This is a genomic window from Planococcus sp. VCh962 (genome assembly GCF_057748275.1).
In genome coordinates this window covers 271,058-386,400 of sequence record NZ_JBYLHS010000002.1, presented here as the reverse complement: position 1 = coordinate 386,400, position 115,343 = coordinate 271,058, and the positions used below count along the sequence as shown (strand labels likewise).

Here is a 115,343-nt window from a genome sequence, read left to right as displayed (position 1 = left end):
AGGCCAGTAATAAAAGGGATGTAATTTTCTTCATGTTGTTATTCCTCCAATAGTTGTTTGTTTTAATATTGTTTGGCAATCAATTAAAATTTCACACATGCTGCCTGCAATTTTTAACTTCTTCTGACCCGTTTTGATAAGACGTTGCCAAACGATTGGACGCCTTGCACAAGGACAACAAGAATGGCAACGGTGATGAACATGACTAATGTGTCAAAGCGCTGGTATCCATAGGTAATCGCTAAATCTCCGAGACCGCCGCCACCGATTGCACCAGCCATAGCGGATGCCCCGATTAAACCGACAATTGCAATGGTCAGGGCCAGCACCAGTGAACTTAATGCTTCCGGGATTAAAAAGCGGAAGATGATCTGGGCTGGCGAAGCGCCCATTGCCTGAGCGGCTTCGATAACGCCTTTATCGACTTCTAAGAGCGAGTTCTCGATCAGCCGTGCAATATAAGGGCCAGCGTAAAAGACGAGAGGGACAATGGCAGCGGCTGTTCCGATGGATGTGCCAACGATCAGCCGGGTCAGTGGAATAATGGCAACCATCAAAATGATAAACGGCACGGACCGGAAAATATTGATGATGACATTCAGTACTTTTGAAACCGATTCGTTTTCCAATAAATGCCCTTTGCGGGTGACAACCAGCAAAATGCCAAGCGGGAATCCAATGATCAATGAAAAGAAAAAGGAAGCTCCCGTCATATAAACCGTTTCCCAAAGGGCCTCTAAAATTTGTTCGTTATCAATTAGCATAGTTTGCTACCTCCTCAACCTTGACTGTGTCGCTCCGGATAGCTTTTAAGGCCTGCTGGATTTCAACAGGAGGACCAGAAAACTCTACAATCAGATTGCCGTAAGGCGAGCCTTGCAGTTCTGTAATATTGCCGAACAGCACATTGAGATCCAAATTGAATTCGCGGGAAACTCTCGACATCAATGGCTGTCCGACCGCAGATCCGGTAAATTGGATGCGGTAAATCGCATGGCTGCGATTAGGATCCTGAATCTGGTTAAGCAATGATTCTGGGAGTTCATCGTTCATCACTGACCGGACAAACCTTTGGGTAGTGGGATGTTGCGGTTTAGTGAATACGTCGAATACGCTTCCTTGTTCAATCACTTTTCCTGCTTCGAGAACAGCCACTTTATCACAGATTTCACGAATAACACCCATTTCATGCGTAATCAATAATATAGTGATATTGTATTCACGATTGACGCGCCGGAGTAATTCCAGAATGGATTGCGTCGTCTGCGGATCAAGGGCTGACGTTGCTTCATCACATAAGAGAACAGAAGGATTAGTGGCAAGTGCGCGGGCAATGCCAATACGCTGTTTCTGTCCACCCGAGAGCTGGTCCGGATACTTTTCAGCCTGGTCAGCAAGGCCAACAAAGTCCAGCAGATCTTTGACTTGCTCTTTGATCTTGTTTTTTGGCGTTTTCGCTAAAATAAGCGGCATGGCTACATTGTGGAAAACGGTCTTCGAATTCAGCAAATTAAAGTGCTGGAAAATCATTCCGATGTCTTTCCGTGTTTCCCGTATTTCTTTGCTGGATAAAGTAGATATGTCTTTGCCGTGTATTAAAACCCGGCCGGTTGTTGGCCGTTCCAGCAAATTGACCGTTCGGATCAATGAACTTTTGCCGGCGCCGCTGAACCCGATGACGCCATATATTTCACCGGTTTCGACAGTTAAATCAATCCCGTTCAATGCATGGATTTCCTGTTTGCCGGACTGGTAGGTTTTTGCAACCCTTTCAAATTGAATCATCTGTCTGCCTCCTCTTGCTGTGGGAATTCTGCAAATCTTGTTGCGTACTTTTCTATCTTTCCTAATTATTGAACGAAAAAAAGCCTTCTTTTTTCTTATCGACAAGAAAAAAGAAGGCTTCGGCATGAAACCATCTCGCTCTCATCTTCCAAATGCAAAATCGCATTTGCAGGAGTTAGCACAGTTTTCGCATATAGCGAATCCGCTGCTGAAACGTCAAAGGGCCTGTCCCTCGGTTTCTCTGGATAAGAAAGTGATGTACGTTATTCGATTTGTAATGTTTACTTTATTGCGAAATAACGAATAAGTCAAGGGGATTTGCAATAAAAATTTAACTTAATACAGAAAAATATGAGTTGACCCAAGAGCGGCGGGCATCTTAGGCGGAGCCGGCCGGTTTTTTCCGGAAAACAGAAGAGACCTTATTTTCTGTTCCATTTTTAATGCGTGCGATGTTTTCGAGATGCTTCCAGAGCGCCATGGCAAACAAGGCGAAGGCTGTTACTAAAGGCCATAACCCTTCAGCCGGCCAGTAGGCGATGGCAAAAAACATGCCGTATAATACGAGAACTCCGACCACCAAATAGTCGGTAGCCAGCGCTGCCAGCACAAGCAGCAGCCCGCCGGCCAGGCCAAGCTTCCAATCAAGGGCTAACATGACGCCGATGACAGAAGCCGTTCCTTTTCCGCCATCAAAGTTCATATAGAACGGAAAGTTATGGCCGAAAATGACACCGGCTCCTGCGAAGAACAGCAGCATCCAAACCATTTCATCAGGGAAAGAAGAGCCGCTCAGCAACAAGCGGAAACCTGCCACAACAGCCGCTCCTTTAAGAATATCAAGAAAAGCTACCAGTGCTCCATATTTCCAGCCGAGAACAATGGCTGCATTTGATGCTCCTGAATTTTTGACGCCTTCTTTTTTGACATTTACGCCGGACAGCAGCTGGGCAGCAATAGAACCATGCAGACAGCCGATCAAATAACCTAAAATAAGTGCAAGTGCAATCCATACAATCATTATTGTTCACCTCTATTACTGTAAACGTATAAAAAAGTAATAGGTTTCAAAATCTTTTGAAAAAATGCACTTGACAAAATTATTTGTTTTATTTTATACTTCTCAACATGATGGAAAACTAAATCTGAATACTCTTATCAAGAGAGGCGGAGGGAATAGGCCCTATGATGCCCGGCAACCAACAAGCGACGCTTGGAAAGGTGCTAAATCCTACAGATCCGGGACGACGGGATCTGGCAGATGAGAGGAGGCAATCCGTATATGACGGCCCTCTTCTTAAGTGAAGGGGGCTTTTTTCTATTCCTCCTCAACCATGGTTTCCATCAAAAAAACCTTAGGAGGAAACAAAATGACAAACTTTAAACCTGAAACGCTTTTATTGCATGGGGCACAGCAACCGGATCCAGTAACTGGAGCCAGAGGGGTAGCCATCCATAAAACGACTTCTTATGTGTTTAAAAATACGGAGCATGCCCAGAATTTATTCGGGTTAAAAGAAACAGGAAATATTTACTCACGCATCATGAACCCGACGGTTGACGTTTTTGAACAGCGCGTGGCGCTTCTTGAAGGCGGAACAGCAGCGGTAGCTTTATCTTCAGGAATGGCAGCCATTGCTTTTTCTGTCCTGAACATAGCAGAAGCAGGCGATGAAATTGTGGCGGACGCCAATCTTTACGGCGGTACATACAGTCTTTTTGCCAACACATTGCCGCGTTATGGCATCACCGTTAAATTCGTGGATGGCACGAATCCGGAAAACTTCCGTGGAGCCATTACAGATAAGACAAAAGCGATTTTTGGGGAAATCATCGGAAATCCGAGCTTGAATGTCTTTGATGTTGAAGCAGTGGCAAATATTGCCCATGAGAATCAAATTCCTTTATTGATTGACAACACCTTCGCTTCACCATACGGAAGCAACCCGATTGAATTCGGCGCTGACGTTGTCATCCATTCTGCGACAAAGTGGATTGGCGGACATGGGACAACTATCGGCGGTGTCGTTGTAGATGGCGGGAAATTCAACTGGAACAATCCAAAGTTCCCGAACTATACGCAGCCGGATGAAAGCTATCATGGCATCCGCTTCGGCATCGATGTGGAAGGTGTATCTTTCGCGACTAAGCTGCGTGTCCAATTGCTGCGTGATTTCGGTCCGACATTAAGTGCCGAAAGTGCTCACGCGTTTTTACAGGGACTGGAAACTTTGCATTTGCGTATTCCACGCCACAACAGCAATGCCCGTATTGTAGCCGAATACTTGAAAAACCATCCTCAAGTGGAATGGGTTAATTACATCGGTTTTGAAGATCATCCGTCTCATCAATTGGCACAGAAATACTTAAAAGACGGATACGGTTCGATTGTCAATTTTGGCGTCAAAGGCGGACGCGAAGCTGGACGCAAAGTGATTGACAGCGTTGCGTTATGGTCCCATGTAGCAAATGTCGGAGATGCGAAATCGCTGATCATTCATCCGGCCTCAACAACGCATCAGCAGCTGAAAAAAGAAGAACTGGAATTATCAGGCGTTACAGAAGAATTGATCCGCTTATCGGTAGGATTGGAAAATCCGGAAGATTTGATTGCCGACCTTGAACAAGCCATTCAGGCAGCGGTACTCGAGAACGTATAGGAGGCGACGGAAATGACGACAGTATCCATAGGAACACTGACCCTGGAGTCGACGGAAATCTTGCATAACGTAGAGCTTGCCTACGAACGATGTGGCAAAAAAGATGCTCCTGTGATTCTCGTCTGCCATGCCTTAACCGGTGATCAATTTGCAGTCGGCAATGCTGAAAATCCGGGCTGGTGGTCAGGATTGATCGGACCAGGGAAAGCCGTGGATACAAACGTTTTTCAAGTCATTACGTTTAATGTGCTGGGTGGCTGCAACGGATCAACAGGGCCAATGTCCATCAACCCGGAAACCGGTAAGCCATACCGTGCTTCGTTTCCGGACCTTACCATCCGTGATATGGTGCGGGCAGAGTATAAGGCGCTAAAGGAATTAGGAATCACTCATCTGACAGCGGTCCTCGGGGGATCGCTGGGCGGCATGAAGGCGCTGGAATGGGGACATTTATACCCGGACTTTGTGGATGCTATTCTTCCGCTCGCTGTTACACCGGCATACAGTGATTATGGAGTAGCTTTTAATTGGCTTGGCATTCAAGCGATAGAGAATGATGCGTTTTTCAATAATGGAAATTATGCGGATTCCTCTGAACTGAAAGGCTTTGAATTGGCGCGCATGGCCGCAATGGTTACTTACCGAAGCGGCAACCTGTTTGATCAAAGGTTTCGGCGCTGTTCCAATGAGGGACGCTTTGAAGTGGAATCTTATCTCGATTATCAAGGGAAAAAATTGGCTAGGCGTTTTGATGCCAATAGTTACTTGACCTTGCTGAAAGCGATGAATACCCATGATGTATCAAAAGAAAGAATAGAAGTGGAAATCTTTTCTTTATCCTTTACAAAAGACTTGCTGTATCCGAGTGAGCAATTGATCCCTTGGCTTCAAGGGCTGCCGAATGCCTCTTGGGAAATCGTTGAAACGCAATTTGGACACGATGGTTTTCTCGTGGAATTTGAGAAATGGAGCAACCATATCAAAAAGAAATTGAATCATTTAGTAGTTCCCCAACTCATGCCTTAGCATGAGTTTTTTCTTTTTTGAGAGAATCGGTTTTATATGATTCTCTTTAATGCGACAATTTTAAAATGAAAATTTAACATTTTTAAATGGAATAGGCTACCAGAATGAAAAGAGATCAGCTGCAGGGCGATGAAAAATTTTGGAATATAATAACAATGAGCATTTAATGTGGTACCATTAAATCAGCAGTGAATAATATTGAACAAGGGAGAGAAGCCCTGTGCATGAAGAGTCGACGAAACAGCTCCTGAAAAAAGTTAAGAAGCATAAAAAATGGACAGAAGGCATATTTGTAAATCCGATTTATTGGATGGTGAATGGCAAGCCTTATTACATGGCTGGATTCACTAAAAACAATGCGTCTGTTGCAACTGCTTATGTGACCCCAGGTGAAGAAGACCGCGACGAAGCGCTGGAAGCTCAACGCCATTTAGCTCTTTTCGGTGATTTGAGCAATAATATTTTCAATATTGGCATGGATTATTTGAAAATAAACGCAGCATATTTTACAAAACCGTTAAGCATCCCTGTTGCTACACAGGATTCAGCTGTTTTAGAAGGAAGAGAAGCTTTTGCAGAGCTATGGAAGATACAGCAGAACCTGACTTCATTAATAAAAGACTACAAGAACTATTACGAAAATGACGTATTAGTCCGCAAGGGAATTGTTGAAGCAGACGTCATGAAGACACAGGAAACGGCAAACCTGCTGACTCTGTATCAATACATGAATTTACAGTTGCTGCTGGAAAAAAACGCTGAAATCAAATCTTTTGCTTCTTTTCTTAAAAAATCTGAAGGCTGGAATGGGCTTGGGCAAGAACTGCAGAAGTTTGTTCTAGGCATCACCGACAATACGGAAAAAATGCGCAAGAACCTGAATGGCTTGAATGTGATTGCAGATGAAGATTTTGAAAACATGAAAAAGCTGAATTACGATAAAATGATCGAAGATAATAAAAAAATCATCGAAGGCCAGCGCCAGTATATCCGCTACCCTAAATAAAAAATATAAAAGCATCTTAGCCGAAATCTCGGCTAAGATGCTTTTGCTTAATCTTCGTCTTGAATATCCACATCGTCCGGAATAGGCATGGCACGCCATTCTTCAAGGGCTTGTTTTGCTAACTCAAGCTGCTGGAAATGCGTTTCGAACTGTGAGGTGTTGATCAAGTACTGTTCTCCGTCATTGACTGCGCGAATACGGCCTTCGAGCACATAACTCATCACTTGTTCTTCAGGCATTGATAGAAAAACGGCAGTTTCCGGGATTGTCATATACATGTGATCATCTCCTCTCTTTTCTTTTATTATAATTGATGGCACAGGGTATCTCAAACCATAAAATTCATGATAAGGTTTACTACATTGATAGAATACAAGGGGTGTTTAATGTGAACTATTGGCCGTATATATGGGTTTTGCTAGGAGCAATGCTATGGGGAACAACTGGGACTGCCCAGAGTTTCATTGAAGGAACCGCACATCCTTTAACGATTGGTGCCCTTCGTTTGAGCATTGGAGGATTTACGCTATTGGCTTTCGTTTTATGGACGAAAAAATTGGCGTTCCGGTCGATTCCTTGGAAAGCTGCCTTTTTATCAGCAGCCACGATGGCCTTGTTCCAGCCATTGTTTTTCTCTTCGGTCCAATTGACGGGCATCGCCATCGGCACAGTCGTAGCTATCGGCAGTGCGCCGGTTTTTTCGGGCATCCTTGAATGGACTGTATTGAAAAAGAAGCCGGACCGGGTTTGGGCCATGGCGACCGGCTTGGCTATTATCGGCTGTTTGCTGTTGTTTGCCGATAAGGACGCACCGGCGATCAATCCGATTGGCATTTTGCTGGCCCTTGGTGCTGGATTGTCTTTTGCCGCCTATGCGCTCATCAGCAAGAAAGTATTGGAAAGAATGGACGCTGTTCCATCAGTGGCCGTGATTTTCTCATTAAGTGCTTTGTATTTGCTGCCGTTCTTATTCTTTTTTGATTTGTCATACATAGCAGCACCTGAGAACATAGGAGTTATTTTCTATCTCGGCTTAGGCGCTACAAGCCTTTCGTATATTTTGTTCTCAAGCGGATTAAAGCTCATTCCTTCTTCTTCAGCAGTAACACTGTCGCTTGCTGAACCGATGACAGCGGCGCTTTTAGGGGTCTTTATTGTCGGTGAAGTGCTGACAGGGATTGCTTGGCTCGGAGTTTTGCTGCTTTTGGGTGGAATTCTGGTTTTGACATTCGGCCGAAAAAAGAGTGGCGCGAAAAGCAAAGCTGCCTCTTTGGAAAAAACGCCGCTTTCTTAAGAATTTCTTCATATTTCTGCTAGGCTCTGCTTAAGATTTTCCATTTACAATTAGGTTTATAGAGGGAAGAGGTGCAAGGAATGGTGCATACAGTGCTGGTGACAGATGACGACCAGGATATTCGGGATGGCATTGAAATCTATTTGAAGAACGAAGGCTATAAAGTGCTGAAAGCGGCAAATGGCTATGAAGCAATTGAACTGCTTGAAGAAAATGAAGTGCATGTCATGATTCTCGATATCATGATGCCGAAAATGGATGGAATTTCGGCAACTTTTAAAATCAGGGAAAAGCGCAATATCCCGATCATCATGCTAAGTGCCAAAGTGGAGGATTCCGATAAAATCCATGGATTGTCAGTAGGAGCGGACGATTATGTGACGAAGCCGTTCCATCCGATGGAACTGGTTGCCCGGGTGAAATCACAACTAAGACGTTACGTCACGCTTGGGAATTATCAAGATAAAACCTCGCGCATTGAAATAGAGGGACTGGTGCTTGATGCGGAAGCGAAAGATGTATCACTTCACGGAGAAACGGTCAAATTGACGCCGATTGAATTTAAAGTGACGGAGTTATTGATGACCAATGCCGGCCGGGTGTTTTCAATTAGTGAGATTTATGAACGTGTTTGGAATGAACCAGCTTATAATGCTGAAAATATTGTAGCTGTGCATATACGTAAAATTCGTGAAAAAATTGAGGCAGATCCAAAAAATCCGAGATATTTAAAGGTGGTATGGGGAATTGGCTACAAAATGGAAAAATGATATTTGGTCAGTCGTAGCCATTGTTTGCGCTTTGTTCAGTCTGCTCTACTGTTTTACATTTATCTTTGAATTTTTTGTAACTCCTCCGATTGCTGAATTGCTGGCTTCCCTCAGAAGTTTATCGATAGGGGATGTTTGATGATGAAGAAATGGCTGTGGTTATTGATTGCCTCATTTATTATAATTGGCTGTTTTAGCATTATGGAATTGGGGCCGAAGTATTTTGGGAAAACCTTTTTAGACACAACTGATTTCGAGGCAGAATTCGCTTACTTTACTGATAGGCTTATCGAACTGGAATTGGATTCACTTACGGATAAAACGGCTGTACCGGTAACTTCAGCAGAAATAGAAGAATACCGAAACGGTACACTAACGGATCAACTCTACAGCATTCGCGACCAGTATGAGATAGATATTCAAGCGGCCATTTCTGCAGGCAACCAGGAGTTGGCAGAGGCACTTACTCAAGAACGTGAAAAGAAAGTGGGAGAAATTCGGAATAACTTTTCTGATGATGAAATGGTTGTCCGAAAGATACTAGCTGAACGAAAAGAGTCAAACGAGCAATTAATCCGAGATTCCCAAAATGAAAAAAAAGTTTTTCTGAAAGACAGCGCGTATTACGTATATGAACTTACAAATCTTGAAACGGAAGAAACGTTTACAAAAGGTGAGCTGAAGGATCAGCCATATTTCGAAAAAACATATTCGCAAGATAATCCGCTAAGTTCTTCTGGAGAATATTCGGTAAATACGAATTCTGCATTTTTTAATATGGAGTCTTCTGCCTTCACAAATTCGAATGCTAGTTTTGCAGGGACCATACAGATTGATCAGTCATTGCTGGCGTCTTCTAATCAAGGGATGAGTTTTAAGCAATTTACAGTGGTGAAAAGTATATTATATGCATTTGGCGCCTTGGTAATTGCCGGATTGGTCGTTCTATGGACGCACCTGCGCTTTGATCTGAAATGGTTTCTACAGACGCCGCATTTCGGAAAATGGTCGCGTCTGACATTGGATATCCGATTTCTGCTGGCAGTTATCTCTATAATTTTCGCGCTTTTTGCTTCTTCGGAGCTGTTTCGGACAATGGCCAATACATGGACCGATAACTATATTGGTTACACATTCGATTTGGCATGGAAGTTGATCGCAGCACTTGGTTTAACTGCTTTAAGCCTGCTGCAGATTATTTGGCTATTTGCCTATTATAGGAATGGGCATGTGTTCAAACATGAATTCCAGCAGAGCTTTATACTGCAAAGCATCCGAAATGCACATAAGGCTTTCTTGAATAAATCAATCGGCATTCAATCCCTTGTTTTATTGATTATCGTCTTTTTCTGGGGAGCCGGGACCGTTCTGCTGTTCATAGCCCCACAGATGATTGTCTTGTGGCTTCCCGCTTCTGCATTGCTCGGGCTTCCGGCAGTTCTGCTGATGCTGAACCGCTTCGGCTATCTGAATGTGCTAATGCTTCAAACAGAAGCGTTGGCAAGCGGGCAATTAAACCATGAGCTTCCGGTTCGCGGCAAGTCCCCGCTCGCACAGCATGCCAGACAGTTAAACCGCCTGAAAGAAGGTGTCAGAATGTCGATGTCCGAGCAAGCCAAAAGCGAACGGCTGAAAACGGAATTGATCACCAATGTCAGCCATGATTTGCGCACACCGCTGACATCGATCATCACGTACACGGATTTGATGAAAACACCTGATTTGTCGGATGAAGAACGGCTGGCCTATGCGGAAATCCTAGACCGTAAATCACAGCGCCTGAAAACGCTGATTGAAGATTTGTTTGAAGTTTCAAAGATGGCCAGCGGCAATATGGAGCTGCAACGTACACAGATCGATTTGAACCAATTGCTGCAACAAGCGCTCGCTGAGCATGCGGAAGACATTGAACTTTCAGGGTTGGACTTCCGGGTAGCAACTCCAGAAAAACCGGTTTACATCCATGCGGATGGCCAGAAATGGTGGCGGGTGCTGGATAATCTGGTCTTGAATGCCATCAAATACGCATTGCCGGGAACACGGGTTTATCTATCGCTTGGTGAAGCTGATGGACGTGCGGAATTTATCATCAAAAATATAACCCGCTATGAGCTGGGCAGCAATACAGATGAATTGTTTGAACGCTTCAAGCGGGGAGATGAGTCGCGGCAAACTGAAGGCTCAGGCCTTGGCCTTGCGATTGCCCAATCCATTGTCGATCTGCACGGCGGCATAATGAAAATTGAAGTGGACGGCGACTTGTTTAAAGTCATGGTTTCGATTCATACTATATAAATAAAACGAGGCTGTCCCGAAAGTCGATTTCACTGACTTTTAGGACAGCCTCTTTCAATTTTACTTAGTACATCAGGGGACAATTGGAAAAGCCGCTCGGGCGCTTTGGGTATGGCTCATGCAGGAAGCTAAGCAAAACCCGCTCATCGCGGAAGTCCTGCCCTAAGCGACCGAAGCGGCGTGTAAAAGAGTCAATTTAATATAACAAAAAATCCCCCCTCATTGCGGAGGAGAGACGAGTTTATGCTGGAAAGCGTAGATGACGGCTTGTGTGCGGTCATGGACTTCCAATTTTGCGAGCAGATTGCTGACATGGGTTTTGACGGTTTTTAGGGCGATAAACAATTCATCGGCTATTTCCTGATTTGTGTAGCCGTTTGCCAGAAGCAGCAGGATTTCCATTTCACGTTCTGTCAAATCTTCATGCAAGACACGGTCATGGCGCATTTGCTTCATCATTTTGCTCATGACTTCCGGTTCCAAAACAGAAGTGCCGTTCATCGTTTCCCGGATGGACTCTGCGATGCGCGAAGCTTTGGAAGTTTTCAATATGTAGCTGACGGCCCCCGCTTTTAATGCAGGATATACTTTGTCGTCATCCAAAAAGCTTGTGACAATCATGATTTTTGCTTCCGGCCATTGCCGGACAATGGCATCTGTCGCTTCGGCTCCGTTCATGATCGGCATGACCATGTCCATGAGAATGACATCCGGGCGAAGATCGAGGGCCATTTTGACAGCTTCTTCTCCATTTACCGCTTCGCCAACCACTTCCATATCGTTTTGCGACTGCAAATAAGCAGAAACGCCGATGCGCACCATTTCATGATCATCAACCAATAAGATTCGAATCATTGGAAACCTTCCTTTCGATAGGGACTTTTACTTCGATAATAGTGCCTTCGGAAGGCACGGAAACGATTTTGCTGGTTGCGCCGATTTCAATGGCTCGTTCTTCAATGTGCTTTAAGCCGTATGAAGTCGATTTGGACTGCTCACTTTCAAAACCGATTCCGTTGTCCTGGATGCGTAAAATGGCAAATTGATCGCGTTCAACAAATAAAATATGGACTTCGGTCGCTTTGGAGTGGCGCAGCGTATTCGATAAAGTTTCTTGGGCGATGCGGAATAAATGATCTTCAGCACCTTTTGGCAACGGTACTTCTTCAAGTTTATGTTCGATGGTGAAATATACTTTTTCCTTTAATTCGGATACCAGTTCAAATAATCCTTGGCGCAAGCTCTTATCATGAAGAGCTGCCGGACGCAAATGCAAAAGTAAAGCACGCATCTCAAGCTGAGCCTGCTGCACCATTTTTTCGGTCTGCAATAAGCCTGGTGATGCCTCTCCATGTTCAGTCATGGAAGACAATAGCATGGAAGCTGCAAACAATTGCTGGGAAACTGAATCATGGAGTTCGCGCGCCAGCCGTTGGCGTTCCATGATCAATCGTTCCTGGATAATCTGGTCTTGGGTTTCGGCTCGTTCATTTGAAATGCGGGCCAAACTTTTGCGCTGGGATTCCAGCAATTTTTGCAACTTCAAAATTGAAGCAGATAAATTATTCGGCAAAGTCTTCATTTGGGTGGCTTCGATGACGGTCTGGTCTTCATTTCTAAGAAGTGCCTGGAAAATTTCATCGAGGTCCTGAACTTTTGACCGCGATAAAGATTCAGACCACAAGGCAATTCCAGCAGACAGTACCAGCATCAATACCAAAAGCCAAATGCCAAAAGGAAGGCCGGCAACAAAATCTTCCCATAATATGGACCAGCTGCGGTTGTTTGGTAGTCCGAGCAATACAACTAAAATGCTGAATACGATAACAGCGAATAAGCCTATAAAAAACAAGCCGCGTGGCAGGACTTGTCTCATCGCCGGATCACCTCGACATCACCCATCCATGTTGAAAGTGACACAACCAGTTCGGTTTTGCTGTAATCGTCGGACGTATAGCCATCTTCCGAATGGATGGTTCCATTCCAAATGCGTTTCTTTTCCCCGCCGAAAAACTGTGCATCACCAAGAAGAGTCGTGTAATAAATGCGGACAGGCACTTCGTATGGCAAAATGATTTTAACTTTGCCAAATCCTTGCCGAATAGAAATCAACGAAGTTTTTTTCGGCAATACTGTTTGGGTGACGTCAACGAGCAAGTCTCCAACAAAGCCTTGGACATGGATATCTTTCCATTCGTAGGCTTCAATTGGGGTGCTTTGGGCTGCCATGAATTTATTTTGAATCAGGCCTTTATCCAGCGTTCCATGAATGGGAACGTTTTGCTGCCATTCTTCACCTTTCCATAAACGTACGAGCAAGTAAATGGCTATTGCAAATATCAGCAACCGCAAGCTCCACATCGATAAGACCGAGATGCCGATCAAAATAAAACCGGTCCACACATAGGATTTACGTGTTTTTTCAGATTTATTCATCGCGTAATAAATCAGTCCGATACCAAGAAGAACCAAAAATACGCTGCCGTTGCCGAAAAAAGCAGCTTCCACGAATATGAGAAGTAAAGCGCTCAGAATGATAAACGCCTGTTTGTTAGTAGTAAACAGTTGCATCGTAGTTTTGCCTCCTTCTTTGTAGCGGAAAAGCGAGAAGAAGGAATCCTTCTTCTCACTCTAGTTTACCCAATTTCCTTATGTTGTGCGCTGTTTTTTTCTAAAGCTTCTAGCCGGCGTTCCATGGCGGAGCGTTCATGTTCTTGTTCGACTTTTGAGCCAAGTGTTTTGATGTATGACGCCATGTCATCATAAGATCCGAGGCGTTCCGCCACAAGTTCCGGATTCAACACTTTGTCCATTTGGTAATGGGCCCGGGTTGCGTTTTCCTTGCCCATCAATTGAAGCTGCCGCACTTTCATATCTTTTACTTTATGTTTCATTTCCTCATAGCGCTGTTCCAAACCGGTCAATTCAGCCAGGTTTTCCTTGATTGTCCGATTCAGCTCAGCAACGCGATTGGAATAAGCGGCCACTTCCATTTCAGCAAATGCAGACAAGTCGCTTTCACCTGAAGTTTGTGCAAGTTCAAGCTGGGACTGCCGCTTTTCAAGCATCGATGAAGCTTCAGCCAATTCTTTTTCCAGTTTGCTGTTCAGCTTGGCTTGGCGCTCGACCCATTTGCCTGTTTCTTCCGTCTGCTTTTCAGCTTCCACGATATAGCGGTTCAAGACAGCCAGTGGATTTTTTTCTTCTTTCTTTGATACCAGTGTATCTACGTCTGTTGCTACTGCGAATTTAAAGCGTTCCCATAAAGATGCCATTTGTATTCCTCCTTATTTTGTAAGTTTGTCCCATTGTCTTTCGAAATTTGTAAACGGATCATTTGTTTTTGCTACTGTGACAGGGCGTTCATTCCAATTGCGGTAAATCCACCATAGTCCGGCAGCTGCTGCCACACCAATCAAAGCCGGTACGTTGGAAATGGCTGACAGGGCTCCGACAGCACCAACAAATCCCCACCAGATTTTTGCTGCAGTGGATATGCTTTTCAGATAAAAATGCACACCCATGTAGAGAATCAAACCAGAGACTGCCAATCCCATGATGGCGCCGAGATTGGATAATACGATGATGCCGGCGACAATGCCCAGTGTAATCATCCAAAACTTATTCAATTTAATTCCTCCTCTCAATTTGTATCTTCATCTTATCAAGGGGTGAATCTTTTCAACACGGTCCCTGACTGCATCTTTTACTAAGACTTGAGACGTAGTTTGGTTTAGGTGAGGTGGATTGAAATGGAAGATGCTATAATATCTTCTATATAGCACGAAGAGGGGAGCTGCTCTATGAGAATAATCACTTACAGCATTACAGCGTTAAGTATTTATCTGGTTCTTGTCACTTACCTTGGCTGGAACGTATACTTATGGTTTGACTCATGGGCAGAATGGATTTATCCTGTGTTATTCGGCTTCCTCTGGTTTATCATCGCCTTCAGCTTTTTCATTGGCCGAATGGGGCATCGCTGGCTGATATTTTCAGTAATTGGCGCTTATTGGTTCGCTTTTCTGGAATACGGAATCATTTTCTTTCCACTGGCGAATATCATCAGCTTATTTGTTGATTGGAATCAAGAAGCTTTAATTCTCGGAAATGCGGTGGCTGCCATTTTCGCTTTGATTTTTATTGCCGGAACCTATCTGGCTTACAGTCCGGTTGTCCGTGAGCTGGAAATCACCATTGGCGGGCCTGCTTCAGACCCTCTTCATCTAGTGGTAGGTTCAGATTTTCATCTGGGTATTCTTTCAGGCAGACGGCATCTTAAACGTTTTGTCACCCTTGCCAATAAACTAAAGCCGGACGTCGTCCTGCTTGCCGGAGACTTGGTGGATGATGATCCGGTATGGTATGCACATTATGGAATGAAAGAAGAAATGGAGAAATTAAAAGCCGAACTGGGCGTGTATGGTGTTTTGGGCAATCACGAATACTATGGCAAGAAAATTCCTTTACTGGTACGGCTAATGGAAAGTTCCGGAGTGAAAATCCTGCGGGATGAAACTATTTTAGTCGGAAATCGTTTCTATTTAACAGGAAGGGAAGACCGGACAAATGGCAAGCGCCATGCATTGGAACTATTAAAACCGAAAAGTGAATTGCCATGGATCATTTTGGATCATACGCCATCTGATTTAAAGACGCCTGTACAACTAGGGGCAGATTTACATATATCCGGCCATACCCATAAAGGGCAGATGTGGCCGAATCGCTTTATTACAAAAAAAGTATTTGAACTGGATTATGGCCATCGCCTTTCCGGAAAAACCCATCTCCTTGTGTCGTCGGGATTCGGGTTTTGGGGACCAGCCATACGTATTGGCAGCCGCTCAGAATTATGGTCGATCAAGATGAAATTTGAGCCAACAAACTAAGAGGAGCATTTAAATGGAACAGTGGATTACATCAGTTATGTCTGAATACGGTTATATCGGAATCTTTTTACTTATTATGCTGGAGAACGTGTTCCCGCCAATTCCGTCCGAAGTGATCTTGACTTTAGGCGGATTTATGACAACGACAACAGATATGACCATTACGGGAGTGATTTTGGCTTCAACAGCTGGATCGGTATCGGGTGCATTAATATTATATGGAATCGGGTTGTTATTGGACGTTGAACGTTTGGAGAAAATTGTGGAAAAATATGGCCATATATTGCGTGTGAAAAAAGCCGACATCCACCGTGCGGATGCCTGGTTTGATCGCTATGGTATCTGGACCATCTTTTTTGGGCGGCTGATTCCATTGGTCCGCAGTTTAATTTCGATTCCTGCAGGGATGGCCAACACGAAATTTTGGCTGTTCCTGACATTTACTACATTGGGTACCCTTCTATGGAATACGGTCCTTGTCTTTGTAGGGGAAGCAGTAGGGGAAAACCGCGATCAGATTATGGAACAGCTCGATATTTATTCAAATGTGGTTTATGCTTTGATTGCACTGGGCGGAATTGCGGCCATCTGGTATTACTTTAAAAAAATCAGAACACGCGAAATAGATTGAATCCGATTAGGAAAAACTGTCAGCTGTTTGCCGGCAGTTTTTTTTATTGTTATAATTATTCGAAAATGGGAAAATGCTAGCAGTCGTTTAGGCATTGAAGTACATATAATGGAATTGGAGAGGATCGGCATGAAACCAATCGTTTACATTACACAGAAGCTGCCTGATGAAGCTGTAGCAAGTTTACAGCAATCTTATGAAGTGCGGATGTGGGAAGATACGGAAACTTCAGCTCCGCGTGAAGAGTTATTAAAACAAGTAAAAGATGCGCAAGCGCTTTGGACGATGCTTTCTGACAATATCGATGGAGAAGTCTTTGAAGCAGCGCCGAATTTGAAAATCATCACAAATCTGGCGGTAGGGTACAACAACATTGATTTGGATGCCGCCCACAAGCATAAAGTTTTTGTCACGAATACACCGGATGTATTGACTGAAACGACGGCAGATTTAACGTTTGCGCTGCTATTGGCAACGGCTCGGCGCATAGTGGAAGCGGACAGAACCGTGCGTTCGGGTGATTGGAAATCTTGGAGCCCGATGGGGATGACCGGACAGAATGTCGGCGGAGCAACACTTGGCATCATCGGCATGGGAAGAATCGGGGAAGCGGTGGCAAGGCGCGCGCAAGGGTTCGGCATGAATGTGCTTTACCATAACCGGACACGCCGAAGCTTGGAAGATGTAAAATATGCGACATTGGAAAATCTTCTGAAAGAATCGGATTTTGTCGTGATTTTAACGCCGCTTACCAATGAAACAAGAGGCATGATCGGTGAACAGGAACTGTCGCTGATGAAACCGACTGCTTGTTTGATCAATGTAGCGCGTGGTGGAATTGTAGATGAGAACGCCTTATACGAAGCGCTAAAAGCGAACAAGCTATGGGGAGCAGGATTGGATGTTTTCGAACAGGAACCGGTTCCGACAGACCATCCATTGCTTAGTTTGCCAAATGTCACGGTATTGCCTCATATCGGCAGTGCGACTGTCCAGACAAGATTCGCGATGATGGCCATGAATGCAGAAGCCATTGCGGCGTGCCTTGAAGGGCGCTCAGTAAAAAATCGAGTATGTTAGGGAGTGTTTAGATGAAAGGTTCAATTACACCATATCTTACTTTCTATGGCCAAGCAGGTGAAGCTTCATCTTTTTATGAGGAGGTCTTTGGCTTAGAAAGAATAGGAAGCCAAACTTATGGAGATTCCGGCTTCCCAAGTCCGGATCATGCCAAAGAATTTCTTCTGCACTGCCTGTTGCAAAAAGGCGATTTTCGGTTAATGATGGCCGATTCTGTAGAGGAGCAGCCGGAACAGCCACGCTCCGGCCTGGCACTTGTCGTAGAATGTGAAAGCGACGAAGAAGCCACAAGGATTTTCGGCAAACTGTCTGAAGGCGGACAAGTGATCATGGAACTTCAAGACACTTTTTGGGGAGCTAAATACGGAAAAGTAAAAGATAAATACGGATTCATCTGGGACCTGAACGTAGAAAAAGAAAAGTGAAGGCGCCTGTTTAGCCCCGACAAGCTTAAGACAAACCGCCGAAGCGGCGCTCTTTGCCGCCTAGGCGGATTGGCTTAAGACCTCGAGGGGCTAGGCGCCGCAACTGGACAATAGAAAAGTGAAGGCGATTGAAAAAGATCTTATATAAATCTGATCATAAGTGGCAGCTGCTTCAGGCAGCTGTTTTTTCAATTTCACAAAAGTTGAATTTTAGCGGTTTTTATTGTAAAATGATTTAGGTTTTTGAAGTCTTTGGGACTTACGGAACAAATTGAAGAATAGGGGGTATGATTCATGCAAAATCATACACACAACGTTTTACTTTATTATTTATATACACCAATCGAAGATCCTGAGACTTTCGCAGCTGAACATTTGGCAGCTTGCAAGGAAATTGGGCTGAAAGGCCGTATCCTTGTTTCTCATGAAGGAATCAATGGTACATGCTCTGGAACAATCGAGCAGACAGAAGCCTATATGGAGATGGTGAAAAGCGATCCGCGTTTTTCAGAAATCGTCTTCAAAATTGACGCGGCAGACGGCCATGCATTCAAAAAAATGCACGTGCGCGCGAAAAAAGAAATTGTTCACTTGGGCCTCGAAGAGGATATCGATCCGAATGAATTGACTGGAACTTACTTAGAGCCTGCAGAATTCTACAAACGCATGCAGGATCAAGATACAATCGTGCTTGATGCACGCAACGACTATGAATATGACTTGGGCCATTTCCGCGGCGCTGTGCGTCCGGATGTCGAAAACTTCCGTGATCTTCCGGAATGGGTCCGTGAAAACAAAGAAATGTTCGAAGGTAAGAAAATTTTAACTTATTGCACAGGCGGAATCCGCTGTGAAAAATTCTCTGGCTGGCTGAAAAAAGAAGGCTTTGAAGATGTAGCGCAATTACATGGCGGCATCGTAACTTACGGAAAAGATCCGAAAGTGCGTGGCGAGCTTTGGGACGGACAGTTGTATGTATTCGATGAGCGTATTGCTGTTCCTGTAAACCAAGTAGAGCACGTTGTTGTCGGCAAAGACCATTTCACTGGCGAGCCTTGTGAGCGCTATGTGAACTGCGCAAACCCGGAATGCAACAAGAAAATTCTTGCTTCTGAAGAAAACGAACATAAATACATGCGTTCATGCTCTGACGAGTGCCGTGAACATCCACGCAACCGCTATGCCTTTGAACACGGGTTAACGGGAGCAGAAGTTCAGGAACGCCTGGATGCATTAAAGGTAACAACAGAAGTATAAGCAATCAAAAAAACCGTCCTTAAAGGGACGGTTTTTTGTATGGCTCAAGATCATATCAATTATCCTTCTTCATTCAGTACTACAGAACGGCCTTTCAATTTTAAAAGCAGCGGAATCAGCAGCCAAGCAGCAGCCACTAATAACAGCACCAATGAAATCGGGTTGGTGACGAAAGTTGAAAAGTCGCCGTTTGAAATGGTTAATGCGCGGCGCATATTGTTTTCAATCATTGGCCCAAGAACCAGCGCCAAAACCAGCGGTGCAACCGGAAAATCGTTTTTAGTCAACAAATATCCAAGCACCCCGCAGGCAAGCAACAGGTAAAGGTCGAATGTCGTGTACTGTACGGCATAAACGCCGAAGAACGAAATGGCGATGATGATCGGCAATAAATACTTTTTAGGTGTTTGAATAATCTTAGCAAACACTTTTACAAGAGGCATGTTCAGTATGAGAAGCATCAGGTTCCCGACGAACATACTGGCGATCAGTCCCCAGGCCACTTCTGGATGGTCATCAAATAACAATGGGCCGGGCTGGATATTGTACATAATTAAAGCCCCCATAAGAATGGCAGTTGTCCCGGATCCTGGAATCCCTAACGTCAACAAAGGGATCATAGCGCCTCCAGAAGCAGCGTTATTGGCTGATTCCGGTCCGGCAACACCGGCGATGGCACCTTTGCCGAATTGTTCAGGGGTTTTGCTGAATTTCTTCTCGCCGATATAGGAGAAAAACGAAGCAAGAGTAGCTCCTGCGCCTGGCAGCACACCGATAAAGAAGCCCAATAGCGATCCGCGCATTATAGGAGCCGCGCTATCTTTTAAGTCTTGTCTGGTTGGCAGGATCCGGCCGATTTTCGCCATTGTGCCATCTTCATGGTCCCGTTCCAGAACGGTTTTGAAAACTTCACCTAAAGCGAAAAGGCCAACAGCAATAGTCAGAAATTCAAGTCCGGAATACAAGACCGGAATATCATACGTAAAGCGGGCGATACCTGAAACAGCATCGATTCCGATGGTTCCGAGCATCAAACCGAACACCGTCATCATCAAAGCTTTGGTCATCGATTTTCCGGCTAGGCCACTAACGGCTGCAAGCCCCAGAAGCATTAAAGAAAAATATTCGGCAGGCCCGAATTCCAAAGCTATATTTGATAAAGGCTCAGCCAGCAAGACAAGGCCGATCAGAGAAATGATGCCTGCTGCAAACGAACCAATGGCGGCGATTGATAATGCAGCTCCGGCACGTCCTTGCTTCGCCATCTGATAACCATCGAGAGTCGTGACGACTGACGAAGATTCACCAGGTGTGTTCAGCAGGATGGAGGTGGTTGAGCCGCCATACATGGCGCCGTAATAGACACCCGCCAAAAGAATAATGGAACTGGCTGCTGCTGCCTCTGTCGGCAGGCCAGCCGTCAAAGTAGCGGTCACCGGGATGAGGAGTGCAACGCCGCTCATCGGCCCGATACCTGGCAAAACGCCGACTGCGGTTCCGATTAAGACCCCGGCAAATGCAAAGAGGATGTTTTGCCATTGAAACGCGATGCTGAATCCATCCATCAGAAATTGTAAGGTATTCATAGTACTCCACCTTTCAAATTAAAATACCGGGAATCCCGGCAGCGAGCCGCCGAGGAATTCGGCAAAAAAGTAATAGACGCCAAATGAGAACCCTGTGGCGATCAAAATGGATTTGATCCATTTGCCGCGCTCCATTGTCTGGAAGGCGATTAAAAGAAACACAAACGTTGTAATGACATAGCCGAGAGGTTCCAGTAAAGCTGCATATAAGAGTGCACTGACTAAAATGATGATGAACTTTTTATACTGGACAGCTTCGCCATTTTTAGCTCCTGCCTGATAACGGAAAGTTTCAAAAAGCAAGCGCAGGCTCAACAAAATTAATATGGCTCCTAGACCAATAGGAAAGATGTCCGGACCGACTGCTGAACCGTATGAGCTTTTGGAAATCCGCTGGCTCTCAATGACAAACAGAAGGCCAATCAGTAAAAAAGCGATTCCTGCAAAGCGATCGAAGGTTTTACTCATTGTCTTTCACCCCTTTTAAAGTAAGAAAGCGGCCGAGGCCGCTTTCGCATTATTTTTTCATTTCTAGTGCAGTCAATAATTCAACAATGACTTCTTCTTGAGTTTTTAGGTAATCTACAAAGTCTTCGCTATTTTTATATTCACTTTGCCAGCCGTTTTTCTCCAGCTCTTGTTTCCATTCTTCAGAATTAGACATTTCTTCTAATTTTGTAGACCAGTATTCTTTTGCGCCATCAGACATGTTTTTTGGACCGAAAATTCCGCGCCAGATCGTAAATTCTGCATCAATTCCTTCTTCCATGAATGTCGGCACTTCGCTCAGCTCACCTTCAAGGCGTTCTGGTGAACTAACAGCCAGTACCCGGACATCTCCGGATTTCACATATTCAGCAATTGTGGATGCGTCTGTAGCAATCACATCTGCATTTCCTCCAAGAAGGGCAGCTACGGCTTCACCGCCGCCATCATAAGAAACGTATTTAACCGATTTTGGATCGATGCCATATTCGAATGCCGGCAAAATGCCTACCAAGTGGTCCATAGATCCGGGAGCCGAACCTCCAGCAAGCGTTACTTTCTTAGAATCGGCTTTGATGGCCTCTAGGACATCTCCCAATGATTGGAATTTAGAATCTGCTTTTACGACAATGGCACCGTAATCGCGTGTCAATTGCGCCAGCGGTGTTGTATCTTTATAGCCGTAAGGGCTATTGCCTTCCGCTTTGTTATTATTGATCAAAATCGGCGGTGATTTTACTAGCATCATGTAATCGTTATCCACTTCTTTTGTCGCATATTCGGCCATATAAACAGCTCCGCCGCCGCCGGGTTTATTCTCCACGGTAATGGGCTCTTCGATCAACTTAGTGCCGTTCATTGTCTTAGCGATAGAACGAGCCGTTAAATCCCATCCGCCTCCAGCGCCTGATGGAGCTACGATGGTGATGCCGCGTTCAGGATACTTCTCAGAACTTGCATTTGAACTTGAACTTTCCTCTGAAGAACAGGCAGCGAGACCAACCGCTAATACCCCGGCCAGTGAAACTGAAATTAACTTTTTCAACATATAATTCATCCCCCTTAAAAATGATAAAAAGACAGCGCTTTCATCTGCTGTCTTTAATTTATCAGAACTTTTATGAAATTCAATGTTTGTGGTCATAAGAGGGATATTGTCCAAATTGTGGATATTGTTCATAAAGTTCACGGCTGGGGGAAATACCGCCGTTCCGGTCTTCCGATTGTTCCGTATAGAAGCTCAGCACGAGCCGTCTGCTCGGAGACCAAGTGTTCCAAATATCGCCGGGCTGTAGAACGGCTCATTCCACAAGATGCTCCCATCTCCTCGGCAGTGATTCCATTTGCGGATTCGGACAGTTTAGTTTGGATGCGTGACATCGTACTAGGGTCGATTCCTTTTGGTGTCGCCACTGGATCTGCAGAAGCAGTACGGCTCTTATTCCAAAGCAATTGAATCGACTCTTCATTCAGTGGGCCTTCCGTTTCCAGCGAACGCCGTTTTGCCTGATACATCAGCAGGCTTTCTTTAAAACGGTCAAATGTTAACGGTTTTAATATATAATCGGATACGCCGCTTCTGAATGCTTTTTTAACGATATCTGTTTCCGAAGCAGCGGTAATAAAGATGACATCAGAATCAGGGCTCTCCAACTGGATAAAAGGCATTAAATCCGTGCCTTTTATATCCGGCAAATAGGCATCAAGCAAAATAAGCTGTGGTTTTAATACTTGGATCCAATCTTTTGCTTCTGATCCGGTATATGCAGAACCCACCACTTGAAACCCTTCGATTTTTTCAATAAACCGTTTATGGATATCGGCGATTCGCTTGTCGTCTTCGATAATCAGAACTTCAATCATGGCCATTTCCTCCAATTTTTATGGAAATAATGAATAGGGCTCCTCCAAGGTCGCCAGTTTCCATAGCAATTTCACCTTGCAGATCCTGTACATTTTCATAGACTTTGAGCATTCCGAACCCACGGTCATCGCCGGCTTTAGTCGAAATGCGTTTTTTGAATAAAGTGGAAAGAATATCAGGATCCACACCTTCTCCGGAATCTTCTACTTCAATCAGGATTTCACTCCCGTTATCTGACAAAAGAAGCCGGACTATGCGTTCAGGCTCGGGAAGACTTTCAACTGCCTCAAAAGCGTTGGTGACAAGGTTGCCAAGAACTGATACAAACAAACTTTTTTCAAGATGGGAAGGAAGCTTTTTTAATAAGCTTTCTTCATCCAAGATAAGTTTCACTTTTAATTCGCGGGCCCGGTTGAAAAGGCCGATTACAATGCCCCCAAGAAATGGATCTTGAAGCCGTTGTGTGACAAATTGCACCAGCGATTGCTGTTCTTCCGTTTCATTATGAATCAATTGCATCGCTTCTTCGAGAGAATTCAACTGGATCAACCCTGAAATGGTATAAAGGAAATTTTGATGTTCATGGGTCTGGGCGCGTAAAGCATCTGCATATTGCCTAACTTGTGAAAGCTCATTGCGAAGTCCTTCTATGTCTGATTGCAAACGGAAACTGGAAACAGCGCCGATGATTTCATTTCCTAAATGGATTGGGATTCTATTGACAATCAACTTTTTTCCGCGAATGGTCATTGGCCTGTCAAGCTGTGCTTCGCCTGTTTGCAGAACTTGGGGAAGCAGGGTGTTGGGCAAGACTTTCTCTACAGGCCAGCCGATAAGCTCGGTTTCTTTTGGCAAAGACAGGAAGTCATATGCGGAGACGTTGGCCATCGTAATGGCACCAGCTTTGTCTACCATAAGAATGCCTTCCCTGACGGATTCGATTAAAGCATTGCGTTCAGTATACAGATTGGCAATTTCTTCCGGTTCCAGTCCGAAAAGTATCTTTTTAATATTGCCTGCCAGAAACATGGAGCCAATTGCGCCAAAAAGAATGGCGATAAGGACAATGCCGATGATAGAGTCGGCGTATTCCAGAAAAATAGAAGTGATATTTGTTTTTAGAAAACCTACGGAAATGACGCCAATAATCGCTCCATTTTCATCAAATATAGGGGCTTTTCCCCGAAGTGCTGGCCCAAGTGATCCGGTTGCTTCTGAAATATAGGAGTCACCATTTGAAAGCGCACGTGCATTATCATCCCCGACCATCATTTTTCCAATTCGCTCTTCAATAGGGTGGGTATAACGGATGCCATTTTTATTGCCAATGACGACATACTCCGCACCGGTTTGTTCTCGGATATGTTCAGCGATTGGCTGAAGGGCAGACGAAGGGTCAGTTTCTTTAAAACCATTTTTGATATCTTGGCGGTCCGCTGAAGTAACGGCGATGGCCAAAGCCCGCTTGCCGACTTGCTCTTCAATGGCTTCAGAAATGGTAAAGTAAAACGAGATTCCGGCCAGCACCATGACGGTCGAGATGAACAGAGCTCCATAGATAAAAATTCTTCGCTGCAATGGCATTCCGAAATCACTCATTTCCTTTTTGATACTCTATTCTATCCAATTTTAAACAGTTAAGAAAGAGGCTAGAAAAGAGAAAATGGGATTAAGCAAATATCAAGCATAAAAAAACGCAAAAGTTTTCACTTTTGCGTTTTTTAGGCTATTGAGAAACTTGTATGTTCTTCTATCATTTCGCTCCAGGACGGACGCTTTTCGCGGGGTGCGGCCTGAGCCTCCTCGCTTGCTATGCTCCCTGCGAGGTCTCAGGACTCGCCTCGCTACGCTGCTCCCGCAGGACTCGCCTCGCTACGCTGCTCCCGCAGAAGTCGCTGCATTCAGCATTCTTTTGTCACCTTTAGAGCATCTTTAAAATCATAATTGTCTGAGTAAATTCTCTTTTATTGTTTCCTGCTCTCCAGATATGAAGCCAACCAGCGGAGACGCCTGCGGGATAGCGAGACAGCCGAGACCCTGCAGGAGCGTAAGCGACGAAGCGGCTTGGCGCTCGCCCGCGGCAAGCGCAGCTGGTTGGCGGAATATCGGTTAAGGAATGAAGGCTAATACAAGTTTTTACTTTTTCTACAAGCTGAAAAACGCAAAAGTTTTCACTTTTGCGTTTTTTCTTCCTGCTCTTCCTGCTTTTCAGCGCAATCAAAACAGAAGAGCTGTCCTTCTATATAAACTCCATCCAAAAAACCGTCACGGCAATAAATGTCTTTTTCACAATTGCTGCAAGGCCCGATGAGTTCACGCATCTTGATGGGCCGCCGCGTATATGTACATGGCTTCCTTCAAATAAGATGACAATCCTTTTCCATGCTGGTCGATGTTATTCGCAAATCGACGATCCGATGCATATAAATCTGCAAGGCTTCGGAACATTTTCGGAGTGCAATCATAAAAGCGGTTCAACAAATTGTAATAAGCTTTCATTTCAATTTGAACCTTATGGGAAGCGGGGGAAAGAGCCATCAGAGATGCTACCGCTTTGTAGATGCGATTGCCTTCACGGTTGATTTCTTCCAAATCTTCTTTTTCTTTTTCCGGTTTCGGTTCTACGGTTGCAGCCGTTTCTTCAACAGCGTTAAGCTGTGGAGCAGGTTCCAATTCTTCAACAGGATTTGTTTCTTCGACAGATTCCAGTACTTCGGTAAATTCTTTTTCTTCAGCAGGTATCATCTCTTCAACGGATGTTTCTTCTTGAGTTGATGTTGATTCAGGAGATGGCGAAGGTTCTGATATATTCGCTTGTTCACCAGCAGCTTTTGGTTGTTCAATATCAGCTGTCTTATATTTTTTGATATCATCATCTGATTTTTTTATAGAAAAAGCAGCAAAGCGGTCTTCATTAGACAAATCTTCGTCGCCTTCCAGTTCAAGGCGGGTCCGTTCAGCGTTTTCTATCAGCTTTTCCAGCCGTGCTTTTTTCTTTTCTAATAATTCAACATGCTGCGTCAAAGCAAATTTCGAATCAAAGCCATCTGCGACAATCTCTTGAATTTTCTTTAGCGAAAATCCAAGTTCTTTAAAAAATAAAATATGCTGAAGCAATTTCAAATCTTCATTATTGTAATAACGATATCGATTGGAACCAATATTTGACGGTTTCAATAATCCGACACTGTCGTAATGGTGAAGTGTTCGGACACTGACTCCTGCAATTTTTGCTACTTCTTGTACTTTGTACACTTAATCACCTCTCCATTATGATTAGACTATTACGCACCGTCAGTGTCAATAGCTTTTCAGGATTTCTTTGTAAATGGCTCCTTTATCATAGTATAAAAACTTAAGGTGTATTAATTAACGGGTCCATTCGATTAGACAACTAGTAAAAAAAGAAAGACTGATATTTCTAACAACTCCTAGAAGTTTCTTGAGTAATATGGAATAATAGAAATGAAAGCGTTTTCAATATTTTGAACTGAAGGAGGAAGTGTCCGTGAAGTTAACCAATTTTATTAATGGCACCTGGCAAGATGGTTCAAATGCAAAATACACTCCTGTTTTAAATCCCGCAACGGGAGAAGAATTAGCTCAAGTGCAGATGTCTACAAGAGAAGACGTGGACACAGCCGTAAAGGCAGCAAAAGCAGCACAAAAGAAATGGGCAAAAGTTCCGGCTCCAAAAAGGGCCGATTATTTGTATGAAATAGGGCGTCTGATGAAACAAAAGAAAGAACAACTCGCACAGGTGCTGACAAAAGAAATGGGCAAAGTGATTGAAGAAGGCAGAGGAGAAGTACAAGAGGGAATTGACATGGCTTATTATATGGCGGGTGAAGGCAGACGGCTGTTTGGTGAAACCACACCTTCAGAGCTTGCCGATAAATTTGCGATGAGCGTCCGTTCACCGATTGGCGTTGTCGGATTAATAACACCTTGGAACTTCCCGGTAGCGATTGCCACTTGGAAATCCTTCCCGGCAATTGTCGCCGGCAATGCGTTTCTTTGGAAACCGGCAACGGAAACACCGATGATGGCTTATGAAATGGCAAAAATTTTCGAAGAGGCGGGCCTGCCGGAAGGCGTTGCAAATATAGTCTTTGGTTCCGGGTCTGAAGTCGGGACTGCCATGATTGAACATAAAGACATCAAAGTCATTTCATTTACCGGTTCAACTGAAACCGGCCGTAAAGTTGCTGAAGCGGGCGGACGCAATTTGAAAAAAGTTTCTCTGGAAATGGGCGGGAAAAATGCAGTGATCGTCATGGAAGACGCCGATTTGGATTTGGCGGTTGAAGGGATTTTATGGAGTGCTTTCGGTACGGCTGGCCAGCGATGTACAGCTTGCAGCCGTGTGATTGCCCATAAGGACATTAAAGAAGCCCTGCAAAACCGTTTGCTGGATAAAATTCAAATCTTGACGATTGGCGACGGAATGGACGAATCAGTGAAGGTTGGACCGGTAATCAACAAAAATGCGTTGGAGAAAATCCATTCGTATGTCGGAATCGGGCAGCAAGAAGGAGCCACATTGCTTGTTGGGGGAGAAATTCTGAAGGAGGCTCCATATGATCAAGGGAACTATTACGCACCGACAATGTTCACTGATGTTACCCCGGACATGCGGATTGCTCAAGAAGAAATCTTCGGACCAGTCATTTCAATTATCGAAGTCGGCAGTTTTGATGAAGCCATCGAGGTCAATAACGGTGTAATTTACGGGCTATCAAGTTCGATTTATACAGCGGATGTAAACCGTGTGTTTAAAGCCCAAAGAGATTTGGATACTGGCATTGTCTATATCAATGCCGGAACCACGGGCGCTGAAATCCATTTGCCGTTCGGGGGGACAAAAGGGACAGGCAACGGACATAGAGATTCCGGAGTGGCGGCACTTGATGTTTTTACCGAATGGAAGAGCATCTATGTGGATTACAGCGGAAAATTGCAGCGTGCACAAATTGACAATGAAATCTGAGGCGGAGAGGGGCAATGGAGATGAAAGTTGCGGTTTTGGGTGCAGGATTAATGGGCAAACAGGCAGCAGGCGATTTAATCGCAAGTGCTGAAGTGGAAAAAGTTTATTTAGCGGATGTAAATATCGCACAGGTAAGCTTGTTTAAAGAATATATTGGCAGCGATAAGCTGGAGGCCGTGTATTTGGATGTCAACGATGAAAAAGAACTGGCGGCTGTAATTTCAAAAGCCGATGTAGTCATTAACGCTTTGTTCTATACCTTCAACGAAAAAGTGGCAAAAGCCGCACTCTCCTGCGGTGTTCACTCTATTGACCTCGGCGGCCATATTGGCGGAGCGACAAATGCCGTTCTTGCCCTGCATGAAAAAGCGCAAGAAAAAGGAGTTACGTTAATACCGGATTTGGGCGTGGCACCCGGAATGATCAATATTCTGGCGGGATTCGGCGCAGGGAAACTTGATGAAGTAAATGAAATCAAGCTTTTTGTCGGCGGCATCCCGGTAGAGCCGGAACCGCCATTACAGTATAACCATGTCTTTTCACTCGAAGGGGTTTTTGATCATTATACAGATCCATCCCATGTCATCCGAAACGGAGAGCTGCTGGAAGTAGCTTCTTTATCGGAGATTGAGCATGTGGAATTTGAAGGCTTTGGCGAATTGGAAGCCTTCCACACTTCTGGTGGAACATCGACTTTAACTGATACATTCAGTGGAATCAAAACGCTTGAATATAAAACTTTGCGCTATAAAGGACATGCTGAGAAATTCAAGCTGCTTGTGGATCTTGGATTTACAGACCGGGAAAAAACAGTCACAGTGAATGGCCATGTCATCAAGCTGCGCGACGTGCTTCGGGAAGTGCTGACTCCAATTACCGAACTTGGCGATAAGCAGGATGCGGTATTGCTGCGCGTAATGGTATCAGGGGCAAAAGGCGAAGAAGATTTAACGTATGAATACAATATGATCACCGTCAAAGATCCTGAAACCGGAGTAACTGCTATGGCACGGGCAACCGCCTATACCATTTCAGTAGTCGCCCAGATGATTGGAAACGGGACGATCAACAAGCGTGGATCTTATCCGCCTGAACTAATTGTTCCCGTAGAAGAGTATATTAACGAAATGGCCAAACGGGGAGTCCTGATCAAAGAAACTGTGCATCGTTCGGCATATCAGAGTTAAAAGAGACCGGGGGGAAGGTAAATGAACTTTGAATTCTCAGAGGAACAGGAACTTCTTCGGAAAACAGTCAGGCAATTTGTAGATGCCGAAATTCTTCCATACATTGCTGAATGGGATGCAAAAGGGGGCTTTGACCCAAATATCTGGAAGAGACTCGCTGAGCTGGGGCTGATGGGGGTCTGCATTCCAGAAAAATATGGCGGCAGTGGAATGGACTATAATTCGCTGGCTGTCGTTTGTGAAGAGCTGGAGAGGGGAGATACTGCTTTTCGTACAGCCGTATCTGTCCATACCGGTTTAAACTCGATGACTCTTTTGCAATGGGGAACGGAGCATCAAAAGCAGCAGTTCCTGGTGCCGCAAGCCAAAGGGGAAAAAATTGGCGCTTTTGGTTTAACAGAGCCGGGAGCAGGATCGGATGTTGCGGCGCTGTCGACGACAGCGGTCCGTGATGGCGATGATTATATTTTAAACGGCCAAAAAACCTGGATTTCCTTATGCGACATCGCCGATCATTTTATCGTTTTTGCTTATACCGATAAAGCCAAAAAACACAATGGCATCAGTGCCTTTGTTGTGGAACGGACTCGGGAAGGTTTCTCTTCTAAAGCGATCAAAGGAAAATACGGGATCCGGTCAGGCAATACTGGTGAACTGTTTTTTGATGATGTCCGGATTCCTGCCGATAACCGGCTGGGTGAAGAAGGGGAAGGGTTTAAAATCGCGATGGCTTCGCTGGATAATGGGAGATTTACAGTAGCGGCAGGCGCTTGCGGCTTGATCATGGCCTGTTTGGAGGAAAGCGTGAAATATTGCCAGTCACGTTCAACTTTCGGAAAGCCGATAGGCGAGCATCAGCTGGTCCAACAAATGATTGCCCATATGGAAGCCGGGTTTCAAATGAGCCGCCTGCTCGTGTACCGGGCCGGTGAAATGAAAAACAAAGGAATTCGCAATACGAGAGAAACCTCGCTCGCGAAATGGCAAGCATGTGATTTCGCCAATAAAGCGGCGGATGACGCGGTCCAGATTCACGGAGCTTATGGCTATTCGGATGAATATCCGGTAGCCCGCTTTTTGCGGAATTCGAAAGCGCCCGTTATTTATGAAGGCACCAGGGAAATCCACACCATTATGCAGGCGGAATACGTACTCGGAAAACGGGAAGACAGAAAACTGAACCGGATGCTGCCGAAATGGCCATTTGAAGAATAAGAAAAAGGATGACCGCTTAGGCGGCCATCCTTTTTTGCGTTAAATAGCTGTTTCTTCTACTGTTTTTGGAACAAGCATTTGCAGTCTTTTTGGCTGGATTTGAATCGTTACGGGGGTTTTCAAATAAATCTCCCCATCTGTATCCACTTCCATTTCATCTTCTGTCCGGATGGTAATATGTTTTCCTTGATGGTGGGTGATATGGTCCAGCTCTTCTGGTGAGATATCCGGCTGGGAAAGGGAGAACCATTCCCGGATCGCTGCAATAGAGGATGTCTGGATGATGAAAATATCAAGAAGGCCGTCTGCAGGGTCTATCGTAGCCAGTGGAAATGTATGGGTACCGATTGATTTTCCATTCATTACCAGGACAGCTACTCCTTCTTCGATATAATGGACGCCATCAATTTCCATAAAGATTGAAAAAGGTTCGGATTGGCGCATGGTTTGGAGAGCGCTCATAAAATAACTCAATTTTCCGTAGCGCTCTTTCAAGACAGGATCAATGTTCATAGATGCGTCAGCAATTAGGCCGATGCCTGCAAAATTCAAAAATGAATGTTCATTAATTTGGGCGGCATCGATTTCTTTTACTTCTCCGCCGACCAACTCTTCGGCAGCTGCGTCCAGTGCCATTGAAATAGTGAGAGTACGAGCAAAATCATTGCAGGTGCCGCTTGGGAGAATACCGAGAATAGGGGGATTCTCCACACTGGAAAGTACTTGGACTGCTGTATGGACTGTTCCGTCTCCTCCAGCCACAAAAAGGACATCTGCTGCACCGGATGAATTTTTACAGGCTTCTTCAAATTCTTCTCTAGAGTGTGTTTGGATAAGTTCCAGCTTTTTTGAAGCTCTCGCGAGAGTGGGTACAGCTAAAGGGAGTACCGTCTCGGACGTTGCTGCTCCTGCCGCCCCGTTATACAATAAGACCGAACGTCCAAATCTCGGCATGTAATTAAACCTCCTTAAATCTCTTATTTGTTTTCATTTTCCACTTATCGTTCAATCATAAACTAAGCAGCACAATCATCCAACAAAAAGAAAGAAGGTATATTTTTATGACTTCAAGACTATATTACCAGGATTCTGAGCTGGCCAAAGCGGCCGTCACGGTTACACAAAGCGGCGAAGATGAAAAAGGGGTATTTGCTATTTTGGATCAAACTTGTTTTTACCCGGAAGGCGGTGGCCAACCGGCGGATACCGGAATGATTGGAGAAGTCCGCGTTCTGGATGTCCAAACGGTCCAAGGGGAAATTCGCCATTACACAGATTCTCCGCTTTCTAAAGGAACTTTTCAGGCTGAACTGGATTGGAAACGCAGATGGGACCATATGCAGCAGCATGCTGGCCAACACATCTTAAGTGCAGTGTTTGATGACGGCTATGGAATGAAGACCGCCAGTTTCCATTTAGGAGAAGAAAGAGTCTCGATCGACTTGGATATGCCGAAAATTTCTAAAGAACAATTGAAAGAAGCGGAAACTGCGGCAAATGACGTTATCCGGAAGCACCTTCCAATCAGCACAGAATGGATTACCGATGAACAAGCCAAAAACATGAAGCTGAGAAAAACGCCTGCTGTAACAGGCGAAATCCGGTTAGTAAAAATTGAAGGGGTAGATCTTAATGCTTGCGGTGGCACTCACCCTAAAAATACAGCAGATATCGGGATGATCAAAATCATTGGCACTGAAAAAGCGAAAGGCGGTACACGCGTATATTTCTTATGCGGAAACCGTGCATTGGATTACTTCCGCCAGCTGATTGAAACGACGGATGAAGTCGTTCAGCAATTGAATGCACCTATGCAGGAGCTTCCGGCGGCTGCAGCTTTGCTGCTAAAGGAAAAAGTGGAAAATGAGAAAGCGCTGAAAGAACTTCGGACAAAATTGCTGGAAGCTGAAGCAGCGGCAATCCAATCAGAAGGCGGGAGTGGATTGATTCAGCAAGTATTCTCCAATCGGCCGGTAAAAGAAGTTCAGCAATTGGCGCATTTGGTTATCGCCAAAAATCCTTCAGCAGTTTTACTGTTCTTGATTGCAGAAGAAGAAACGATTCGTTTTGTTTGCGCCAAGGGTGAAGATGCGGAAGGAGATATGAGAAATGTATTGAAAGAGCTTCTCTTGCTGACAGATGGCAAAGGCGGCGGTAATGCACAATTTGTTCAAGGCGGTGGAAAAACAGAACAAACTCCTGAAACGTTCTTTCGTGCTTTCCAATTGAGTTTGAAAAATATCCAAGGAATTCTGTAACTTTTTCAGATTTTTCCTGTCTAATGGAAAAAGAGCGGTTTGAAAGGATGTAGGCGGATATGAAGAATAGGAGTATTTGGCTATTAGTTGCAGCGGCCGTTGCAGCAATTGCTTTGTCCTTTGTTTTTATCGTCGATAAAGTATCGGTAAGTGCATCTTCCATTGCTTTAGCGGAACAAGGCTGGCAGGCGAACTTTTCTTCTGCACTTCATCCCGATGCCGTCAAAGACGGAGATCTGTATATCACAAATGAAAACGGTGAACCGGTTGAAGTGGAAATGGCATTGAATAACAATGGCAAGACCGTTGAGATTCCGCAAATTCCAGTGGGGGAATACAGGCTCCATATCAAAAAATCTGCGCTAAAAGGGAATTTATTGAAATCGCTGGATGTAAAAGAAATCGCTTTTAGCGTTCAGGAAGAAATCACCGCCTTGACCAGTGAAGAAGAATTGAGAGCTTACTTCGCTCAATTGCTGGAGCTGCAAAAGAGCAGCCAGCAGCCAGGTTTATTCAATAACGAAGGCGGAGCTGTAGAAGAGTCTGCTGAAAACAGCGAAACTAGCGGAGATTCCGGAAGCGGCGGCGAGCATTCGACGACAAATAACCAAGTCGAAGGCGTAGATGAAGCCGACATGGTGAAGACGGATGGCTCTTTTATCTACTCGATCAGTGAATCACGGGTCATCATTTCGGATGTCCGCACACCGGAAGCGATGACAGTCGCAAGTGACATTAAATTTCAAGAAGAAATGTATCCGCAGCAGCTGTTTTTAGCGAAAAATATATTAGTGGTAATAGGGAGCCAGTATTCTACTATACCGTTTGAAGACACAGTACGAGAATTCCAGCCCCATATCGGTTTGACTTCGGTTTACCTGTACGACATCAGCAATCCGGCTGCGCCACAGCTAATCCGGGAATTCGGGACAGAGGGAAGTTTGAACAGTGCACGCCTGACCAATAATATTTTGTATTATGTCACTAATGTCTATCCTGATTTTTGGACATTGGAAGAACAAGGTGGCGGTGAATTGCGTCCGCATACTTACGACTCTAATGACAATAATGATCTTAAACCGATGCCTTACGAGAACATCTCCATTCTTCCAGGCACCATGGAAGGCAGCTATAGCATCATATCGGCGATTGACTTGGCTGAACCTGCCCAAAACACTGTCTCTACGAAAGGGTTTTTAGGAGGCAGTGAGCAAATGTACATGACAGAAGAAACCATGTATTTAACTGCAGCGAAGTACATGCCGGTGGATGAAGAGAATGTAGAGGACGATGTGCGCATGTCGACTTGGCTTCCACAGTTGGCTAACACGGAAATCTTCAAATTCACACTAAACGGAACAGATGTACAGTTTTTATCTTCAAGTGAAGTCACAGGAACTTTACTCAACCAATTCTCGATGGACGAACACAATGGATATTTCCGAATCGTCACTACGGAAGGAATTGCCTGGGACGAAGCGGCACCTTCCAAAAATCATTTGTTCATCTTGGACGGCGGCATGAAACAAGTGGGATCTGTGGAAGATTTGGCTAAAGGTGAGCGGATTTACTCAGCGCGTTTCATTGGAGACAAAGCTTATATGGTGACCTTTAAAGAAACAGATCCATTGTTTGTTATTGATGTATCTGCTCCAACAGCCCCGAAAGTATTGGGGGAACTAAAAATTCCAGGATTCTCGAATTATCTGCATCCATTGGATGAAAACCATTTAATCGGGTTTGGTTATGACACTAGACTGGAACCGGTAAAAGATGGAGAGCCGAGAATCGTAACAGGAGGAATGAAGATTTCCTTATTTGATGTCAGTGATTTTTCAAATCCGCTGGAAAAAGATACGGAAATCCTTGGCGGACCGGGTACTTATTCACCGCTGCAATATGACCATAAAGCCTTGTACATCCATCCTGAAAATGATTTATTTGGCTTCCCGGTCACTTTATATGGACAATTGGATGGCGAAGAAGTTAACTTTGAAGCGGCCGGGGCCATGATTTATACGATTACTCCGGAAGGCATCACCGAAACAGCCAATCTGATGACAAAATCCGAGATGCCGTATGAAGATTGGGAAACGAGCGTGCAGCGCATTGTCTCTACCGGAGGCACTTTGTTTACAGTAGCAAATAGTGAGGTGAAAAGTTATAGTGCCGATACCTTTGACTTACTTCAGACTTTAAGTTTTTAACAAACTGGCCAAGACCGTGGACTCACTCGAGAAATTCGAGCCGTCTACGGTCTTTTTTACGTTGTTTGGAGTTTTAATATCGAAAGCGTCCGCCTGTCTATGCATTTCCGTTAGCTTCGAGATATGAAAGGGCGTTGGAGTGAAACAAAAGCTGGCAATAATTTCTCGGCAACTTGAAGCCAAGAAATTAATTACCTGTTTTTTCTGACGTTTTTCATTAGCAAAAACAGGGAAGAAGAAGAGTATTCTGAAATTAAACGGAGGGATATGGATGAGAGCGGTAACTTTTCAAGGCACGAAAGATATGAAAGTGAAAGACGTCAAAGATCCAGAAATCCAGAAAAAAGAAGACATTATTGTCAGAATCACTTCAACGGCTATCTGTGGAACGGATTTGCATATTTATAAAGGGGCAATGCCCACGACGAAAGATACAGTCATTGGCCATGAACCGATGGGTATTGTGGAAGAGGTTGGACCTGACGTAACAAAAGTGAAAAAAGGAGATCGTATTGTTTTGCCGTTTAATGTGAGTTGCGGCCATTGTTTCTATTGCAGCCATGACATGGAGAGCCAATGTGATAATTCGAATGGCAATCCCCATTTTGATACCGGCGGCTATTTGGGCTTGACTGAACGTTATGGTGATTATCAAGGTGGGCAAGCTGAATATTTGCGCGTCCCCTATGGAAATTTCATGCCTTTAGTGATTCCGGAATCCTCAGAGCTTGAAGACGAATCATTGCTGTTCTTATCGGATGTTTTGCCGACTGCCTGGTGGAGTGTAGAAAATGCAGGGGTGCGGCAAGGAGATACGGTGGTCGTTTTAGGTTGCGGTCCGGTCGGACTGATGGTGCAAAAATTTGCCTGGATGCAAGGTGCCAAGCGGGTTATTGCGGTTGATGAAATTCCATACCGGATGAATCTGGCGAAAAAAATCAATAATGTAGAAGTATTCGATTTTTCTCAGCATGATAATATGGGCGCGTTTATCCATGAAATCACCAGTGGAGGAGCACGCGTGGTCATTGACTGTGTAGGAATGGACGGCAAGAAATCCCCGGCTGAAGCAGTGCAGCAAAAACTGTTTCTTCAAGGGGGGACACTCAGTGCGATTAAAATTGCCAAGGATGCGGTCAGTAAGTTCGGTGTTATCCAGTTGACAGGTGTTTATGGCCTAAACTATAATCAATTTCCGTTAGGTCATCTCTTTGAACGCAATATTACGCTGAAAACAGGCCAGGCACCGGTGATCCATCTGATGCCGATGCTTTACGAAAAGATTGAAAACGGGGAATTTGATCCGCGGGAAATCATTTCCCATATCATGCCGCTTGAAGAAGCAAGTGATGCCTATCGAATTTTCAATGACCATACAGATGATTGTACGAAAGTGGTCTTGAAACCGTAACTTCGGAAACATGCCATCATTTCGTAAGATTAAGCGCCCCATAAGGCTTGGGGCGTTTAAATTTTTGCCTAAATACGTTATGATGAGAGTTAAAGTGAAACTTCAATCAGCGGGAGTTCTTCATCCCGGTGATTGATAGTTGAACCAATCGGACTTTTACGGACAGTGGGTCCCGCTTGAAAAAGCGGGGGCCGTACTGCCCGTTAAAGCGGGATAAAAATTAAGGGAGGAAGCCTGTGACTCAAATTGGGGAAACTAGACGCGAGCTCGCCTTGGATTGTTTTCTATTGGCCGGAAAAATACTAATGGAAAACGGAGCAGAAACTTATCGCGTGGAAGATACAATGATCCGGATGGCAGTTTCTCAAAAGATGACGAATTCCCATTGTTTTGTGACGCCAGGTGGAATTATGTTTTCTCCAAGTGATGAGTTGCCTACACGATTTGTCCGAATCAACAACCGCCAAACGGATTTAGAGCGGGTAGCTCTTGTTAATTCGGTCTCGAGAAGATTGGCGGCAGGTGAATTTACCCTTTCACAAGCTTATGACGAATTACAGAAAATCGACCAAACAAATTTAAAATTCAATATATGGCTGCAAATTTTAGCGGCTGCTACTGCAAGCGGTTGTTTTCTCATTTTACTCGGCGGCAGCTGGACTGATTTGCCTTTTGCTTTTGTGTTCGGAGGCACCGGATTTATCGTTGTGGAAACCGTTTTGGAAAAAACCCGTGTGAAATTTTTTGCTGAATTTATCGGCTCGCTCGTTATTGGCATACTCGCTTTGCTGGCCGTCTATTCCGGTTATGGAAAAGATCTGGACACAATTATTATCGGCTCCATCATGCCGCTCGTTCCGGGACTGCTGATAACCAATGCTGTCCGTGACTTGATGGCTGGACATTTCGTTTCTGGCTTATCAAAAGGAGCGGAAGCGTTTTTGACGGCATTTGCCATCGGAGGCGGCATCGCTTTAATTTTATCATTTTAGGAGGAAAATAAATGAATTGGCCATTAGAGGCGTTTCTTAGTTTTCTGGCGGCCGGGGCATTTGGCGTTATTTTTAATACACCTCGCCAGACTTTGGTCAGTTGTGGCTTGGTAGGGATGACCGGCTGGCTCATTTATAGGAGTTATGAGCTTGTACTGGATGATTCGGTTCAAGCAACTTTTGCCGGCGCTTTCGGAGTCGCAATTGTAGCCCATCTTTTGGCGAAAAAGTTCAAGATGCCCATGATCATTTTTAGTGTGGCAGGGATTATTCCACTGGTGCCGGGAAGCAAAGCCTATAATGCTATGCGCAATATTGTCGAAAATGATTATCTGGAAGCCATTTCATTCGCTTCGGAAGCATTGATGATTTCTGGTGCAGTTGCGATGGGGCTCGTGTTTGCGGAAGTGCTGATGCAGGCATTTTTCAAGCATCAGGCAAAACGGATTCAAAGAAAAATCGGTATGACCCCGGATTAAGATGGGAGTCATACCGATTTTTTATTTTAACCATTTTTCTAATTCCTGAGCTTCCATAGGCCGCCCTGAAATATATCCTTGGATAACGTCGCAATCCATGGCACGGAGCAATTCCAATTGGTCATTAGTTTCGACCCCTTCAGCAGTTACCAGGAAATCCAAGCTCTTGCCGAATTGAATCATCCCTTTGATCAGTTTCTGCATTTTTTCTTGCTTGGTAATGGATTGAATGATAGAACGGTCAATCTTTAAACTGGAAATTGGCAGCATGAGCATATAACGGAAAGATGCATAGCCTGTGCCGAAATCATCAAGTGAAAATGAAATGCCAGCTTGATGCAACTGTTTCATTTGTTTAATGATAGAGTGTTCGGCTTCTGCCTCAAACGCAAATTTCTCTGTTATTTCAATTGTCAGTGAGCTGGCATCGCATTCGTTCAGCTGCAGTTGTTCAAGAAAAACTTTTGCCATGTCCTTATCGCGGAATTCACGTATAGACGAATTGATGCTGACATTAATGTCGATGCCTTTTGCTTTCCAGTCTTTCAGCTGAGCGCAAACTGTCTCAAGTACGTACATCCCAATTTCATGAATACTTCCGCTTTCTTCAGCAATCGGAATCAGTTCCTCGGGTGTGACAATCCCGATTTCTGCATCTTCCCATCGCACCAGCGCTTCCACACCTTCTACTTTACCGGTTTTCAGGTTAACTTGCGGCTGATAGAGCAAGTGCAAGTTCCGGCGATCAAGGGCATGGATCAAGCGCTTCTCAATGAGAGACTTGCGGCTTAGCCGTTCGTGGTCATCCGATGTAAGAATAGAGATAGCACTGCCGCCGCGTTCTTTCACTTTTTTGATGGTGGCATAAGACGCTTTGATCAAATGCACGAACGATAGCTGATCTTCAGGATAACGGGTAATCGCCCCACTGATTGTCAATGGAATGGCGGTTCCTTGTATGTAGATGGGATGCTGCTGCAAATAAGAAAGGAATCCTTCGATGAACCAGCTGCTAAGAGGTGTCACCAAGGCAAACTCATGCAAGCCTGCGCGAGTAATAATCGAGTCAGAGAAATACATGCGAAGGCGCTTTGTGAACTCGATTAAAAGCTCGTTTTCCGTATCGGTGTTAGAAACATCCCGTAAAGTGTAAAAGCGGTCGATATCCAAGAAAACAAAAGAAAAGTGTTTGCCTTCTTCAATAAATTCATTGACCACCTGTTCGAGGCGATGGCGGTTTTCAAGTCCCGTAATTGGATCTATGAATGCGATTTGTTCCAAATGCTGTTGGGCATTCTTCGCGGTTGTTATATCTTTTTCCAAGAAGATATAATAAGTGTCGTCCCCTTTAATCTGCATAGGGATAGCTGTAAGATCGACCCAGTAAATTTCGCCGTCTTTTTTCAATTTCTTAGCTTGGCCGTTCCATACTTTGCCTTCTTTTAAGGTTGTTGTGAGCGATTCTACAAACCGGATATCCTCACTTTGTTCACCAAACATCTGCCAGATCGGCTTGCCGAGAATCCGCTTTGGCGTCCATTTACTCAATTTCAAGAAAAGGGGGTTGGCGTACGTGATTAAAAATTCTTCGTCAAAATACAGAAGCATGAACGAATCATCCAATCCGTTGCGCAAACTATTAAGTTCCCTGCTGGCTGACCCTTCTTCATCAGCTTCATCCACTTCAAAAATGGACATAACAAATTGATCGTTATCCGCCGAAAAAGCTTTCGTGACGATTGTTGTATAAGTGCGAGAGCCGTTTCCTAAACCCACTTCCATTTCTTCAAACCGTATCGGTTCTTTGCTGTTTAAAATGGTTTCCCATGAATGCTTGTAAAGTGCAGCTTTTTCAGGGTTCATATAAGGGTAAATTTGCCCTTTGAGCGAGTTCGTTTCAAGTTGGAAAACACGTTCAGCATGGCGGTTGCACCACACAACAAGTCCGTCTTTGTCCATAATGATAATGGGAAAAGGGATATGGTTAAAAACGAGATTATCCGATAGTAGTTCTTGCAATTCACTCATTCCATGACGCTCCTTCTCCGTAGTCTAGTTCCATTATAAAGAAGAAAAGGACTATCGTCATCCTTTTCAAAATATTCGCGTACAAAAGTTCACGATACATTCACTATGTTTATTCTATCAGCCATGAGAGAATGGTGGAAGAAAAAATGAAAATTATGAGAGAAATGAAAGAAGAGGGAAGAAAAGATGAAAAAAATTCCAATTATTCTGATGTTTATTGTTTCCATGCTGCCACTGTCAGTGCAAGCACATACCACGCTGATTTCATCCAATCCGGCTGAAGGGGAAGTTCTTCAAATGCAGCCTGAGGAAATAGAATTGGTTTTTGGCACAGTGATTGAAGAAGGAAGTACAATGACGCTGGAAGGACCAGATCAAGCTTATCCAGTAGGAGAGATTGTGATTTCTGAAAATATCATGTCTGGAGCGATAAACGAAGAATTGCCCAATGGCCAATATATTATTGCTTGGAACATCATCGGAGAAGACGGGCATCCGATTGAAGGAGAAGTGCCGTTTAACTTAAATGCTGAAACAGCAGCACAAGAAACACCTGCTGAAAATGAAGCCACTGAAGAAGAGCCGGTAATTGAAGAGCAACCAGAAAGCCAGGAAGCAACCGAAACCGCCGAAAGCAGCCAAGAGGAAGGCAATCCAGTTTCCACTATCTTGCTTGTTGCTGCCGCTATTTTAGTGGGCTTCGGTATTTACAAGCTTCTTAAGAAAAAAGCATGATTTTTTTTACGGCGTTTTCCGATGTCTTGCTGTACATTGCGTTTTCGTATATCATAGGTTCAATTGTTTTAGGCTTTGTACCGGATACACATAAGCCGCCTATTCAGGATTCGAGGATTCTGCGGTTATGGAGTGTCATCGGAATCGCCTTATTTTCACTTGCACCAGTAATTGAACTAACCGTTTTTTTGAATAATGGAGAGGGTTGGTTCAGCACGTTCTTGCGTGTACTGATCGATTACCGGGTCGGAAACGGCTGGGTGTTGACTTTGTTGTTTTGTGTTCTTCTCGGACTTACTGTCTATTACGGCGGCTCAGTGCATATGCGCGCTTATTATACAGCAATCCTCGTCTTGATCGTCGGGTTTTTCAGCCATGTTTCCACTTTGAATTTATGGGGCGGCTTTGTCAGCCATTCCCTGCATTTTTTAGCGATGTCGCTATGGGTCGGTATTTTGCTCCATGTGGCTTGGTTTGCAAGGGACGGTTCTAACTGGCGGCGTTTCACCTCATGGTTCACGCCTTTTGCAATCGCTTGTGTTGCTATGCTGATTATCAGCGGAACTATCATTATGCTGTTTTTTGTAGAACCAGTGGATTATGCAAGGTCGTGGGTACTGCCGTATGGCCAACTGCTTTTGCTGAAGCATCTGACCATTATTCCCGTTTTGGCTGCTGCAATGATCAATGGGTTTTTAAATAAAAAAGATGGCCACGAACGTGCTTGGCTGAAAGCGGAATTTTTATTGATACTGCTGGTTTTTGTTCTTACTGCTTTTATGAGCAAGCAAGCACCACCGCATGATATCAATAATACATTCCGGTCGGAAGGGCCAGCTCCGTTGATCGAGCTGTTGAAAGGGCCACAGTTTATCCCGATTGATGGGGAATTGTCGGTTTCGCTGAATGGCATTCTGTTGATTGCTATTGGCCTTATGTGTTTAGCCCTGATGGTATTGGGCTATAAAAGGAAATTGCCGTCTTGGCTATCGTTCCTGTTCGGCTTGTTTTTTGTAAGTGCGGTATATGCCGGGCTAATGTTGAATATTGCATTTTAAAAAAAGCACAGAGAAGATTGCGATTCGGAGAAAGGAGAGGTTAGATGGGACGTATTAAAGGGATTGCCATGATTATAAGCGGTGCCATGCTTTGGGGTGCCACAGGACCGCTGATGGAATGGGCGCTGGCGTTCTTCGGCTTTTCTGCCTCTTTTCTTTCGACGGTCCGGCTAATGCTTGCCGGAATGCTGCTGCTTGGTTTTTTAAAATTAAAAAAAGTGGAGATTACATCCATTTTCAGAGACAAGATCTGGATTCGTCCCTTGCTGATTTTCTCTGTCTTTGGCATGCTTGCCGTCCAGTACACATTTGTATTAGCGATTGAAGCAAGCGACGCGGTTGTTGCGACTCTGCTCCAATTTCTGGCACCGATTTACATCATTTTATTCGTTTCATTTCGGCAGAAAAAGCTGCCTCCCTTTTATCAAGTTACAGGAATGGCCGGAACGTTGATCGGCTTGTTTCTGCTGTTGACAAATGGGCAGCCGGATAAATTGATCATCAGTGGGGAAGCATTGTTCTGGGGGCTTCTTGTCGGCTTGGCATTTGCATTTTATACCTTATACCCGGCACGGCTGATGCAGGAATGGGGCGTGCTGCTTGTTGTGGGCTGGTCGATGCTGTTTGGCGGTGCTTTCCTAGGGCTGATCAATCCTGTTTTTCTTTCCGTTGAATGGGAAAAGTTCCTGGATGTCCGGGCAGTTCTGGCAATGGCAGCCATTATTGTGATCGGCACAGTGGCCTTTGTTTTGTTCTTGAGCAGCATGCGCTTCATCTCTGCTATCGAAACGAGCATCCTGTCATCTCTTGAGCCTTTGACCGCCATGGTGATTTCGGTTTTCTGGTTCCAGCAGATGCTGGCGCCTGTCCAGTTGTTCGGAGCTTTGATCATGCTTGTTTTTGTCACTTGGCTGTCATTGTCGGGAAATTTAAAACCGAAAAAAAAGAAAGCAGGATACTCAGCGAGCAGCACCTCGTAAAGGTGCTGCTTTTTTTATTTTTCCAGAGATTATTGCTGTCTGTTGTCAGAGAATTGTGGCATAATAGTCAACATAAAAGATTCGTGTTTCGAAATGTTTAGGGGGTTAACCGGGTGAAAACTGTTTTTTCTTACGCCAAGCCGTATAAGTTGCCGATTGTGATCGCTCTGGCTTTTATGCTATTGGAATTGACGGTTGAGCTGATGCAGCCATTGGTCATTGCAAAGATTATCGACGATGGCATCATTGCTGGAAATCAGGATCAAATTATCCAATATGGAATGGTATTGATGGTATTGTCTGCAATCGCTTTTGGTGCTGGAATTATTAATTCTTATTATGCCGCGCATGTATCGCAGAGTTTTTCTTTTGATTTGCGCCAAGCTGTTTATGGCCGCATCCAATCGTTTTCAATTGCCACCTTTAATAAGTTTCCAGCATCCGGTCTGATTACGCGCTTAACAAGCGATGTGACGATGGTGCAGCAGGTGCTGTTCATGGGGCTCCGCATCATGCTCCGGGCGCCGCTTCTTGTAATTGGCAGCATGATTATGGCCCTTGTGGTAAATGCCGAATTGGCGTTTTACTTAGTCATTGTGTTTCCTTTTCTGCTGATCTTTTTATATGTCATGGTCAGAAAAGGCGTGACTTATTTCAGTTTTGTCCAACAGCGTCTGGACCGACTAAATCGGATGACTCAGGAAAACCTGCAGGCGGTGCGGCTGATCAAAGCCTATTTGCGGGGCAAATACGAATCCAGCCGTTTTTCAGAAGTGGCAGGATCTCTGAAAGTGGATACCGTAAAAGCATATCGTATTATGGAAGTCATTTTGCCGATTTTATTGTTCGGAATGAACCTCGCGTTGCTAGGGGTCATCTGGTTCGGAGCTACCGAAATCAGGCAAGGGGGCGCGCAAATCGGAGAACTTGTAGCTATAGTCAACTACGCGATGCGCATGACAGGAGCTTTTTCGATGTTTTCGTTTATCATTATGGCTTATGCCCGCGCTAAAGCTTCATCCGGACGGATTGAAGAAGTGCTGCTGGCACAAGATGCACGTGAAAAAGAAGAAGCAGGAGAAGAGAAAGAGGTTCGCCGTGGAGAAGTGGTATTCGAAAATGTCTCGTTCACTTATCCAGGAACAAGCCGCAAAGTTTTGAAAGACATTTCATTTAAAATGAATCCCAATGAAAAATTGGCTATCATGGGGGCTACAGGTTCAGGGAAAACTTCACTGCTCCAGCTCATTCCACGGTTTTACGACGCGACGGAAGGAACGGTCTATCTCCACGGCCGTGATGTGAAAAAATGGTCACTGCGGTCGCTCCGAAAAACAATTGGTGTCGTCCCGCAACAATCCCTGCTGTTTACAGGAACGATTTCCGATAATCTGTCATGGGGCAAAGAGCAGGCATTACAGGAAGAGCTGGCCGGCGCAGCTGTAAAAGCACAAATCCATGACACCGTTGCGAGATTTCCGAAAGGCTATGGTACCCGTGTTGGCCAAAAAGGCGTCAATTTATCCGGAGGCCAAAAACAGCGGCTGTCCATTGCGCGAGCACTCGTCCGAAAGCCTTCAATCCTGATTCTGGACGACAGCACGAGTGCACTCGATGTTAAAACAGAAGCGGCATTGTGGGAAGAACTGGAGCGCGAAAAAGCGACGATGCTTGTCGTAACCCAGAAAATACGCACCGCTTTAAAAGCGGATCGCATTCTGCTGCTGGAAGAAGGCGAAATATCAGCGTATGGCACCCATGAACAACTTCTGGAAAGCTCGGAGCTGTATAAACAAATCGCGATGTCACAGCAAGAGGAGGAGGTGGATGAGTATGTTTGATGCAATCCGGCGTCCTTTCGGTTATGAACCGGTCATCAAAAAAGAGGATTTAACAAAAGGAACCTCCAAGAAAACGGAGCGTGCAGAAAACTGGAAGTCCACGCTGCTGCGAATCTGGAAACTGGTGGATGAGCACCGGCTGCTATTGATTACGGTGCTGTCGCTTGTATTTGTCAGTTCAGCGCTCGCTCTTCTTGGCCCTTATTTGATTGGCCATATTATTGATGCCTATATCGTGCCACAAACTTTCGAAGGGATGGGCCCCATCGTGTTATGGCTGATTGTGGTCTATGTCGGCCATTCCGTATCGCTTTACTTGCAAAACTATTGGATGGTCGGCATTGCCCAGCAAGTGATTTACCGTATGCGCACAGGCTTATTTCAGCATTTGCAGCGATTGCCGGTATCTTTCTTTGATAAACGGCAACATGGAGAGCTGATGAGCCGGATGACCAATGATATTGAAAACGTCTCCTCTACATTGAACAGTTCTTTTATCCAAGTTTTCTCAAGCGTCTTGACGCTCACGGGAACGGTTATTGTCATGCTGATGCTCAGTCCGCTGCTGACCGTACTGACATTGATCATCATCCCGCTTATGTACATCGCCATGCAATGGATTACAAAAAGAACGGGAAGGCTGTATAAAGAACAGCAGCAGGCAATCGGTGAGCTTAACGGTTTGATTGAAGAAACCATTTCCGGCCAGAAAATTATCAAAGCATTTTCCCAGGAACCACGGGTCATGGAAGAGTTTCTCGTTAAAAGTGAACGCCTTCGCCGGACTGGATTCTGGGCGTGGACTTATTCCGGATTTATTCCAAAAGTCATGAACTTCCTGAATAATGCAAGTTTTGCAATCGTCGCGGGCGCAGGGGGGATTTTGGCATTGAAAGGTGAAATCTCCATCGGGGTCATCGTCATCTTCACCGAATATGCGCGCCAGTTTACGCGTCCTCTCAATGATTTGGCGAACCAGTTCAATACAGTGCTATCCGCGATTGCAGGAGCGGAGCGCGTTTTCTCCATCATGGGGGAAACGGAGGAAAAAGACGATGAAGTGCAAAATGCAGATAAAGAGCTGCAGGGATATGTCGAGTTCGACGATGTGTCCTTCAAATACGAAGGTGCGGAAGAAGACTGGACAATCCGCAATGTCAGTTTTACTGTTGGAATCGGGCAGACAGCCGCGCTTGTCGGCGCTACCGGGGCCGGAAAAACGACGGTTATGCAGCTGCTTGCACGTTTTTATGATGCCAATGAAGGCGAAATACGGATTGATGGCACACCGATCGCCGACATGCCGCGTGAAACCTTGCGCAAACAAATCGCATTTGTGCTGCAGGATCCATTTCTGTTTGAAGCAACCGTCCGGGAAAATATCCGTTACGGAAAACTGGATGCTTCGGACGAGGAAATCATCGAAGCCGCGAAAAAAGCGAATGCCCATGATTTCATTGTCAAACTGCCTGATGGCTACGATACGGTCCTGAAAGGGGACGGTTCCATGATCAGCCAGGGCCAAAAGCAATTATTGTCGATCGCCCGTGCTTTGGTTGCCGACCCGGTCATTTTGTTGCTGGATGAAGCAACGAGCAGCATTGATACGGTTACGGAACTTAAAATCCAGGAGGCATTGGAGCGCCTGATGGCGGGGCGGACAAGTTTTGTCATTGCCCATCGCTTGAATACCGTACGGCAAGCGGATCTGGTTCTTGTCATGGAGATGGGGGAGCTTGTGGAATACGGAACACAGCAGCAGTTAATAAGCACTGATGGCTTGTATGCCAATATGCTGGCAGACGCCAAGCTGTAAACAGATCAAGAAAAGGCTGACCCGTTTTATTTCGGGTCAGCCTTTCTCTATTAATGGGTTTGCATCGGAGTCCGCGGTTTAAAGCGTCCCAACAGAATTTCTCCGAGCGGAATCGTTTTAGGGATGAGAATCGATAAAGCAATCGGCACCATCAATCCGAGGACCGTATAAGTGAGCAAATTGTACGGCAGGAACTCTTTCACCAAAAAGCCGACTAATATATGCAAATACATAATGGAAATCGAATGTTTTTCAATTTTTATCAGCCAAGGGAAAGTTGCCATGGAAGCCACTTGCTGAAAAATGCCGACAATCAACATCGTAAAAGCAATCGGAATAACAAGATCTAATAAAAAATGGTCATAGCGCAAAAATTTCATGCTCAAATGGTAGTCAATCCAACCTGCTTTATCCGCGAACATGGCAATTGCTGCCACTCCAGCTGCTGCCAGAATAGCATTTCTAGGGATTTTCATCCAAAAAGACTTAAAGTAATAGCCAATAGCATAGTAAATGACGGCAATTAAAGCCACGTCCAAATTCCAAATCATCGGGATTTGCTGGGAAGCCACATCCGGTTCGCTTGCTAAGGTCATCGCAAATCTGCCTTCAATTTGGGCAAGAACATAACAACTTGCTAAAATGGCAAGTTGAATGGAGCGTTTGAACCGGGTAATCCATAAAAAGAGCAGATAGGTGGCGAACATGACGGTCACAAACCAAAAGACACCAAGTTCACCGCGGAGAAAACGTCCTCCAACCGCCATATTGATTAAATCCTGTCTTAGGAAAGAGGCTGTAAAACTGCCTTCTCCGATAGCGATGCCATATTTTATCGCTGCCAGCAGCAATAAGAAGAACAAATAAGGAACCAGTAATTGCATAAATCGCTTGTGAATGGCAGGTTTTAAGTCGTTTGAATCGGTGATGGGTTTAAAAAACAGTCCGCTCAATAGAAAAAATGCTGGCATATGGAACCAGTATATGTATTTTATAAGGGGGAAATCTGTTATCATGGGTCCGGAATAGTGTCCAATGACCACCAAAATCATCAGAAAACCTTTTACTGAGTCGACCCAGGTTAAGCGCGTTTTTGCCAAGACAATGACCTCCGAGAATAAACTTATCAACTCAGTATATCCTAGGAAATCAAGGATTAAACCGTTGACACAGAACGGTAAAAATTCGTTTAATTCAGTATTCTTATGTTAGGATAAAAATAATAACGGAAAGGATGGTGGAAAATGAATATCTCTCTATCAATTGAGTCATTTCCGCTGAATTCAGAAACCATAAAAGACATGAAAGACTTTTTAGCTTTATTTCAGGAAGATTACAGTATAGTGCTGCAGGAGCCGCTCTGGGGAAGTGCAGATGCCAGAGGTTTTGCCGTAGTTGCCTATACGGATGAAGGGCAGTTGATAGGGTTTGCAACTTCCGTTGATATTGTCGGCCTCCATCATTACGAATGGTCGGCGATTGTCCATCCGGATTACCGGAGGCAAACTATTGGATCTGCGCTTGCTGATGGCATTCATCACGGACATGTGCAGCGGGAAGCTGAAGAGGAATTGGCGGCTTTTATTGAAGAGCCGGGAGCTGCTGAATTTCTTAAAAGTTTAGGCTATGAAGCTGCTTTCAAAGAAATCCTGTTAGGGGTAAAGGCTTTGGAAGAGCTGGATTTGCCGGACGGCTTAACGGTCGCGCCTTTTGACGGAGAACGTGAAGAGCTGGAGTCGCTGCTGCGGGCAGCTTTTGATGAAGATGTGATTCCGGTGATTGCCCATAATCTGGAGGAAGCGGGAAGAGACGTCTGGGTCATGAAGAAAGATGGGCATCTGGTGGCAACTGCTACACTGATTGCGGAAGAAGATGCTCTATGGGTGACGGCTTTTGCGGTGCATCCTGAGCAGCAAGGGAAAGGCTATGGACAGGCTTTTCTATCCTGGAGCCGCAATTTGGCATTTGTAGAAGGCAAACAACAAGTGCTGCTCGATGTGGAAACGGATAACCACGCACTCCGGGTTTATGAAAAAGCTGGTTTTGAACCTGTCAGTACAGTGGCATACTGGAGAAAAACCACGGCTGCTGAATAGAAAAAACCATCCGCTTCTGCGGATGGCCGTGTATGAAGGAAATCAACTTCCTGTTCCTTTAAATTCTTTTTCAGTGCCGTCAGAAAAACGGACTTCGATTTCAATGTTATTGTAGCCCGCTTCAATGCCGAATGCCCCCACCACTTGTTTAATGGCTTCATCATCAGCTGTATCCGGGGATAAGTCCAGTTGCTGGAAAGCCGGTTCGATTTCATCCATTGCATCATTCCCGGATAAATCCTGGTTTTCTAATTTGTTCTCGTAGTTGGCTTCTATATTGTCACGGTCTTCTTCATAGCTGATATCGATGGCATCGTCCTGATCGGGATAATCGACATCGACACTGAATTCAGTAAAGCCGAATGTGTCGCCGCCGATGCTTTCTTCATCCGTACCGCCTCCAGGTGAAGCGTCACCGGAACCAGGTGCTGGATCAGTTTGGGATTCATTTCCAACCGGTTCGTTTACTTCGTCGCTTTCTCCGCAAGCCGATAAGGCCAAGGCAGAAGAAAGCAGCAATGCCGTCAGTACAGACGTTTTTTTCTGGGTCATGGAAGTCATCCTTTCACATTAGGTTAGTTAACGACAGTATTCCCGATTTCCTTAATTTTAATCGCTGAGAAAAGCAATTGAAGGTATTTCAGAATAGTGCGTTTTGAGATGAGCAGAGGAAAAGGCGAGCTGGGACGGAGCAACTTACATGTCAGATTATACAAATGGGCAAAATATTGCCGCGTCTTCCGAAAAAGGAATTCATACAGACTTTCAAAAAAGCATGACTTACGGAGAATATTTGCACCTTGATCAACTATTATCGGCCCAGAACGGTTTGAGCGAACAACACGATGAAACTTTGTTCATCATTATTCATCAAGTATCCGAACTGTGGATGAAACTCATTTTGCATGAACTGAACTCAGCAATCACGCATGTTAACCAAGACCATTTGCAGCCTGCCTTTAAACAATTGGCAAGGGTATCAAGAATTCAGTCTCAAATTATTCAGGCTTGGGATGTCCTGGCTACCATGACTCCTGCCGATTACCTGAAGTTCCGGGATGCTTTGGGGAATGCCAGCGGATTTCAATCTTATCAATACCGCATGATTGAGTTCGCTTTAGGGTATAAAACAAAACATGTACTGAAAATTTACGAAAAAGAGCCAGCGCTGCATAAAGAGCTTCTTTTAGCATTCAATAAACCCGGCCTTTACGATGCCGCTATTCAAAAGCTTGCAAGAAGCGGATTCTATATCGAGGCTGACATACTTAATCGGGACGTTACAACGGTTTACGAATCAAGTACTAGCGTAAAAGAGGCATGGAAAAAAGTTTACCAGAATACAGATGAATACTGGGAGTTGTATCAGCTGGCAGAAAAACTGGTGGACATTGAAGATTGGCTGCAGCAATGGCGGTTCCGCCATATGAAAACCGTGGAACGCATTATCGGCTTTCGGCAGGGAACAGGCGGCTCTTCGGGTGTCCATTATTTGAAAAAAGTGCTGGATCAGTATTTCTTCCCGGAACTTTGGGAACTGCGGACAGATATTTAGGAGGGCAAGTCATGAAGATTTATGCGCACAGAGGATGCTCAGGCACCTATCCGGAAAACACATTGGCTGCGTTTCAAGCAGCTGCAACATTGCCGATTGACGGCATCGAAATAGATGTTCAATTGACCAAGGATGGAAAAATGGTGGTCATCCATGATGAAAAAATCAATAGGACGACGAATGGCAAAGGATATGTAAAAGATATGACGCTTGAGGAATTGCAGACATATGACTGCGGATCCTGGTTTTCTGAGGAATGGAGCGGGGAACGCATTCCAACGCTGGACGAAGTGTTGGAAATTTTTCAGGAAACCGAACACATTTTGAATGTTGAAATCAAGTCAGACATATTCCCGTATGTGGGATTAGTGGACAAAGTAATCAACCTGGCTACTAGAAGAGGCCTTCTCGATCGCATGATCATTTCTTCTTTCAATCACGAAGACGTTCAGAAAGTCTGCCATGAAACCGATGCGAAATCGGCTATTATCACGTCTCAAATCTATGTGGACATCTACGATTACGCACGCGTTATCGGCACAAAGAGACTGCACATCTCATTGCCTTCCGCCTTCCGGAAAATGACTACAGAAGCACTTCGGAAAGGGTCTATTGTTTATGTATGGACGGTAAATAGCTTGGAGTACGCACAAGAACTGAAGAAGATCGGCATCCACGGGATTTTTACCGATTATCCCGAACGGATGCTGAAAGAGCTTAAGTAAAGTGAAGGCGCCATTTACAGAGACTGTCGAGAAGCTCTCGCCAGTCTTTGTCATTTGCCCCAGAAGGACGCTTGGCATTCGCCGTGGCTGAATGCATATGCTCCTGCGCAAGCTCATCTCAAAACCATCGTCCGAAGTAGCTTTGGCCAGTGGCTTCGTTGCCGTTTGGCGGAATATCGGTTAATTGATGACGATTAAAAGTTTATTACTTTCTGAACAACTAAAAAAGAGGCGCATTTTGCGCCTCTTTACCATTTTGCATAATGTTCTTCAACTGCTCCGAGCATTTGAAGGATTTTTAGTTTTTTGCCATCGGGATAACGGACATAGCCATTATAATAGCCAAAAAGTTGATGGACTTCAGATTTCATCAGTTTGATGTCCGTTTTAGAAATACGTTCAAAAAAAGGTGTGAAAGTCAGTTTCACATCATCGGAGAATTTGGTATGAATCAGCCATGGTTCCTTATAATTTTCCCGATTATAGTGAAACAGAACATCTTCATGGATTTTTGTCATTTTCCCGTTGACGAAAAACGCATTTTCCGTCATGCCAGTGCCGTCCGTCCACTTGCCCCCCAAATTCAATCCAATCAATTTCCCCAACGAACGCTGCGAAGCCACTGCCCAATTCCAGGAAGATTCGCGCGGCCAAACCCCTCTGCCATAATCCAACACTGCAAAACTGTCTTCCGGTTCAAAGTCGAAGCGTTGGCTGCCGATTTTCACAAATCCCGAAGTGGGGAGGGAAAGATGCTTGCCGGTAAACTGAAAGGTCTGCCGATTCCAGGGAATGACGACATTGAGTGAGTCATAGGCTTCAGGATGCTGGATTTCCAAAGATGCATGAAGAGGTTCCCCGTCAAAATCATCTATATTAACCACCAGCTGTGTCGTGTTCTCCTTATGGCTAAGTTGAATATTCATGTCGCCATGACGAAAATGGCAAGTGCCAAGCACTTCATCCGACAGTTTTAATTGGCGTGAAAAAGGCACTACTAACGTCTTTTCATGAAATCGCTGTGTTTCATAATTTAAAAAGTAGACAAAACAGACGGTCGCATAATCCAAATGGCTAATGGTGGCCGAAAACATGATTTCTTCACCAAAAACGCACCAATAATTCCACTTTTTCTTTCGCATAAAATTGCCCCGCAGGTTACTGATAACGATGGGCTGGCGTGCATATCCGATGGCTCCCGGATTTAATTGGCCTTTTGCATCACAAAGCATTACGTGTTCTGTAAGTTCCCGTTCTACATGTTGCATTAAATCCACCTCGCTCGTCATTCTACTTCCATTGTAGCAGAACAACCAGGTAATAACCGTGAAAAAGTAAAGGAGAAGGTACGAAAGGAGGTGTTAACCATGGCCGATCTGTGTGAAAATGCCTTGTGCTAAACTAAGCCTTATTGAACAGGTTTTCTCCACATTAATGCCAGTGTCCCTTCACCCGCATGGACAGCAAGCGAAGAACTGAGGTCGCCGATTACCACGCGGGCTTGCGGATTGATTTTCAAGACTTCTTGTTTCACATTCTCGGCTTCCGCATGAATATTGCCGTGCATAATCTGGAAAGTGTCTATTTTGAACTGTTCATGGTCCGCCTTGGCATGGTCAATCAAATACTGTACGGCTTTTTTATGGGACCGTACTTTGTCAATCGGCACCAATTCACCTTCTGCGCTCAGCTGGACAATCGGCTTCACTTTCAAGAGACTGCCTAAATAGTATTGGGCACCGCTCATCCGGCCGCCTTTGTACAATTGCGACAAGTTTCCGATCAGAATATAATTACGGAAGTTTTGCGTTTCCTGCTCCAGACGTCCAGCGATTTCTTCAGCACCCATTCCTTGTTCTGCCAATGCCAGTCCGCGTTCCAATAAGCCGCTCAATCCATAAGACAAGGCGAGTGAGTCGATGGCGTATACTTTAAAGCCAGCCATATCGGCTCCGGCAACAGAAGAGGCAATCGTGCCGCTAAGTTTGGCGGATGCATGAACGGCAATCGCACATTCGTATTCTTCTTGGAGTTTTTCATATAACTCTGCAAACTTGCCAGCAGATGGCTGAGAAGTTTTCGGAAACTCTGAAGCATTTTTTATGCGCTCGTACAGCTGCGTATTGGTCAAATCGACTCCATCTACGAACTCTTCCGAGCCGAAATGGATATTAAGCGGCACAATATAGACATCGGGGTGAGCTTTAAATTCTTCTGTTACAAATCCAGTGGTATCCATGACCCAAGCAATTGGTTTTTTCATTTATAAACATCCCATCATTAAATATTTTGAATAATTAAACTATAACATGAATATTTAGCAGCGAATAGCCAAAAAACAGCAGCTATAGACAATCTGCTCACTTGCTTAAAAAGATAAGTTTACCTTTAAATCACGGTTTAGCAAAACGTTTTTCAAAGGATTCGCGCAAATCGCCTTGATGTCTGATGAGAATCAGAATAATGGCAAGAACAATTGGCCATAGGGCAGGCAATTGACCGGTAAGCGAAATTGCAATAATAAATGCCGAAAAACTGGTGAGCATGGTCAGAGTCGCGCTTTTGATGAGCGGGAAGAAAATGGCGAAAACAAAAAACATCACCAGAAAAAATGCCGGGCTGATCAATAGACTTACCCCTATAAAAGTGGCGATGCCTTTGCCGCCGCGCCCTTTCAGCCAGAGCGGGAATAGATGTCCACAAATCACCAAAAGTCCGCCAATGGCAATGACCCAGTGATCAAAATCGCCATAGCGGCCAAGTGCCACAACCAATGCACCTTTTGCTGCATCTCCTAAAAAAGTCAGGACAAAGGCAGCCTTGCCGATTACGGCCCCGGCATTCCGGGCGCCCAGATTGCCGCTGCGCTCTTTTCGCAGGTCGATTCCTTTCCATTTGCCGACCCACCATGCTGTCAATAAATTCCCAATGAGATATGAAGCTATCCAATAAATGACCATGCAGGCCTCCTGAAAAGGTGTCGTTAGTCTTATTTAAACAGTTTAAAGGAGAGAAAGAAAGCCAGCACAACAGGAAACAAAGCGGTTCTTTTTTTTCTATCTATCAATTGAGAGTTGATTCAGCGCGCAGCGGGTATAGCAAGAGGAAAAAAGGAGTGGGTCTGATGGAAGATTTGACGCGCGAAAAATACTTGGCTCATGGCATTCCCCCTCAATCCCAATCACGCAAGCCGGGTTTGGAAAAGGGGATGGATCCGCCGCCTGTTTTTGATTTGGAGAGCCGCCGGGGAAGCGGCAAGCTGACTGATAAGGTGGCAGTTGTTACGGGAGGGGACAGCGGCATCGGCAAGGCAGCAGCGATCGGCTTTGCTAAAGAAGGGGCCCACCTTGCAATTGTCTATTTGGATGAGCATCTAGATGCGGAGACGACGAAGCATCTGATTGAAGAGCAAGGTGTGCGCTGTTCACTGCACGCAGGAGATATCGGGGATGAAGCCTTTTGCTGGAAAGTCATCGAGGACATAATCGAAATCCATGGAAAAATTGATGTCTTGGTCAATAATGCTGCTTGGGCAAACAGACAGGAAAGCATTCTGGACATTTCAGCTGAACAATTGCAGAAAACATTTGCGACGAATGTATTTTCGATGTTTTATTTGACCAAAGCGGTCTTGCCGCATTTACAGGCCGGCAGTACCATTATCAACACTTCTTCCATCGATGCGTATGCCGGTCAGACCGGGCAAGTGGATTATTCAACGACAAAAGGGGCAATTGTAGCATTCACTCGGGCGATGGCGCTGGAGCTCGCAAAGGATGGGGTTCGGGTCAACGGCATTGCTCCCGGCCCTATCTGGACTCCGCTCGTTGCTTCCAGCCATTCAGAGGAGGAAGTCGCCAAATTTGGAACTTCCACACCGCTTGGCCGCCCGGGCCAGCCGGTGGACTTAGCAGGCAGCTTTGTACTGCTGGCTTCTGCCGACTCAGCTTACATGACCGGGCAGTTTTTGCATATTAATGGCGGGTCCTATATATCTACTTAAATCTTCAACTGCAGTTCATAAATAAAGGCGGGTATAGAAAAAAAGGCCGTCCCTGATTCGGGACGGCCTTTTTTCTTGCTTAATAAAGTATAAGCTTCTTAGCTTGTGAATAGTCTATAGATTAGGTATTTCATTGGCCAGACTCCAACGCCCAGCCTCTCGAGCCGCTTCAGCCCGACCGCCAATGGCAGAAAACGCCATTACCGGCAGGGCTTCCAGCGCTTGTCGAGACTAGACGGGCGCTTGCGCTTTTCTTTGGTTATTTCAAATCTGCTGCTTCAAACAGGTAATCGCTGATAACGCGAAGGCCTTTGTCGAAGTTTTCGAGGTGGAAATGTTCGTTTGGTGCATGGAAGTTCTCGGAAGACAGACCAAAGCCCATCAAAACGACCGGCAAGCCAAGAACTTGATCAAAGACAGCGACAATTGGAACCGATCCGCCCATGCGGGTAAAAGCGGTTTTAACATTATAGACTTTTTCATAAGAGCGTCCTGCAGCCTGGATAGCCGGATGGTCATATGGTGTCAGGAACGGCTGGCCTTTATCAAAATCAGTGATTGTTACCGTAACGCCTTTTGGTTTGTGTGCTTCAACGTGAGCCCGCAGCTTCGCGACAATATCGTCAGGATCCTGATTGGGCACGAGGCGGCACGTGATTTTAGCGCTTGCTTCAGCAGGCAGGACCGTTTTGATGCCCTCACCGGAAAAGCCGCCGGTGATGCCATTGATTTCAAGAGTCGGGCGAATCCAGGTGCGTTCGATGAAGGAATAGCCTTTCTCGCCGAAATCTTCCGTGATTCCTAGATCTTGTTTTTCTTGTTCAAGATCGAATTCCAAAGCAGCAAATTCCGCACGCTCTTCGTCAGATACTTCCAAGACATCTTCATAGAAACCTTCCACTTGAATGACGCCTTCTTTGTCGCGGAAAGACTGCAGGATTTCAATAATGGCATGCAGCGGGTTTTGGACAGCGCCGCCGTAAAGCCCAGAATGCAAATCGCCTTTAGGTCCCTTGACATCAATTTGGATGCCTGCAAGGCCGCGAAGGCCGTAACATACCGCTGGACGGCCAGGGCCCTGCATGCCGGTATCGGAAATGACAATCAAGTCAGCTTTCAATTGTTCTTTATTTTGTTCTACGTATTTAGGGAGTGTCGGGCTGCCGATTTCTTCTTCGCCTTCAACGATAAATTTGATATTCACCGGAAGTTCACCGTTCAATTTCAGCAAAGCTTCGACCGCTTTAACGTGCATGAACGTTTGCCCTTTATCATCACTCGCACCGCGCGCATAAAGTTTATTGTCGCGGACATGCGGATCGAAAGGAGGCGTTTCCCACAAATTCAGCGGATCAACCGGCTGGACGTCGTAATGGCCATAAACCAGCACAGTCGGCTTGCCTTCAGCGTGAAGCCAGTCAGCATAGACCACTGGATGACCTTCAGTTTCCAGAACTTCCGCATTTTCCAGGCCAGCTTTTTGCATGGCATTTCTCAGCCACTCTGCGCCTTTTCGGACATCTTCTTTATGCTCCGATAACGAGCTGATGGAAGGGATTCGCAAAAATGCTTTTAGTTCTTCCAGGTGTTCTTCCCGATGATCTTTGAAATACTGGTCTATCACTTGTGCATTCATTTTATCCCTCAATTCCTTATTTTATAATTATGGAAAAATTATAACATAAGAGCTGGGGTTTTCGACATTTGGATTTTTGCTGTGGTATAATCTTTGATACGGAAAGAGCTCGTAAAATCTGTGTTTTATACACTGGAGGAACCGAATTTGTTTATCGCATTAGGAATCTGTTTATTCATGTCGTTCTTCTTCTCGGGAAGCGAAACGGCGTTAACTGCTGTGAATAGGATGAAGGTCCATCTTCGCGCGGAACAAGGCGATGCGAAATCGCTGCGGGTACGGAAGTTAATCGCGAAGCCGGACCGAATGATTACGACAATCCTAATTGGAAATAACATAGTGAATATCCTGATGCCGACATTAGTGACAACAATTGCACTTACAAGAGGCTGGGAAGTGGGATTGGCAACGGCCATTTTGACAGTAATCATCATCATCTTCGGTGAAGTCCTGCCAAAAACGATTGCTGCTACATTTGCTGACCGAATCGTTTACGTGGTGGCGCCTGCCATCAGTTTTTTTGTCATTATTTTTAAACCGCTTACATGGCTGCTGTCGAAATTTACGAATATCTTTATTCGCATCATTTCAAAAGGAACCGTGAAAGAAGCTACCTTGACCAAAGAAGAGCTGCGGTCGATGGTGGACATTGCATCCACTGAAGGGACATTTGCAGAGGAAGAATCGGAACGGATTAAAGGTGTTCTTGATTTTCCCAATAAGGATGTGTCTGACGTCATGTCAACGCACCGTACCGATACGGTAGGCATTGCAATCGATTCCACTTACGAGGAAGTCCGGGATTTGATCCTGGCCTCTTCTTATACACGTTATCCGGTTTACGAAGAAAGCTTGGATAATATTGTTGGCTTGTTTTATTCGAAAAAATTGATTGAGTGGTCGATGAACCCTAATTTGACGATTGCTGAACTGATGGACGACAATCCGCTTTTTGTTGTGCAGTCAGTAAGTGTCGAGAAAGTCTTCAAAATGATGATGTCCAAGAAAAAGCATATGGCTGTCATTCTGGATGAATACGGTGGCACGCTCGGTATTGTTACCCACGAAGATATTATTGAGGAAATGATCGGCCAGGAGATTGAAGATGAAACGGACGTTGAAGACGATGAGCTGGTCTTCGAAATTACCGAAACCCACTTGTCTTGCCATGGCCGCCTGGAAATTGAAGACGTCAATGATATATTTGATGTGGAAGTTCCGAATGACCATGACACGATTGCTGGATTTGTCATGCAGCAGCTTGGCCATGTACCGGATGAAGGCGAAGAGTTTACATATGAAAACCTTCATGTCAAAATCAACGAAATGGACCGCAACCGGATTATCCGATTGACCATCACCAAGCTTACTGATAAAGAATTAATGGCAAACCCTGTTTAAAGCAGGGTTTTTCTTTTTGTCTTCTTTTCTTATTATCCAGCTTCGGGGACTAGCTCCTTGCTTCGCTTCAGGCTAAGTCTTCCAGCTCTTGTGGAGATACATTAGCGCTTCCGGTACCCTAAATTACAACTTTGTAAGGTTTATGAAAGTGAATCCGATAGAGCGTAAGCTTCGGATGAGGCACAATAAGCTTAACAAGAAAAACGGACGGGGGCACTTTTCATGGAAAGTTTATATACAGAATACAACCGATACATTTATCATTTATGCTTAAAATTGACTCGCAATAAAGCTGAAGCGGAAGACTTGATGCAAGAAGTTTGGTTAAAAGTTGTGCGTTATGAGTCATCGATTCAAAAAGTGGATCATTTGAAGGCATGGTTGACAACCATCTGCATGAACACTTTCCGTGACCGGTACCGCAAAAATGTACGCCGCAGCAAGCACGTAATGCACCAGCCGGAAGGTTTGGATGTTTCGCTTCTTGATCTGATTCCTTCTGATGAAGCGGGAGCCGAAGAAATTTTGGAGCAGCAAGATGTTTCTATCATGATTCGCCACAAAATTTTAGAACTCGATTCCATTTACCGCACAACCATCATGTATTTCTATGTTCACCAATTGTCGTTGATTGAAATTGCGGAAGCGATGAAAGTATCAATTGGAACGGTGAAATCACGTTTGTTCCGAGGCAAACAACGATTAAAAGACATGTTGTTGGAAGATGCCCGCACGCGTGAGTATGTGCAGACAGCTTAATATCGAACTGCCAGCCAGCTGAATCTTTCAGCTGGTTTTTTATTCCATAAAAATAATAAATTTCTTTTCATTTCTTCTTGCTATAATGAGAGCGAGGGGGAAGGTTTTATGAAGAGAAAGAAGTTCCAAGGGTGGAGCAAACGAAAGAGGATTGTCAGAGGAATAGCAGGGATTCTGGCTTTATCATACATAGCAGTTATTGTCTGGCATACATACAAACCATTGCCTCCGGGCATTTCCTATGCTGGAGCTGAACATAGCGTGGAAAATATAGATATGCTTTATGACCTTTCCTATGCCCAAGATAAGAAAGGGACGGAAAAGGAATATGAACTGCAGATTTTTAAAAAAATATACGACATGATCGACCAGGCAGAAGAATTTATTGTGTTGGATTTATTTTTGTTTGACAATTACAACGACCAAAAAATAGCTTTTCCTGCTGTAGCGGAATTGCTGACGGATCATTTATTGAAGAAAAAGCAGGAAAATCCTGAAATGCCCATTTATTTCATAACCGACCCATTAAACACAGGCTACGGCTCTTATGGAAGCCAGCTGCTCAGCACTTTGGAAGATGCGGGAGTCGAAATCATCTTCACCGATCTGGATCAATTGCGGGACTCGACTCCTCTTTACTCGGGATTTTATCGTGTGTTATTCCAATGGTTTGATACCGATAGCCAAGGGTGGATAGCGAACGGCATGTCAAGCGACGCCCCTAAACTGTCAATCGCATCGTACCTTGAAATGATGAATATAAAAGCCAATCATCGTAAAACGGTCGTCACTGAAAAGGAAGCCATCGTCAGTTCCGCTAATCCGCATAATGCCAGTGGGCTTCATGGGAATATGGCCTTTACAGTAAGCGGACCGATTATAAACGACATACTTGAATCAGAAGAAGCGGTGTCCAAGTTCTCGGGTGGACCGAAGTTGCCAAGGATAAAGGCGGCCGAGCAAGAAGGCGAGTATGAAGCTCAATATTTGACGGAGCGGCAAATCTTCCATTCGCTATTGAAGGATATTGAGAAAGCGCAGAAAGGCGACAGCATCTGGCTGGCGATGTTTTATATTGCCGAGAGTGATATAGTGGATGCGCTGAAAAAAGCGGCAAACCGGGGAGTGGAAGTCCGGATGATTCTCGATCCGAACGAGAACGCTTTCGGCACGGAGAAAACGGGGCTGCCGAACCGTCCTGTTGTCAATGAAATGTATGAAGAGGCGAATGAAAACCTGAAAGTCCGCTGGTATAATACCGTGGTCGGACAATTCCATACAAAATCCATCATGATCAAGACAGCAGAAGAAACCATTGTACTGGGAGGTTCTGCGAATTACACGGAGCGTACGCTGGATAATTATAATCTGGAAGCGGATATCCGGATTGTGGCACCGAACGACAGCGAGCTGGTCGGGGAATTGGATGATTATTTCAATCGCCTGTGGACGAATGAAGACGCCCTTTATACCTTGGAAGTTGAAGAATTCCAGGATGGATTTTCATTCTGGCAGCGCGGAGTATATGGTTTCCAGAAGATCTTCAAATTGACAACTTACTAAAAAACGGCCTCTCCTTAAAAGGAGAGGCCGTTCTGTATTTTCTTATAAAGATTGTTTGCCGGCGTTGATCCATTCTTCAACATTCCACACTTTTGTCGCCAAACCTTCATAGAACTCAGGTTCGTGGCTGACAAGGACAATCGTGCCTTTATAGGCTTGCATCGCGCGCTTCAATTCCGCTTTTGCATCGATATCCAAGTGGTTTGTCGGTTCATCGAAAATCAGCCAATTGCTTTCTTCCATCATCAATTTACATAAGCGGACTTTGGCTTGTTCGCCACCACTCAATTGCGTCATGGAACGGGAGATGTGTTCATTCTTCAATCCAGTTCGTGCAAGGGCACCCCGTACCTGGCCTTGATCCAAGCTTGGATAAGCGGACCAGATTTCATCAAGCGGAGTATGGCTAGGCGCTTTGGTTTCCTGTTCAAAATAACTCGGTGTCAAATATTCTCCGAGCAGCACATCGCCGTCCAAAGGTTTGACTTTGCCAAGCATTGTTTTCAACAGAGTCGATTTCCCGACGCCATTCATACCGACAAGTGCGATTTTCTCGCCGCGTTCGATCATGAATGTGAGAGGTGGAAGAAGCGGCTTGTCGTAGCCGATAGTCAAAGCTTCGGCTTCTACTACATAGCGGCTAGGGCTGCGTGTTTCTTTAAAAGAGAATTGCGGTTTTGCCGCTACTTCCGGTCTTTCAATGCGATCCATGCGGTCCAATTGTTTCTGACGCGATTTCGCACGGCCAGTTGTGGACGCCCGCGCTTTGTTTTTCGCGATGAATGTCTCGGTTTTCTTAATCATCTCAGCTTGCCGTTCGTAAGCGTCCAAATGCTGCTGTTTCGCAAGCTCGGCAAGTTCGATGAACTTTTCATAAGTCGCTGTATAACGGGACAAACGAGAAAATTCCAAGTGGAAAATGACACCGGTCACACTGCTCATGAATTCCGTATCATGCGAAATCAACAGGAACGCATGCGGGTAGTTTTTCAAGTAGTTGACGAGCCATTGGATATGCTCTTCGTCCAGATAGTTGGTCGGCTCATCGAGCAAAAGGACTTTCGGTTTCTCCAAAAGCAATTTGGCAAGAAGCAGCTTGGTCCGCTGTCCGCCTGACAGCGCTTCTACAGGGCGTTCCAGGCCGATGGCATCAAGTCCGAGACCGCGTGCAATCTCTTCGATTTTCACATCAAGCGTGTAAAAGTCACCTGCATCCAGTGCATCCTGTACTTCAGCCATTTCTTCAAGCAGTTCTTCAAGGCGGTCAGGATCCGCTTCACCCATTTGCATCGCGATATCATTCAATTCTTCTTCTTTTTTGTATAGTGGAAGGAAGGCATCCTGAAGTGTTTCACGGATCGTCCGTCCAGGCGTCAATTGCGTATGCTGGTCCAAATAGCCGTAATGTGTTTTTGGCTGCCATTCTACCCGGCCGGAATCGTACATGATTTTTCCTGTCAAAATATTCATCAATGTGGATTTGCCGACGCCGTTAGCTCCAACAAGGCCCACATGTTCACCTTCAACTAATCGGAACGACACATCATTGAAAAGTGTGCGGTCTCCGAAAGTATGGCTTAAATTCTCTACTGTTAATAAACTCATTTATTGTATTCCTCCATATTTTTAAAAAGTGTAAGTGCTAAGAAAAGCGGAAGCGGCGGTTCAGGTTCGGCGGGCATAAGACGAACCGGCGAAGTGGCGTTCTTTGCCACACAGCTGGGTTGGCTTATGACCCGAGAACCTCGCCGCTGCAGCTGGACACAAGAAAAGCGGAAGCGGCGGTTCAGCTCCGGCAAGACAGAAGCGTCTTTAGGGCGAGGTGCCGAAAGTTAGACTATAAGAAAAGTGTAGGGTCCTTGAGGGGGATATGAGGCAAAGGCGAAACGCCAAAAAAAAATCGCGGTTTACAGTTCCGCGAGTTTTTTATTCAATTCCGCGAGGCGCTGTTCCATTTTTTCCAAGCGTTCTTCCGCTTGTTCCACCATACGGGCATGCCCAGTCGTTTCCAGCTTTTCAATATCACCTTGCTGTCGCGTATAATCACTTTTCAATTCAGTAATTTCATACTCAAGCTCTTGTCGATTCACTGCATTCACCCTTATATTTTTTTTCATTGTACCATATAATACACAATTTTAAATCCCTAACGGCTTAGTTGTTGCTTTTCACATCGGCGGTAAAACCTCTATAATGGTCAAGGATGTTTTAACTAGAGAAAAAAACTTGATTTAACTATCAAAAAAAGGAGGCAATATCTCATTGATTCTATCTTATTCGGTTTGATGCTGATTTTTTTCCTTGGAGTTTTATCGCAATGGATTGCTTGGCGGCTGCAGCTGCCTGCCATTGTCCTTATGTCGATTTCCGGGCTGCTTGTAGGTCCCATATTCGGCATCATTTCTCCATCGGAAAGGTTCGGTGAATTATTCAGCCCAATCATTTCATTGGCTGTGGCCATTATTTTATTTGAAGGAAGCTTAAATTTAAATTTTAAAGAAGTAAAAAACTTCAGCAAGCCGCTATGGCGCATTGCTACGTGGGGGGCGCTTATCGCCTGGATTGCGGGATCGCTCGCTGCTCACTATATGGCCGGTCTTTCACTCGCCGTTTCGTTTGTTATCGGCGGCTTATTCATTGTTACCGGACCGACAGTGATTCTGCCGATGCTGCGGCAGGCAAAATTAAAACCTCGCCCGGCAGCGATTTTGAAATGGGAAGGCATTGTCGTCGATCCTTTCGGTGCATTGCTGGCATTATTCGCTTTTCAATTTGTTTTATTCGCAATGGGGGAAGAATCCGCATCGGCGTTCGGCTTGTTCTTTTTAGCCTCATTGTTTTCAGTGCTCCTTGGTCTTGTTGCCGGCTGGGGGATGGGCAGGATGTTCGAAAAAGGGCAAGTGCCTGAATTCCTCAAGTCGCCGATGGTATTTGCAGTTGTGCTGCTGGTATTTGCTGTTTCAGATACCGTTATGCCCCAAACAGGATTGCTTGCCGTTACGTCAATGGGCATCATGATGGCGAATATGAACATCACCTCCATCAATGAAATGCGCCATTTCAAAGAAAATATTTCGGTGCTGTTAATCTCGAGCATTTTCGTTATGCTGACGGCATCGTTGAGCTTGGACATATTGATTGGAATCTTTAATCCTCGGATTATCGCCTTTGTCCTGGCGATGCTCTTTATCGTCCGCCCTTTGTCTATCTGGCTTTCAACAATCGGCACGGATTTATCGTTCCAGGAAAAGTTGTTGGTCGGCTGGATTGCACCGCGTGGAATTGTGGCGCTGACAGTCTCCGGCTACTTTGCCGCGACATTGTTGGACGCAGGATTCGAAGACGCGGAATTATTGACGGCGCTGACGTTTGCATTGGTCTTCTCAACCGTCGTGGCACATGGATTTTCCATCGGCTGGCTCGGGAGGAAGCTGGGGCTTGTTTCCTCCGTTGAACCCGGAATACTGATTGTTGGGAGCAGCCGGTTCACTGTAAAACTTGGTAAAATGCTGCACGATATGAATAAGAACGTTTTGATTGTGGACTCGGCGTGGGGCAGCCTGCGATTGGCCCGCGAGGAAGGAGTGCCAAATTTCAACGGAGAAATCCTATCGGAACATACCGAGTACGAAAAAGATTTAACGCCTTATGAAACGATGATTGTAGCGAGTGAGAACGATTCGTATAATTCACTGGTTACCAGTAATTTCGTGCCGAAACTGGGGCGTATGCATTTATTCCAAACTGCTATCCATATAGGAAATCCGAAAGATTTCCATGCTTCGCTTAGCGGCAAAACCTTATTCGGACCTGAATGGAACATCCATGCACTTGAAGAAAAGGCTGAGGAAGGATACGCCATGCGGAAAACACAGCTGACTGAGCAATTTACTTATGAAAAATTCCGTGAGAAGTCAGTGGAAGGCACCATTCCTTTATTCATTGAGCGGGCCCAAGGAAAGATTGAATTCTTTACCGCTGAAAACGGGGCGGAACCGAAAACAGGAGATACAATTGTCAGCTTTTCACCGCCGGCCCATCAGGAAATCCGCACGCAAGAGAAATTGGAAATCAGCCGGATTAAAAGCGGAATTCAGCCTTAAGAATGAAATCTGACTTGACTAAGCGTATCAATGCGTATTATGAATCAGACTTTGCTATGATAAAGTAAATCAGCTTTGAAAGGCTCTGTTGAGTTTTTTAAAGTGGAGCATTCAGGGGCAGCAGAACTGTCCGGCAGATACGCATTCAAGGAGGATTTGTCTTATGAAGATTTTATTAGTGGATGGGACCATCATTGGCTCGAAGACCGGTGTGATTCTGGAGCAAGTGCAAACATATATCAAAGATTTCAATCCGGAGATGGAGCTGGTCATTTTGAACTTGGCTGACTATGACCATCAGTTCGTTGACGGCCGGCCACTTGGCGAATACAACGACGATATGCGGGAAATCGTTCGCCGCTTTGAAAACGCAGACGGTTACATCATCGCCTCGCCGATTTTCCAAGGCTCGATTCCGGGAGTATTGAAAAATACATTCGATATGCTGCACCCTCGGACGATGCGTTATAAGCCGGTGTCAATCGTGGCAAACGGCGGCACGTATCAGCATCATCTGGTCATCGAAAATCAGCTGAAGCCGATACTTGATTACTTCCGCTGCCTCGTAACGCCGAACTATGTATACACGCACACGAGTCATTTTGATGACAACAATACCATCATTAATGAAGATGTTCACGATCGCTTGCGCGAATTGGCACGCGTTTTCGTCGAATATGCCGAAATGAGCAAGCATTTATCAAAGGAAACGATCGATAATCCTTGATTGGCAGAAGAAAAACCTCCCGCGGGAGGTTTTTTTGTATGGTTTGAACCGATTGGTGGTGAAAAATAAAAATACTGTCCGGGAATGAACAAATACTGTCCGCGTTTATTAGAATACTGTCCTAACTCGATATAATACTGTCCGCAATCAAAAAATCCTCCGGAATAAGGTATACTCGGTCTTTGAAACTTCCTTCAAAAGCCATCTTTGAAGCAACCAAAAGTTTAGAGGCAACGGATACAGAAGAAATTCCTGTAAATGTGCGAAATTCTCGATTTGAAATCGTTGAGCCGAATAAAAATCGATACTGTTTTAATGCTGTTAAATGTGCTTGTGGATCTGAAAAAAGGCAAGTGCCGCAAAACCATTTTTTTCGCTTATAAAACATCTTCTCTCTTTCGCATTTTGAGCATAGAACTCCAGTCAATAAATCGCTTGGCAATATTAATGGAGGCAGCGGTTTTATTGAGTGGAGTTTCGTGAGTTGACTTGAGAATTTCTTGGTTAATGCTTTTGAAAGAATTTCCCTTGGATATTCTTTCAGCAATCGATCCATCAAAAATGGCAACCCTGATGAATGAATCATGATGCGTTCTCCAGCCTTCGATTGAATGACCGCAGATGGATAGGTAAAAACGATGGCACCGATAACAGGCAGCTTTAATTTCCTCACGGCTAGAAATTGCTCCAGCCATTTTTCATGGCGCCGCACTTGGTCATCGGGATTCCGCATGCCGTCAATGCTGCCATCTTTATTTGTCCTGGAAAATTGCCGAGTCAGCGCATCAAAATGAAGCAGACCGGAAATGCTTTTGATTTCAAGGATTAAAATGAAATGGCTGGTTAAAAGTAGGGTATCGATCTGATGAGAGGAATGCTGTTTTTGAATAAATAAATCATGGATAAAATAATGGGGGATGGGGATATCGATTTCGTGCCAAAGGGAATCAATTCGTTGTTCGCCGTGATAGCCGGCGCTGATTCGGCGAAGTTTTTCTGTCCAATGGGGGAACTGGATATGGGTAGCAGGAAGCCTCTTGAGCAAACTTTCGAGCTGAAAGAGTTCGGGCGGGGCCTGACGGTGTTTAAGTATCAATCTATCATCTCCTTTCTTCATTTGAATATAGCTTACAGAAGTAAAGGCAGCAAGTAGAAATTGGAAACAGGCCGGTTACTGTCCAAGCGCCGAGGTTTACTGTCCACACAGCATAAAATACTGTCCAAACTCAGGAAATACTGTCCGCAAATCGCCAAACACTTCCCAAACCCCGTGAAAAGCCAGCAAAACCGGAAGATGCTATAATATACGCTATACGAAATGAGGGTGAATAAATTGAAATCAGTAGTACTAGCAGAAAAGCCATCCGTAGCACGCGATATTGCACGCGTACTGGGATGTTCACAAAAAGGCAATGGATTTTTGGAAGGCAAACAATATGTCGTGACATGGGCGCTCGGCCATTTGGTGACACAGGCGCAGCCGGAACAATACGACAACGACTTTAAAGAATGGAAAATGGAAAATCTGCCGATCATTCCGGATCCATTTAAACTCGTGCCAATCAAACAGTCGATGAAGCAATACAATGCAGTAAAAGCACAATTAAACCGCAGCGATGTCAAAGAAGTGATCATCGCGACCGATGCCGGGCGTGAAGGAGAGCTCGTAGCACGCTGGATCCTTGAAAAAACGAAAACGCGCAAGCCGATCAAGCGTTTGTGGATTTCGTCCGTCACCGATAAAGCGATCAAAGACGGTTTCAACAATCTGAAAGACGGAAAAGCCTACGAGAACTTATTCCAGGCAGCGGTTGCCCGTGCGGAAGCGGACTGGGTGGTCGGCATTAACGCGACCCGTGCGTTGACGGTGAAATACAATGCACAATTATCAACCGGGCGCGTCCAGACGCCGACGCTCGCCATGATTGCTGAACGCGAACAGCAGATCCGTAATTTCCAGCCGAAGCCGTATTACGGCATGGAGGCGATTACGGAACAAGCCGCTTTTACTTGGACTGACGGCAACTCGACGCAGTCGTTCGATAAAGAAAAAATCGACAAGCTGTTCAGCAAACTGGGCAATACCCATGAAGGAACGGTCACGGAAGTGAAAGTCACGCCGAAGAAACAGCCGGCTCCGCCTTTATTCGACTTGACGGAACTTCAAAAAGAAGCGTATAAGCGCTATAGCTGGTCGGCGAAAGAGACGCTCAACACGCTGCAGGGCTTATACGAGCGCTATAAGATCGTGACGTATCCACGGACCGATTCGAAGCATTTGACGTCCGACATGAAAGATACGTTGAAAGACCGCATCAAAGCGGTGCAAGTTGGGCCTTACCGGGCACTTGCAGCGACCATCCTGAAAACGCCGGTGGCTCCGCAAAAAGGCGTGGTCGATGACAATAAAGTCAGCGATCACCATGCCATCATCCCGACGGAAGAAACGCCGCAGCTTCATAACTTGTCGGATAAAGAGCATAAATTATACGACATGATCGTCAAGCGGTTCCTGGCTGTCTTTTATCCGATGTACGAATACGACCAGACAACGGTGAAAATCACGGCAGGCGGAGAAACCTTCCAGACAAAAGGCAATACGATTCGCAATGAAGGCTGGAAACGCGTCTACAATGACGACGAAGAAGACGGCGATACGACATTGCCGCCATTTGAAAAAGGGCAGAAGCTCCATATAAAAGGAATTGCCCTGACAGACGGCAAGACCAAGCCGCCAGCTTTCTTCAATGAAGGGACGCTTCTTGGGGCGATGGAAAATCCATCGCAATTCATGGCCGGCGAATCGAAAGAGTTGATCCAGACGCTTGGCGAAACAGGCGGGCTTGGAACGGTGGCAACGCGAGGCGATATCATCGATAAATTGTTCAATACCTTCCTCATCGAGAAGAAAGGCAAAGATTTGACGATTACGTCGAAAGGACGCCAATTGCTCGAACTTGTTCCGGAAGATTTGAAATCGCCGAAATTGACAGCGAGCTGGGAGCAGCAATTGACGAAAATCGCCAAAGGCCAGCTGAAAAAAGAGCAGTTCATGAAAGAGATGATCGCTTTCGCACAGAAGTCAGTATCGGACATCAAGAAAAGCGACAAGAAATTCAAGCACGACAACGTTACCGGCAAAACATGCCCGGATTGCGGCAAGCCGCTTCTTGAAGTAAACGGCAAACGCGGCAAGATGTACGTCTGCCAGGACCGCGAATGCGGCTATAAAAAGCAAGTGGCGGTGCAGACCAATGCCCGTTGCCCGGTATGCCATAAACGCATGGAAATGCGCGGCGAAGGAGAAGGCAAAATGTTTGCCTGCCAATGCGGCCACCGCGAAAAACTGTCGGCTTTCGAAAAACGACGCAATGCCAGCCAATCAAAAGCGACAAAGAAAGATGTCAATAAATACTTGAAACAGCAGGACGATGTACCTGTGAATACAGCCATGGCAGATGCGCTGAAGAAATTATTGGGGCAGAACGATTAAAATTTGAGCGCCGGCATGATATGCTTGTTGAAAATGGAGCGTATGGGGTGTAGCCTGTGGCAAAGAAAATCGCGAAAACCAATGCAGCGCGCATATTGGAAAAAGAGAAAATTGCGCACGATGTCATGCAATATGATTCCGAAGACGGAAAAATCGATGGTGTATCCGTTGCGGCCAAAATCGGTTTTCCGCCGGAGACGGTCTACAAGACTTTAGTAGCTGTCGGAAACTCAAAGCAAAATTATGTCTTTGTGATTCCAGTAGCGGAAGAGCTGGATTTGAAAGCTGCTGCCAAAGCGGCGGGTGAAAAGAAAATAGAAATGGTGCCCGTAAAGGATATTTTGGGCCTGACCGGTTATATTCGCGGTGGCTGCTCACCGCTTGGCATGAAAAAAGCATTTCCGACCTTTATCGCTGAACAAGCGAAATCGTTGGATGAAATCATCGTCTCTGCTGGAAAAATTGGCATGCAAATAAAACTGGCGCCTGATGACTTGATTCAAGCGACTGGCGGCCGCTATGCAGCTGTAGCGATTAAATGACAAAGAAAAACGAATAATCAGTAGGTGTTTTAACTCTCTGACCGTTCAAGTGAGATGAAAACCATCCGTTCCTTGGAATGGATGGCTTTTTATTAATACATAACAGAAAGAAGGATGGGAATGGGACGCGCTTTTTTTTATCGCTGGCTGTTTTTTATTAGTGGACTTATCGTATTGGCGTTGGGCTTTACCATGATCATTAAAGCCGACAAACTCGGCATCAGCCCTTGGGATGTGCTGAATGTCGGTCTGTTCAAAAATTTCGGCTTCAGCATCGGCACGTGGGCGATTGTTGTCGGCCTAGCGGTTATCGTTTCCACAATGCTGTTCACACGGAAGTTCCCGCAAATCGGCACATTCTTGAACATGCTGCTGATCGGAATTTTTATCGATATCTTCAACTGGGTGATCCCAGATATTGAAACGCTGGCGGGGCAAATCTTGATTTTTCTTGTCGGAATCACCATTTCGGGGTATGGCGTCGGCCTTTATGTGTCTCCAAGAATCGGCGCAGGCCCGCGTGACAGCTTGATGCTGATCCTTGTCGAAAAGACCGGCCTCAGCATCACAGTCGTCCGCGCAGGTATTGAAATCACGGTCGCCTTTATCGGTTGGCTGCTTGGTGGGCCAGTAGGAGTTGGAACCGTCGCCGTTGCCTTATTGACAGGCAGGATTGTACAAGTTTCATTGCCTCAATTTGAAAGACTGTTAAAGAGAATTATTAATAAAAAAGATAATGTGCCCCCCGTCCTGAAAATTTAATAGGCGTTTCAGAAAGTTGAAACGCCTTCTTTAATATGTTATAAATAAAACCAAGTAAGGCTATTGGTTTTATAAAAATAGGCAATCAAAGGGGAATTTATATGGGACGCGAGTTCGTAGAAATATTTGATGAGTGGGTTCATACTTACGACGATTCCGTTTATGGAAAAGATAAAGAATATGAAGATGTTTTCGTGAAATACGATGAAATATTGCAGGCGGTTGCCGATTTGTCCATCAGTCCGGTAGTGGAATTCGGAGTAGGAACCGGAAACTTGACAGAGAAATTGCTGGCACGCGGGCTTGACGTAACAGGAATTGAACCAAATCAGGCAATGCGCGAAGTAACAGCTAAAAAATTAGTCGATTTAAAATTGATGGACGGGGATTTTCAGCAATTTGATGATAAAATTAATGCGAAGACCTTTGTCAGCACCTATGCTTTCCATCATCTGACGGATGAAGAAAAAGCCCAGGCTTTCCAGCTGTATGCGAAAAAGCTTCCAGAGGGCGGCAAAGTGGTATTTGCGGATACAGTATTTGAATCGCTTGAAGCAAAACAGCAGAAAATTGAATTCGAAGCGTCACGCGGGTATGTTAACCTTGTGGAAGATTTAAACCGCGAATACTACACGACGCTGCCGGCAATGAAAGAGTTGATCGAAGCAGCAGGCTTTTCAGTTGAGTTCACTCAGTTGAACGGGTATGTTTGGTTAATAGACGCTACTAAGAAAGATTGAAGCGCCTATCTCAGCTCCGACAGGCGTAAGACGATTTGGCGAAGCGGCGTTTTTGCCATCGCAGGCCAACCTGAAGCGTCTCGAGGAGCTAGGCGTCGAGACTGGACACAAAGAAAAACACTAATTTATAAGGAGACGATACGCATGAAAAAGATGAATGTAGAAAGCTTCAACTTGGACCATACAAAAGTGGTAGCTCCATATGTACGTTTAGCAGGGGAAAAAACAGGCGTTAACGGCGATACACTTCGTAAATACGACATCCGTTTCAAACAGCCGAACAAAGAACATATGGATATGCCAGGACTTCATTCTCTTGAGCATATGATGGCGGAGCATAGCCGCAACCATTCAGATAAAATCGTGGACATTGGCCCAATGGGCTGCCAGACAGGATTCTATCTATCAGTAATCAACCACGATGATTACGAAGACATTTTGCGTATTTTGGAAAACACATTAAAAGATGTCATTGCGGCGGACGAAGTACCGGCTTGCAACGAAGTGCAATGCGGATGGGCAGCAAGCCACAGCTTGGAAGGCGCAAAAGAATTGGCGCGTGAAATGCTGGCGAAAAAAGACGAGTGGCGCCAAGTATTTGCGGAAGAAACTGTTTAAGGAGAATGGGCATGAAATTTGCAACCGAAATCCAGCAGTTGATTGGCAATACACCATTATTGGAGTTAACACATATCGATATTCCCAACAATTGCCGGATCTTTGCTAAGTTAGAATTCTTTAATCCAGGCGGCAGCGTCAAAGACCGCCTGGGTGTTTCTTTGATAGAAGATGCGGAAAGCCGGGGAGTGTTAAAACCGGGAGGAACGATGATTGAACCGACTGCCGGCAATACCGGAATCGGTTTGGCGCTTGCGGCAATCGGCAAAGGTTATAAGGTGAAGTTTGTGGTACCGGAAAAGTTCAGCCAGGAAAAACAGACGCTGATGCGTGCGCTTGGCGCGGAAGTGATCAATACACCGACTGAACTTGGCATGAAAGGCGCTATTGCGAAAGCCAATGAATTGGCTGAGCAGCTTGATGCTTTTTCACCGTCCCAGTTCTCAAATCCGGCCAATCCGGAAACCTATGTCCGGACGCTCGGACCGGAACTGTGGGAAGCGCTGGACGGCAAGATCGATGTCTTCGTAGCCGGAGCAGGGTCAGGTGGTACGTTTGCCGGAACTTCACGCTTTTTAAAATCCAAAAATGCAGACATCAAAACAGTCATTGTGGAACCGGAAGGCTCGATTATCAATGGCGGCAAATCAGGTCCGCATTTGACGGAAGGCATCGGCATGGAATTTTTGCCGGATTATATGGATCGTTCCCATTTTGAATCCATTCATACCATTTTGGATAAAGAAGCATTTGAAGCTTTGAGAGAGTTGGCAAAACGGGAAGGCCTGCTTGTCGGAAGTTCATCCGGCGCGGCATTTGTCGCGGCGATGAGAGAAGCGGAAACTGCAAAAACGGGAAGCCATATCGTGACGATTTTTGCTGATTCAAGTGAACGCTATATGAGCCAGGACATTTACGGAAGAACATTTTAGGAGGATCAATTCATGAAACCGAAAACTAGATTAATCCATGGTGGAATTTTTGGAGATGAAGCAACTGGAGCGGTCTCCACACCAATTTACCAAGTAAGTACGTATAAACAGGAAGCTGTTGGGAAATTTAAAGGCTATGAATATTCACGCACTGGAAATCCGACACGCCATGCATTGGAAGAATTGATTGCTGACGTTGAATATGGACACGCGGGCTTTGCTTTCGGTTCAGGAATGGCAGCCATTTCATCAGTTATGATGCTATTCTCGGCTGGAGATCATATTATTTTAACTGACGATGTTTACGGTGGTACATACCGCGTTGTCAATAAAGTTTTGAACCGCTTCGGATTGGAGTTCACGTTTGTTGACACAGGCGATTTAGCAGCGGTTGAGGCAGCTGTGAAAGAAAACACAAAAGCGATTTTCATTGAAACTCCAACGAATCCGCTATTGAAAGTAACAGATATCGAACAAATCTCAGCTTTCGCAAAATCAAGAAACCTGATGACGATTGTCGATAATACGTTCATGACGCCTTACTTGCAAAACCCGATCAAGCTTGGTGCAGACATTGTCTTACACAGTGCCACAAAATACATCGGCGGGCACAGCGACGTCGTAGCTGGGTTAGTGGTAGTAAATTCAGCGGAATTGGCACAGGACCTTCATTTCATTCAAAATTCAATCGGGGCGATTTTAGGGCCACAGGATTCATGGTTATTGATCCGCGGGTTGAAAACGCTTGGTATCCGTATGGAAGAAGCAACTGCCAATGCGCAGAAAATCGCTGAATTCCTGGATCAGCATGAAGCAGTTAACGCTGTGATTTATCCGGGCCTCTCAACGCATACAGGCCACGAGATGATGAAGAAGCAGGCAGCTGGATTTGGCGCGATGATTTCATTTGACGTAGGAAGCAAAGAAAAAGCAGGGGAATTGCTTGCGAAACTGAAGTATTTTACGCTTGCTGAAAGCCTAGGTGCGGTAGAAAGCTTGATTTCTGTACCGGCTCAAATGACTCATGCTTCAATTCCAGTCGAACGCCGTGGAGAGCTTGGCATTTTGGAAGGCTTGGTGCGTATTTCAGTAGGTATTGAAGATGCTGAAGACTTAATCGAAGATTTAACAAATGCATTAAAGTAATAGGAGAAACCGCCTTTTTGGCGGTTTTTTTGTGCAATAAATTAATAATTTATCATAAATATCAAATAACTTATTTTTACAGAAAAATTCATAGTGAATTACACACTATATTTCGGTCTTCGAAATACATCTTTTAGCATATTCTTCTGAATTGTCAAACATGATAATATCTTATCTAGTAGTAATATTCTGACAATTTAAGGAGGATACAACATGAAGATGAGCAAATGGGCGTCGGTCATTTCAGCTAGTGCATTGACGCTTTCGTTATTGACTCCAGCCGCCACAACGGCAGAAGCAGCAACAACCGTACCAAGTGAATGGAATAGTGAAAGATACGGGGACCGAGTGGACATCGACCAGAAACTGAACGAGTTGTCCCAAGATGAAAACTTTAAAAAAGAAGCAGATAAAAAGATCAAAGCGCAAGCTGATGAAGTGAACGATGCTGAAACTGAAACAAAAGCACAGAGCACGTTTACTTATGATGGCGGAACAAAAAAATTCTTAAACCGTAATTTGGCATTTAAAGACTTTACACTTCGGAGCGTCGGTGACAATGTCGAAATCTGGGTTGCAAACGATTTATCTTATGGACCGAAAAACCCGAAACCGGCAGACGTCGTAACTCAAGCACAAGTGGATAAATTGCGCACTGAATTCGACAGCAATATCTATCCAAAAGCGACAAGCTTCTTTGGAACACCGGATCAATTGGATGGCTCGAATTCTCCGCTTCCAAAAATGGTCGGCCTTCCGGAAGGCTATTATGAAGGTTCGGATAAAGTCATCATGCTTGTAGATAACGTAGTCGATGAAGGCTGGGACAATCCATCTTATCCATTCTTCGTAGCTGGATTCTTCTGGCAGACGCTTGAAAATTACACAGACCGCAACATCATCACGATCGATACAAACTCTTGGGAAACACGTTTGGAATCCACTTTCTTCGGCACAACAATCCATGAATTGCAGCATTTGATTCATGCGGATAATGATCCTGCAGAAGAAACTTGGCTGAACGAGGGCATGTCCACGTTCTCTGAATATCTCGGCGGCTATGGCCATGATGCCGGATCCATCAACTTCTATCTGGATCATCCGGAAAACTCTTTAGTTAACTGGGATGAGCACGGGACAGCCAAAACGGGTCCTGAAACAATTGCTGATTACGGCCAAGTGTATTTATTCACTTTGTACATGTACGACAAATTTGGCCAGGAGTTTATCCGTGAATTAGCAGTGAACGGCTCTAGCCAAGGCATGCCAAGCGTTGACGAAGTGCTCCAAAAGTATGGTTCAGACAAGACTTTTGCTGAAGTGTACCAGGACTTCATGGCGGCTCTGACTTTGGACAATCCGAAAGCCGGCAAGCAATTCGATATCGACAGCATCGACCTTCGCAAACTTCCGGTTGGCACAACAGGAGCAGTCCGCGGGAAAACTGTCGATTTCGAAAAAGCGAAAACATTTGAAAAAGCAGGAGTGCCGGCATGGGGCGGCGACTTTAAAGAATTCGATTTCGGCAAAGACGTGCGCGGCATGAAGTTCGACGGGGCAGAATTTATTCCGCTTCAATGGGCAACAGTGGCTGATCCAGCAGGTTCCGGCGCTCAAGTATTGCATGCCAACAACGGAGACGAATCCGACCAGGCATTGATTTTCGGAGCAACAGTTCCGGCAGAAAATCCGGCATTGACGTTCGACCATTATTACGACATTGAAGAACAATGGGATTTTGCAGCCGTACAAGTTTCTACGGATAACGGCGAAACGTGGACTTCATTGGAAAATGAAAACACTCGCAGCGATGTAGTGGCTGAAGGGCATCCGACCATCAAAGCGAACGTTCCTGGCTTTACAGGCCATAAACTGAACTGGTCCACTGAAACATTCGACTTGTCTGCTTATGCCGGCAAAGATGTACTGGTTTCATTCCGCAATATGACGGACTGGGGCTATAACGACAAAGGATGGTTCATTAAAAATGTTGAACTTGGTGACTTCTCCGCTGATGGTACTTCAACTGAACCTTTCAAATCGCTTGGCGAGTTGAAAGGCGAATACGTTGATTTCACGACAACATTCATTCAAACGAAGAAAAATGGACAAGAACGCGTCTTCCATGTAGATCCGTTTAATGTGACGAATAAAGAAGCATTGGATCTTCAGCAAGTCCTTCGTGAAGGCAACGTCAAGATGATCACTTCTTTTGCGGCAGCGCCAAACCAAAAAGAAGCGCAGGAATTCACTTATGAAGTGCTATACAAAAAAGACAACCCGAACAAAGGCAATAAAAAGTAAGACGAAAGCGGACCTCGGTCCGCTTTTTCTTTTGGGAAAATTTTGCGTTATGATAAGATGGAAAGTGAAATCGGTTTCGAAAGGAAGAGGACATTGTCAAAAAAATTGGATGCATTTTTAGAAACAAACCTGAGCGAATTGAAAGAGCAGGGCTTATATAACGAAGTTGATACGGTAGAAGGACCGAATGGCCCGATCATCAAAGTGCGTGGCAAAGAATTGATCAATTTGTCTTCAAACAACTATTTGGGGCTTGCGACTAACGAAGACTTGAAGCAAGTGGCCAAAGACGCTATTGATAAATACGGCGTTGGCGCTGGGGCAGTCCGATCGATTAACGGAACGCTTGACCTGCACGTGAAACTGGAAGAAAAATTGGCGGAATTCAAAGGGACGGAAGCTGCGATTTCATACCAGTCCGGCTTTAACTGCAATATGGCGGCGATTTCTGCAGTCATGGATAAAAACGATGCGATCTTATCTGATCAGTTGAACCATGCTTCGATCATCGATGGCTGCCGTTTGTCCAAAGCGAAAATTATCGCGTTCAAACACTCGGATATGGAAGACCTTCGCGCAAAAGCGAAAGAAGCGACAGAATCCGGCCTTTACAATAAAGTGATGGTCATTACAGACGGCGTGTTCTCGATGGACGGCGACATTGCAAAACTTCCGGAGATCGTGGAAATCGCGAAAGAATTCGATTTGATCACATATGTAGATGACGCACACGGGTCAGGCGTGACAGGAAAAGGGAAAGGCACCGTGAAACATTTCGGTTTGGAAAAAGAAATCGACATGCAAATGGGTACCTTATCGAAAGCGGTTGGCGTTGTCGGTGGATATGTAGCCGGTAAACAGAACTTGATCGACTGGCTGAGAGTCCGTTCACGCCCATTCTTGTTCTCTACAGCCGTGACTCCTGGCGACGTGGCAGCAATCATTTCAGCGCTGCAGATGATCATCGACTCAACGGAGCTTCATGACAAGCTTTGGGACAATGGCGATTACTTGAAAAAAGGCTTGAAAGAGCTTGGCTTCAACATTGGCGACTCAGAAACACCAATCACACCTTGCATTATCGGCGACGAGAAATTGACGCAGGAGTTTTCGAAGCGTCTATTCGAAGAAGGCGTTTATGCGAAATCGATCGTCTTCCCGACAGTTGCGAAAGGCACCGGACGCGTCCGCAACATGCCTACAGCGGCGCATACAAAAGAAATGCTCGACAATGCGATCGAAGTTTACGCAAGAGTCGGCAAAGAACTAGGCGTTATCAATTAAATAAGCGAAAACCCGCCATCTTGGCGGGTTTTTTTATTGGTTCGGCGGAATACGCCCAGTAAAGGTTAAAATACGCCCAGTAACTCGAAAAATATGACCAGTAACCGAGAAAATACGCTCGGTTAACTAATAAATACGTTTTTCCAGAAAAAAAGCGGATGCACCATGCATCCGCTTTAGCAATTTTACATCGCTTGTGCCTTAAAATAAGTCGCTGCAAACACTTTTGCGGCAAGCACCATGGCTTCTTCATTAAAATCGAAGTTTTCGTGGTGGTGAGGATAACTCAAATTGTCATCAGCCATTTTCGCTCCAACAAAAAAATAAGCGCCTGGTTTTACTTGCGTATAATAAGCGAAGTCTTCAACCGGCATAACCGGGTCGATATCGATGACGTGTTCCGCACCAATGGTTTCGCTTGCTGCCTGGCGTACGATATCCATCGCTTCCGGATGATTCCACAATGCATCGTAGCCGGTTTCAATCACTACTTCAGCTGCAGCTCCCATTGCACGTGCCACGTTTTCCACAATAGCGGTGAGCCGTTCACTGGCCAGTTTGCGCAGAGCCGGATCAAATACCCGAATGGTGCCTTCCATAATCGCTTCGCTCGGAATCACATTGTCCGCATCACCGGCGTGGAATTTACCGATGGAAACGACGAGTTCCTTCAGCGGATCTGCATTGCGGCTGACAATCGATTGAAGGGCAATCATAATATGGCTCGCTGCCAAGATCGGATCAGTGCCTGTATGCGGTTCTGCGCCATGCGTGCCATATCCTTTAACAATAATCTTAAAAGCATCCTCAGCGGCCTGCAAATAGCCATCTCGTACAAAGACGTAGCCATTCTCCATCTTGCTTTGAATATGGGCACCGTAAACCAAATCGACGCCATCTAGACATCCATCCGCAATCATGCCGCGTGCTCCTCCTGGAGACAATTCTTCACCGAATTGGTGAATCAGCACAATCGTTCCAGGCAGCTCATCTTTCATCGAGGCCATCGCTTTTGCAAAACCTAGCAGCCCTGCCGTGTGGCCATCATGTCCACATGCGTGCATAACCCCGGCTACTGTCGATTTATAAGAAACTTCTTTTTTGTCATCGATCGGCAAGGCATCAAAATCAGCGCGGAAAGCAATCGTCTTGCCCGGCTTTCCTCCGCGGATATAGCCGACTACGCCGCGTCCGCCAAAACCGCGCCGAACTTCCACGCCCATTTCCTCCAAGCGGTCCGCAATAAAAGCTGGGGTCTGGACTTCCTGGTGAGATAATTCAGGATACATATGAAGGTGGCGGCGTGTTTCAACCATTTCTTCAAAAAGCGATTCGATTTTTGTCATTATAGCTGATTGCATAGGCATGATCCTCCTCAACTTTGAAATATAAACATTGTTATCAGTATACATTCGGAGAAAAGGGAGTGGCAATAGAGATGGTATAAATAACACGTTTTCAGAATGATTATTCAAAGTACATAAAAAACACGCCGCCGAATTTCGGCAGCGTGTTTTTAAATGACATCTGTTTTTTCAATTAAGTTTAAAAATTGCTGTGTGCGTTCTTCTTTAGGGTTGTTAAAGATGTCTTCCGGTTTGCCGCGTTCGACAATCTTTCCGCCATCCATAAAAAGAACTTCATCCGCTACGCCTTTTGCAAAACGCATTTCATGTGTTACAACAACCATGGTCATTCCTTCAGAAGCCAAGTCTTTCATAACTTGCAGCACTTCACCGACAAGTTCCGGATCCAGCGCGGAAGTTGGTTCATCGAAAAGCATGACTTTCGGTTCCAGCGCAAGCGCACGTGCGATGCCGACGCGCTGCTGCTGGCCGCCAGACAATTGGAAAGGGTAGTAATCCATTTTATCTGCGAGCCCGACTTTCGTTAAAATTTCTTCGGCTTTTTTTCGAGCCGCAGCTTTGTCCTGTTTTTGGACAACAACCGGGCCTTCCATGACGTTTTCAATCGCCGTCATATGAGGAAACAAATTATAATGCTGAAAAACCATCGCTGATTGTTTTCGGAAAGCTGTGATTTGCCTTTTAGGAAAAGGTTTGGAAAAATCAGCGGTTTGTCCATCAATCGTAACTGATCCGGCAGTAGGCACCTCTAAAATGTTCAAGCATCTTAGGAAAGTTGTTTTACCAGATCCGGAAGGGCCGATAACGACGACCGCCTGGCCTTTTTGGACGTCTAAATCAATGCCTTTCAGCACTTCAAGATTGCCGAACTTCTTGTGTAAATTTTTAATGGAAATCATATTTCTCTCCTTACTGCAGTCTTTGCATGCCTGTATTATCGAGATACATACCGGTCAAAACGATGTTCCAACCTGCCTTGTCCGATTGACAATAAGAAACAAACGACCCAGTAAATAAGTGCTGCTTGGCCGTATAACAATAAAAACTCATAATTTGTAGCGGCAATTTGCTGGGCGATACGGAACATCTCAGTTACGAGAATGAGCGAAGCCAGCGAAGTATCTTTGACCAAACTGATAAACGTATTTGAAAGCGGTGGAACGGAAACACGTGCCGCCTGCGGCAAGATGATTCGGCGAAGCGATTGCACGTAAGTCATTCCAATCGTGTTGGCTGCTTCCCATTGCCCTTTCGGTATGGAAAGGATGGAAGCACGTATGACTTCAGAGGCATACGCCCCGACATTCAAGGAAAAACCGAGGATGGCCGCGGGGAATGGGTCAATGACAATCCCGACTGTCGGCAATCCGTAAAACAAGATAAAAAGCTGAACCAATAAGGGCGTGCCGCGGATAATCGACACATAAACCCGTGCAATATACTGCAAGATTTTAACAGTCGAAATGCGTGCCAAAGCAGTCAGTACTGCTAAAATCAGTCCCAAAACAAATGAAATCAATGTTAGAGGTATGGTGTATTGGATCAATCCTTCTAATAAGGGAATCCAGGCTGACTGTGATATTTCCGTGAGCCGTTCCATACGGACTGGGTTGGAGAAAATACTATTTAAGTACATTTTCGCCGAACCATTTTTCAGAAATTTTATCGTAAGTTCCGTCTTCAATCATTTCAGCTAATGCAGTATTGACTTCTTCAACGATAGCGCCGCTGTCTTTACGGAACAACAGTCCACTTTGGGCTGCATCCGATGCTTCATCAACAATTTTGATGTTGGCATCCGGGCGCTGTTTCAAAAAGTCCAGTACCGTTAAGTTATCATTCACTGTCGCATCGACGCGTCCAGAATTCAATAATTCGATGGCTTGGTTAAAACCTTCAACACCTTCGATTTCAGCCCCAAAAGAACGTGCAGTTTCTGCATAGTTGCTTGTTAAAGACTGGGCAGACAATTTTCCTTCCAGATCCTCAAAACTTTTGATTTCTCCATTGTCTTTCGATACGACCAATACAGCTGTGGAAGTGATATATGGATCCGAGAAATCGTAGCTTTCCTGGCGATCAGGGTTGATCCCAACCTGGTTTGCTACCATGTCAAAACGTCCGGCATCCAAACCGGCAAACATGGCATCCCATTGAGTTTCCAAAAATTCCACTTCTACGCCAAGTCGCTTTCCAACTTCCTGTGCAATTTCTACATCAAAGCCGGTCAATTTTCCGGAATCGTCATGGAATGTGAAAGGAGGATAAGTCCCTTCCGTACCCACACGCAACGTGCCTTCTTCTTGAACATTCGCCAAGACATCTTGTTCAGAGCTTCCGGAACCGGTTGCGTCATCTGTTGTTGGATCTTCTTCCGGAGAACCGCCGCCACAGGCCGCCAGTAAAAACATTGTGACTAACAATAAAAGCATGAAACTAAACTTCTTCATAAATAATCCCCTCAATTTCTTTAATTTTTTATTTATAAGTGCATTTGTATTTCATTTAAATACAGTACCGTGTCGCTCTTTATACCCGATTTTATTAAAAAAGAAACTATGATAACAAAACATAGCGGAATACTTGGTTTATAGAGCTCAAACGACCGACCAGATTTACAAATGCGGTGCTCATGTAGAACTGTATCATTATAGCACCAAGGGAACTACCGTTCAAATGAATAGTTTCAGACTTTTCATTTAGAGAAATACTGAAAGCTGTTGTTTTTTTAAAGAGAACAATTTATAATGACAACAAGACAAAGCTGATTGAGACAATGAATTCGATGATCGAAATGTATTTTCACAGAGGACAATTGTTTTAGGCGAAAGGAGTTTACACGATGAAGCGAATAATGATTACTGGAGCACTGGGGCAAATCGGCTCTGAACTGGTGGAGAAATTGCGCGGAATATACGGCGCGGATAATGTACTGGCTACTGATATCCGTCCAGCGAATGACAATCGAGGCCCATTCGAACTGCTGGATGTGACAGACGGGCAAAAAATGCATGATTTAGCAAAGGACTTTGGTGCGGATACGATGATGCATATGGCAGCCTTGCTGTCAGCGACAGCTGAAGAAAAACCGCTGCTCGCCTGGAATTTGAATATGGGCGGGTTGGTCAATGCACTTGAAGCTTCACGTGAACTGGACTTGCAGTTTTTTACCCCGAGTTCAATCGGTGCATTCGGGCCATCTACTCCTAAAAAAAATACGCCGCAAGACACGCTGCAGCGTCCTACGACAATGTATGGCGTCAACAAGGTTTCAGGTGAATTGCTATGCGATTATTATTTCCATAAATTCGGATTGGATACTCGAGGAGTCCGCTTTCCGGGGTTAATTTCGAATGTCGCACAACCGGGCGGAGGAACGACCGATTATGCTGTGGACATTTATTATAAAGCGGTTGAACAGCAAAGCTATACTTCATATATCGACAAAGGTACCTATATGGATATGATGTATATGCCAGATGCACTTCAATCGATCATTGATCTGATGGAAGCGGATCCGTCAAAATTAGAACACCGCAATGCTTTTAATGTCACAGCCATGAGTTTTGAACCGGAAGAAATTGCGGCATCAATCCGTAAGCTTATTCCTGATTTCAAAATGTCATATGAAGTCGATCCTGTCAGACAAGCGATTGCCGACAGCTGGCCTGATAATATCGATGCTTCAGCTGCAGAGAAAGAATGGGGCTTTAAAGCTACATACGATTTGGATGCAATGACGGCTGACATGCTGGAGAAATTGAAAAAAAAACTGATTCACGCTTAAAAAATGGAGAAACGATTTGATATCGTTTCTCTTTTCATTTTAAGTTAATTTCATAAATTCCAATAAAAAAAGGCCGTCCGCAAAGTGAAATGCGGACGGCCTTTAAGGTTTGATTAAAATAATAGGTGGGCTACTCCTGCAACGATTGGCAGAGCAATAATTGTGCGGAGCAAGAAAATGACAACTAAATCCAGGATGTTAACCGGAATTCTAGAGCCAAGCAGCAATCCGCCAACTTCAGACATATAGATCAATTGAGTGACGGACATGGTAGCAACTACAAATAGCGTCAGTTCCGATTCAATCGTGCTTGCAGCAAGTATAGCCGGCAAGAACATATCGGCAAATCCGACTACCATCAGCTGTGCTGCTGCTTCTGCTTCGGGTATACCCAATAAATTTAAGTATGGCTCGAAAGGTTTTCCGAGAATCGTGAAAATAGGTGTGTAGGTAGCAAGCATCAAGGCGACCGTACCGAACGCCATAACGACTGGTGCAACACCGATCCACATATCCAAGACGTTTTTAAAGCCGTCTTTAAAGAATTCCCCAGCTGATTTGTTCTCTTCAGCTTTTGTTAAAGCGTTTTCAACACCATGAGTGACAACATTGTATCCTTCCGGAACTTCTTCAGACATCGTATCTTGAGGCTGCCCGTTCATAAACGTGGTCGGCTTTTTGGCTAATGGGAAAATGCGCGGCATGATAAGCGCAAGCACAATGCCTGTCAAAATAACAGTTCCATAGTACGGCAGGAAGTATTGGCCAAGTCCGACTTGCTGGATGACGACAATGGCAAAGGTAATTGACACAACTGAGAAAGTGGTACCGATAATTGCAGCTTCACGCTGTGTATATTTATTTTGAATATACTGCGTGTTGGTTAAAAGAACACCAATCGTTCCGTCTCCTACCCATGATGCAAGGGCATCAATCGATGAACGGCCAGGCAAACGGAACAAAGGACGCATGACTTTCACCATCATCGTACCAAACAATTCCAGAAGGCCGAAGTTCATCAGAAGTGGTAAAAACAGTCCTGCGAACAAGAAGATGGTAAATAGGAATGACAAAAGCCCATCAGGGGAGAGTAAAAGACCGCCTGTATCTGCGCTCCAAACCGCTTCCGGCCCAACTTGGAACAAAACCATAACGGCAAAAACCGCTCCGATAATCCGGACGATTGTCCAAAACAAATTGACGTTGAATAATCTATCAAAGAATGAGACTGTATGGTGCTCATTAACTTTTCTAGTAATACTGAATAAGGACCCGATGGCAGCTATCAGCATAATAACGAGCATGATCCATGGTGAAAATGAATCGATTTTACCGGCCATCCAATTGGCGAGTAAAGCAATTGGTACTACCCAGCCTTCATCTGTTGGTACCGGCACGATAAACAAGAACACGCCCAGGACAGATGGAATCAAAAACAATAGCCAGGTCGAAAGTGTAAACTTTTTCACGAATAAACCCCTTTTCCTTGTGCATGAAAACACGTGATGAATAGTAATTATACAGCATTATTCCCCATTTAAATGCTTTATAACCAAAGTTTATATTATCTGAAAAAAGTTAAAAAAAACAGCCTTATTTTCTAAAAAGAAAATAAGGCTGTTTTTTTAAAAGGAATCTTCAAAATCTTGGTGCCACCGGTAATTATAAAAACGTTCTTTTGTCAGCCAGTTTTCCGTTTCTGCATCCCCTTGAGCCAGTTTATGCTCCATTTCTTCGAGCATCCAGGCGGTCTGGGAAATATGCGCTTTCATGGCATTCATTTTCTGGTCGCGCACCGGTGTAATGTCGTAAACGATATCCGGATCTCCAAGAACTTCCAGTGTGTTGTTGGCAAAAGCCACACAATGGAGTTTCGGACGGTCTTTCATACGGCGAACTGCGCGGACAACTGCCCGTGCCGTTGCCTCGTGGTCAGGATGCACCGAAAGATTAGGATAAAATGTGATAACCAGTGAAGGATTCAGCTCATTGATTAAATCGGTCATCATGCCGACCATTTTTTCATCATCTTCAAATTCAACGGTCTTGTCTCGCAGTCCCATCATCCGCAAGTCGGTCAGCCCCATTGCTTCAGCAGAAGCGAGCAATTCTTTTTTCCGGATCTGCGGCAGTGATTCCCTTGTGGCAAAAGGTGGATTTCCTAAATTACGGCCCATTTCACCAAGTGTCAAACAAGCGTATGTAACGGGTGTGCCTTGTTTAATATGCGTAGCAATCGTTCCTGAAACGCCGAACGCTTCATCGTCCGGGTGAGGGAAGACAACGAGCACGTGCTGTTCTTTTGGAATTGTCATTTATTGTTCCCCCTTAATAACTGAACGGTGTTTCGCTGATTTGCAGCGCTACCGCCAATTTTCCTGTTCCATCGTGTCCTGCAAGCAGCAGCCTTCCTTGCTCATCCAGCTCATAATGCGTAATGCCTTGGGCATAAACCCAGCCATGCGGCAACTTCAATCCGACGCGATGCGGGCTTTCACCGACCACTTTTCCCAGTTCATAGTTAATCATGACGTTGCGGATAAACGCTCCGGCATTGAAAAAACCTTCGTTAAAATGAGTGGCATAAGAGCCATTTGTTGTTTCTAAGTGCAGGTAAACATCTCTGTTCGCAAATGCATCCAGCTCTACTTGCAATTTTTTCACTTCTACTAATTCCATCTTGTTCACTCCTCCGGCAATCCGTATTCCTTTAGTATAGGCAATATTAGAGAAGAATGCGATTAGGAGGCTTTACGGCAATCGCAGTAATGTTATTATATAAAAAGGGGAATATTCGAACAAATCGACGGCCAACAGCAGCTTAGACTTTTATAAGTTAAAAAATAAGGTGCTTTCTATGCAGGTCTGGCTGCAGGGACTTATCAATTCGATTTATAAAGATAGTAGATTTAATTTAAGGATGCTTGGGGGAAAGGGAAGGTATAGATGCTCGAAATTAAAAAAATGTCGGATTGCACAATCGAAGAAAGCGTTGAAGCATGGAACAAAGGATTTGAAGGATACTATTTTGATATGACTACAACACCGGAAGCTTTTGAAAAAAGAGGGCTGCAGGAAGGCCTTTCTTCAGAATTGTCTATTGTCGCTTTTGAAAACGGGAAGCCTATCGGGATTTTACGGACTGGGGTCCGGGAACAGCATGGCATTAAACAAGCTTGGAACGGCGGGACAGGAATAGCTGCTTCTTTGAGAGGAAAAGGTCTAGGCCGGAAAATGGTGCAAGCCTGGATTGAACTTCTGGAGAAAGCCGGCGTCCAGCAAGCCACTCTTGAAGCGGTAAGTGAAAATACACAAGCTATTAAACTGTCTGAAAAAATGGGTTATGAAGTAATCGATCAAGTGGATTTTATGCGGCTGATTGGGCAAGTAGAAGAGATTAAAACTGTTTCAACTAATGAAGGAATAGAAATTGTTTCGGCGACTCCTGAAGAAACATCGCTGCTGCCTTTCTACCGATGGGATTTTCCGTGGCAGACGCAGTGGCAAAGTGTGAGAGACGGCGATGCTGTAGTTGCGAGGGATGGAGATGGGGCGGTCATCGGGTATGCGTATTTCAAGAAAACGGTAGATGGAGGAGGAAACCATATTGCTACTGCCTTGTATCAATGCGAAACCGCACCGGATCATCCAAATCGTGAAGCGATTGCTGAGCAGTTAATCTCCAGCGTATTTAACGGTTTTAACGATGTCATCCAGCGTGTAGCAATCAATATTCCAGTAACAGAAAACCAAGTGACTCATCAAACATTGAGCAAATATGGTTTTGAGGTTTCTGTCACACAAGTATTCATGGTAAAAAAATTATAAAAAGAGGGCGCCGAAGCGCCCTCTTTTATTGTAGATTAAACTTCCGTTACTTGAACTTCAGGTTTTTCGAATTTATTGGCAGCGCCGTGCATCACTGGTCCAACGTACTGGTTTAGTTTCCAGCCGTGCTGGATAGCGGCAGACACAAATGTTTTTGCATTGAGCACAGCGTCGTTTACGGATTGCCCGTTCGCCAGATTGGCTGTAATTGCTGCAGCGAATGTGCAGCCAGCTCCGTGGTTATAAGTGGTATCCGTTTTTTCAGCTGTCAATAGGTAATGCGTTTTGCCGTCGTACAGCAAATCAGCCGCTTTTTCATGCTGAAGCTGTTTGCCGCCTTTGATCACAACATATTGAGCGCCATGCGCATGGATTTTTTCAGCTGCTGCTTTTAAATCCTCGACTGTTCGAAGTGTGCCAAGGCCTGAAAGCTGCCCGGCTTCTACTAAGTTCGGAGTTACTACTTTAGCGACTGGCAATAGATGCTTGATCATGGCATCAACGTTTTCAGGGAATAATACTTCGTCTTCCCCTTTGCATGCCATAACCGGATCGATGACAACTTCTTCCAGACCGGATTTTTTAATGGCTTTGCCGGCCATTTCAATAATGTCGACTGTCGGCAGCATGCCGGTTTTTAATGCATCCACTCCTGTTGAAAAAGCAGTCTGCAATTGTGCGTGAAGCGTTTCGACAGGAATTGGATGGATACCATGGCTCCAGCCATTTTCAGGATCCATCGTCACGATGACTGTTAAAGCATTCATGCCGTAAGTTCCATGTTCTTGGAAAGTCTTTAGATCAGCTTGTATACCAGCTCCGCCGGATGTATCCGATCCAGCGATTGTTAAGGTCTTTTTCAATGTCATCGTTAAAACTCCTTTAATATAGATTATTTACATCACTTTATTTTAACAAAAATCGGAACATTTACAACGAATCAAACTTTGATGGGGATAACAGAAGGACGGCCATCGCCGTGCTAATAAAAAAGAACAGCAGTATAACTAAAGCCATCATCCAGCTGCCGCTTATGAAAAGACCGATGGCTAGAAAAAATGTTAATATGGAAACAGCCAGCACTGCAACCACTAAGCACCCCATACCAAGGCGTTTGGCATTTTCCGGTGCACTTGAACCTTTGGTTGAAGATATGGTTTTAATTTTTTCACGAAAGTCCGCCATCATCATCGCTCCTTTATACCATCCTATCACGGGGCCATGATGAAATGAATAAAAGAAAGAGGGTTTATAGATGGCAAAAGATCCGAAATTGACGGAGATTGAACGCTTATTAAACGAAGTAAAAGGGAAAGAAGATACAAAAGAATCCGGCTTCTGGAAAACATTTAAAGTGATGATGAGCGTTTGGCGCAATTCGTTCCTTGTGTTGATTGTGATTCTGTTATTGCTTCTTGTTGCATTGCCGCTTGGAACGTTCTGGATGATCAAAGGCAGCACATTCACTGAAGATAAAGGAGCATTTTTGGAGCAGATCCAGGACCTCAATGAGCTGGCGACTGCGGAAGCATTTTCAAAAGTCATTATTGAGCGGCAGGACAATGCGGTATTCGGACAGGAAATCGGTCTGGACCTGCCGGGGACAAAGCGCCAATTGCTGGTCGTTATTCCAGGATCGGTCAAAGCCGGCATTGATTTTTCCGAAGTGACGGAAGAAGACATTGAGCTTGATGAAGCAGCTAAAACCGCCACGCTGACGCTGCCGAAAGCCGATTTTTTAGGCGGCCCGGAACTATTTATGGATCAAGTGGAAGTATATTCTTATGAAGGGCTGTTCAGAAGCGGAGCTGATATTTCGGAAGCGTATGAACTTGCAGAAGAAGCGCAAAAGCTGATGCTGGAAGAGACAAAAGGGCAAGGAGTCCTTGAAATGGCTGAAGATAATGCAGCCCGTTCGGTTCAGGAAATGTTCAAGCTGGTAGATTACGACGTAAAAGTCCAATTTGAAGAATAAGGAGTGATGTGCATGCCAAAGGAAATTTTCCAAAATGACTGGCAGGAAATCATCGGAGAAGAATTCAGCAAACCGTATTATTTGAAGCTGCGTGAATTTCTGAAAGAGGAATACGCCAATGAAACCGTTTATCCGGCAAAAGAAAACATTTGGAATGCATTCAAGCATACGCCTTATAAAGACGTCAAAGTTGTCATTCTGGGGCAGGATCCTTATCATGGGCCAAATCAGGCGCATGGGTTAAGCTTCTCTGTTCAGCCCGGTGTGCCGCATCCGCCGAGCCTGCGCAATATGCTGAAGGAATTGAACGACGATCTTGGTTGTGAAAAACCGAAGGACGGAACATTGACAAAATGGGCGGACCAAGGCGTCATGATGCTTAATACGGTATTGACCGTTCGTGCAGGACAAGCCAATTCCCATCGCAATCAAGGATGGGAGATTTTTACCGATGAAGTGATCCGGAAACTATCTGCCCGTGAAAAACCGGTTATTTTCGTATTATGGGGCCGGCCGGCGCAGCAGAAAAAGCCGCTCATCGATTTGGAGCGCCATTCCATTATTGAGGCCCCGCATCCAAGCCCGTTAAGTGCAAGCCGCGGATTTTTCGGCAGCCGGCCTTATTCAAAAGTGAACGAACTGTTACAAAAGCAAGGCGACGAGCCGATTGATTTCTGTTTAGCCTGACGCCTGCCAGCAGGCATGATAAAATAGATGAGAATGTAAACGGAAAGGGGGATTTTGCATGGCAATCGATGCAGCTCGCATTTTGAATGAAATCGAAAAGCATACCGCACAGGCGCGAAAAGGCGACCCGGCCAAAATGCGCGAGTCCATCGCTGCGATACGGGCTCTTTGCGATCTTTTATTGGAAGATGATCAGTCGCAAAAAGACAGTGCGCCGCGTGCAATTCCGCTCGCCTCCCCTCAGATACAGCCGGTTTCTTCTGCCAGCAAATTGCAGGAAGAAGACGGCGCAAACGGTGATTCACTGTTTGAATTTTAATCGGAAAGAGGAATAGAAATGAAGTTTTTCTTGATAGCCGGAGCGGTTAATGCTTTATTATCCGTAGCTCTTGGCGCTTTCGGTGCACATATGCTAGAAGGACGCGTTGCGGATAAATATTTAGATACTTGGCAGACAGCTGTTCAGTACCAGATGTTCCATGCCATCGGTTTGATGGTTGTGGGAATTCTAATGAGTTCCTCATTGATCGGTGCACTCGGTTCATTATCTTGGGCAGGGTACTTAATGCTTGCCGGAATCATCATTTTCTCCGGAAGCCTTTATGTTTTAAGTTTGACCGGCATCAGCATTTTAGGGGCTGTTACACCAATCGGTGGAGTAGCATTTATTGTTGGCTGGATCATGCTGATTGTTGCAGCATCAAAAGCTTTGTAAAATATTAAGAAGACCAGCGCTCAAGCGCCGGTCTTCTTTTATTATATTTCCCGGGAAATATAGGTGTTTTTATCAATGTTCAAGCAAGTCTCTTAATTTTGCAGGATTGTCCACCGTTAAAGCGATACGCGAAACCTTTTTGGTGCGCCCGAAGAATAAGACGGCTTCCTGCGGTTTTTTGAATTCAATGATGACTTGCGGTTCAGGTTCTGCGAAATCCTGGGCGATAAAGGACAGGGTATCTTTATCGGCTTTTGCATCCCAATGCAATTGGGCAATAGCGTCAAGCGGAACCGTCAGCCGTTTGCTTAAGCCTAACGATACGTACAGTTTTTCATTTGTTATTTTCAAGGGGTTCAGGCGCAATGCCTGGATTTCACCGATAAAATATACGACCGAATAGATATTCAAGATAAGAAGCACAATCGACAGCGCTAATGATTTGTCATGCAGCCACCAGTGAAGGCCGATTGTTTCGATGACAATGGCATGAATCAGCATGATGTAAAAGGCGATGGCGCTCGAGTTTTTATGTAGTGATATCGTATTTGAGTCCTCTTCCGGTTTCTGTTTCCAGGAACAGAAAGCGTAATAGAAGATGAGCGACTCCGATAAAATCACGGTCACAAGCGGATTGGGTTTGATTCGTTCATAGGCGGTTGGCAGCAAAGTGAACAATGGACTTTCCGGCTTTGCTTTGATGGCACGGACGATTGCCGGTACATGATAAAGGAGCAGCCCAAGAAAAGCGAGTTCTGCAAATAAAACCAAGGCCTCGAGGCCAAGACCTATATAAAAAAGAAAAGTGAACGGTTCAAAATAAAGAGCAGGGATAATGAAGCGGGCGAGCACGAATCCTCCGGCGACAAAGCCGAAAAAGTGCTTGAGAGATAAACGGAAAGCGGCAAGCATTAGAAGCGGCGCGACAAAGGCAAAGTCGATCAGCGAACCGGTAACGACCCAGAAGGTTTCTTCGGGAATGACGAGTGAGGAAAGAGGCGAGCGGTATAACAGGAAATTGCTGGTCAGTACGAGCAGCAGCAAAGCGAGAGCCCATTTTGCAAAACTGTTCTGGCGCATCACAAGCATACAAACACCCCGTTTTTACTTTTAGTATACCGTGGGATATATTGGAATTGGAACGTAATTCGTGTCGGAATTCTGAAAACTTCGGAGCGAGTAGCTTTTTCCACATTATAGAGGTGAATGCGGCAGAAATCCGTGTTCCGGACAGTAAATCTCTTCTGCGGACAGTATTTCTTCATTTTCGGACAGTATTTGCCCTAAAGCGGACAGTAAATCTACCCAGTTGCTTATTGAGACAAGAAAACGGCCAAAAGCACCCCGCATAAATGAAAAAACCGCCCAAGGGCGGTTTCCAATCTTACACTTCCAGCAGTTGCGCAGTGCGTTCTGCGTCAAGGCGTGTGCCGACGTAGAATGAACCGAATTCTGCGTAACGTGCGCTGACTTCGTCAAAACGCATTTCGTAGATCAATTTCTTGAACTGAAGAACGTCGTCTGCGAACAAAGTAACGCCCCATTCGTAGTCATCAAAGCCGACAGATCCTGAAATGATCTGTTTTACTTTGCCTGCATAGCTGCGGCCGATCTTGCCGTGGGACAGCATCAATTCTTTGCGAGTGTCCATTGGCAGCATGTACCAGTTGTCGTCGCCATCACGGCGTTTATCCATCGGGTAGAAGCAGATGTATTGTGAACGCTGAAGTTCAGGGTACAAACGTGCACGCACGTGAGGGTTTTGGTATGGATCTTCGTCTGATTTTCCAGCCAGGTAGTTGGAAAGTTCAACAACCGATACATACGAATACGTAGGAACTGTATAAGCGATCAATGTCAGCTTATTGTATTCCGTTTCAAGCTCACGCAATTCATCCATTGTTTCGCGCAATAGCATCAGCATCAAGTCGGCTTTTTGGCCAACGATTGAATACAATGCGTGTGCACCTGTTTTATTTTCATCGGCTTGGTTGATTTTGTCCATAAATGCCTGGAATTCGTCGATCGCGAATTGGCGTTCTTCATCCGTCAGCATCTTCCATGAAACCCAGTCCATCGAACGGAAATCATGAAGGACGTACCAGCCGTCTAATGTAATTGCTGCTTCATTCATTATCTAAACACTCCTTTTATCTAAATCTCACAGAATCAGTTTATCACATTGGCTTTGCAAGTTCCTGAAAAACAAATGCCTGTCACCAATTCGTCATGCCTGAAGTGCCTTTTCAGCGGGGCGTGAGTCGGGTAAACTAAAAACAAGTTATAGCTTGATGAGGAGAATTATTATGCCGTTATTTTCAGAAGAAACCAATTGGCGTTTCTGGGATCAATCCTTGAGCGCAAAAAACCGTTCCGCACTGGAATCATTTGCTGCGGACGATACATTATGCGAACTGGTCGGATCAGGCAAAAGTCCGTCGACCATCCGCACGTGGGTACATGACGATACAGTCGTGCTCGGCATACAGGACCACCGTTTGCCGAATATTGAAGCGGGTATGGATTATTTAAAAGCACAAGGCTATGCGCCGATTGTCCGGAATTCCGGCGGGCTCGCCGTCGTGCTCGATGCAGGAGTTTTGAATATCTCGCTGGTGGTTTCAGAAAAAGAACATGCCATCGATATTTCAGCAGGATATGACATGATGCTTGAGCTGGTACAGGCCCTATTTCCGGAAGCGCCGATCGAGGCCTATGAAATTGTGGGGTCCTATTGTCCCGGCTCATATGACTTGAGCATCGGCGGCAAAAAGTTTGCCGGCATTTCCCAGCGCCGCATCCGCCGGGGCATTGCTGTCCAGGTTTATTTATGTGTTGAAGGGTCCGGGGCGGAGCGCGCTGAATTGATCCGCGGGTTTTACGAAGCCGGGCTTAGCGGTGAACAGACGAAATTCGCCTACCCGGAAATAAAACCCGAAGTGATGGCGTCGCTCAGCGAATTGCTCGGAAAAGAAATTACAGTCCAGGAAGTTGTGCTGAATTTGTACGAATTGATCGGCATGCCGGCACCGCAGCCGCTGATGCCTGAAGAGACAGAGCTTTACGGATTTTATTTGAAACGAGTTGTCGAACGCAACCGGAAAATGCTGCCGGGCCCTCTTGAATGAGGTATCTGAGCTGGTGTAGAATACTTGTTACGCAGAAAAATTGGAGGTGCGCCCGTGAGCTATGCGACACAGAAATTAGCTGAAGAAAAAGTTTTTAAAGATCCGGTTCACCGATACATACATGTGCGCGACCAAGTGATTTGGGACCTGGTGAATTCACGTGAATTCCAGCGTCTTCGGCGCATCAAACAGCTTGGCACCTCTTATTTAGTATTTCACGGAGCTGAACACAGCCGCTTTAGCCATTCGCTTGGCGTCTACGAAATCGTCCGAAGAATTTCAGACGATATTTTTCATGGCCGCCCTGAATGGGATGAGGCTGAACGGCTAGTGGTGTTATGCGCTGCGCTTCTTCATGATTTGGGTCATGGGCCTTTTTCCCATTCATTTGAAAAAGTATTCCATGTTGATCATGAAGAATTTACCCGGGAAATATTGCTGGGGGATACAGAAGTCAATGGGATCTTGCTGAAAGTTGGCGAGGACTTCCCTAAAAAAGTGGCGGAAGTAATTGCCAAAACATATGCCAATAAACAAGTCGTTTCCTTGATTTCAAGCCAAATTGATGCAGACCGCATGGATTATTTGCAGCGGGATGCTTATTATACAGGTGTCTCATATGGCCATTTTGATATGGAGCGAATCCTTCGCGTCATGCGCCCCATGGACGATCAAGTAGTGATCAAGTCGAGCGGCATGCATGCCGTTGAAGATTACATCATGAGCCGCTATCAAATGTACTGGCAGGTTTATTTCCATCCGGTAGCTCGCAGTGCGGAAGTGATCCTGCGGAAAATTCTGCAGCGTGCCAAACAGCTGAGTGAAACCGGTTATAAATTTAAGCAGCCGCCGACGCATTTCATGGCGTTTTTTAATCGTACGTTTGAATTGAAAGATTATTTAGCGCTTGATGAAGGGGTCTTGATGACCTACTTCCAGCTGTGGATGACCGAGCGCGATCCGATTCTTTCAGATCTGAGCGACCGGTTCGTCAATCGCCGCCTGTTCCAGTATGTCGATTTTGACCCAGGAAAAGATTACAAGAAACTTGGGGAATTGGCACAGTTGTTCGAGGAAGCGGGCATTGATCCCGAGTATTACTTGGTCGATGATTCGACATCCGACTTGCCGTACGATTTTTACCGTCCCGGCGAAGAAGAAGAACGGCTGCCCATCCATTTGCTGATGCCGACAGGGGATATCAAGGAATTGTCCCGGCAGTCGCAAATTGTCGATGCGATTTCAGGTAAGCGGAGAACAGATTATAAATTGTATTTCCCGGCGGAATTATTAATAGATGGCAAAAAGAAAGCTGCAAAGCAGAAGATATTGGAAATGCTTAGAAAAGGAGGGGTATAGTTGCTCCAGGAACACGCGAAAATTGTGGATTTTATTGCCACAGCGGAAGGGATCACCGGACGCAAGAAGCTGCAGAAAATGATTTATATTTTAAAGAAAATAGGTGTGCCGTTTCAAGAGAAATATGAATTCCATATTTATGGGCCATATTCAGAAGAGTTGACAGCCCGCATTGAAGAACTATGCGATATGGGGTTTTTGTCAGAAGAACTGGAAGACAAAGGATCTTATGTTCGGTATAAATACAATGTTACCCAAGAAGGAAACGATTTCCGGGGGACATTGAAAGAATCCGTGCTTGAGAATCCCGAAGTCGCTGCAAAATTAAATGAAAAAAGCGGCCGCTTTTTGGAACTGACCGCTACTCTTCTTTACTTTGATCATTTGGAACGCGCCGAGCAAATTGAAAAGCTTCATATTGTCAAAGCGAAGCTGAACTTTACTGCAGATGAAATAGAAGAGGCATTCGGGTTTATTGACGAATTGGGCCAACTGAAAAAACTCCCTTAAGGGAGTTTTTATGTATTCGCTGGCTTCTTCAAGTGTACAGCTGCAGTGCCAGCCTTGCAGCGCTTGTGGAGGCTGAATAAGCGTTTCCGCTTTTCTTTAGATGTCGCTGAAAAGCTTGCCTTTAACACCGTAGTCGGTCTTCTTCATGTCTTCGATAAAGACAGTGACGTTTTCAACCGGTGCTCCAGTTGTTTCTGATACCGCTTCAGTTACTTTCTCAACCAATGCGCGCTTTTGATCTTCTGTGCGGCCTTCGAGCATTTTGACAGTTACGTATGGCATAATAGTTACAGCTCCTTTTTTTAAGATACAACAATCATATCAGAACGGGAGGAAGGTACACATGGCAAATGAAGAAAAACCAAAACAAAAAGTTGGATTCACCATTATAAAGAATGATCCGACAGATGGCCACAAAGGCTATGGCATCGGATCACTGTCCTTGGAAAACGTATCTCCGCTTTTTATTGACATAGAAGAAGGTGAAGCATTCATTGACATTGGTGCAATGCATGCGCGCAGTGAAGTGGAACGCGGCATTAAATTCACCGTAAACCGGGAAGACTCAGCCGGCGGCAAACCATATTGGCTGGTGTGGATCACCATTGATTTCAATCCGGAAGGCCCTTATTATGCCGGGGTAACGGCATGCGAAATGGTGGTTAACCGTGAAAAACGGCGCGGCTATAAGATTTTGGCTGATCATGTCAATTTAATGGACAAGTCAATGAAACGAAAAATCATCGTTGATCATATGGATGAAACATCCAAACGGGTTCTGGCAGAGTACTTGAAAAAACACAATCCCGAAATGTGGGAGCGCAGCATGGAACAGCTTCGTCAAGACCTGAATTCATAAAATACTAGAGATTTGTACGAAATGTGACATTTGGAAATGCTTCCGACATGCGGTTGAAGTTGGCCAAAAAAGGAAGTAAACTAGTATTACAGCTTTTAAATAGAAAGCTAGGACACCTGATTTGCGGGCAAGTGCCGTGAGCCATTGCGAGAAAGAGAAACTTCAATCAGTGGAGGTTCCCACCTCCAACTGATTGTTAGTTGATCCGATCGGACATTTACGGTCAGTGCCCCACTTGGAAAAGTGGGGTCATACTGACCGTTAAAGTGTGAGAAAACCCAAGCCCAATGCCTCATGTCTCTTTCTCCGCGCTATCAGGATAAATAGGTTTTCTGTGAAGGGAAAGATTCCCTGTACAGAAAACCTTTTTATTTGCGGCATATTAAGAACTGCAGCGGGTAAAGAGGATTATGAAAAGAGAAACTCAATCAGGGAGATTTTTCCTCCCTGATTGATAGTTGAACCAATCGGGCTTATACGGCCAGTGGTCTGGCGTTCGGAAAAGCGGAAGCCATACTGGCCGTTAAAGCGCGATAAAGAGAAACTCAATCAGGGAGGTTTTTCTCCCTGATTGTTAGTTGAACCAATCGGGCTTTTAGGGCCAGTGGCCTTACGTTTGGAAAAGCGGAAGCCATACTGGCCGTTAAAGCGCGAAAAAAATATTGCACTTTCATTAAAAAGAATTATACTTTTTTAAGTAGTTTTAAAATGACGGGAAAAGGAGTTTGATTATAGATGGCAGGATTTTGGTATACAGAAAAACAAACCGAGAACTTCGGGATTACGATGAAAATCAATAAAACGCTTCACACCGAGCAAACGGATTTCCAATACTTGGAGATGGCAGAAACAGCTGAATGGGGCAATATGCTTTTCCTTGATGGCATGGTCATGACGTCTGAGAAAGACGAGTTCGTTTATCACGAAATGGTGGCGCACGTTCCATTGTTTACTCATCCTAATCCAGAGAACGTTCTGGTTGTTGGCGGTGGAGACGGCGGAGTAATCCGTGAAGTGCTCAAGCACCCTTCTGTTAAAAAAGCGACACTTGTCGATATTGACGGCAAAGTGATCGAGTACTCGAAAAAATTCTTGCCTTCAATCGCATCAGGTCTTGAAGATTCACGTGTTGAAGTGATTGTCGGAGACGGCTTTATGCATATTGCTGAATCTGAAAACAAATACGATGTGATCATGGTGGATTCAACGGAACCGGTCGGCCCGGCAGTGAACTTGTTCACTAAAGGTTTTTACGCAGGGATTTCACGTGCGCTGAAAGAAGACGGCATTTTTGTCGCACAATCGGACAACCCATGGTTCAAAGCGGATTTGATCGAGCAAGTTCAAAAAGATGTGAAGGAAATCTTCCCGATCACAAAATTGTACTTGGCGAACATCCCGACTTACCCAAGCGGTCTATGGGCATTCACAATCGGTTCGAAAAAATACAATCCATTGGAAGTGCCAGCTGAGCGTTTCCATGACATCGAAACAAAGTATTATACAAAAGAATTGCATAATGCGGCATTCGTATTGCCGAAATTCGTGAAAGATTTGGCAGGCGAATAAACGATGAGATTTGACGAGACATATTCAGGCAAAGTTTTCATCAAAAGCCATCCGAATTATGAAGAATCCAAAGCAGTGCTGTATGGCATGCCGATGGACTGGACGGTAAGTTACCGCCCGGGTTCACGTTTCGGCCCAAACAAAATCCGTGAAGTATCCATCGGCTTGGAAGAGTACAGCCCGTATCTGGACCGGGAGCTCGATGATGTGAAATTCTTCGATGCCGGAGACATTCCATTGCCGTTCGGCAATCCGGAAAAATCCCTGCTTGAAATTGAAACCTATGTCCATACTCTTTTGGCAGACGGTAAAATTCCGATCGGCATGGGCGGCGAGCACTTGGTGTCATTGCCGGTCATGAGAGCAGTGGCAAGCAAATACGACGATTTGGCGATCATCCATTTTGACGCGCACACGGACCTTCGTGAAAACTACGAGGGTGAAGAATATTCGCATTCTACACCGATCCGCAAAATCGCAGACCATATCGGGCCGACAAACGTCTATTCATTTGGCATCCGTTCCGGCATGAAAGAAGAATTTGAATGGGCAAAAGAGCAAGGCATGCACATTTCAAAATTCGAAGTGCTGGAGCCGCTGAAAGAAGTATTACCGACTCTTGTGGGACGTCCGGTATATGTCACGATCGACATTGATGTATTGGACCCGGCGCATGCGCCAGGAACTGGCACAGTTGACGCTGGTGGTATCACTTCACGTGAACTGCTCGCATCCATCCACGCAATCGCTGCATCAGATATCAACGTTGTCGGTTTCGACCTTGTTGAAGTGTCTCCCGTCTACGACCATTCAGATCAGACTGCCAATACGGCAAGCAAACTGATCCGTGAAATGATTTTGGGCTGGGTGAAATAAGAAAAGTGGAGGTGGCTGTCCAGTCCTGACAAGCTTAAGGCAGAACATGTAGGGAATCTTGATTTCCGAAATGGGCTGACTTAAGACCTCGAGAACCTAGCCGCCGAAACTGAACAATAAGAAAAGTCAAAGCCGGTCTGGATTTTCCAGACCGGCTTTGACTTTTGTGCTGTAAATCATTTGAAACAGGCCGAATGATCATAGAACTCCGTTGAGTGATCATAGAGAGGTCGTGAGTGATCATAGAACCCCGTCGAATGATCATAGGGACAATAAAACTGATCATAGAACTACGAAAAGTGATCATAGCACCTCAAAAATAGAATCTCTGAATTAAAACCGGTAAGATAATAGAGAATCATTATCTGGAAGAGGTGCTGACAATGGAATTATACAAATGGACGGGCCATCGGGACCAGGGCGTCGCAATTCTGGCAGCTATGGCAAATGCGCGGCTGGTGTATTTAGTCGACGGCGAGGAATCGGTGTTGCTTTATGAATCAGAGGGCGGAGCGCCTTTGCAGGGATTTGAAGCGTACCAGGTGCTAAATGCTGTCGGTGACATCAACGACGGCTATTATGCAGTATTCAACAATATTCCGGTAACGGATGAAGGCCGTGAGCTATTTGAATCGCGTTTCCAAAATAGAGCGGGCATGGTCGAGAAAGAACCCGGTTTTGCGGCTATACGTGTATTGCGCCCTGTCAATTCGGATACCTATATCATCCTGACTATTTGGAAAGACGAGAAGTCGTTTACGGACTGGCAGCAATCGCAGGCATACGGCCAGGCTCATGCGAAGCGGGGAACGTCAGAAGGAATCGATAAAAAGCCGAATATTTTCCCTCGACCTTCTTTTGTCAAAACGTATATCAAATGACAAGCAGTTCTTGAAAACCACTCATATGGGTGGTTTTTTGAATAGCCAAATTTCAATTCCAGCAGATCCAAGCATAAAATGAAACTTAAATTGAAATGGGACCTTGAATCGGGCTATAATAAAAAGGCTATTGCTATTACATAAAGGAGGCGGCGGAATGCAAAAAACTGTGAAAATAAAACTCACGACAATTATCCGTCAGCCAGACGTAGCAGAACAGCTGCTGGAGTTGTGGTCACACGGCACGCTGACAATAAAAAACGATCGACGCTACTTGCAGTATGAGGAGCAGGTGGAAGAGCTGCTGATCCGGACTACAGTGAAGCTCAGCGAAAACGAAGCAGTGATTATGAGAAGCGGCGGCCTGCAGATGCGGCTACCGTTTTTATTACATAAAGAACAAACAGGGAATTTAACAAATGAGCAAGGCACTTTTATGCTGACGACTAAAGCCCACGAGCTGACAGTCAGCGATACACGCTTTAAAGTCCGTTACGATCTGGCGATGGGCTCTGCCCACGTCGGGGAATATGAAATGGAAATCCAATTTATGGAGGGTCAAAAATGAATGCAGTAGAAAAAGTACAGCACGCCATTAAACTGGCAATCAGTGAAGCGGTTCAAAAAGCGGAATTGACGCCTGAACCAGTCGAAGTTTACCTGGAATCACCAAAAGACAAAGCGAACGGCGATTATGCCACAAACATTGCGATGCAATTGGCGCGTGTAGCAAAAAAAGCGCCGCGTGTGATTGCGGAAGCGATTGTCGGGAATCTTGACAAGGACACGGCGAATATCGAAAAAGTGGATATTGCCGGCCCAGGTTTTATTAACATCACAATCAAAAAAGATTATCTGCAAGATGTAGTGAAGACGGTCCTGGAGCAAAAAGAAGACTACGGCCGCACAAATTCAGGCGGAGGCGAGCGTATTCAAGTTGAGTTCGTATCTGCCAATCCGACAGGTGACCTTCACCTTGGGCACGCCCGCGGTTCATCGGTCGGCGACTCACTTTGCAACGTACTGGATGTTGCGGGTTACGATGTATCACGTGAATACTATATCAACGATGCCGGCAACCAAATCAATAATTTGGCACTGTCTATCGAAGCGCGTTATTTTGAAGCACTTGGCGAATCGCTGAACATGCCGGAAGACGGCTACCGTGGCCAGGATATCAAAGACATCGCTGAAGATCTTGTCAAAGAGCATGGTGATAAATTTGTCCATATGACCAAAGAAGAACGTTTTGAAGCGTTCCGCAAACATGGCTTGAAAGTGGAACTGGCGAAGCTGCAGAAAGACTTGGCTGATTTCCGCGTTGAGTTTGATGAGTGGTTCTCCGAAACTTCTTTATACGAAAAAGGCGAAATTGAAATTGCATTGAACAAGCTTCGTGAGAACGGCCATATTTACGAAGAAGATGGTGCAACTTGGTTCCGTTCAACGACATTCGGCGATGACAAAGACCGCGTATTGATTAAGAACGACGGTTCGTTTACGTATTTGCTGCCGGATATCGCTTATCATGAAGACAAATTGTCGCGCGGTTTTGATAAGCTCATCAACATCTGGGGAGCTGACCACCACGGTTATATCCCGCGCATGAAAGCGGCAATTGAAGCGCTTGGCTATGACCGCGATACACTTGAAGTGAGCATCATCCAAATGGTACAGCTGTACAAAGACGGCGAAAAGATGAAAATGAGCAAACGTACCGGTAAAGCCGTAACAATGCGTGAACTAGTTGAATTGGTTGGCTTGGATGCAGTGCGGTATTTCTTCGCTATGCGATCAGGCGATTCACATATGGACTTTGACCTGGATCTTGCCGTATCGCAGTCCAATGAAAACCCGGTCTATTATTCCCAATATGCCCACGCGCGCATCTGCTCGATTCTGCGTCAAGCGGAAGAGTTAGGATTCTTTGCATCTACAGATAATTTGGATCTCTTGGCTTCGGAAAAAGAAATCGATGTCCTGAAAAAAATCGGGGACTTCCCGCAAGTGGTGGCAGATGCAGCAAAACTGCGTGCACCGCATCGCGTGACTACTTATATTCAGGAATTGGCGGCACACTTCCACAGCTTCTATAATGCCAATAAAGTATTGGACACTTCCAACGCGGAATTGACAGCTGCGCGCCTGGCATTGATTACCGCTGTCAAAACGACTCTTGCAAATGCGTTGAAATTGGTCGGCGTATCTGCTCCTGACAAAATGTAAGAGACACTGAAAGAATTTTGTGTATAATTAACTTATTAAGAAACTTAATAATTCAATCATAAAGGTGCTTATGTCTAAGAACATGAGTTAAAAGGGAAGCCGGTTCGATTCCGGCGCGGTCCCGCCACTGTAAGTGAGAGCAATCTGCCAAATGCCACTGAAGCAACGCTTTGGGAAGGTGCAGTACGCCATGATCACAAGCCAGGAGACCTGCCTTTATGAGAACGCCCACTAAGCCTGCGAGGACCGGCTGGATGCACACGCTTTTTTATGTCGTCCTTTCAATCTCCCGCAGTGTCTGCGGGAGATTTTTATATTATAAAAGGGGATGTCGAGATGAAGAAGTATTGGAAGTTTGGAGCAAGTGCAGGAGTGGCAGCGATGCTGCTGGCAGGGTGCGGCGGACAAGAAGCACCAGCAGGAGAAACGGCAGAAACACAGGTAGAACCGCCGAAAGAAGTGGCAGAAACTGAATTTCCAGTAACGATGATGGATGCAGTAGGTGAAGAAGTTGTAATCGAAGAAGAACCGAAAGCGATCGTTTCCATGGTGCCATCAAATACAGAAATTGCTTATGAACTTGGCTTGGGAGAAAAGATGGTCGGAGTATCCGATTTTGATAATTACCCGGAAGAAGCAGCAACTGTCGAGAAAATCGGCGGCCAGGAATTCAATGTTGAAAAAATCATCAGCTTGCAGCCGGATTTGGTATTAGCCCATGAATCAGGTGTGGGTGTCGGTGAAGCAGGGCTTCAGCAATTGCGTGATGCCGGCATTAAAGTATACGTTGTCCAGGAAGCCCAAAGTTTTGATGAAGTATATGAAACCATGACGGTTATCGGGCAAGCGACCGGTGCAATGCAAGAAGCGGATGCACTCGTTTCTGAAATGGAAGCACAAGTAGATGAAATCGAAGAACAAGCGAGCAAAATCGAAGAACCCAAAAAAGTATTTGTTGAAGTTGGCAGCGATCCGGAGATCTACACTACCGGCAGCGGAACATTTATGGATGAAATGCTGGACATCATCAACGCTGAAAATGCAGCGGGTAACCTTGAAGGATGGGTCAGCATGGACCCGGAAGCGATTGTCGAAGCCAATCCCGATGTGATCGTGTCGACAGAAGGTGCTTACGTGCCGGATGCTGTTGAAAAAATCAAAGCACGCAGTGGCTTCGCTGAAGTGACAGCAGTAAAAGACAATGCAGTTTACAATGTCGATTCGGATAAAGTCACCCGTTCCGGCCCGCGGCTGACAGAAGGTTTGATGGAACTGGCACAAGCTGTTTATCCTGAGGTTTTCAGTGAGTAAAAACAGCCTGGCCTATATTGTCTCTTTCATTCTTTTGGGAGGGGCTGTATTGCTGGGGGTAACGGTCGGCACGGTTTCCATTTCGCCGGAAGTGCTGTGGAATCCCGAGTCGGATGAAACAGCTGCCAATATTTTATGGAATATCCGGATGCCGCGTGTGGTTCTGGCAGGCCTGGTCGGTGCAGCACTGGCAATTGCCGGTGCAGCATTTCAAGGCCTGCTTAAAAACCCATTAGCCGATCCTTACACTTTAGGAGTGTCATCCGGTGCCTCAGTCGGCGCTGTGATGACGCTCTTTTTCGGCATTTCAGTCCCGTTTTTAGGGAATTACACTTTGCCGGTGATGAGCATGCTGGGCGCATTGTTGACGATGTTCGCAGTGATGGGATTTGCTAAATTGGTCGACCGGTCCATGAAAATGGAAACAGTCATTTTAACAGGGATCATTTTCAGTTCATTTCTCGGTTCGGTCATTTCCTTAATGATAGCGTTGACCGGGGAAGAGCTTCGCCAAATCATCGGCTGGCTTCTTGGCAGTGTATCCATGCGGGGCTGGCCTTACGTCCAGATGGCCTTGCCGTTTATCCTCATCGGCTCCTTCTTGCTATGGCTGAACCGGCGTGAATTGAATGCCATGCTGTTCGGGGAAGAGCGGGCACAGCATTTGGGAGTAGACGTGAAAAAAAGGAAAATGATGATTCTCATCAGTGGATCGATTCTGACCGGAGCGGCTGTGGCCGTGTCTGGAACAATCGGCTTTGTTGGCTTGGTCGTGCCGCATATGACGCGGCTGGTATGGGGATCGGATCATCGGCATGTCCTGCCGCTTTCTTTTATCAATGGCGCTGCGCTGTTGATCATTTGTGACTTGGTATCACGGACGATCATTTCACCGACGGAACTCCCTATTGGAGTAATTACCGCATTTATCGGAGCACCGGTTTTTGCGTTCATCTTTTTCCGCCAACGGAAAGGAGTGGCTTGATATGTTGAAAATAACAGGATTGATTGGTGGATACGGAGAGAAGAATATCGTCAATGACGTTTCTTTCCAAGTTTCAAAAGGTTCGATGCTTGGTATTTTGGGGCCGAACGGCAGCGGGAAATCCACCATGATGAAATTAATCAGCGGGGTGCTGCCTTTAAAGAGCGGAAAGATTGAAATTGAAGAAAAGTCGATCACAGATTTTGGGGCTAAGGAACTGGCCAGACAAATGGCCGTTTTGCCTCAGCTTCATGCGCATGCATTTGCCCATACGGTCCGTGAAACGATTTCGCTTGGAAGATACCCGCATCAAAGCGGCTGGTTTTCTTCCTGGTCTGAAGAAGATGAAGCGGCTGTGACAGAAGCCATGCGCTTGATGAATATCACCCATTATGAAAATACACAAATCGACCGTTTATCAGGGGGAGAGCAGCAGCGTGTTTTCGTGGCCCAAGCATTGGCCCAAAATGCGAAAATCCTGTTGCTCGATGAACCGACCAATCATTTGGACATCAACCATCAAAAAGAACTGCTGGATACCATAAAAAAACAAGCGATTGAAAAAGAATTGACCATTGTATCGATTTTCCATGACATCAATATTGCGTCCATGTATTGCGATCAATTATTACTATTGGACCATGGCAAGATTGTTCGCATGGGGGAGCCGCATGAAGTGGTACGGGAACAGGATATTGAAGCCGTCTACCAGACGCGGGTCAGCAACCACCCGCATCCGGAGCTTCCAAAACCGCAAGTTACGCTCCTTCCAGGAGTAAAACGGCGGACAGAAGAATGGGCCATCCGCGCCGAAGACTTCGCAGTTTCGCCGAATATGGTGCTTTACCAAAGTGAAGTTCCTCTGAAAACCGTATCTTCAGCGGTAATCAATGCAGGAGCCGGCTGGTTCCGGACTTTCATCAATCGCCATGTGGACATGAATTATAATATCGACGACAGTTTGATGGAAATGACGGAATTTATTGAAGGATTGGGTTTTAAACCTACCGATACTGTCGGAATGATGACTGCTGTACAAACCCAGGATGCTATCGTGAAGGAGTATGAAGCTTCTTTCGGTTCCGTTGTTATTGCAGTGACTGCAGGAATTGGTAATGCAGTGGATGTCTCGAAGGCACTTGAGCGTGCCGTGCAAGTTGGAACGATCAATACGTGGATCATGGTCAATGGCAAATTATCGGATGAAGCTTTTATCCAAGCGATGATTACCGCTACGGAAGCCAAAACAAAAGCGCTTCATCTTGAAGGTGTAATGGATCCGCTGACCAATACATTGGCGACAGGAACTTCGACTGACAGCTGTTTGGTCGCTGCTACACAGCGGGGAGAGTTTTTGCCATACGGCGGTCCGATCACCGAGCTTGGCAAGTTGATCGGAGCAGGGGTGTTTGAATGTACCGTGGAAGCAATCGGCTTATACCGTGAGGCGAAAAAGGCATGATCAGCCACATTTTTGCTATTGGACTGGCTCTCATAATCGACCGGATCGTCGGAGATCCTCATGGCTGGCCACATCCGGTCCGGTGGCTGGGAACCTTGATATCAAAGCTGACAACCAAATGGAACCATCCGCCGAATGCTTTTCGCAACGGTTTTTTCCTCATCATAGCCACTGCTGCGGCAGCTTTCGGAACGGCTTATCTATTGGTGGCGGGAGCATATGCCGTTCACTGGAGTATGGGCTTTCTCATCGAAACGCTTTTAATCGCTTCTGGCCTTGCACAAAAAAGTTTGCGTGACGCGGCAGAAGACGTATACCAGCCGCTGATTCAGAAGGATTGGAGCGGGGCCAGGGAAAAGCTTTCCTGGATTGTCGGGCGAGACACCGCCCATTTGAATGAAAGTGAAATTACCCGCGGCGTTGTCGAAACCGTGTCAGAAAATACGAGCGACGGCATTACGGCACCGATGTTCTGGGCATTTCTGCTGGGTGCACCCGGGTTATGGCTGTATAAAGCAGTCAATACTTGCGACTCGATGGTGGGTTATAAAAATGAGGAGTTTGCGCAGTTTGGCTATGCCTCGGCCCGCTTGGATGATGCCTTGAATTTTATTCCGAGCCGCCTTACCGGAGCATTGATTCTATTGGCTACCGAAAATAAACGAAATCTTACGATGCGTCAGCGTTTTGCGGAGTGGGCACGGGATGCCGTTAAGCACCCGAGCCCGAACAGCGGCTGGCTGGAAGCGGCAACTGCCGTCCAGCTGGGCATAGAACTCGGCGGCGTCAATACATACAAAGGAGTCCGTTCGGACCGCGCCCGTATGGGAACGCCCATTTACAAACTGGAAGCGAAGCATATTAAAGAAGCCGTGTCGCATATGCATATCGCCACGATTTGGTTTTATATTCTCTTTGCAATAGGAGTGATGATCATTGAATTTGCCTGACCATGGCGCGAACCCGAAACTTTTATATAGACAACTGGGAATGGAAGCGCCTGAACGGATTCTCGATTTCAGCGAGAACGTTCATCCTTTTGGACCGCCAGAATTTATTGAAGCCACCTGGAACTATTTGCAGGAATTGATTAAATATTATCCGGACCCTGATGGAGAGCCGTTCCGAAGCGCAGCGGCAAAATTCCACGGTGTTGAACCGGATCATGTCATTGCGGGAAACGGGGCAGCGGAAATTTTCACTTGGCTGGCCCGCCGTTACCGCGGCAGGCGGGTGTTATTGATTGAACCGGCTTTTTCTGAATACCGCAAAACGCTTGAGGCAGAAGGAGCGGAAGTGGTTGCTGTCCAATTAACGGAGGAAAGCGGCTGGCGCCTGCAGCTGGATGAATTGGTGCCGGCGTTAAAAGGATGTGCTGCTGTTTATATCTGCAATCCGCATAACCCGACAGGACTTTTACTGGAACGGGATGTGCTGGTATCCATCGCTGAAGAATGCAGGAATGCAGGCTGTGAACTGGTCTTGGATGAAGCATTCATTGATTTCGCGGGAGAGGAATTTTCGCTGACTCCGCTGCAGAAAACTTTGCCTCATGTCATTATTGTCCGGTCGATGACCAAGATATATGCCATTCCAGGCCTCCGGCTGGGTTATGCCATCGGTGAACCGGAAGTTTTGAAACAGTTGAAACGAGGCGCAGCCCATTGGAATGTCAATGCGCTTTCGGCTCAAATTGGAGCCCGGTGCTTGGAACAGCAAGCTTACCGGGTGCGTGTAATGGAAGCAGCAGGAATCGAGCGGAAGTCAATGATGCGTTTTTTGGAAGAGAAAGGCTGCGCGGTGACAGACTCCGCTGTGAATTTTCTGTCGTTCCGGCTGCCGGCAGATAAAGCACCGGATTTATTTTTCAATGAAATGTTGAGAAAAGGGATCGTGCTTCGGCACACTAAATCATTCAAAGGGATGGATGGGAACTGGTTCCGCATCGGCATGAAATCAGCTGTCCAAATGCAGGAACTGCGGGAGGCGATCACACAATGGCTGCGGGACAATTGATATTTGTCAGTGGCGGTGTACGGAGCGGAAAAAGCGCTTGGGCAGAAAAATTCATCTATAAAACCGACGCCAATAATAAAATTTACCTGGCGAGCGGACAGGCGTTTGATACGGAAATGGAAGAGCGGATTCAGCGCCACCGGCAGGACCGGAAAGATCAAGGCTGGAAAACGATTGAGCAGCCGCTCCATTTGGAGAAAGTTATTCCGGAAATTGGTGCTGGAGATGTAGTGCTGTGGGATTGCGTGACTACTTGGCTCGCCAACGAATTGTATGAAGGCTGGGAACAAGGAGCACCTTGCGCTGATCGCAAAGACTGTATGGAACAAAAATGGTCGGCGTTACAGGAAACTCTCCGGCAAATCCGAAATCAGGCAGAACTTTTGGTCATCGTGTCAAATGAAGTATTGGATGACTTTGTACGGGATCGTACTTATCAGCAATGGCTCGGCCGAATTCATATATGGCTCGTGGATCAGTCGGACAAGGCATATGAAGTGGAAAGTGGAGTCGCTTATAGAAGGAAGTGATGAAATGCGCGGAATCATGATTCAAGGAACTTCATCCGACGTTGGAAAAAGCATGATTTGCACGGCATTCTGCAGGCTGATGGCTGATCAGGGCTATAATGTGGCACCTTTCAAATCACAGAACATGTCAAATAACTCTTACGTAACGGTACTTGGAGAAGAAATCGGACGGGCACAAGGCGTGCAGGCTGAAGCAGCCGGCATTGTGGCAACTGTTGACATGAATCCGATTCTGTTGAAACCGGAAAGCGGCATGAAATCACAAGTGGTGCTTTTTGGAAAGAAATTAGAGGCAATGGACGGCATGGATTACCGGCATCATTTTTATGAACAGGGGCTGGCTGCCATTGACCAGGCGCTTTTGAATCTGTCAAAAGAGTTTACACATGTGGTGATAGAAGGGGCAGGGAGCCCGGCAGAAGTCAATTTGAATGACCGCGATTTGGTCAATATGGCTGTTGCCGAACGGGCTGGCGTACCGGTAATTCTGGTGGCTGACATCGAACGAGGCGGAGTCTTTGCTTCAATTGTCGGAACATTGGCGCTTATGCCGAATCCTGAGCGTGTAAAAGGCTTGCTGATCAATAAATTCCGGGGAGATATTAAGTTGTTTGAAGATGGAATAGCTTTTTTGGAATCTTATACAGGCATTCCGGTCCTTGGGGTGATTCCTTACATGCCAAATCACGCAATTGAACAGGAGGACTCGCTTGGTGTCCGTGAATTGGCGAAGACCGCTCCTCGCCAGCCGATTGATATTGCAGTATTAAAGCATCCTTACCTTTCGAACTTTACAGATATTGAAGCGTTTTTAAGTGAACCGGACGTATCTGTCCGCTGGGTGGAATTTGTCGCAGACTTGGGTATTCCGGACATTGTCATCATTCCGGGGACCAAAAGCACGATTGCAGATTTGAGATACTGGAAGCAGCAAGGCCTTGAACAACACCTGAAATCACTGCCGAATGAATCGAAGATCGTGGGACTGTGCGGCGGCTTTCAGATGGTGGGCGAATGGCTGGCAGACCCGTTTGGCTATGACGGCATAAAAGTGGAATGTGAACAAGGCTTAAGCTTTATTCCGGGCATGGAAACACAGTTCACCGGAGAAAAGTTTGTGCAAAGGCGCAACGGAGTGGCGCATTTTGAGAATTTGGGCATACCTGTAGAAGGGTATGAAATTCATACCGGAAGATCGACTGCGGTAAATCCGCCTTTGGTCCATTATGAAATGGGCAGTGAAGGCTATCAAGACAGCCGCGTTTTAGGCACCCATTTGCATGGCTTTTTTGACAGTCCAGATTGCCGCCGTGCATTTCTGGCGCCTTTCAGGACCATGAAAAAACTGCCGGAGCCGCCAATCCAGCAAGAAATCGATCGCTATGGACGCTGGGCGCTTCATGTGAAGCAGCATATCGACTGGCAAGCGGTCGAGCGGATGATGGAGGCAAACCGATGATGGGGCATCTTACAAACGGTTTGGCTTTGGCTTTTCAGTTTTTCTCAGTGATCCCGGTGAGGAAAGAACTGCCTCTTGAAAAGAACGACGTAACGGCAATGTATCTGTCATTGCCATTAGTGGGAGCCTTGATGGGAAGTGTCTCTGCATTGATTGTTTTTGCCTTAAGGGATTATACGGAAGTGAGCTCCTTGCTTGCCGCATTTGTGATTGTCCTGTTTTTGGTGGCAGCCACAGGCGGTCTGCATCTGGACGGGCTCGCTGATGTTGGCGACGCTTATTTTTCGTATCAGGACAAGGACAAGCGGCTTGAAATCTTAGGAGATCCGAGAATCGGCGCTTTTGGTGCGATGATTTTATTATTCGCGGTTTTAGGCAAAATTATTATCTTGTCAGAACTGATTTACGAAATTTCGTTAAGTTTTCTTATTGCGGTTCCTCTTTTTTCCAGAATCGGTTTGCTGATGCTATTCAGCATAACCAAGACCGCAAAGAAAACGGGACTGGGCGCTTTTTTTCGCCAGCGCGCCAATACCAACTGGCTGATTTTAGCGGCTTGCCTTTATCTGCTGATTGCTGCAGGGGTTCTTGTTTATTTTGCCGGAGTTGTAAATATGGCACTTTTTGCTGCTGCTTTCTTATTGAGCCTCTGGTTTTATCGGAAGTGGTGCCTGCGGCAGTTTGGCGGTGTGACGGGAGACTTGTTTGGAGCTTATATAGAAGGGGCTGAATTGCTGCTATGGACGGTGCTTTTATTCTTCATTTAATCCGGCATGCGCCGACAAAAGGGAATGGCTTGAAGCAATACGTCGGCTGGACCGATGAAGCGATTGTGCCTTTTGACGCTAAAAAGAATACATCAGTGCAGCAGGTCTGGGGAAGTGATTTGGCACGTTGCCGCCAGACGGCAGCAGTCCTTTTTCCGAACGCTATTTATCATGCTGATCCAAACTTTCGGGAATGCCATTTTGGGGACTGGGAAATGAAAACTTATGAAGAATTGAAAAGCATCCAGAGTTATAGGGACTGGATTGAGAATCCGGCCGAATTGGCACCTCCTGGCGGTGAAAGTTTAACAGCTGTCATGCAAAGGGTGAACGAGGCAGTGCAGTCTCTTCCAGAAGGTAACGAATTTTATATTGTTGCACATGGCGGACCAATCCGGTATTTATTGGCCAAAGGAAGCGGGCAGCCTTTTTGGCGGCAAACGGCAGATCACGGGCATTGCTACACATTGGCCTGGCAAAGCCGGAAAACATATGAGGAGGGAGCGCCATGCATATCGTGTTCGGTGGAGCCTTTAACGGCAAACGCCAATATGTAAAAGAATTGTTGGAGAACCGGGAACATATCTGGCTGGAGCGGGAGCTGCCAGACCAAACTGCTCCGTTTCTCGTGGTTGCCGGAATTGAAGAATGGGTTAAGGCTCAGCTCGAGAATGGAATAGATGAAAAAGCTATTATAGATTCGATCGATCAGGCCATTTCATTGCAGCCGCTCAATCAGCAAATCTGGATTTTGACGGATATGAACCGCGGCATTGTTCCAGTGGATCCATTGGAGCGGGAGTTGCGGGATGTAATTGGCAGGCTGTATCAGCAATTATTCAAAAAGGCGGATCTAATCACACGGATTTGGTACGGTATACCACAAACAATCAAAGGGGCGGATGAACATGAGAATTTATACAAGAACCGCGGATAAAGGCCAAACAAGTTTAATAGGCGCTCGCGCTGACAAAGATGCACCACGGGTGGAGGCTTATGGCACGATCGATGAAGTCAATTCATTTATTGGCAAGGCGATGACCGAGCTTGATCCGGAGAAATTTGCGGATTTGCTGGCTGATCTGGAAGCGATTCAAAACGAACTATTCGATTGTGGCGGCGATTTGGCGGATGTCCGCAAAGAACCTCAATATAAAATGACTGAACAGCCGGTGGAAGTGCTTGAATCGCGCATCGATGATTTGATGGAAGAGCCGCCATTATTGGAGCGATTCATCTTGCCTGGCGGTTCGCCGGCAGCAGCGACTCTCCACATCGCCCGCACGATTACGCGCCGGGCAGAACGCCAGACAGTTACATTGATGAAAGCAGGGGAAGATTTCCCGTTGGTCGTCCAGCGCTATTTGAACCGCTTGTCGGATTATTTATTCGCTGCAGCGCGCGTCGCCAATTCACGGACAGGTGTTCCGGATAATGAATATGTCCGCAGTGCAAAAGTATTCAGAAACGGTGGACGTGCAAAGAAAAATGACTAATCCATCGACAAAAAAAATCACGCTGGCCGCTTTATTCATCAGCTTGTCGGCTATTGGCGGCATGATTAAAATTCCGCTGGGTATCGCATCGATTGCCCTTGATTCCTTGCCGGCTCTTGTAGCGGTTTTGTTCCTTTCCGCACCGCTTGCCGGAACAGTGGCGGCTCTCGGGCATTTACTGTCTGCATTATTCGGCGGCATGCCGCTCGGGCCATTCCACATCATCATTGCGCTGGAAATGTGGGCGGTGGTCTGGCTGTTTGCCAAGCTGCACCATTCAAATCGGGCAATCCTGAAATGGCCGGTATTCATTGTCTTCAACGGACTGATTGCAGCGATCCCGTTCTACTTCCTGCTGTCTCCGGCATTTTTCTATGCGTCAGTTCCAGGGCTGCTGGTGGCTGCAACTATCAATGCAGTTGGAGCAGCAATCATTCTGCCGTTTATGAATAAAGTAGGAGAGAAGGTTTTATAATGCGCCATGAATTGCAAGTGGGGGATTGGGTGATCACTTCCGATAACTCAGCAGCAATCGGAGAAAAACCGCACGATGTGGTGGCGGCTTCTGATAAAATTACCGCTAAATTTGCTGCACGGGTGGCGCTGCTTGAGCAGTGGGCCGCCGGAAGTGAGCCGGAAGTGATCCTGCTGCATAACTTTAGCGGCGAAACCCAGTGGAGCCGGTATGTAGAAGGAATCCATGAGCTGTTCGACGAAATCGGAACCGAGGCGCCGAGAATTGCCGGCAGTTCTGAAACCAATATGGAAACGCTGCAGTCGGGTCTAGCGGTGACCATGCTCGGCAAGCGCATCAAGGAAATAAACTCAGAAAGTCTGCAATGGTTTATTTATGGCATGCCGTTGGTCGGCAAAGATGTGCTGGATAAAAGTGAACAAATTGCGGATATGAAAAAAATTTATGAAGCGTTGAGACAAGGTCTTGCTGCCCGAATTTGGCCGGTCGGGTCCAAAGGCATTGCCAAGGAAGCAGAGCAATTGTTTGGCGGGAAACTTACTTTAGCGGCTGAAGTGGATCTTAAAGTTTCAGGAGGGCCGGCAAGCTGCGTATTAATTGGCATCCGGCCGGAACAAATTGATTTGATGAAGCAGCATTTCGGCCAATATGTTTTTCCATTAGATGCGGAAGCACCACTTTGAGTGGTGTTTTTTTATGGGAATTGATTCTATGAGCGGTAGGCGGAGTTCTATGATCACTCAGTGTGGCTCTATGAGCGGTAAATGGAGTTTTATGATCATTCAGCAAGATTCTATGAGCAGTCCAGTCATTTAGATGATTATCTACAGTTATTTTTTGAACATCCATAACAAATTATTGGTTCATTTTATGAGATAGATGTATATAATAGAAAATGTAAACCCTTTCATATTATCTATTGACTGAATGCTCATTCATATTTATTATAGAACATAGTATCGACAATCTTTTATCAGTCACGTAGACTTTGTATAAGGAATTTTTGGAATATACAAACACAAGGGGGATATCATCATGGAGCCATTGCTCATAGCAAACTGGGTTTTGTTTCTTGCAGTAACGGTTTATGCAGTTTACCTGTTTCTCTATTTATTGAAAACTAGGTATGATTTCATAAAGCTTGGCAAGAAAGTGGAGTTTGAGGAAAATTTCAAAGAGCGTTTCCGCAAAGTCATGGTCAATGTTTTCGGCCAAAAGAAATTAATGAAAGATAAGAAGAGCGGAACGATTCACGTAATGTTCTTCTACGGATTCTTGCTGGTTCAAGCGAGTGCCATCGATTTTATCATCAAAGGATTGGTTCCGGGAGCGCATTTGCCGCTTGGACCACTTTATCCGGCATTTGTCTTTTTCCAGGAAATCGTGACTTTGACAATCTTAGTCGCTGTCGTCTGGGCGTTCTACAGACGCTATATTGAAAAGCTGGTGCGCTTGAAGCGCGGCTGGAAATCCGGACTGGTGCTAATTTTCATCGGCGGCTTGATGGTTTCCGTTCTTGTCGGAAACGGTGCAAGCATGATCTGGCAAGGCCACGAAGCTGCTTGGACTGAGCCGGTAGCATCTGTATTTGCGACTTTATTCTCAGGACTTCCAGTTACCGCTGCAGCCGTTATTTTCTATGTTATGTGGTGGGCGCATCTATTGTTCCTATTAACATTCCTTGTTTACGTACCGCAATCAAAACACGCGCATTTGATTTTCGGGCCGGTCAATACGTGGTTCCACCGGGTAGACCATGTGGGCCGCTTGAAGCCGATCAACTTTGAAGAAATGGAAGACAACGAAGACGAAGAGGCTATGCCTTCGTTCGGCGTCGGCAAAATCACTGATTTCAGCCAGGCACAAATGATCGATTTCTACGCTTGCGTGGAATGTGGGCGCTGCACCAATATGTGTCCCGCAACCGGCACAGGGAAAATGCTGTCTCCGATGGACTTGATTACGAAGCTTCGCGACAATTTAACAAATACCGGCGCGGTCATGACCCGCCAAAAACCTTGGGTGCCTGCACTCGCATTCAATAACACCAAAGGAAACCAACTGGCGATGGCTGCCGGTGCTGAAGGGGTAAGCATCGATGAACTTTACAGCCCGAGCTTGATTGGAGATGTCATCACAGAAGAAGAAATTTGGGCATGCACAACTTGCCGCAACTGTGAAGACCAATGTCCGGTAATGAACGAACACGTGGATAAAATCATTGACCTTCGCCGTTACTTGGTAATGACGGAAGGGAAAATGGACAAAGATGCACAGCGTGCGATGACAAACATCGAAAAGCAGGGCAATCCGTGGGGGCTTAACCGCAAAGAAAAAGAAAACTGGAGAGATGCCGCACCTGATGTCAGCATCCCGACAGTTAAAGAAATGAACAAAGCCGGCGAAGAATTTGAATTCCTGTTCTGGGTGGGCTCAATGGGTTCATTCGACAGCCGCTCACAAAAAATCGCCGTATCCTTTGCCCGTTTGATGAATGAAGCTGGCGTCAAATTCGCCATTCTTGGCAATAAAGAAAAGAACTCCGGGGATACACCGCGCCGCTTGGGCAATGAATTCCTGTTCCAGGAACTGGCGACAGCCAACATCCAGGAGTTTGAAAAAGCGGGAATCAAGAAAATCGTCACGATTGACCCGCATGCTTATAACATCTTTAAAAACGAATATCCTGATTTCGGCTTTAAAGCTGAAGTCTACCATCATACGGAAATGCTGTTCGAGTTGGTGCAGGAAGGCCGCTTGAAGCCAAAATTCCCGGTAAATGAAAAAATTACGTTCCATGATTCCTGCTACCTTGGCCGCTATAACGATGTATTTGACGCACCGCGTGAAATCCTGAAAGCGATCGAAGGCGTTGAATTGGTTGAAATGGTCCGTAACCGCCAAGACGGAATGTGCTGTGGAGCGGGCGGCGGTTTGATGTGGATGGAAGAAGACAAAGGCCACCGTGTCAACGTTGCGCGTACCGAACAGGCATTGGAAGTCAACCCGACCATCATTTCTTCCGGTTGCCCGTACTGCCTGACGATGTTGTCGGATGGAACGAAAGCCAAAGAAGTGGAAGACAAAGTCGGCACTTATGACGTCGCTGAGTTGCTTGAAATGGCAGTCATTGGAAACCGAACTGCAAGTTTAGAGCCGACAACCATTCAATAATAATTGCCAAAAGAGAGAAAATTCTATAAGATATAAGCATAAGCAAGAAAATGACAGGGAGTGTAAAGCTCCCTTTTGTTTTGAATTAAAACCGAGCGAGCGTTCAGTCAACCATATTGGCCGAACCGGTTCGGCCAATATGGTTTGCGACGAAGCTAGCGAAGCGATGCAGGAGCAAATGGTTATATAAAAGCTAACGTAGCGATGCAGAGGCAATAGTACAAGGTGATGCGGGGTTTAGATTTGCGATGAAGCAGCATTGTATCAACGTTCAACCAGTTTATCTGCGCTCAGAAAAATTTATCTGCGTTCAAAAATTTTTATCTACTGTCAATCATCATTTATCTTCGTTCACATCAACTGTCACGGTTTTAAGCGAAGAATCGCAGCAAGCATATTTTTTTATCCACAATTGAAAACGTTTACAAAGGGAGGAAGAAATATCATGGCAAAAACAGTCATTATCGATGGGGCACGTACGGCATTTGGTAAATTTGGGGGCAACTTAAGCACGTTATCGGCAAGCGAACTAGGGGCGGAAGCGATCAAAGCGGCAATGAGCCGCGCGAATATCCAACCGGAAGAAGTGCAGGAAGTGATCATGGGGAACGTACTGCAAGCTGGCCAAGGACAAATTCCATCACGCCAAGCAGCGAAAAAAGCGGGAATCCCGTACAACGTTAAATCAGAAACAATCAATAAAGTATGTGCTTCCGGCATGCGAAGCGTTACGCTTGCTGACCAGATCATCCGCTTGGGCGATGAAGAAGTGATTGTGGCAGGCGGCATGGAATCGATGTCGAATGCACCTTATTATTTGCCGAGAGCACGTTGGGGACTGCGCATGGGGGATGCGCAAGTCGTCGACGGCATGGTCCATGACGGATTATCGTGTTCATTCCATCCGGACCGCGTCCATATGGGGACTTACGGCAACTCGACAGCAGAAGCATTTGCGTTGACGCGTGAAGCGCAGGACGAATGGTCTGCACGCTCGCACGAACGTGCTGTAAAAGCGAAAGAATTGTTTGCTGAAGAAATTGTAGCGATTGAAATTCCGCAGAAAAAAGGCGATCCAATCAAGGTCGATTTCGATGAAGCTCCGCGTGCCAATTCGACTATTGAAGCGTTAGCGAAATTGAAACCGGCATTCGGCAAAGATGGCACCATCACAGCCGGCAACGCTCCAGGGATCAACGATGGAGCAGTAGCGCTTGTGTTGATGAACGAAGAGCGGGCTCAAAAAGAAGGGAAAAACGTA

Annotated in this window: 111 protein-coding genes and 3 riboswitches (2 of these 114 running past the window's edge); of the genes, 72 read left to right on the top strand and 39 right to left on the bottom strand. The window is 45.5% G+C overall.

Annotation, left to right across the window (positions count from 1 at the left end; genetic code table 11):
* The 4 genes from AC3AQ9_RS09235 to AC3AQ9_RS09220 form a co-directional block, all read right to left on the bottom strand.
* Positions 1-34 carry the 5' portion of a MetQ/NlpA family ABC transporter substrate-binding protein gene (locus AC3AQ9_RS09235; RefSeq protein ID WP_488307174.1) on the bottom strand. It extends 806 nt beyond the left edge of the window, so only the first 34 of its 840 coding nucleotides appear in the window; its start codon is at positions 32-34; its stop codon lies beyond the left edge, outside the window.
* A gap of 79 nt (positions 35-113) precedes the next feature.
* Positions 114-764 (bottom strand): methionine ABC transporter permease, encoded by a 651-nt coding sequence (locus tag AC3AQ9_RS09230; protein WP_488307173.1) that lies wholly within the window; start codon positions 762-764, stop codon positions 114-116.
* The gene (locus AC3AQ9_RS09225; protein ID WP_488307172.1) at positions 754-1,785 is read right to left on the bottom strand and encodes a methionine ABC transporter ATP-binding protein; all 1,032 of its coding nucleotides are present in this window, start codon (positions 1,783-1,785) and stop codon (positions 754-756) included. Before AC3AQ9_RS09225 ends, AC3AQ9_RS09230 begins: the two co-directional genes overlap by 11 nt.
* 138 nt (positions 1,786-1,923) lie before the next feature.
* Positions 1,924-2,037: riboswitch (SAM riboswitch) on the bottom strand.
* Between the two features lie 127 nt (positions 2,038-2,164).
* On the bottom strand, positions 2,165-2,806 hold the full coding sequence (locus AC3AQ9_RS09220; protein WP_488307171.1) for a glycerol-3-phosphate acyltransferase: 642 nt from the start codon (positions 2,804-2,806) through the stop codon (positions 2,165-2,167).
* A gap of 131 nt (positions 2,807-2,937) precedes the next feature.
* A riboswitch (SAM riboswitch) is annotated at positions 2,938-3,053 on the top strand.
* A gap of 102 nt (positions 3,054-3,155) precedes the next feature.
* On the opposite strand from AC3AQ9_RS09220, the gene AC3AQ9_RS09215 reads away from it, so the two are divergent.
* From AC3AQ9_RS09215 to AC3AQ9_RS09205, 3 genes are all read left to right on the top strand, one after another.
* Positions 3,156-4,445 (top strand): O-acetylhomoserine aminocarboxypropyltransferase/cysteine synthase family protein, encoded by a 1,290-nt coding sequence (locus tag AC3AQ9_RS09215; RefSeq protein ID WP_488307170.1) that lies wholly within the window; start codon positions 3,156-3,158, stop codon positions 4,443-4,445.
* 12 nt (positions 4,446-4,457) lie between these two features.
* Positions 4,458-5,471, top strand: coding sequence for a homoserine O-acetyltransferase MetX (gene metX / locus AC3AQ9_RS09210; RefSeq protein ID WP_488307169.1), 1,014 nt, complete (start codon positions 4,458-4,460; stop codon positions 5,469-5,471).
* A gap of 220 nt (positions 5,472-5,691) precedes the next feature.
* Positions 5,692-6,477, top strand: a complete 786-nt coding sequence (locus AC3AQ9_RS09205; RefSeq protein WP_488307168.1) for a hypothetical protein — start codon at positions 5,692-5,694, stop codon at positions 6,475-6,477.
* Between the two features lie 47 nt (positions 6,478-6,524).
* On the opposite strand, the gene AC3AQ9_RS09200 is transcribed toward AC3AQ9_RS09205, so the two are convergent.
* Positions 6,525-6,755, bottom strand: coding sequence for a helix-turn-helix domain-containing protein (locus AC3AQ9_RS09200; RefSeq protein WP_488307167.1), 231 nt, complete (start codon positions 6,753-6,755; stop codon positions 6,525-6,527).
* A 110-nt stretch (positions 6,756-6,865) separates the two neighbouring features.
* On the opposite strand from AC3AQ9_RS09200, the gene AC3AQ9_RS09195 reads away from it, so the two are divergent.
* The 3 genes from AC3AQ9_RS09195 to AC3AQ9_RS09185 all read left to right on the top strand — a co-directional run bounded on the left by AC3AQ9_RS09195 (position 6,866) and on the right by AC3AQ9_RS09185 (position 10,836).
* Positions 6,866-7,771 (top strand): DMT family transporter, encoded by a 906-nt coding sequence (locus tag AC3AQ9_RS09195; protein WP_488307166.1) that lies wholly within the window; start codon positions 6,866-6,868, stop codon positions 7,769-7,771.
* Positions 7,772-7,851: 80 nt separating this feature from the next.
* Complete coding sequence (locus tag AC3AQ9_RS09190) at positions 7,852-8,541, top strand: response regulator transcription factor (RefSeq protein ID WP_488307165.1); 690 nt, start codon at positions 7,852-7,854, stop codon at positions 8,539-8,541.
* A 138-nt stretch (positions 8,542-8,679) separates the two neighbouring features.
* Positions 8,680-10,836, top strand: a complete 2,157-nt coding sequence (locus tag AC3AQ9_RS09185; RefSeq protein WP_488307164.1) for a sensor histidine kinase — start codon at positions 8,680-8,682, stop codon at positions 10,834-10,836.
* Positions 10,837-11,055: 219 nt separating this feature from the next.
* Here the strand turns inward: AC3AQ9_RS09185 and AC3AQ9_RS09180 are convergent, their stop codons facing one another.
* The 5 genes from AC3AQ9_RS09180 to AC3AQ9_RS09160 all read right to left on the bottom strand — a co-directional run bounded on the left by AC3AQ9_RS09180 (position 11,056) and on the right by AC3AQ9_RS09160 (position 14,465).
* A complete protein-coding gene (locus AC3AQ9_RS09180; protein ID WP_488307163.1) occupies positions 11,056-11,691 on the bottom strand; it encodes a response regulator transcription factor in 636 nt (211 codons plus the stop codon).
* Complete coding sequence (locus AC3AQ9_RS09175) at positions 11,669-12,712, bottom strand: sensor histidine kinase (RefSeq protein ID WP_488307162.1); 1,044 nt, start codon at positions 12,710-12,712, stop codon at positions 11,669-11,671. The genes AC3AQ9_RS09180 and AC3AQ9_RS09175 overlap by 23 nt, the downstream gene beginning before the upstream one ends.
* Positions 12,709-13,407, bottom strand: a complete 699-nt coding sequence (gene liaF / locus AC3AQ9_RS09170) for a cell wall-active antibiotics response protein LiaF (protein ID WP_488307161.1) — start codon at positions 13,405-13,407, stop codon at positions 12,709-12,711. The genes AC3AQ9_RS09175 and liaF overlap by 4 nt, the downstream gene beginning before the upstream one ends.
* Before the next feature lie 65 nt (positions 13,408-13,472).
* The gene (locus AC3AQ9_RS09165) at positions 13,473-14,111 is read right to left on the bottom strand and encodes a PspA/IM30 family protein (protein ID WP_488307160.1); all 639 of its coding nucleotides are present in this window, start codon (positions 14,109-14,111) and stop codon (positions 13,473-13,475) included.
* A gap of 12 nt (positions 14,112-14,123) precedes the next feature.
* Positions 14,124-14,465 (bottom strand): lmo0954 family membrane protein, encoded by a 342-nt coding sequence (locus AC3AQ9_RS09160; protein WP_488307159.1) that lies wholly within the window; start codon positions 14,463-14,465, stop codon positions 14,124-14,126.
* Between the two features lie 174 nt (positions 14,466-14,639).
* Here AC3AQ9_RS09160 and AC3AQ9_RS09155 point away from each other — a divergent pair, with 174 nt between their 5' ends.
* The 5 genes from AC3AQ9_RS09155 to trhO all read left to right on the top strand — a co-directional run bounded on the left by AC3AQ9_RS09155 (position 14,640) and on the right by trhO (position 19,118).
* Complete coding sequence (locus AC3AQ9_RS09155) at positions 14,640-15,725, top strand: metallophosphoesterase (protein WP_488307158.1); 1,086 nt, start codon at positions 14,640-14,642, stop codon at positions 15,723-15,725.
* A gap of 13 nt (positions 15,726-15,738) precedes the next feature.
* Positions 15,739-16,356 carry a DedA family protein gene (locus AC3AQ9_RS09150; RefSeq protein WP_488307157.1) on the top strand — a complete coding sequence of 206 codons (618 nt, stop codon included), beginning with the start codon at positions 15,739-15,741 and terminating at the stop codon, positions 16,354-16,356.
* A gap of 129 nt (positions 16,357-16,485) precedes the next feature.
* Positions 16,486-17,436: a 2-hydroxyacid dehydrogenase gene (locus AC3AQ9_RS09145; RefSeq protein ID WP_488307156.1), complete on the top strand. Its 951-nt coding sequence runs from the start codon at positions 16,486-16,488 to the stop codon at positions 17,434-17,436.
* 11 nt (positions 17,437-17,447) lie between these two features.
* The gene (locus tag AC3AQ9_RS09140) at positions 17,448-17,861 is read left to right on the top strand and encodes a VOC family protein (protein ID WP_488307155.1); all 414 of its coding nucleotides are present in this window, start codon (positions 17,448-17,450) and stop codon (positions 17,859-17,861) included.
* Positions 17,862-18,155: 294 nt separating this feature from the next.
* Positions 18,156-19,118 carry an oxygen-dependent tRNA uridine(34) hydroxylase TrhO gene (gene trhO, locus AC3AQ9_RS09135; RefSeq protein ID WP_488307154.1) on the top strand — a complete coding sequence of 321 codons (963 nt, stop codon included), beginning with the start codon at positions 18,156-18,158 and terminating at the stop codon, positions 19,116-19,118.
* 59 nt (positions 19,119-19,177) lie between these two features.
* Here the strand turns inward: trhO and AC3AQ9_RS09130 are convergent, their stop codons facing one another.
* The 6 genes from AC3AQ9_RS09130 to AC3AQ9_RS09105 all read right to left on the bottom strand — a co-directional run bounded on the left by AC3AQ9_RS09130 (position 19,178) and on the right by AC3AQ9_RS09105 (position 26,309).
* A complete protein-coding gene (locus AC3AQ9_RS09130; RefSeq protein ID WP_488307153.1) occupies positions 19,178-20,704 on the bottom strand; it encodes a tripartite tricarboxylate transporter permease in 1,527 nt (508 codons plus the stop codon).
* An 18-nt stretch (positions 20,705-20,722) separates the two neighbouring features.
* Positions 20,723-21,172 carry a tripartite tricarboxylate transporter TctB family protein gene (locus AC3AQ9_RS09125; RefSeq protein ID WP_488307152.1) on the bottom strand — a complete coding sequence of 150 codons (450 nt, stop codon included), beginning with the start codon at positions 21,170-21,172 and terminating at the stop codon, positions 20,723-20,725.
* A 49-nt stretch (positions 21,173-21,221) separates the two neighbouring features.
* Positions 21,222-22,238, bottom strand: a complete 1,017-nt coding sequence (locus tag AC3AQ9_RS09120) for a tripartite tricarboxylate transporter substrate binding protein (RefSeq protein ID WP_488307151.1) — start codon at positions 22,236-22,238, stop codon at positions 21,222-21,224.
* A 137-nt stretch (positions 22,239-22,375) separates the two neighbouring features.
* Positions 22,376-23,053, bottom strand: coding sequence for a response regulator (locus AC3AQ9_RS09115; protein WP_488307150.1), 678 nt, complete (start codon positions 23,051-23,053; stop codon positions 22,376-22,378).
* On the bottom strand, positions 23,046-24,638 hold the full coding sequence (locus AC3AQ9_RS09110; RefSeq protein WP_488307149.1) for an ATP-binding protein: 1,593 nt from the start codon (positions 24,636-24,638) through the stop codon (positions 23,046-23,048). Before AC3AQ9_RS09110 ends, AC3AQ9_RS09115 begins: the two co-directional genes overlap by 8 nt.
* 729 nt (positions 24,639-25,367) lie before the next feature.
* Positions 25,368-26,309: a MerR family transcriptional regulator gene (locus AC3AQ9_RS09105; RefSeq protein ID WP_488307148.1), complete on the bottom strand. Its 942-nt coding sequence runs from the start codon at positions 26,307-26,309 to the stop codon at positions 25,368-25,370.
* Positions 26,310-26,562: 253 nt separating this feature from the next.
* Between AC3AQ9_RS09105 and AC3AQ9_RS09100 the strand changes: the two genes are divergently transcribed.
* Genes AC3AQ9_RS09100 through AC3AQ9_RS09090 form a run of 3 tightly spaced genes read left to right on the top strand, consistent with a single transcriptional unit; the run spans position 26,563 to position 30,446 of the window.
* A complete protein-coding gene (locus tag AC3AQ9_RS09100) occupies positions 26,563-28,044 on the top strand; it encodes an aldehyde dehydrogenase family protein (protein ID WP_488307147.1) in 1,482 nt (493 codons plus the stop codon).
* Positions 28,045-28,064: 20 nt separating this feature from the next.
* Positions 28,065-29,231 carry a saccharopine dehydrogenase family protein gene (locus AC3AQ9_RS09095; RefSeq protein ID WP_488307573.1) on the top strand — a complete coding sequence of 389 codons (1,167 nt, stop codon included), beginning with the start codon at positions 28,065-28,067 and terminating at the stop codon, positions 29,229-29,231.
* A 21-nt stretch (positions 29,232-29,252) separates the two neighbouring features.
* Positions 29,253-30,446: an acyl-CoA dehydrogenase family protein gene (locus AC3AQ9_RS09090; RefSeq protein ID WP_488307146.1), complete on the top strand. Its 1,194-nt coding sequence runs from the start codon at positions 29,253-29,255 to the stop codon at positions 30,444-30,446.
* 39 nt (positions 30,447-30,485) lie between these two features.
* Here the strand turns inward: AC3AQ9_RS09090 and AC3AQ9_RS09085 are convergent, their stop codons facing one another.
* Positions 30,486-31,400 (bottom strand): diacylglycerol/lipid kinase family protein, encoded by a 915-nt coding sequence (locus tag AC3AQ9_RS09085; RefSeq protein WP_488307145.1) that lies wholly within the window; start codon positions 31,398-31,400, stop codon positions 30,486-30,488.
* A gap of 107 nt (positions 31,401-31,507) precedes the next feature.
* Between AC3AQ9_RS09085 and AC3AQ9_RS09080 the strand changes: the two genes are divergently transcribed.
* The 5 genes from AC3AQ9_RS09080 to AC3AQ9_RS09060 all read left to right on the top strand — a co-directional run bounded on the left by AC3AQ9_RS09080 (position 31,508) and on the right by AC3AQ9_RS09060 (position 37,793).
* Complete coding sequence (locus AC3AQ9_RS09080; protein WP_488307144.1) at positions 31,508-32,704, top strand: alanyl-tRNA editing protein; 1,197 nt, start codon at positions 31,508-31,510, stop codon at positions 32,702-32,704.
* 59 nt (positions 32,705-32,763) lie between these two features.
* Positions 32,764-34,911: a beta-propeller domain-containing protein gene (locus tag AC3AQ9_RS09075; RefSeq protein WP_488307143.1), complete on the top strand. Its 2,148-nt coding sequence runs from the start codon at positions 32,764-32,766 to the stop codon at positions 34,909-34,911.
* Positions 34,912-35,182: 271 nt separating this feature from the next.
* On the top strand, positions 35,183-36,322 hold the full coding sequence (locus AC3AQ9_RS09070; RefSeq protein WP_488307142.1) for a zinc-dependent alcohol dehydrogenase: 1,140 nt from the start codon (positions 35,183-35,185) through the stop codon (positions 36,320-36,322).
* 236 nt (positions 36,323-36,558) lie between these two features.
* Entirely contained in the window at positions 36,559-37,314 is a 756-nt protein-coding gene (locus tag AC3AQ9_RS09065; RefSeq protein ID WP_488307141.1) for a threonine/serine exporter family protein, read from the top strand.
* 11 nt (positions 37,315-37,325) lie between these two features.
* The gene (locus tag AC3AQ9_RS09060; protein ID WP_488307140.1) at positions 37,326-37,793 is read left to right on the top strand and encodes a threonine/serine exporter family protein; all 468 of its coding nucleotides are present in this window, start codon (positions 37,326-37,328) and stop codon (positions 37,791-37,793) included.
* Positions 37,794-37,814: 21 nt separating this feature from the next.
* Here AC3AQ9_RS09060 and AC3AQ9_RS09055 read toward each other — a convergent pair whose 3' ends face one another.
* Complete coding sequence (locus tag AC3AQ9_RS09055) at positions 37,815-39,821, bottom strand: EAL domain-containing protein (RefSeq protein ID WP_488307139.1); 2,007 nt, start codon at positions 39,819-39,821, stop codon at positions 37,815-37,817.
* A 186-nt stretch (positions 39,822-40,007) separates the two neighbouring features.
* Here AC3AQ9_RS09055 and AC3AQ9_RS09050 point away from each other — a divergent pair, with 186 nt between their 5' ends.
* The 5 genes from AC3AQ9_RS09050 to AC3AQ9_RS09030 all read left to right on the top strand — a co-directional run bounded on the left by AC3AQ9_RS09050 (position 40,008) and on the right by AC3AQ9_RS09030 (position 46,251).
* Positions 40,008-40,556, top strand: a complete 549-nt coding sequence (locus AC3AQ9_RS09050; protein ID WP_488307138.1) for a copper resistance CopC family protein — start codon at positions 40,008-40,010, stop codon at positions 40,554-40,556.
* The gene (locus AC3AQ9_RS09045; protein ID WP_488307137.1) at positions 40,553-41,614 is read left to right on the top strand and encodes a CopD family protein; all 1,062 of its coding nucleotides are present in this window, start codon (positions 40,553-40,555) and stop codon (positions 41,612-41,614) included. The genes AC3AQ9_RS09050 and AC3AQ9_RS09045 overlap by 4 nt, the downstream gene beginning before the upstream one ends.
* Positions 41,615-41,658: 44 nt before the next feature.
* Positions 41,659-42,594: a DMT family transporter gene (locus AC3AQ9_RS09040; RefSeq protein WP_488307136.1), complete on the top strand. Its 936-nt coding sequence runs from the start codon at positions 41,659-41,661 to the stop codon at positions 42,592-42,594.
* 113 nt (positions 42,595-42,707) lie between these two features.
* The gene (locus AC3AQ9_RS09035) at positions 42,708-44,435 is read left to right on the top strand and encodes an ABC transporter ATP-binding protein (protein WP_488307135.1); all 1,728 of its coding nucleotides are present in this window, start codon (positions 42,708-42,710) and stop codon (positions 44,433-44,435) included.
* The gene (locus AC3AQ9_RS09030; protein WP_488307572.1) at positions 44,428-46,251 is read left to right on the top strand and encodes an ABC transporter ATP-binding protein; all 1,824 of its coding nucleotides are present in this window, start codon (positions 44,428-44,430) and stop codon (positions 46,249-46,251) included. The genes AC3AQ9_RS09035 and AC3AQ9_RS09030 overlap by 8 nt, the downstream gene beginning before the upstream one ends.
* Positions 46,252-46,301: 50 nt before the next feature.
* On the opposite strand, the gene AC3AQ9_RS09025 is transcribed toward AC3AQ9_RS09030, so the two are convergent.
* Positions 46,302-47,351, bottom strand: coding sequence for an acyltransferase family protein (locus AC3AQ9_RS09025; protein ID WP_488307134.1), 1,050 nt, complete (start codon positions 47,349-47,351; stop codon positions 46,302-46,304).
* A 144-nt stretch (positions 47,352-47,495) separates the two neighbouring features.
* On the opposite strand from AC3AQ9_RS09025, the gene AC3AQ9_RS09020 reads away from it, so the two are divergent.
* A complete protein-coding gene (locus tag AC3AQ9_RS09020; RefSeq protein ID WP_488307133.1) occupies positions 47,496-48,347 on the top strand; it encodes a GNAT family N-acetyltransferase in 852 nt (283 codons plus the stop codon).
* A gap of 42 nt (positions 48,348-48,389) precedes the next feature.
* On the opposite strand, the gene AC3AQ9_RS09015 is transcribed toward AC3AQ9_RS09020, so the two are convergent.
* Positions 48,390-48,899, bottom strand: coding sequence for a YusW family protein (locus tag AC3AQ9_RS09015; RefSeq protein WP_488307132.1), 510 nt, complete (start codon positions 48,897-48,899; stop codon positions 48,390-48,392).
* Positions 48,900-49,047: 148 nt separating this feature from the next.
* On the opposite strand from AC3AQ9_RS09015, the gene kynA reads away from it, so the two are divergent.
* Positions 49,048-49,902 carry a tryptophan 2,3-dioxygenase gene (gene kynA, locus AC3AQ9_RS09010; RefSeq protein WP_488307131.1) on the top strand — a complete coding sequence of 285 codons (855 nt, stop codon included), beginning with the start codon at positions 49,048-49,050 and terminating at the stop codon, positions 49,900-49,902.
* Between the two features lie 11 nt (positions 49,903-49,913).
* A complete protein-coding gene (locus AC3AQ9_RS09005) occupies positions 49,914-50,627 on the top strand; it encodes a glycerophosphodiester phosphodiesterase (protein ID WP_488307130.1) in 714 nt (237 codons plus the stop codon).
* A gap of 248 nt (positions 50,628-50,875) precedes the next feature.
* Here AC3AQ9_RS09005 and AC3AQ9_RS09000 read toward each other — a convergent pair whose 3' ends face one another.
* The 3 genes from AC3AQ9_RS09000 to AC3AQ9_RS08990 all read right to left on the bottom strand — a co-directional run bounded on the left by AC3AQ9_RS09000 (position 50,876) and on the right by AC3AQ9_RS08990 (position 53,587).
* Positions 50,876-51,895 (bottom strand): DUF2804 domain-containing protein, encoded by a 1,020-nt coding sequence (locus tag AC3AQ9_RS09000; protein WP_488307129.1) that lies wholly within the window; start codon positions 51,893-51,895, stop codon positions 50,876-50,878.
* Between the two features lie 140 nt (positions 51,896-52,035).
* The gene (locus AC3AQ9_RS08995) at positions 52,036-52,890 is read right to left on the bottom strand and encodes a DegV family protein (RefSeq protein ID WP_488307128.1); all 855 of its coding nucleotides are present in this window, start codon (positions 52,888-52,890) and stop codon (positions 52,036-52,038) included.
* A gap of 130 nt (positions 52,891-53,020) precedes the next feature.
* A complete protein-coding gene (locus AC3AQ9_RS08990; RefSeq protein WP_488307127.1) occupies positions 53,021-53,587 on the bottom strand; it encodes a glycerol-3-phosphate acyltransferase in 567 nt (188 codons plus the stop codon).
* A 164-nt stretch (positions 53,588-53,751) separates the two neighbouring features.
* Between AC3AQ9_RS08990 and AC3AQ9_RS08985 the strand changes: the two genes are divergently transcribed.
* Positions 53,752-54,630 (top strand): SDR family oxidoreductase, encoded by an 879-nt coding sequence (locus tag AC3AQ9_RS08985; protein WP_488307126.1) that lies wholly within the window; start codon positions 53,752-53,754, stop codon positions 54,628-54,630.
* 259 nt (positions 54,631-54,889) lie between these two features.
* Here AC3AQ9_RS08985 and AC3AQ9_RS08980 read toward each other — a convergent pair whose 3' ends face one another.
* Positions 54,890-56,266 (bottom strand): dipeptidase, encoded by a 1,377-nt coding sequence (locus AC3AQ9_RS08980; protein WP_488307125.1) that lies wholly within the window; start codon positions 56,264-56,266, stop codon positions 54,890-54,892.
* A 147-nt stretch (positions 56,267-56,413) separates the two neighbouring features.
* Here AC3AQ9_RS08980 and AC3AQ9_RS08975 point away from each other — a divergent pair, with 147 nt between their 5' ends.
* From AC3AQ9_RS08975 to AC3AQ9_RS08965, 3 genes are all read left to right on the top strand, one after another.
* Complete coding sequence (locus AC3AQ9_RS08975; protein WP_488307124.1) at positions 56,414-57,667, top strand: hemolysin family protein; 1,254 nt, start codon at positions 56,414-56,416, stop codon at positions 57,665-57,667.
* Positions 57,668-57,889: 222 nt separating this feature from the next.
* On the top strand, positions 57,890-58,426 hold the full coding sequence (locus tag AC3AQ9_RS08970; protein ID WP_488307123.1) for an RNA polymerase sigma factor: 537 nt from the start codon (positions 57,890-57,892) through the stop codon (positions 58,424-58,426).
* A 108-nt stretch (positions 58,427-58,534) separates the two neighbouring features.
* A complete protein-coding gene (locus tag AC3AQ9_RS08965) occupies positions 58,535-59,989 on the top strand; it encodes a phospholipase D family protein (RefSeq protein ID WP_488307122.1) in 1,455 nt (484 codons plus the stop codon).
* A 42-nt stretch (positions 59,990-60,031) separates the two neighbouring features.
* Here the strand turns inward: AC3AQ9_RS08965 and AC3AQ9_RS08960 are convergent, their stop codons facing one another.
* The gene (locus tag AC3AQ9_RS08960) at positions 60,032-61,594 is read right to left on the bottom strand and encodes an ABC-F family ATP-binding cassette domain-containing protein (RefSeq protein WP_488307121.1); all 1,563 of its coding nucleotides are present in this window, start codon (positions 61,592-61,594) and stop codon (positions 60,032-60,034) included.
* A gap of 302 nt (positions 61,595-61,896) precedes the next feature.
* Positions 61,897-62,106: an SE1832 family protein gene (locus AC3AQ9_RS08955; protein WP_488307120.1), complete on the bottom strand. Its 210-nt coding sequence runs from the start codon at positions 62,104-62,106 to the stop codon at positions 61,897-61,899.
* Between the two features lie 168 nt (positions 62,107-62,274).
* Here AC3AQ9_RS08955 and AC3AQ9_RS08950 point away from each other — a divergent pair, with 168 nt between their 5' ends.
* A complete protein-coding gene (locus tag AC3AQ9_RS08950; RefSeq protein WP_488307119.1) occupies positions 62,275-64,092 on the top strand; it encodes a cation:proton antiporter in 1,818 nt (605 codons plus the stop codon).
* Between the two features lie 163 nt (positions 64,093-64,255).
* On the top strand, positions 64,256-64,819 hold the full coding sequence (locus AC3AQ9_RS08945) for an NADPH-dependent FMN reductase (RefSeq protein WP_488307118.1): 564 nt from the start codon (positions 64,256-64,258) through the stop codon (positions 64,817-64,819).
* Between the two features lie 121 nt (positions 64,820-64,940).
* Here AC3AQ9_RS08945 and AC3AQ9_RS08940 read toward each other — a convergent pair whose 3' ends face one another.
* Positions 64,941-65,915 (bottom strand): nuclease-related domain-containing protein, encoded by a 975-nt coding sequence (locus tag AC3AQ9_RS08940; RefSeq protein ID WP_488307117.1) that lies wholly within the window; start codon positions 65,913-65,915, stop codon positions 64,941-64,943.
* A gap of 222 nt (positions 65,916-66,137) precedes the next feature.
* Between AC3AQ9_RS08940 and AC3AQ9_RS08935 the strand changes: the two genes are divergently transcribed.
* From AC3AQ9_RS08935 to AC3AQ9_RS08895, 9 genes are all read left to right on the top strand, one after another.
* Positions 66,138-68,312, top strand: coding sequence for a DNA topoisomerase 3 (locus AC3AQ9_RS08935; protein ID WP_488307116.1), 2,175 nt, complete (start codon positions 66,138-66,140; stop codon positions 68,310-68,312).
* A gap of 56 nt (positions 68,313-68,368) precedes the next feature.
* Positions 68,369-68,854, top strand: a complete 486-nt coding sequence (gene ybaK, locus AC3AQ9_RS08930; protein ID WP_488307115.1) for a Cys-tRNA(Pro) deacylase — start codon at positions 68,369-68,371, stop codon at positions 68,852-68,854.
* A 120-nt stretch (positions 68,855-68,974) separates the two neighbouring features.
* Complete coding sequence (locus AC3AQ9_RS08925) at positions 68,975-69,616, top strand: YczE/YyaS/YitT family protein (protein WP_488307114.1); 642 nt, start codon at positions 68,975-68,977, stop codon at positions 69,614-69,616.
* Between the two features lie 101 nt (positions 69,617-69,717).
* Positions 69,718-70,356 (top strand): class I SAM-dependent DNA methyltransferase, encoded by a 639-nt coding sequence (locus AC3AQ9_RS08920; protein ID WP_488307113.1) that lies wholly within the window; start codon positions 69,718-69,720, stop codon positions 70,354-70,356.
* A 144-nt stretch (positions 70,357-70,500) separates the two neighbouring features.
* Positions 70,501-70,974: an S-ribosylhomocysteine lyase gene (locus tag AC3AQ9_RS08915; RefSeq protein WP_488307112.1), complete on the top strand. Its 474-nt coding sequence runs from the start codon at positions 70,501-70,503 to the stop codon at positions 70,972-70,974.
* A gap of 11 nt (positions 70,975-70,985) precedes the next feature.
* The gene (locus AC3AQ9_RS08910) at positions 70,986-71,906 is read left to right on the top strand and encodes a PLP-dependent cysteine synthase family protein (RefSeq protein ID WP_488307111.1); all 921 of its coding nucleotides are present in this window, start codon (positions 70,986-70,988) and stop codon (positions 71,904-71,906) included.
* Positions 71,907-71,918: 12 nt separating this feature from the next.
* Positions 71,919-73,052, top strand: coding sequence for a bifunctional cystathionine gamma-lyase/homocysteine desulfhydrase (locus tag AC3AQ9_RS08905; protein ID WP_488307110.1), 1,134 nt, complete (start codon positions 71,919-71,921; stop codon positions 73,050-73,052).
* A gap of 213 nt (positions 73,053-73,265) precedes the next feature.
* Positions 73,266-75,356 carry a peptidase M6 gene (locus AC3AQ9_RS08900; RefSeq protein WP_488307109.1) on the top strand — a complete coding sequence of 697 codons (2,091 nt, stop codon included), beginning with the start codon at positions 73,266-73,268 and terminating at the stop codon, positions 75,354-75,356.
* A gap of 93 nt (positions 75,357-75,449) precedes the next feature.
* Entirely contained in the window at positions 75,450-76,640 is a 1,191-nt protein-coding gene (locus tag AC3AQ9_RS08895; protein ID WP_488307108.1) for a glycine C-acetyltransferase, read from the top strand.
* A 185-nt stretch (positions 76,641-76,825) separates the two neighbouring features.
* Here the strand turns inward: AC3AQ9_RS08895 and AC3AQ9_RS08890 are convergent, their stop codons facing one another.
* From AC3AQ9_RS08890 to AC3AQ9_RS08875, 4 genes are all read right to left on the bottom strand, one after another.
* A complete protein-coding gene (locus AC3AQ9_RS08890; RefSeq protein ID WP_488307107.1) occupies positions 76,826-78,001 on the bottom strand; it encodes a M20 metallopeptidase family protein in 1,176 nt (391 codons plus the stop codon).
* Positions 78,002-78,156: 155 nt separating this feature from the next.
* On the bottom strand, positions 78,157-78,906 hold the full coding sequence (locus AC3AQ9_RS08885) for an amino acid ABC transporter ATP-binding protein (protein ID WP_488307106.1): 750 nt from the start codon (positions 78,904-78,906) through the stop codon (positions 78,157-78,159).
* A 35-nt stretch (positions 78,907-78,941) separates the two neighbouring features.
* Positions 78,942-79,643, bottom strand: coding sequence for an amino acid ABC transporter permease (locus AC3AQ9_RS08880; RefSeq protein WP_488307105.1), 702 nt, complete (start codon positions 79,641-79,643; stop codon positions 78,942-78,944).
* A complete protein-coding gene (locus AC3AQ9_RS08875) occupies positions 79,630-80,457 on the bottom strand; it encodes an amino acid ABC transporter substrate-binding protein (protein WP_488307104.1) in 828 nt (275 codons plus the stop codon). The genes AC3AQ9_RS08880 and AC3AQ9_RS08875 overlap by 14 nt, the downstream gene beginning before the upstream one ends.
* Positions 80,458-80,849: 392 nt before the next feature.
* On the opposite strand from AC3AQ9_RS08875, the gene AC3AQ9_RS08870 reads away from it, so the two are divergent.
* The gene (locus tag AC3AQ9_RS08870; RefSeq protein WP_488307103.1) at positions 80,850-81,794 is read left to right on the top strand and encodes an L-threonine 3-dehydrogenase; all 945 of its coding nucleotides are present in this window, start codon (positions 80,850-80,852) and stop codon (positions 81,792-81,794) included.
* A gap of 113 nt (positions 81,795-81,907) precedes the next feature.
* On the opposite strand, the gene AC3AQ9_RS08865 is transcribed toward AC3AQ9_RS08870, so the two are convergent.
* The 3 genes from AC3AQ9_RS08865 to AC3AQ9_RS08855 form a co-directional block, all read right to left on the bottom strand.
* A complete protein-coding gene (locus AC3AQ9_RS08865) occupies positions 81,908-83,263 on the bottom strand; it encodes a YjiH family protein (RefSeq protein WP_488307102.1) in 1,356 nt (451 codons plus the stop codon).
* 156 nt (positions 83,264-83,419) lie between these two features.
* On the bottom strand, positions 83,420-84,109 hold the full coding sequence (gene bshB2, locus AC3AQ9_RS08860; RefSeq protein WP_488307101.1) for a bacillithiol biosynthesis deacetylase BshB2: 690 nt from the start codon (positions 84,107-84,109) through the stop codon (positions 83,420-83,422).
* A gap of 13 nt (positions 84,110-84,122) precedes the next feature.
* On the bottom strand, positions 84,123-84,473 hold the full coding sequence (locus tag AC3AQ9_RS08855) for a YojF family protein (protein ID WP_488307100.1): 351 nt from the start codon (positions 84,471-84,473) through the stop codon (positions 84,123-84,125).
* A 267-nt stretch (positions 84,474-84,740) separates the two neighbouring features.
* Between AC3AQ9_RS08855 and AC3AQ9_RS08850 the strand changes: the two genes are divergently transcribed.
* A complete protein-coding gene (locus AC3AQ9_RS08850) occupies positions 84,741-85,622 on the top strand; it encodes a GNAT family N-acetyltransferase (RefSeq protein WP_488307099.1) in 882 nt (293 codons plus the stop codon).
* Positions 85,623-85,657: 35 nt separating this feature from the next.
* On the opposite strand, the gene pdxK is transcribed toward AC3AQ9_RS08850, so the two are convergent.
* Entirely contained in the window at positions 85,658-86,491 is an 834-nt protein-coding gene (pdxK, locus tag AC3AQ9_RS08845) for a pyridoxine/pyridoxal/pyridoxamine kinase (protein ID WP_488307098.1), read from the bottom strand.
* Between the two features lie 61 nt (positions 86,492-86,552).
* The gene (locus AC3AQ9_RS08840) at positions 86,553-86,807 is read right to left on the bottom strand and encodes a hypothetical protein (protein WP_488307097.1); all 255 of its coding nucleotides are present in this window, start codon (positions 86,805-86,807) and stop codon (positions 86,553-86,555) included.
* A 70-nt stretch (positions 86,808-86,877) separates the two neighbouring features.
* On the opposite strand from AC3AQ9_RS08840, the gene AC3AQ9_RS08835 reads away from it, so the two are divergent.
* From AC3AQ9_RS08835 to AC3AQ9_RS08820, 4 genes are read left to right on the top strand one after another with little or no spacing between them, the layout of a single operon-like run.
* Positions 86,878-87,597 carry a DUF4230 domain-containing protein gene (locus AC3AQ9_RS08835; protein WP_488307096.1) on the top strand — a complete coding sequence of 240 codons (720 nt, stop codon included), beginning with the start codon at positions 86,878-86,880 and terminating at the stop codon, positions 87,595-87,597.
* Positions 87,598-87,609: 12 nt separating this feature from the next.
* The gene (locus AC3AQ9_RS08830; protein ID WP_488307095.1) at positions 87,610-88,284 is read left to right on the top strand and encodes a uracil-DNA glycosylase; all 675 of its coding nucleotides are present in this window, start codon (positions 87,610-87,612) and stop codon (positions 88,282-88,284) included.
* Between the two features lie 58 nt (positions 88,285-88,342).
* Positions 88,343-88,603, top strand: a complete 261-nt coding sequence (locus tag AC3AQ9_RS08825) for a YwdI family protein (protein ID WP_488307094.1) — start codon at positions 88,343-88,345, stop codon at positions 88,601-88,603.
* 18 nt (positions 88,604-88,621) lie between these two features.
* Positions 88,622-88,999 carry a DUF423 domain-containing protein gene (locus tag AC3AQ9_RS08820; RefSeq protein ID WP_488307093.1) on the top strand — a complete coding sequence of 126 codons (378 nt, stop codon included), beginning with the start codon at positions 88,622-88,624 and terminating at the stop codon, positions 88,997-88,999.
* A 72-nt stretch (positions 89,000-89,071) separates the two neighbouring features.
* Here AC3AQ9_RS08820 and AC3AQ9_RS08815 read toward each other — a convergent pair whose 3' ends face one another.
* Both AC3AQ9_RS08815 and hemQ read right to left on the bottom strand, forming a co-directional pair.
* Positions 89,072-90,088 (bottom strand): beta-carotene 15,15'-monooxygenase, encoded by a 1,017-nt coding sequence (locus tag AC3AQ9_RS08815; protein WP_488307092.1) that lies wholly within the window; start codon positions 90,086-90,088, stop codon positions 89,072-89,074.
* A gap of 295 nt (positions 90,089-90,383) precedes the next feature.
* Positions 90,384-91,133 carry a hydrogen peroxide-dependent heme synthase gene (hemQ, locus tag AC3AQ9_RS08810; RefSeq protein ID WP_488307091.1) on the bottom strand — a complete coding sequence of 250 codons (750 nt, stop codon included), beginning with the start codon at positions 91,131-91,133 and terminating at the stop codon, positions 90,384-90,386.
* Positions 91,134-91,305: 172 nt separating this feature from the next.
* Between hemQ and lipL the strand changes: the two genes are divergently transcribed.
* From lipL to AC3AQ9_RS08795, 3 genes are read left to right on the top strand one after another with little or no spacing between them, the layout of a single operon-like run.
* Positions 91,306-92,127, top strand: coding sequence for an octanoyl-[GcvH]:protein N-octanoyltransferase (gene lipL, locus AC3AQ9_RS08805; RefSeq protein WP_488307090.1), 822 nt, complete (start codon positions 91,306-91,308; stop codon positions 92,125-92,127).
* A 54-nt stretch (positions 92,128-92,181) separates the two neighbouring features.
* The gene (locus tag AC3AQ9_RS08800; RefSeq protein ID WP_488307089.1) at positions 92,182-93,486 is read left to right on the top strand and encodes an HD domain-containing protein; all 1,305 of its coding nucleotides are present in this window, start codon (positions 92,182-92,184) and stop codon (positions 93,484-93,486) included.
* Positions 93,487-93,996: a YwgA family protein gene (locus tag AC3AQ9_RS08795; RefSeq protein ID WP_488307088.1), complete on the top strand. Its 510-nt coding sequence runs from the start codon at positions 93,487-93,489 to the stop codon at positions 93,994-93,996. It abuts the gene before it with no gap.
* Between the two features lie 96 nt (positions 93,997-94,092).
* Here the strand turns inward: AC3AQ9_RS08795 and thmT are convergent, their stop codons facing one another.
* On the bottom strand, positions 94,093-94,278 hold the full coding sequence (gene thmT, locus AC3AQ9_RS08790) for a 2-hydroxymuconate tautomerase (protein WP_488307087.1): 186 nt from the start codon (positions 94,276-94,278) through the stop codon (positions 94,093-94,095).
* A 61-nt stretch (positions 94,279-94,339) separates the two neighbouring features.
* On the opposite strand from thmT, the gene AC3AQ9_RS08785 reads away from it, so the two are divergent.
* From AC3AQ9_RS08785 to AC3AQ9_RS08685, 21 genes are all read left to right on the top strand, one after another.
* Positions 94,340-94,855 carry a YwhD family protein gene (locus AC3AQ9_RS08785; RefSeq protein ID WP_488307086.1) on the top strand — a complete coding sequence of 172 codons (516 nt, stop codon included), beginning with the start codon at positions 94,340-94,342 and terminating at the stop codon, positions 94,853-94,855.
* A gap of 735 nt (positions 94,856-95,590) precedes the next feature.
* Positions 95,591-96,424, top strand: a complete 834-nt coding sequence (speE, locus tag AC3AQ9_RS08780; protein WP_488307085.1) for a spermidine synthase — start codon at positions 95,591-95,593, stop codon at positions 96,422-96,424.
* A 3-nt stretch (positions 96,425-96,427) separates the two neighbouring features.
* A complete protein-coding gene (gene speB / locus AC3AQ9_RS08775) occupies positions 96,428-97,300 on the top strand; it encodes an agmatinase (RefSeq protein WP_488307084.1) in 873 nt (290 codons plus the stop codon).
* Positions 97,301-97,683: 383 nt separating this feature from the next.
* Positions 97,684-98,181 carry an antibiotic biosynthesis monooxygenase family protein gene (locus AC3AQ9_RS08770; protein WP_488307083.1) on the top strand — a complete coding sequence of 166 codons (498 nt, stop codon included), beginning with the start codon at positions 97,684-97,686 and terminating at the stop codon, positions 98,179-98,181.
* Between the two features lie 157 nt (positions 98,182-98,338).
* Positions 98,339-98,749: a YwiB family protein gene (locus tag AC3AQ9_RS08765; RefSeq protein ID WP_488307082.1), complete on the top strand. Its 411-nt coding sequence runs from the start codon at positions 98,339-98,341 to the stop codon at positions 98,747-98,749.
* On the top strand, positions 98,746-100,407 hold the full coding sequence (gene argS, locus AC3AQ9_RS08760; protein WP_488307081.1) for an arginine--tRNA ligase: 1,662 nt from the start codon (positions 98,746-98,748) through the stop codon (positions 100,405-100,407). Before AC3AQ9_RS08765 ends, argS begins: the two co-directional genes overlap by 4 nt.
* Before the next feature lie 45 nt (positions 100,408-100,452).
* Positions 100,453-100,639, top strand: a riboswitch (cobalamin riboswitch).
* Positions 100,640-100,743: 104 nt separating this feature from the next.
* Positions 100,744-101,718 (top strand): ABC transporter substrate-binding protein, encoded by a 975-nt coding sequence (locus AC3AQ9_RS08755; protein WP_488307080.1) that lies wholly within the window; start codon positions 100,744-100,746, stop codon positions 101,716-101,718.
* A 7-nt stretch (positions 101,719-101,725) separates the two neighbouring features.
* Positions 101,726-102,703 (top strand): FecCD family ABC transporter permease, encoded by a 978-nt coding sequence (locus AC3AQ9_RS08750; RefSeq protein ID WP_436837195.1) that lies wholly within the window; start codon positions 101,726-101,728, stop codon positions 102,701-102,703.
* 1 nt (position 102,704) lies between these two features.
* Positions 102,705-104,165 carry an adenosylcobinamide amidohydrolase gene (locus tag AC3AQ9_RS08745; RefSeq protein ID WP_488307079.1) on the top strand — a complete coding sequence of 487 codons (1,461 nt, stop codon included), beginning with the start codon at positions 102,705-102,707 and terminating at the stop codon, positions 104,163-104,165.
* Positions 104,162-105,115, top strand: a complete 954-nt coding sequence (gene cbiB, locus AC3AQ9_RS08740; RefSeq protein WP_488307078.1) for an adenosylcobinamide-phosphate synthase CbiB — start codon at positions 104,162-104,164, stop codon at positions 105,113-105,115. Before AC3AQ9_RS08745 ends, cbiB begins: the two co-directional genes overlap by 4 nt.
* Entirely contained in the window at positions 105,102-106,181 is a 1,080-nt protein-coding gene (cobD, locus tag AC3AQ9_RS08735; protein ID WP_488307077.1) for a threonine-phosphate decarboxylase CobD, read from the top strand. The genes cbiB and cobD overlap by 14 nt, the downstream gene beginning before the upstream one ends.
* On the top strand, positions 106,163-106,711 hold the full coding sequence (locus AC3AQ9_RS08730; protein WP_488307076.1) for a bifunctional adenosylcobinamide kinase/adenosylcobinamide-phosphate guanylyltransferase: 549 nt from the start codon (positions 106,163-106,165) through the stop codon (positions 106,709-106,711). The genes cobD and AC3AQ9_RS08730 overlap by 19 nt, the downstream gene beginning before the upstream one ends.
* Positions 106,674-108,170: a cobyric acid synthase gene (locus tag AC3AQ9_RS08725; RefSeq protein ID WP_488307075.1), complete on the top strand. Its 1,497-nt coding sequence runs from the start codon at positions 106,674-106,676 to the stop codon at positions 108,168-108,170. The genes AC3AQ9_RS08730 and AC3AQ9_RS08725 overlap by 38 nt, the downstream gene beginning before the upstream one ends.
* The gene (cobS, locus tag AC3AQ9_RS08720; protein ID WP_488307074.1) at positions 108,167-108,937 is read left to right on the top strand and encodes an adenosylcobinamide-GDP ribazoletransferase; all 771 of its coding nucleotides are present in this window, start codon (positions 108,167-108,169) and stop codon (positions 108,935-108,937) included. Before AC3AQ9_RS08725 ends, cobS begins: the two co-directional genes overlap by 4 nt.
* Positions 108,910-109,494 (top strand): histidine phosphatase family protein, encoded by a 585-nt coding sequence (locus tag AC3AQ9_RS08715; RefSeq protein ID WP_488307073.1) that lies wholly within the window; start codon positions 108,910-108,912, stop codon positions 109,492-109,494. Before cobS ends, AC3AQ9_RS08715 begins: the two co-directional genes overlap by 28 nt.
* The gene (locus AC3AQ9_RS08710) at positions 109,446-109,874 is read left to right on the top strand and encodes a bifunctional adenosylcobinamide kinase/adenosylcobinamide-phosphate guanylyltransferase (protein WP_488307072.1); all 429 of its coding nucleotides are present in this window, start codon (positions 109,446-109,448) and stop codon (positions 109,872-109,874) included. The genes AC3AQ9_RS08715 and AC3AQ9_RS08710 overlap by 49 nt, the downstream gene beginning before the upstream one ends.
* Entirely contained in the window at positions 109,846-110,433 is a 588-nt protein-coding gene (locus AC3AQ9_RS08705; RefSeq protein WP_488307071.1) for a cob(I)yrinic acid a,c-diamide adenosyltransferase, read from the top strand. The genes AC3AQ9_RS08710 and AC3AQ9_RS08705 overlap by 29 nt, the downstream gene beginning before the upstream one ends.
* Positions 110,426-110,908, top strand: coding sequence for an ECF transporter S component (locus AC3AQ9_RS08700; RefSeq protein ID WP_488307070.1), 483 nt, complete (start codon positions 110,426-110,428; stop codon positions 110,906-110,908). The genes AC3AQ9_RS08705 and AC3AQ9_RS08700 overlap by 8 nt, the downstream gene beginning before the upstream one ends.
* On the top strand, positions 110,908-111,591 hold the full coding sequence (locus AC3AQ9_RS08695; protein WP_488307069.1) for an alpha-ribazole-5-phosphate synthase: 684 nt from the start codon (positions 110,908-110,910) through the stop codon (positions 111,589-111,591). The genes AC3AQ9_RS08700 and AC3AQ9_RS08695 overlap by 1 nt, the downstream gene beginning before the upstream one ends.
* 352 nt (positions 111,592-111,943) lie before the next feature.
* Positions 111,944-114,082 carry a (Fe-S)-binding protein gene (locus tag AC3AQ9_RS08690; protein WP_488307068.1) on the top strand — a complete coding sequence of 713 codons (2,139 nt, stop codon included), beginning with the start codon at positions 111,944-111,946 and terminating at the stop codon, positions 114,080-114,082.
* A gap of 445 nt (positions 114,083-114,527) precedes the next feature.
* On the top strand, positions 114,528-115,343 hold the 5' portion of the coding sequence (locus AC3AQ9_RS08685; protein ID WP_488307067.1) for an acetyl-CoA C-acetyltransferase. 381 nt of this gene lie beyond the right edge of the window; 816 of the gene's 1,197 nt are visible here — the first part of the coding sequence; the start codon lies at positions 114,528-114,530; its stop codon lies off the right edge, out of view.

Bases quoted from the DNA above. Each gene is read 5' to 3' on its own strand.
- AC3AQ9_RS08815 (WP_488307092.1), bottom strand. From the start codon at position 90,088: ATGCTTGTGATGCGCCAGAACAGTTTTGCAAAATGGGCTCTCGCTTTG.
- AC3AQ9_RS09200 (WP_488307167.1), bottom strand. From the start codon at position 6,755: ATGTATATGACAATCCCGGAAACTGCCGTTTTTCTATCAATGCCTGAA.
- AC3AQ9_RS08820 (WP_488307093.1), top strand. From the start codon at position 88,622: ATGAAGTTTTTCTTGATAGCCGGAGCGGTTAATGCTTTATTATCCGTA.
- AC3AQ9_RS09150 (WP_488307157.1), top strand. From the start codon at position 15,739: ATGGAACAGTGGATTACATCAGTTATGTCTGAATACGGTTATATCGGA.
- AC3AQ9_RS08980 (WP_488307125.1), bottom strand. From the start codon at position 56,266: ATGAATGCACAAGTGATAGACCAGTATTTCAAAGATCATCGGGAAGAA.
- metX (WP_488307169.1), top strand. From the start codon at position 4,458: ATGACGACAGTATCCATAGGAACACTGACCCTGGAGTCGACGGAAATC.
- AC3AQ9_RS08850 (WP_488307099.1), top strand. From the start codon at position 84,741: ATGCTCGAAATTAAAAAAATGTCGGATTGCACAATCGAAGAAAGCGTT.
- kynA (WP_488307131.1), top strand. From the start codon at position 49,048: ATGTCAGATTATACAAATGGGCAAAATATTGCCGCGTCTTCCGAAAAA.
- AC3AQ9_RS08880 (WP_488307105.1), bottom strand. From the start codon at position 79,643: ATGTACTTAAATAGTATTTTCTCCAACCCAGTCCGTATGGAACGGCTC.
- hemQ (WP_488307091.1), bottom strand. From the start codon at position 91,133: ATGAATGAAGCAGCAATTACATTAGACGGCTGGTACGTCCTTCATGAT.
- AC3AQ9_RS08825 (WP_488307094.1), top strand. From the start codon at position 88,343: ATGGCAATCGATGCAGCTCGCATTTTGAATGAAATCGAAAAGCATACC.
- AC3AQ9_RS09015 (WP_488307132.1), bottom strand. From the start codon at position 48,899: ATGACCCAGAAAAAAACGTCTGTACTGACGGCATTGCTGCTTTCTTCT.
- AC3AQ9_RS08955 (WP_488307120.1), bottom strand. From the start codon at position 62,106: ATGAAAAAAAATATAAGGGTGAATGCAGTGAATCGACAAGAGCTTGAG.
- cbiB (WP_488307078.1), top strand. From the start codon at position 104,162: ATGATCAGCCACATTTTTGCTATTGGACTGGCTCTCATAATCGACCGG.
- pdxK (WP_488307098.1), bottom strand. From the start codon at position 86,491: ATGACATTGAAAAAGACCTTAACAATCGCTGGATCGGATACATCCGGC.
- AC3AQ9_RS09020 (WP_488307133.1), top strand. From the start codon at position 47,496: ATGAATATCTCTCTATCAATTGAGTCATTTCCGCTGAATTCAGAAACC.
- AC3AQ9_RS08885 (WP_488307106.1), bottom strand. From the start codon at position 78,906: ATGATTTCCATTAAAAATTTACACAAGAAGTTCGGCAATCTTGAAGTG.
- AC3AQ9_RS09190 (WP_488307165.1), top strand. From the start codon at position 7,852: ATGGTGCATACAGTGCTGGTGACAGATGACGACCAGGATATTCGGGAT.
- AC3AQ9_RS08905 (WP_488307110.1), top strand. From the start codon at position 71,919: ATGAAACCGAAAACTAGATTAATCCATGGTGGAATTTTTGGAGATGAA.
- AC3AQ9_RS08990 (WP_488307127.1), bottom strand. From the start codon at position 53,587: ATGGTCATTTATTGGATAGCTTCATATCTCATTGGGAATTTATTGACA.
- AC3AQ9_RS08695 (WP_488307069.1), top strand. From the start codon at position 110,908: ATGCGCCATGAATTGCAAGTGGGGGATTGGGTGATCACTTCCGATAAC.
- trhO (WP_488307154.1), top strand. From the start codon at position 18,156: ATGCAAAATCATACACACAACGTTTTACTTTATTATTTATATACACCA.
- thmT (WP_488307087.1), bottom strand. From the start codon at position 94,278: ATGCCATACGTAACTGTCAAAATGCTCGAAGGCCGCACAGAAGATCAA.
- AC3AQ9_RS08855 (WP_488307100.1), bottom strand. From the start codon at position 84,473: ATGGAATTAGTAGAAGTGAAAAAATTGCAAGTAGAGCTGGATGCATTT.
- AC3AQ9_RS09225 (WP_488307172.1), bottom strand. From the start codon at position 1,785: ATGATTCAATTTGAAAGGGTTGCAAAAACCTACCAGTCCGGCAAACAG.
- AC3AQ9_RS08765 (WP_488307082.1), top strand. From the start codon at position 98,339: ATGCAAAAAACTGTGAAAATAAAACTCACGACAATTATCCGTCAGCCA.
- AC3AQ9_RS09125 (WP_488307152.1), bottom strand. From the start codon at position 21,172: ATGAGTAAAACCTTCGATCGCTTTGCAGGAATCGCTTTTTTACTGATT.
- AC3AQ9_RS08960 (WP_488307121.1), bottom strand. From the start codon at position 61,594: ATGAGTTTATTAACAGTAGAGAATTTAAGCCATACTTTCGGAGACCGC.
- AC3AQ9_RS09110 (WP_488307149.1), bottom strand. From the start codon at position 24,638: ATGCCATTGCAGCGAAGAATTTTTATCTATGGAGCTCTGTTCATCTCG.
- AC3AQ9_RS08710 (WP_488307072.1), top strand. From the start codon at position 109,446: ATGCATATCGTGTTCGGTGGAGCCTTTAACGGCAAACGCCAATATGTA.
- AC3AQ9_RS09140 (WP_488307155.1), top strand. From the start codon at position 17,448: ATGAAAGGTTCAATTACACCATATCTTACTTTCTATGGCCAAGCAGGT.
- AC3AQ9_RS08890 (WP_488307107.1), bottom strand. From the start codon at position 78,001: ATGCAATCAGCTATAATGACAAAAATCGAATCGCTTTTTGAAGAAATG.
- AC3AQ9_RS09215 (WP_488307170.1), top strand. From the start codon at position 3,156: ATGACAAACTTTAAACCTGAAACGCTTTTATTGCATGGGGCACAGCAA.
- argS (WP_488307081.1), top strand. From the start codon at position 98,746: ATGAATGCAGTAGAAAAAGTACAGCACGCCATTAAACTGGCAATCAGT.
- AC3AQ9_RS08965 (WP_488307122.1), top strand. From the start codon at position 58,535: ATGAAGAGAAAGAAGTTCCAAGGGTGGAGCAAACGAAAGAGGATTGTC.
- speB (WP_488307084.1), top strand. From the start codon at position 96,428: ATGAGATTTGACGAGACATATTCAGGCAAAGTTTTCATCAAAAGCCAT.
- AC3AQ9_RS08915 (WP_488307112.1), top strand. From the start codon at position 70,501: ATGAAAAAGATGAATGTAGAAAGCTTCAACTTGGACCATACAAAAGTG.
- AC3AQ9_RS09220 (WP_488307171.1), bottom strand. From the start codon at position 2,806: ATGATTGTATGGATTGCACTTGCACTTATTTTAGGTTATTTGATCGGC.
- AC3AQ9_RS08830 (WP_488307095.1), top strand. From the start codon at position 87,610: ATGCCAAAGGAAATTTTCCAAAATGACTGGCAGGAAATCATCGGAGAA.
- AC3AQ9_RS08950 (WP_488307119.1), top strand. From the start codon at position 62,275: ATGCTGATTTTTTTCCTTGGAGTTTTATCGCAATGGATTGCTTGGCGG.
- AC3AQ9_RS09115 (WP_488307150.1), bottom strand. From the start codon at position 23,053: ATGATTGAAGTTCTGATTATCGAAGACGACAAGCGAATCGCCGATATC.
- AC3AQ9_RS09030 (WP_488307572.1), top strand. From the start codon at position 44,428: ATGTTTGATGCAATCCGGCGTCCTTTCGGTTATGAACCGGTCATCAAA.
- AC3AQ9_RS09165 (WP_488307160.1), bottom strand. From the start codon at position 14,111: ATGGCATCTTTATGGGAACGCTTTAAATTCGCAGTAGCAACAGACGTA.
- AC3AQ9_RS09055 (WP_488307139.1), bottom strand. From the start codon at position 39,821: ATGAGTGAATTGCAAGAACTACTATCGGATAATCTCGTTTTTAACCAT.
- AC3AQ9_RS09000 (WP_488307129.1), bottom strand. From the start codon at position 51,895: ATGCAACATGTAGAACGGGAACTTACAGAACACGTAATGCTTTGTGAT.
- AC3AQ9_RS08835 (WP_488307096.1), top strand. From the start codon at position 86,878: ATGGCAAAAGATCCGAAATTGACGGAGATTGAACGCTTATTAAACGAA.
- AC3AQ9_RS09040 (WP_488307136.1), top strand. From the start codon at position 41,659: ATGGGACGTATTAAAGGGATTGCCATGATTATAAGCGGTGCCATGCTT.
- AC3AQ9_RS09130 (WP_488307153.1), bottom strand. From the start codon at position 20,704: ATGAATACCTTACAATTTCTGATGGATGGATTCAGCATCGCGTTTCAA.
- AC3AQ9_RS09180 (WP_488307163.1), bottom strand. From the start codon at position 11,691: ATGATTCGAATCTTATTGGTTGATGATCATGAAATGGTGCGCATCGGC.
- lipL (WP_488307090.1), top strand. From the start codon at position 91,306: ATGCCGTTATTTTCAGAAGAAACCAATTGGCGTTTCTGGGATCAATCC.
- AC3AQ9_RS08875 (WP_488307104.1), bottom strand. From the start codon at position 80,457: ATGAAGAAGTTTAGTTTCATGCTTTTATTGTTAGTCACAATGTTTTTA.
- AC3AQ9_RS08725 (WP_488307075.1), top strand. From the start codon at position 106,674: ATGAAGTGGAAAGTGGAGTCGCTTATAGAAGGAAGTGATGAAATGCGC.
- AC3AQ9_RS08925 (WP_488307114.1), top strand. From the start codon at position 68,975: ATGGGACGCGCTTTTTTTTATCGCTGGCTGTTTTTTATTAGTGGACTT.
- AC3AQ9_RS08920 (WP_488307113.1), top strand. From the start codon at position 69,718: ATGGGACGCGAGTTCGTAGAAATATTTGATGAGTGGGTTCATACTTAC.
- AC3AQ9_RS09075 (WP_488307143.1), top strand. From the start codon at position 32,764: ATGAAGAATAGGAGTATTTGGCTATTAGTTGCAGCGGCCGTTGCAGCA.
- AC3AQ9_RS08690 (WP_488307068.1), top strand. From the start codon at position 111,944: ATGGAGCCATTGCTCATAGCAAACTGGGTTTTGTTTCTTGCAGTAACG.
- cobS (WP_488307074.1), top strand. From the start codon at position 108,167: ATGATGGGGCATCTTACAAACGGTTTGGCTTTGGCTTTTCAGTTTTTC.
- speE (WP_488307085.1), top strand. From the start codon at position 95,591: ATGGCAGGATTTTGGTATACAGAAAAACAAACCGAGAACTTCGGGATT.
- AC3AQ9_RS08755 (WP_488307080.1), top strand. From the start codon at position 100,744: ATGAAGAAGTATTGGAAGTTTGGAGCAAGTGCAGGAGTGGCAGCGATG.
- AC3AQ9_RS08935 (WP_488307116.1), top strand. From the start codon at position 66,138: ATGAGGGTGAATAAATTGAAATCAGTAGTACTAGCAGAAAAGCCATCC.
- AC3AQ9_RS09060 (WP_488307140.1), top strand. From the start codon at position 37,326: ATGAATTGGCCATTAGAGGCGTTTCTTAGTTTTCTGGCGGCCGGGGCA.
- AC3AQ9_RS08730 (WP_488307076.1), top strand. From the start codon at position 106,163: ATGGCTGCGGGACAATTGATATTTGTCAGTGGCGGTGTACGGAGCGGA.
- AC3AQ9_RS09145 (WP_488307156.1), top strand. From the start codon at position 16,486: ATGAAACCAATCGTTTACATTACACAGAAGCTGCCTGATGAAGCTGTA.
- AC3AQ9_RS08995 (WP_488307128.1), bottom strand. From the start codon at position 52,890: ATGAAAAAACCAATTGCTTGGGTCATGGATACCACTGGATTTGTAACA.
- AC3AQ9_RS08970 (WP_488307123.1), top strand. From the start codon at position 57,890: ATGGAAAGTTTATATACAGAATACAACCGATACATTTATCATTTATGC.
- AC3AQ9_RS09045 (WP_488307137.1), top strand. From the start codon at position 40,553: ATGATTTTTTTTACGGCGTTTTCCGATGTCTTGCTGTACATTGCGTTT.
- AC3AQ9_RS09070 (WP_488307142.1), top strand. From the start codon at position 35,183: ATGAGAGCGGTAACTTTTCAAGGCACGAAAGATATGAAAGTGAAAGAC.
- AC3AQ9_RS08700 (WP_488307070.1), top strand. From the start codon at position 110,426: ATGACTAATCCATCGACAAAAAAAATCACGCTGGCCGCTTTATTCATC.
- AC3AQ9_RS08840 (WP_488307097.1), bottom strand. From the start codon at position 86,807: ATGGCGGACTTTCGTGAAAAAATTAAAACCATATCTTCAACCAAAGGT.
- AC3AQ9_RS09090 (WP_488307146.1), top strand. From the start codon at position 29,253: ATGAACTTTGAATTCTCAGAGGAACAGGAACTTCTTCGGAAAACAGTC.
- AC3AQ9_RS08705 (WP_488307071.1), top strand. From the start codon at position 109,846: ATGAGAATTTATACAAGAACCGCGGATAAAGGCCAAACAAGTTTAATA.
- AC3AQ9_RS08985 (WP_488307126.1), top strand. From the start codon at position 53,752: ATGGAAGATTTGACGCGCGAAAAATACTTGGCTCATGGCATTCCCCCT.
- AC3AQ9_RS09080 (WP_488307144.1), top strand. From the start codon at position 31,508: ATGACTTCAAGACTATATTACCAGGATTCTGAGCTGGCCAAAGCGGCC.
- AC3AQ9_RS08770 (WP_488307083.1), top strand. From the start codon at position 97,684: ATGGAATTATACAAATGGACGGGCCATCGGGACCAGGGCGTCGCAATT.
- AC3AQ9_RS09005 (WP_488307130.1), top strand. From the start codon at position 49,914: ATGAAGATTTATGCGCACAGAGGATGCTCAGGCACCTATCCGGAAAAC.
- AC3AQ9_RS09095 (WP_488307573.1), top strand. From the start codon at position 28,065: ATGAAAGTTGCGGTTTTGGGTGCAGGATTAATGGGCAAACAGGCAGCA.
- AC3AQ9_RS08945 (WP_488307118.1), top strand. From the start codon at position 64,256: ATGAAGATTTTATTAGTGGATGGGACCATCATTGGCTCGAAGACCGGT.
- AC3AQ9_RS08745 (WP_488307079.1), top strand. From the start codon at position 102,705: ATGTTGAAAATAACAGGATTGATTGGTGGATACGGAGAGAAGAATATC.
- AC3AQ9_RS08900 (WP_488307109.1), top strand. From the start codon at position 73,266: ATGAAGATGAGCAAATGGGCGTCGGTCATTTCAGCTAGTGCATTGACG.
- bshB2 (WP_488307101.1), bottom strand. From the start codon at position 84,109: ATGACAATTCCAAAAGAACAGCACGTGCTCGTTGTCTTCCCTCACCCG.
- AC3AQ9_RS09120 (WP_488307151.1), bottom strand. From the start codon at position 22,238: ATGTTGAAAAAGTTAATTTCAGTTTCACTGGCCGGGGTATTAGCGGTT.
- AC3AQ9_RS08785 (WP_488307086.1), top strand. From the start codon at position 94,340: ATGGCAAATGAAGAAAAACCAAAACAAAAAGTTGGATTCACCATTATA.
- AC3AQ9_RS08910 (WP_488307111.1), top strand. From the start codon at position 70,986: ATGAAATTTGCAACCGAAATCCAGCAGTTGATTGGCAATACACCATTA.
- AC3AQ9_RS09085 (WP_488307145.1), bottom strand. From the start codon at position 31,400: ATGCCGAGATTTGGACGTTCGGTCTTATTGTATAACGGGGCGGCAGGA.
- liaF (WP_488307161.1), bottom strand. From the start codon at position 13,407: ATGCAACTGTTTACTACTAACAAACAGGCGTTTATCATTCTGAGCGCT.
- AC3AQ9_RS09185 (WP_488307164.1), top strand. From the start codon at position 8,680: ATGATGAAGAAATGGCTGTGGTTATTGATTGCCTCATTTATTATAATT.
- AC3AQ9_RS09155 (WP_488307158.1), top strand. From the start codon at position 14,640: ATGAGAATAATCACTTACAGCATTACAGCGTTAAGTATTTATCTGGTT.
- AC3AQ9_RS09050 (WP_488307138.1), top strand. From the start codon at position 40,008: ATGAAAAAAATTCCAATTATTCTGATGTTTATTGTTTCCATGCTGCCA.
- AC3AQ9_RS08870 (WP_488307103.1), top strand. From the start codon at position 80,850: ATGAAGCGAATAATGATTACTGGAGCACTGGGGCAAATCGGCTCTGAA.
- AC3AQ9_RS09230 (WP_488307173.1), bottom strand. From the start codon at position 764: ATGCTAATTGATAACGAACAAATTTTAGAGGCCCTTTGGGAAACGGTT.
- AC3AQ9_RS09175 (WP_488307162.1), bottom strand. From the start codon at position 12,712: ATGAGACAAGTCCTGCCACGCGGCTTGTTTTTTATAGGCTTATTCGCT.
- AC3AQ9_RS08715 (WP_488307073.1), top strand. From the start codon at position 108,910: ATGGACGGTGCTTTTATTCTTCATTTAATCCGGCATGCGCCGACAAAA.